The organism is Escherichia sp. WS1368 (assembly GCF_046487485.1).
GTDB lineage: Bacteria > Pseudomonadota > Gammaproteobacteria > Enterobacterales > Enterobacteriaceae > Escherichia > Escherichia coli.
On sequence record NZ_JBJQJI010000014.1, the window covers coordinates 1 to 107,593 of the forward strand.

General features: G+C 47.6%; 98 protein-coding genes and 8 pseudogenes. 78 read left to right on the forward strand and 28 right to left on the reverse strand.

The features are described from left to right. Window positions 1-111: 111 nt before the first annotated feature. The 4 genes and pseudogenes from ACJHYD_RS19245 to ACJHYD_RS19260 form a co-directional block, all read left to right on the forward strand. Window positions 112-960 (forward strand): annotated as a pseudogene (locus tag ACJHYD_RS19245) (YbgA family protein); the annotation flags it as partial. A gap of 406 nt (window positions 961-1,366) precedes the next feature. Beyond that, entirely contained in the window at window positions 1,367-2,080 is a 714-nt protein-coding gene (locus tag ACJHYD_RS19250; RefSeq protein ID WP_069903857.1) for a helix-turn-helix domain-containing protein, read from the forward strand. 191 nt (window positions 2,081-2,271) lie between these two features. Next, a complete protein-coding gene (gene essD / locus ACJHYD_RS19255; RefSeq protein ID WP_024223435.1) occupies window positions 2,272-2,487 on the forward strand; it encodes a phage lysis protein EssD in 216 nt (71 codons plus the stop codon). A 4-nt stretch (window positions 2,488-2,491) separates the two neighbouring features. Beyond that, window positions 2,492-2,836 carry a YdfR family protein gene (locus ACJHYD_RS19260; protein ID WP_069903858.1) on the forward strand — a complete coding sequence of 115 codons (345 nt, stop codon included), beginning with the start codon at window positions 2,492-2,494 and terminating at the stop codon, window positions 2,834-2,836. Here the strand turns inward: ACJHYD_RS19260 and ACJHYD_RS19265 are convergent. Beyond that, window positions 2,802-3,074 (reverse strand): hypothetical protein, encoded by a 273-nt coding sequence (locus tag ACJHYD_RS19265; protein ID WP_069903859.1) that lies wholly within the window; start codon window positions 3,072-3,074, stop codon window positions 2,802-2,804. The two genes, ACJHYD_RS19260 and ACJHYD_RS19265, sit on opposite strands and share 35 nt — an antisense overlap. Window positions 3,075-3,179: 105 nt before the next feature. Between ACJHYD_RS19265 and ACJHYD_RS19270 the strand changes: the two genes are divergently transcribed. From ACJHYD_RS19270 to ACJHYD_RS19425, 32 genes and pseudogenes are all read left to right on the forward strand, one after another. Then, window positions 3,180-3,713, forward strand: coding sequence for a lysozyme (locus tag ACJHYD_RS19270; RefSeq protein WP_109553731.1), 534 nt, complete (start codon window positions 3,180-3,182; stop codon window positions 3,711-3,713). Beyond that, on the forward strand, window positions 3,710-4,207 hold the full coding sequence (locus ACJHYD_RS19275) for a DUF2514 domain-containing protein (RefSeq protein ID WP_410228828.1): 498 nt from the start codon (window positions 3,710-3,712) through the stop codon (window positions 4,205-4,207). Before ACJHYD_RS19270 ends, ACJHYD_RS19275 begins: the two co-directional genes overlap by 4 nt. 364 nt (window positions 4,208-4,571) lie before the next feature. Then, the gene (gene cspI, locus ACJHYD_RS19280; RefSeq protein WP_000066495.1) at window positions 4,572-4,784 is read left to right on the forward strand and encodes a cold shock protein CspI; all 213 of its coding nucleotides are present in this window, start codon (window positions 4,572-4,574) and stop codon (window positions 4,782-4,784) included. Window positions 4,785-4,794: 10 nt separating this feature from the next. Then, entirely contained in the window at window positions 4,795-4,983 is a 189-nt protein-coding gene (locus ACJHYD_RS19285) for a cold-shock protein (protein ID WP_071526745.1), read from the forward strand. Window positions 4,984-4,985: 2 nt separating this feature from the next. Next, window positions 4,986-5,024: pseudogene (locus tag ACJHYD_RS19290) on the forward strand (hypothetical protein). A gap of 31 nt (window positions 5,025-5,055) precedes the next feature. Continuing rightward, complete coding sequence (gene ynfN / locus ACJHYD_RS19295; protein ID WP_000720960.1) at window positions 5,056-5,286, forward strand: protein YnfN; 231 nt, start codon at window positions 5,056-5,058, stop codon at window positions 5,284-5,286. A gap of 172 nt (window positions 5,287-5,458) precedes the next feature. Beyond that, window positions 5,459-5,632 carry a GnsA/GnsB family addiction module toxin gene (locus tag ACJHYD_RS19300; RefSeq protein ID WP_001019207.1) on the forward strand — a complete coding sequence of 58 codons (174 nt, stop codon included), beginning with the start codon at window positions 5,459-5,461 and terminating at the stop codon, window positions 5,630-5,632. A 295-nt stretch (window positions 5,633-5,927) separates the two neighbouring features. Then, the gene (locus tag ACJHYD_RS19305; protein ID WP_000548593.1) at window positions 5,928-6,134 is read left to right on the forward strand and encodes a hypothetical protein; all 207 of its coding nucleotides are present in this window, start codon (window positions 5,928-5,930) and stop codon (window positions 6,132-6,134) included. A gap of 562 nt (window positions 6,135-6,696) precedes the next feature. Beyond that, on the forward strand, window positions 6,697-7,224 hold the full coding sequence (locus ACJHYD_RS19310; RefSeq protein WP_001389340.1) for a DUF1441 family protein: 528 nt from the start codon (window positions 6,697-6,699) through the stop codon (window positions 7,222-7,224). Between the two features lie 8 nt (window positions 7,225-7,232). Then, complete coding sequence (locus ACJHYD_RS19315; protein WP_000507025.1) at window positions 7,233-9,332, forward strand: phage terminase large subunit family protein; 2,100 nt, start codon at window positions 7,233-7,235, stop codon at window positions 9,330-9,332. Continuing rightward, entirely contained in the window at window positions 9,329-9,541 is a 213-nt protein-coding gene (locus ACJHYD_RS19320) for a hypothetical protein (RefSeq protein WP_001072975.1), read from the forward strand. Before ACJHYD_RS19315 ends, ACJHYD_RS19320 begins: the two co-directional genes overlap by 4 nt. Next, window positions 9,541-11,049 (forward strand): phage portal protein, encoded by a 1,509-nt coding sequence (locus tag ACJHYD_RS19325; protein WP_000985923.1) that lies wholly within the window; start codon window positions 9,541-9,543, stop codon window positions 11,047-11,049. The genes ACJHYD_RS19320 and ACJHYD_RS19325 overlap by 1 nt, the downstream gene beginning before the upstream one ends. Beyond that, window positions 10,994-13,021: a ClpP-like prohead protease/major capsid protein fusion protein gene (locus ACJHYD_RS19330; protein ID WP_001136590.1), complete on the forward strand. Its 2,028-nt coding sequence runs from the start codon at window positions 10,994-10,996 to the stop codon at window positions 13,019-13,021. The genes ACJHYD_RS19325 and ACJHYD_RS19330 overlap by 56 nt, the downstream gene beginning before the upstream one ends. Window positions 13,022-13,107: 86 nt before the next feature. Continuing rightward, window positions 13,108-13,431: a DUF2190 family protein gene (locus ACJHYD_RS19335; protein ID WP_001097055.1), complete on the forward strand. Its 324-nt coding sequence runs from the start codon at window positions 13,108-13,110 to the stop codon at window positions 13,429-13,431. Next, complete coding sequence (locus tag ACJHYD_RS19340) at window positions 13,424-13,699, forward strand: DNA breaking-rejoining protein (RefSeq protein WP_109553732.1); 276 nt, start codon at window positions 13,424-13,426, stop codon at window positions 13,697-13,699. The genes ACJHYD_RS19335 and ACJHYD_RS19340 overlap by 8 nt, the downstream gene beginning before the upstream one ends. A gap of 11 nt (window positions 13,700-13,710) precedes the next feature. Continuing rightward, entirely contained in the window at window positions 13,711-14,301 is a 591-nt protein-coding gene (locus ACJHYD_RS19345; RefSeq protein WP_000677119.1) for a phage tail protein, read from the forward strand. Further along, complete coding sequence (locus ACJHYD_RS19350; protein WP_001079412.1) at window positions 14,298-14,699, forward strand: phage minor tail U family protein; 402 nt, start codon at window positions 14,298-14,300, stop codon at window positions 14,697-14,699. Before ACJHYD_RS19345 ends, ACJHYD_RS19350 begins: the two co-directional genes overlap by 4 nt. A gap of 10 nt (window positions 14,700-14,709) precedes the next feature. Then, window positions 14,710-15,453 carry a phage tail protein gene (locus ACJHYD_RS19355; RefSeq protein ID WP_000211132.1) on the forward strand — a complete coding sequence of 248 codons (744 nt, stop codon included), beginning with the start codon at window positions 14,710-14,712 and terminating at the stop codon, window positions 15,451-15,453. Between the two features lie 60 nt (window positions 15,454-15,513). Next, on the forward strand, window positions 15,514-15,900 hold the full coding sequence (gpG, locus tag ACJHYD_RS19360) for a phage tail assembly chaperone G (RefSeq protein ID WP_001366333.1): 387 nt from the start codon (window positions 15,514-15,516) through the stop codon (window positions 15,898-15,900). Window positions 15,901-15,908: 8 nt separating this feature from the next. After that, window positions 15,909-16,238 carry a phage tail assembly protein T gene (locus ACJHYD_RS19365; RefSeq protein WP_001161009.1) on the forward strand — a complete coding sequence of 110 codons (330 nt, stop codon included), beginning with the start codon at window positions 15,909-15,911 and terminating at the stop codon, window positions 16,236-16,238. Continuing rightward, a complete protein-coding gene (locus tag ACJHYD_RS19370; protein WP_001587081.1) occupies window positions 16,210-19,275 on the forward strand; it encodes a phage tail tape measure protein in 3,066 nt (1,021 codons plus the stop codon). The genes ACJHYD_RS19365 and ACJHYD_RS19370 overlap by 29 nt, the downstream gene beginning before the upstream one ends. Then, a complete protein-coding gene (locus ACJHYD_RS19375; RefSeq protein ID WP_000447253.1) occupies window positions 19,275-19,604 on the forward strand; it encodes a phage tail protein in 330 nt (109 codons plus the stop codon). The genes ACJHYD_RS19370 and ACJHYD_RS19375 overlap by 1 nt, the downstream gene beginning before the upstream one ends. A 9-nt stretch (window positions 19,605-19,613) precedes the next feature. Further along, window positions 19,614-20,312, forward strand: coding sequence for a phage minor tail protein L (locus tag ACJHYD_RS19380; RefSeq protein ID WP_001152385.1), 699 nt, complete (start codon window positions 19,614-19,616; stop codon window positions 20,310-20,312). Between the two features lie 5 nt (window positions 20,313-20,317). Next, the gene (locus ACJHYD_RS19385; protein ID WP_032140186.1) at window positions 20,318-21,061 is read left to right on the forward strand and encodes a C40 family peptidase; all 744 of its coding nucleotides are present in this window, start codon (window positions 20,318-20,320) and stop codon (window positions 21,059-21,061) included. After that, window positions 20,959-21,606 (forward strand): tail assembly protein, encoded by a 648-nt coding sequence (locus ACJHYD_RS19390; protein ID WP_000741589.1) that lies wholly within the window; start codon window positions 20,959-20,961, stop codon window positions 21,604-21,606. Before ACJHYD_RS19385 ends, ACJHYD_RS19390 begins: the two co-directional genes overlap by 103 nt. Before the next feature lie 60 nt (window positions 21,607-21,666). Beyond that, window positions 21,667-25,062 carry a phage tail tip protein gene (locus ACJHYD_RS19395; RefSeq protein WP_219805969.1) on the forward strand — a complete coding sequence of 1,132 codons (3,396 nt, stop codon included), beginning with the start codon at window positions 21,667-21,669 and terminating at the stop codon, window positions 25,060-25,062. Window positions 25,063-25,129: 67 nt separating this feature from the next. Further along, window positions 25,130-25,729: an Ail/Lom family outer membrane beta-barrel protein gene (locus ACJHYD_RS19400; protein WP_001615229.1), complete on the forward strand. Its 600-nt coding sequence runs from the start codon at window positions 25,130-25,132 to the stop codon at window positions 25,727-25,729. 64 nt (window positions 25,730-25,793) lie between these two features. Next, the gene (locus ACJHYD_RS19405; RefSeq protein ID WP_219805970.1) at window positions 25,794-28,199 is read left to right on the forward strand and encodes a prophage tail fiber N-terminal domain-containing protein; all 2,406 of its coding nucleotides are present in this window, start codon (window positions 25,794-25,796) and stop codon (window positions 28,197-28,199) included. Then, complete coding sequence (locus ACJHYD_RS19410; protein WP_000654160.1) at window positions 28,199-28,480, forward strand: hypothetical protein; 282 nt, start codon at window positions 28,199-28,201, stop codon at window positions 28,478-28,480. The genes ACJHYD_RS19405 and ACJHYD_RS19410 overlap by 1 nt, the downstream gene beginning before the upstream one ends. A gap of 9 nt (window positions 28,481-28,489) precedes the next feature. Next, window positions 28,490-29,194, forward strand: coding sequence for a tail fiber domain-containing protein (locus ACJHYD_RS19415; protein ID WP_000235980.1), 705 nt, complete (start codon window positions 28,490-28,492; stop codon window positions 29,192-29,194). A 10-nt stretch (window positions 29,195-29,204) separates the two neighbouring features. After that, the gene (locus tag ACJHYD_RS19420) at window positions 29,205-29,498 is read left to right on the forward strand and encodes a hypothetical protein (RefSeq protein WP_000355609.1); all 294 of its coding nucleotides are present in this window, start codon (window positions 29,205-29,207) and stop codon (window positions 29,496-29,498) included. A gap of 19 nt (window positions 29,499-29,517) precedes the next feature. Beyond that, window positions 29,518-29,628: pseudogene (locus ACJHYD_RS19425) on the forward strand (tail fiber assembly protein); the annotation flags it as partial. A 97-nt stretch (window positions 29,629-29,725) separates the two neighbouring features. On the opposite strand, the gene ACJHYD_RS19430 reads toward ACJHYD_RS19425, so the two are convergent. The 3 genes from ACJHYD_RS19430 to ACJHYD_RS19440 all read right to left on the reverse strand — a co-directional run bounded on the left by ACJHYD_RS19430 (window position 29,726) and on the right by ACJHYD_RS19440 (window position 31,048). Next, complete coding sequence (locus ACJHYD_RS19430; RefSeq protein WP_000086527.1) at window positions 29,726-30,316, reverse strand: recombinase family protein; 591 nt, start codon at window positions 30,314-30,316, stop codon at window positions 29,726-29,728. A gap of 316 nt (window positions 30,317-30,632) precedes the next feature. Continuing rightward, a complete protein-coding gene (gene ydfK / locus ACJHYD_RS19435; RefSeq protein WP_000836768.1) occupies window positions 30,633-30,866 on the reverse strand; it encodes a cold shock protein YdfK in 234 nt (77 codons plus the stop codon). 68 nt (window positions 30,867-30,934) lie between these two features. Beyond that, entirely contained in the window at window positions 30,935-31,048 is a 114-nt protein-coding gene (locus tag ACJHYD_RS19440; protein ID WP_120795384.1) for a YnaM/YnfT family protein, read from the reverse strand. 603 nt (window positions 31,049-31,651) lie between these two features. Here ACJHYD_RS19440 and ydfJ point away from each other — a divergent pair. Both ydfJ and ACJHYD_RS19450 read left to right on the forward strand, forming a co-directional pair. After that, a pseudogene (ydfJ, locus tag ACJHYD_RS19445) lies at window positions 31,652-32,935 on the forward strand (MHS family MFS transporter YdfJ); the annotation flags it as partial. 88 nt (window positions 32,936-33,023) lie between these two features. Beyond that, window positions 33,024-34,484, forward strand: coding sequence for a mannitol dehydrogenase family protein (locus tag ACJHYD_RS19450; protein ID WP_001551142.1), 1,461 nt, complete (start codon window positions 33,024-33,026; stop codon window positions 34,482-34,484). Between the two features lie 35 nt (window positions 34,485-34,519). Here the strand turns inward: ACJHYD_RS19450 and ydfZ are convergent, their stop codons facing one another. The 3 genes from ydfZ to ydfG all read right to left on the reverse strand — a co-directional run bounded on the left by ydfZ (window position 34,520) and on the right by ydfG (window position 36,421). Continuing rightward, window positions 34,520-34,723 (reverse strand): putative selenium delivery protein YdfZ, encoded by a 204-nt coding sequence (gene ydfZ, locus ACJHYD_RS19455; RefSeq protein WP_000214712.1) that lies wholly within the window; start codon window positions 34,721-34,723, stop codon window positions 34,520-34,522. A 176-nt stretch (window positions 34,724-34,899) separates the two neighbouring features. Beyond that, window positions 34,900-35,586: a DNA-binding transcriptional regulator rspR gene (rspR, locus tag ACJHYD_RS19460; protein WP_000215553.1), complete on the reverse strand. Its 687-nt coding sequence runs from the start codon at window positions 35,584-35,586 to the stop codon at window positions 34,900-34,902. 88 nt (window positions 35,587-35,674) lie between these two features. Continuing rightward, a complete protein-coding gene (gene ydfG, locus ACJHYD_RS19465; protein WP_000636571.1) occupies window positions 35,675-36,421 on the reverse strand; it encodes a bifunctional NADP-dependent 3-hydroxy acid dehydrogenase/3-hydroxypropionate dehydrogenase YdfG in 747 nt (248 codons plus the stop codon). A gap of 136 nt (window positions 36,422-36,557) precedes the next feature. Here ydfG and dcp point away from each other — a divergent pair, with 136 nt between their 5' ends. Then, window positions 36,558-38,603: a peptidyl-dipeptidase Dcp gene (gene dcp, locus ACJHYD_RS19470; RefSeq protein WP_001445708.1), complete on the forward strand. Its 2,046-nt coding sequence runs from the start codon at window positions 36,558-36,560 to the stop codon at window positions 38,601-38,603. A gap of 44 nt (window positions 38,604-38,647) precedes the next feature. Here the strand turns inward: dcp and ACJHYD_RS19475 are convergent. After that, a pseudogene (locus ACJHYD_RS19475) lies at window positions 38,648-38,728 on the reverse strand (hypothetical protein); the annotation flags it as partial. A gap of 239 nt (window positions 38,729-38,967) precedes the next feature. On the opposite strand from ACJHYD_RS19475, the gene ydeI reads away from it, so the two are divergent. Next, complete coding sequence (gene ydeI, locus ACJHYD_RS19480) at window positions 38,968-39,360, forward strand: YdeI family stress tolerance OB fold protein (RefSeq protein WP_000671729.1); 393 nt, start codon at window positions 38,968-38,970, stop codon at window positions 39,358-39,360. Between the two features lie 254 nt (window positions 39,361-39,614). Next, the gene (gene dgcZ / locus ACJHYD_RS19485; protein WP_000592809.1) at window positions 39,615-40,526 is read left to right on the forward strand and encodes a diguanylate cyclase DgcZ; all 912 of its coding nucleotides are present in this window, start codon (window positions 39,615-39,617) and stop codon (window positions 40,524-40,526) included. A 93-nt stretch (window positions 40,527-40,619) separates the two neighbouring features. Here the strand turns inward: dgcZ and mgtT are convergent, their stop codons facing one another. From mgtT to ydeE, 3 genes are all read right to left on the reverse strand, one after another. Further along, window positions 40,620-40,724: a protein MgtT gene (mgtT, locus tag ACJHYD_RS19490; protein WP_211180496.1), complete on the reverse strand. Its 105-nt coding sequence runs from the start codon at window positions 40,722-40,724 to the stop codon at window positions 40,620-40,622. Beyond that, window positions 40,724-40,819 carry a protein MgtS gene (mgtS, locus tag ACJHYD_RS19495; protein ID WP_000901367.1) on the reverse strand — a complete coding sequence of 32 codons (96 nt, stop codon included), beginning with the start codon at window positions 40,817-40,819 and terminating at the stop codon, window positions 40,724-40,726. Before mgtS ends, mgtT begins: the two co-directional genes overlap by 1 nt. A gap of 126 nt (window positions 40,820-40,945) precedes the next feature. Continuing rightward, window positions 40,946-42,133, reverse strand: a complete 1,188-nt coding sequence (gene ydeE, locus ACJHYD_RS19500; protein ID WP_001551141.1) for an efflux MFS transporter YdeE — start codon at window positions 42,131-42,133, stop codon at window positions 40,946-40,948. A 194-nt stretch (window positions 42,134-42,327) separates the two neighbouring features. Here ydeE and eamA point away from each other — a divergent pair, with 194 nt between their 5' ends. After that, window positions 42,328-43,227, forward strand: coding sequence for an O-acetylserine/cysteine exporter (gene eamA / locus ACJHYD_RS19505; RefSeq protein ID WP_000087220.1), 900 nt, complete (start codon window positions 42,328-42,330; stop codon window positions 43,225-43,227). Window positions 43,228-43,271: 44 nt separating this feature from the next. On the opposite strand, the gene ACJHYD_RS19510 is transcribed toward eamA, so the two are convergent. Continuing rightward, the gene (locus tag ACJHYD_RS19510; RefSeq protein ID WP_000577190.1) at window positions 43,272-43,970 is read right to left on the reverse strand and encodes a GntR family transcriptional regulator; all 699 of its coding nucleotides are present in this window, start codon (window positions 43,968-43,970) and stop codon (window positions 43,272-43,274) included. A 198-nt stretch (window positions 43,971-44,168) separates the two neighbouring features. On the opposite strand from ACJHYD_RS19510, the gene ACJHYD_RS19515 reads away from it, so the two are divergent. The 5 genes from ACJHYD_RS19515 to ACJHYD_RS19535 all read left to right on the forward strand — a co-directional run bounded on the left by ACJHYD_RS19515 (window position 44,169) and on the right by ACJHYD_RS19535 (window position 49,448). Further along, window positions 44,169-44,480: a PTS sugar transporter subunit IIB gene (locus ACJHYD_RS19515; RefSeq protein ID WP_000722571.1), complete on the forward strand. Its 312-nt coding sequence runs from the start codon at window positions 44,169-44,171 to the stop codon at window positions 44,478-44,480. Window positions 44,481-44,593: 113 nt separating this feature from the next. Then, on the forward strand, window positions 44,594-45,916 hold the full coding sequence (locus ACJHYD_RS19520; protein WP_001551140.1) for a PTS sugar transporter subunit IIC: 1,323 nt from the start codon (window positions 44,594-44,596) through the stop codon (window positions 45,914-45,916). A 27-nt stretch (window positions 45,917-45,943) separates the two neighbouring features. Next, window positions 45,944-46,255, forward strand: a complete 312-nt coding sequence (locus ACJHYD_RS19525; protein ID WP_001314746.1) for a PTS lactose/cellobiose transporter subunit IIA — start codon at window positions 45,944-45,946, stop codon at window positions 46,253-46,255. A gap of 55 nt (window positions 46,256-46,310) precedes the next feature. After that, window positions 46,311-47,984, forward strand: a complete 1,674-nt coding sequence (locus ACJHYD_RS19530) for a carbohydrate porin (RefSeq protein ID WP_001022717.1) — start codon at window positions 46,311-46,313, stop codon at window positions 47,982-47,984. Between the two features lie 24 nt (window positions 47,985-48,008). Further along, on the forward strand, window positions 48,009-49,448 hold the full coding sequence (locus ACJHYD_RS19535) for a 6-phospho-beta-glucosidase (RefSeq protein WP_000012603.1): 1,440 nt from the start codon (window positions 48,009-48,011) through the stop codon (window positions 49,446-49,448). 56 nt (window positions 49,449-49,504) lie between these two features. Here ACJHYD_RS19535 and marB read toward each other — a convergent pair whose 3' ends face one another. From marB to marR, 3 genes are read right to left on the reverse strand one after another with little or no spacing between them, the layout of a single operon-like run. Further along, window positions 49,505-49,723, reverse strand: coding sequence for a multiple antibiotic resistance protein MarB (marB, locus tag ACJHYD_RS19540; protein WP_000803518.1), 219 nt, complete (start codon window positions 49,721-49,723; stop codon window positions 49,505-49,507). Window positions 49,724-49,754: 31 nt separating this feature from the next. Continuing rightward, window positions 49,755-50,138 carry an MDR efflux pump AcrAB transcriptional activator MarA gene (gene marA, locus ACJHYD_RS19545; protein WP_000091199.1) on the reverse strand — a complete coding sequence of 128 codons (384 nt, stop codon included), beginning with the start codon at window positions 50,136-50,138 and terminating at the stop codon, window positions 49,755-49,757. Between the two features lie 20 nt (window positions 50,139-50,158). Continuing rightward, window positions 50,159-50,593 (reverse strand): multiple antibiotic resistance transcriptional regulator MarR, encoded by a 435-nt coding sequence (gene marR, locus ACJHYD_RS19550; protein ID WP_000843422.1) that lies wholly within the window; start codon window positions 50,591-50,593, stop codon window positions 50,159-50,161. A 211-nt stretch (window positions 50,594-50,804) separates the two neighbouring features. Between marR and marC the strand changes: the two genes are divergently transcribed. Further along, window positions 50,805-51,470: an NAAT family transporter MarC gene (gene marC / locus ACJHYD_RS19555; RefSeq protein ID WP_000885033.1), complete on the forward strand. Its 666-nt coding sequence runs from the start codon at window positions 50,805-50,807 to the stop codon at window positions 51,468-51,470. Between the two features lie 24 nt (window positions 51,471-51,494). Here marC and ydeA read toward each other — a convergent pair whose 3' ends face one another. From ydeA to ptrR, 3 genes are all read right to left on the reverse strand, one after another. Next, window positions 51,495-52,685 carry an L-arabinose MFS transporter gene (gene ydeA, locus ACJHYD_RS19560; RefSeq protein ID WP_000210785.1) on the reverse strand — a complete coding sequence of 397 codons (1,191 nt, stop codon included), beginning with the start codon at window positions 52,683-52,685 and terminating at the stop codon, window positions 51,495-51,497. Window positions 52,686-52,834: 149 nt separating this feature from the next. Continuing rightward, window positions 52,835-53,950 carry a putative protein YneK gene (gene yneK / locus ACJHYD_RS19565; RefSeq protein ID WP_001563847.1) on the reverse strand — a complete coding sequence of 372 codons (1,116 nt, stop codon included), beginning with the start codon at window positions 53,948-53,950 and terminating at the stop codon, window positions 52,835-52,837. Between the two features lie 77 nt (window positions 53,951-54,027). Beyond that, window positions 54,028-54,909, reverse strand: a complete 882-nt coding sequence (gene ptrR / locus ACJHYD_RS19570) for a putrescine utilization regulator PtrR (protein WP_001551138.1) — start codon at window positions 54,907-54,909, stop codon at window positions 54,028-54,030. A gap of 100 nt (window positions 54,910-55,009) precedes the next feature. Here ptrR and sad point away from each other — a divergent pair, with 100 nt between their 5' ends. The 6 genes from sad to ACJHYD_RS19600 all read left to right on the forward strand — a co-directional run bounded on the left by sad (window position 55,010) and on the right by ACJHYD_RS19600 (window position 62,103). Continuing rightward, window positions 55,010-56,398 (forward strand): succinate-semialdehyde dehydrogenase, encoded by a 1,389-nt coding sequence (gene sad / locus ACJHYD_RS19575; RefSeq protein WP_001551137.1) that lies wholly within the window; start codon window positions 55,010-55,012, stop codon window positions 56,396-56,398. 63 nt (window positions 56,399-56,461) lie between these two features. Beyond that, window positions 56,462-57,388: a glutaminase B gene (glsB, locus tag ACJHYD_RS19580; RefSeq protein WP_000257409.1), complete on the forward strand. Its 927-nt coding sequence runs from the start codon at window positions 56,462-56,464 to the stop codon at window positions 57,386-57,388. Then, window positions 57,388-57,747: a DUF4186 domain-containing protein gene (locus ACJHYD_RS19585; RefSeq protein ID WP_001551136.1), complete on the forward strand. Its 360-nt coding sequence runs from the start codon at window positions 57,388-57,390 to the stop codon at window positions 57,745-57,747. Before glsB ends, ACJHYD_RS19585 begins: the two co-directional genes overlap by 1 nt. A 138-nt stretch (window positions 57,748-57,885) precedes the next feature. Next, window positions 57,886-59,304 carry a diguanylate cyclase gene (locus tag ACJHYD_RS19590; RefSeq protein WP_001551135.1) on the forward strand — a complete coding sequence of 473 codons (1,419 nt, stop codon included), beginning with the start codon at window positions 57,886-57,888 and terminating at the stop codon, window positions 59,302-59,304. Between the two features lie 226 nt (window positions 59,305-59,530). Then, window positions 59,531-60,982, forward strand: a complete 1,452-nt coding sequence (uxaB, locus tag ACJHYD_RS19595) for a tagaturonate reductase (protein WP_000854633.1) — start codon at window positions 59,531-59,533, stop codon at window positions 60,980-60,982. A 206-nt stretch (window positions 60,983-61,188) separates the two neighbouring features. Further along, window positions 61,189-62,103, forward strand: a complete 915-nt coding sequence (locus tag ACJHYD_RS19600) for a bestrophin family protein (RefSeq protein WP_000637082.1) — start codon at window positions 61,189-61,191, stop codon at window positions 62,101-62,103. Window positions 62,104-62,106: 3 nt separating this feature from the next. On the opposite strand, the gene tam is transcribed toward ACJHYD_RS19600, so the two are convergent. Genes tam through lsrA form a run of 7 tightly spaced genes read right to left on the reverse strand, consistent with a single transcriptional unit; the run spans window position 62,107 to window position 68,721 of the window. Continuing rightward, complete coding sequence (gene tam, locus ACJHYD_RS19605) at window positions 62,107-62,865, reverse strand: trans-aconitate 2-methyltransferase (protein ID WP_001551134.1); 759 nt, start codon at window positions 62,863-62,865, stop codon at window positions 62,107-62,109. A 56-nt stretch (window positions 62,866-62,921) separates the two neighbouring features. Continuing rightward, entirely contained in the window at window positions 62,922-63,212 is a 291-nt protein-coding gene (gene lsrG / locus ACJHYD_RS19610; RefSeq protein ID WP_000558523.1) for a (4S)-4-hydroxy-5-phosphonooxypentane-2,3-dione isomerase, read from the reverse strand. Window positions 63,213-63,235: 23 nt separating this feature from the next. After that, entirely contained in the window at window positions 63,236-64,111 is an 876-nt protein-coding gene (lsrF, locus tag ACJHYD_RS19615; protein ID WP_000774178.1) for a 3-hydroxy-5-phosphonooxypentane-2,4-dione thiolase, read from the reverse strand. A 26-nt stretch (window positions 64,112-64,137) separates the two neighbouring features. Further along, a complete protein-coding gene (lsrB, locus tag ACJHYD_RS19620) occupies window positions 64,138-65,160 on the reverse strand; it encodes an autoinducer 2 ABC transporter substrate-binding protein LsrB (protein WP_000172469.1) in 1,023 nt (340 codons plus the stop codon). 11 nt (window positions 65,161-65,171) lie between these two features. Further along, entirely contained in the window at window positions 65,172-66,164 is a 993-nt protein-coding gene (gene lsrD, locus ACJHYD_RS19625) for an autoinducer 2 ABC transporter permease LsrD (protein WP_001551133.1), read from the reverse strand. After that, a complete protein-coding gene (gene lsrC / locus ACJHYD_RS19630; RefSeq protein ID WP_001551132.1) occupies window positions 66,164-67,192 on the reverse strand; it encodes an autoinducer 2 ABC transporter permease LsrC in 1,029 nt (342 codons plus the stop codon). The genes lsrD and lsrC overlap by 1 nt, the downstream gene beginning before the upstream one ends. Beyond that, the gene (lsrA, locus tag ACJHYD_RS19635; protein WP_001551131.1) at window positions 67,186-68,721 is read right to left on the reverse strand and encodes an autoinducer 2 ABC transporter ATP-binding protein LsrA; all 1,536 of its coding nucleotides are present in this window, start codon (window positions 68,719-68,721) and stop codon (window positions 67,186-67,188) included. The genes lsrC and lsrA overlap by 7 nt, the downstream gene beginning before the upstream one ends. A 248-nt stretch (window positions 68,722-68,969) precedes the next feature. On the opposite strand from lsrA, the gene lsrR reads away from it, so the two are divergent. From lsrR to hipA, 5 genes are all read left to right on the forward strand, one after another. Next, window positions 68,970-69,923, forward strand: coding sequence for a transcriptional regulator LsrR (lsrR, locus tag ACJHYD_RS19640; RefSeq protein WP_001551130.1), 954 nt, complete (start codon window positions 68,970-68,972; stop codon window positions 69,921-69,923). Between the two features lie 78 nt (window positions 69,924-70,001). Continuing rightward, window positions 70,002-71,594 (forward strand): autoinducer-2 kinase, encoded by a 1,593-nt coding sequence (lsrK, locus tag ACJHYD_RS19645; RefSeq protein ID WP_000113120.1) that lies wholly within the window; start codon window positions 70,002-70,004, stop codon window positions 71,592-71,594. Window positions 71,595-72,123: 529 nt separating this feature from the next. Then, a complete protein-coding gene (locus ACJHYD_RS19650; RefSeq protein ID WP_001551129.1) occupies window positions 72,124-77,544 on the forward strand; it encodes an ECSE_1600 family autotransporter in 5,421 nt (1,806 codons plus the stop codon). 183 nt (window positions 77,545-77,727) lie between these two features. Next, window positions 77,728-77,994 carry a type II toxin-antitoxin system antitoxin HipB gene (gene hipB, locus ACJHYD_RS19655; protein WP_001296726.1) on the forward strand — a complete coding sequence of 89 codons (267 nt, stop codon included), beginning with the start codon at window positions 77,728-77,730 and terminating at the stop codon, window positions 77,992-77,994. Further along, on the forward strand, window positions 77,994-79,316 hold the full coding sequence (gene hipA / locus ACJHYD_RS19660; protein WP_001551128.1) for a type II toxin-antitoxin system serine/threonine protein kinase toxin HipA: 1,323 nt from the start codon (window positions 77,994-77,996) through the stop codon (window positions 79,314-79,316). Before hipB ends, hipA begins: the two co-directional genes overlap by 1 nt. Before the next feature lie 199 nt (window positions 79,317-79,515). On the opposite strand, the gene ACJHYD_RS19665 is transcribed toward hipA, so the two are convergent. Together ACJHYD_RS19665 and ACJHYD_RS19670 are read right to left on the reverse strand one after the other, a co-directional pair. Next, a complete protein-coding gene (locus ACJHYD_RS19665; protein WP_001551127.1) occupies window positions 79,516-80,868 on the reverse strand; it encodes an SIR2 family NAD-dependent protein deacylase in 1,353 nt (450 codons plus the stop codon). 214 nt (window positions 80,869-81,082) lie between these two features. Next, a pseudogene (locus ACJHYD_RS19670) lies at window positions 81,083-82,091 on the reverse strand (ISNCY family transposase); the annotation flags it as partial. A gap of 314 nt (window positions 82,092-82,405) precedes the next feature. Here ACJHYD_RS19670 and ACJHYD_RS19675 point away from each other — a divergent pair. From ACJHYD_RS19675 to ACJHYD_RS19745, 15 genes and pseudogenes are all read left to right on the forward strand, one after another. Continuing rightward, window positions 82,406-82,666, forward strand: a pseudogene (locus ACJHYD_RS19675) (aldo/keto reductase); the annotation flags it as partial. A gap of 145 nt (window positions 82,667-82,811) precedes the next feature. Next, window positions 82,812-83,507 carry a putative quinol monooxygenase gene (locus tag ACJHYD_RS19680; protein WP_001552076.1) on the forward strand — a complete coding sequence of 232 codons (696 nt, stop codon included), beginning with the start codon at window positions 82,812-82,814 and terminating at the stop codon, window positions 83,505-83,507. Window positions 83,508-83,522: 15 nt separating this feature from the next. Beyond that, window positions 83,523-84,326, forward strand: coding sequence for a carboxymuconolactone decarboxylase family protein (locus ACJHYD_RS19685; RefSeq protein WP_000843778.1), 804 nt, complete (start codon window positions 83,523-83,525; stop codon window positions 84,324-84,326). Window positions 84,327-84,728: 402 nt separating this feature from the next. Beyond that, a pseudogene (locus ACJHYD_RS19690) lies at window positions 84,729-84,995 on the forward strand (helix-turn-helix domain-containing protein); the annotation flags it as partial. A gap of 433 nt (window positions 84,996-85,428) precedes the next feature. After that, the gene (gene fimA / locus ACJHYD_RS19695) at window positions 85,429-85,992 is read left to right on the forward strand and encodes a type 1 fimbrial major subunit FimA (RefSeq protein ID WP_001296758.1); all 564 of its coding nucleotides are present in this window, start codon (window positions 85,429-85,431) and stop codon (window positions 85,990-85,992) included. Window positions 85,993-86,354: 362 nt separating this feature from the next. Continuing rightward, window positions 86,355-87,065 carry a fimbria/pilus periplasmic chaperone gene (locus tag ACJHYD_RS19700; protein WP_001551119.1) on the forward strand — a complete coding sequence of 237 codons (711 nt, stop codon included), beginning with the start codon at window positions 86,355-86,357 and terminating at the stop codon, window positions 87,063-87,065. Between the two features lie 41 nt (window positions 87,066-87,106). Further along, on the forward strand, window positions 87,107-89,758 hold the full coding sequence (locus ACJHYD_RS19705) for a fimbria/pilus outer membrane usher protein (RefSeq protein WP_001551118.1): 2,652 nt from the start codon (window positions 87,107-87,109) through the stop codon (window positions 89,756-89,758). Window positions 89,759-89,771: 13 nt separating this feature from the next. Next, window positions 89,772-90,302 carry a fimbrial protein gene (locus ACJHYD_RS19710; RefSeq protein WP_001551117.1) on the forward strand — a complete coding sequence of 177 codons (531 nt, stop codon included), beginning with the start codon at window positions 89,772-89,774 and terminating at the stop codon, window positions 90,300-90,302. A 12-nt stretch (window positions 90,303-90,314) separates the two neighbouring features. Continuing rightward, a complete protein-coding gene (locus ACJHYD_RS19715; RefSeq protein ID WP_001551116.1) occupies window positions 90,315-90,818 on the forward strand; it encodes a fimbrial protein in 504 nt (167 codons plus the stop codon). A 59-nt stretch (window positions 90,819-90,877) separates the two neighbouring features. After that, window positions 90,878-91,792 carry a fimbrial protein gene (locus ACJHYD_RS19720; protein WP_000520696.1) on the forward strand — a complete coding sequence of 305 codons (915 nt, stop codon included), beginning with the start codon at window positions 90,878-90,880 and terminating at the stop codon, window positions 91,790-91,792. A 332-nt stretch (window positions 91,793-92,124) separates the two neighbouring features. Next, window positions 92,125-94,404, forward strand: coding sequence for an acid resistance putative oxidoreductase YdeP (gene ydeP / locus ACJHYD_RS19725; RefSeq protein WP_000726711.1), 2,280 nt, complete (start codon window positions 92,125-92,127; stop codon window positions 94,402-94,404). Window positions 94,405-94,651: 247 nt separating this feature from the next. Further along, window positions 94,652-94,849, forward strand: a complete 198-nt coding sequence (safA, locus tag ACJHYD_RS19730) for a two-component system connector SafA (RefSeq protein WP_000543389.1) — start codon at window positions 94,652-94,654, stop codon at window positions 94,847-94,849. A 74-nt stretch (window positions 94,850-94,923) separates the two neighbouring features. Further along, window positions 94,924-95,685 carry an acid stress response transcriptional regulator YdeO gene (gene ydeO / locus ACJHYD_RS19735; protein WP_000060471.1) on the forward strand — a complete coding sequence of 254 codons (762 nt, stop codon included), beginning with the start codon at window positions 94,924-94,926 and terminating at the stop codon, window positions 95,683-95,685. 402 nt (window positions 95,686-96,087) lie between these two features. Beyond that, window positions 96,088-97,770 (forward strand): sulfatase-like hydrolase/transferase, encoded by a 1,683-nt coding sequence (locus ACJHYD_RS19740; RefSeq protein WP_001551115.1) that lies wholly within the window; start codon window positions 96,088-96,090, stop codon window positions 97,768-97,770. A 51-nt stretch (window positions 97,771-97,821) separates the two neighbouring features. Beyond that, the gene (locus ACJHYD_RS19745) at window positions 97,822-98,979 is read left to right on the forward strand and encodes an anaerobic sulfatase maturase (RefSeq protein WP_001299007.1); all 1,158 of its coding nucleotides are present in this window, start codon (window positions 97,822-97,824) and stop codon (window positions 98,977-98,979) included. Here the strand turns inward: ACJHYD_RS19745 and ACJHYD_RS19750 are convergent. Beyond that, a complete protein-coding gene (locus tag ACJHYD_RS19750) occupies window positions 98,945-99,067 on the reverse strand; it encodes a hypothetical protein (RefSeq protein ID WP_122134692.1) in 123 nt (40 codons plus the stop codon). The two genes, ACJHYD_RS19745 and ACJHYD_RS19750, sit on opposite strands and share 35 nt — an antisense overlap. 203 nt (window positions 99,068-99,270) lie before the next feature. Here ACJHYD_RS19750 and ACJHYD_RS19755 point away from each other — a divergent pair, with 203 nt between their 5' ends. The 4 genes from ACJHYD_RS19755 to ACJHYD_RS19770 all read left to right on the forward strand — a co-directional run. Next, the gene (locus tag ACJHYD_RS19755) at window positions 99,271-100,956 is read left to right on the forward strand and encodes an ABC transporter ATP-binding protein/permease (RefSeq protein ID WP_000628568.1); all 1,686 of its coding nucleotides are present in this window, start codon (window positions 99,271-99,273) and stop codon (window positions 100,954-100,956) included. A 37-nt stretch (window positions 100,957-100,993) separates the two neighbouring features. Continuing rightward, the gene (locus tag ACJHYD_RS19760) at window positions 100,994-103,366 is read left to right on the forward strand and encodes a TonB-dependent receptor plug domain-containing protein (RefSeq protein ID WP_001551114.1); all 2,373 of its coding nucleotides are present in this window, start codon (window positions 100,994-100,996) and stop codon (window positions 103,364-103,366) included. Window positions 103,367-103,422: 56 nt separating this feature from the next. Then, window positions 103,423-106,206: a M16 family metallopeptidase gene (locus ACJHYD_RS19765; protein ID WP_410228829.1), complete on the forward strand. Its 2,784-nt coding sequence runs from the start codon at window positions 103,423-103,425 to the stop codon at window positions 106,204-106,206. 361 nt (window positions 106,207-106,567) lie between these two features. Next, a partial coding sequence (locus tag ACJHYD_RS19770; RefSeq protein WP_073842045.1) for a glutamate decarboxylase occupies window positions 106,568-107,593 on the forward strand: 1,026 nt, incomplete at its 3' end.

The window sequence follows — 107,593 nt, forward strand, 5'->3', positions numbered from 1 at the left end:
ATGGCACCCGCATAGTGCACTGGGTTATCGCTCGCCACGGGAATATCTGCGGCAGCAGGCCAGTAATGGGTTAAGTGATAACAGGTGTCTGGAAATATAGGGGCAAATCCAGTAACATTCAGACCAGTATGTCCGGAAATGGCTATAGGGCTGCCAGTTCCGCGTCCTGCTCTACGTCTTGTGCGCTCGAAGCAAGGAAATATACGGATGTGTTTCAGCCACGACCAGAATGAGGATGTGACAGAGAGAATGACAGAGTTTAGTCGTTCTTATATGCACAAATTAAAGGATGTATCGGGGTTTGTGGTTTGTGCTAAATCTCCCAGCTGTGGCATGGAGCGCGTGCGTGTCTATGATGAAAATGGTAATCGAGGTCGTAAAGATGGAGTGGGACTATTTACGAGCACTTTGATGGAAAAGTTTTCCTGGCTACCGGTTGAAGAGGATGGGCGATTACATGATCCAGTGCTTCGTGAGAATTTTGTTGAAAGAGTTTTTGCTTTGCATGAGCTCAATCACCTTTACAAGGAGAAATTATCAAGAAGAGAGTTATTAGCTTTTCATAGTCGTTATAAGCTTCAGTTGTTGGCGCATAGTCAGGCAGGCTATAAAGATATGGGACCATTTGTGGCTGCAATACACGAGTGGGCGGACCTTGAATCATACTTTGAGGTGTATCGTGATAAGCTGATGGCGATTCTCAGAAAACCTGCATCACGTAAAAATCACACGAATGTGCTGATGCATATACAGGGGTATTTTAGTAATTACTTAAGTACACGCCAGCGTAAAGAGTTGACCGAGGTTATACTTAACTATCGCTTTGGCACATTGCCTCTTCTTGCGCCGTTGACTCTGCTGAAGCATTATCTGGGTGAGTATCCTAATGATTACTTGCTTACACAGAATTACTTCGATCCCTATCCGGAAGAACTGGCTCTAAGACTGATGGTGAATTAACTGTATGCGATATCATCTGAAAGTGATGAGTTCCTGTATGCAGGATATTTACAATCGTAAAAACTACACTATGATACCCATAGTGTCAGTTTGTATAAAAATCCTGTTCACGCTGAAGAAAACATTGAGATGCAATTTAATGTTGGTAAACATACCAGCCCCAAAAGATTTTATTCAATCTGTTTTTATATGAAGATATTTCAAGTGAATATTAAGAGTATATAATATTATTATTGCACGCAGCTATTATAATATAACAGATTAGTTTAATGATTTGTTTTTTGTGAGTTAAACACATGGTTTTATAGTTGTGATGCAATGAGATTTTCCTTATTGTTGAACTGGCGAATATTGATTTTCCACCTATACTTACCTGGTGTAACCCCAGTGATATCAGGTGGATAATATGCCATACATATGTTCTGTCATTTTGGTGTTGAACTCGTTTGGTGTCCGAATTGGTAAAGAAGATATTTTGTTTAAAAAAGGAAGTGCTGTCCTCATCGAATACAATTTAAAAGATCTTTTTTCGTCAAATACAGATCATCTAATGATCGTAGATGTTGAGGAGAAAACAGTTAATGATTTCTTTAAAAACTACACACTCTCACCTTTTTCTGTAAGAAGGTTTTATCCGGCATACTTGATAGTAGAATGTGAAGGTTTTTCTTTGTTAAAGAACTTGGTTGCATGCTTGAATTGTGATAGCAAAACCGTGGATGTGGTTAGAAATCAAATATCACTTGCATGTCTTGCTGTCTTATCTTCAGAGAAAATAGTGCAAAGTTTTTTGTTCGGAAGTCTTAATAGCTTAGGTTGTAAAGTTAAGGCTATTATTCACTCGGATATCTCAGCGTCATGGAGACTTTGTGATATATCTTCAAGATTATATATGAGCGAGAGTTTGTTAAAAAGAAAATTAAAAGACGAAGGGGTATCGTTTAGTAGATTAATTCTTGAAGAACGAATGATGATGGCGCAAAGATTATTAATTTACAGTAACCATACTGTCGGCAAGGTGGCGGGAATATGCGGGTATGACAATGCATCATATTTTGTAAGTGTTTTTAGAAGATATTTTGGTGTGCCTCCGCACCAATATTTATCAAGATTTTCTTAGAAGATATGATGTGATGGCATTTTATAAAGTTGTTTTTTTGAAGTGTAAGATTATACGATATTTTTAGCTACGCCAGAATAATTGCTGGCGTTTTTCTTTTTGAATAGATGTTCGGGCCTTACGCTAATGTAATTTTTTTCCTTCTTCGAACCAAACCGTGTACACCATCCGTTATCTGCGGAGGTGAGGCTATGAAATCCATGGATAAGTTAACAACGGGCATCGCCTACGGCACCTCTGCAGGCAGTGCTGGCTACTGGTTTTTACAGTTGCTCGATAAAGTCACGCCCTCACAGTGGGCGGCAATAGGTGTATTGGGTAGTCTGGTATTTGGCATGCTGACGTATCTGACTAACCTTTATTTCAAGATTAAAGAAGACAGGCGTAAGGCTGAGAGAGGAGAGTAATCCAATGACTCAAGTATACGAACTGGTTGTGAAAGGAGTCCGTAATTTTGAGAATAAAGTTGCGGTAACTTTAGCCTTACAGGACAAAGAACGCTTTGACGGTGAGATTTTTGACCTTGATATCACTATGGATCGTGTTGAAGGTGCTGCACTGGAGTTTTATGAGGCAGCAGCCAGAAGGAGAATCAGACAGGTGTTCTTGGATGTTGCTGCCGGGTTATGTGAAGGGGATGAGCAGTCGCCGGAAAAGCGCCCCATAATTTTAGAGGCGCAGAATGTGTGGATAACCTACAAAGGAAAGCTACCAGGAAGAATTACTGGTTATCTGAAGACTCCGCCGGAATGTTAATTTTAACAGCATATTTCTCTTCCAGTAATGCCACCAGCCACTTGAAGGAATTTTGTTGTTCCTGGGACCATTTGGGGCTGTGTGATTCAAGCTGGAGCGATGCCAGTGTTGGTTGCATTTGTTCCCTGGGAATTGACAATGCCAGATATGAAAATGCGACAGTAAGGGCATTAACATCATCCCGAAGCCTGGAAATGCAGTCGAGCAACTCCTGAAGAGAAATGGTGTTATTGTCCATAAATAATCCTCTTGATTGTATTTACCTGTTCTCCGCCTGATTCAACAGGTTGGGACAGATAAACATATCCTGGGTTCAGAAATCGATAAATCCTGATAAATATCCATGAACGTAAAAGTCAAATACGGCCTGTCGGCTGCCGTTCTGGCGCTGATTGGTGCTGGCGCATCTGCTCCTCAGATACTTGACCAGTTTCTGGACGAAAAAGAAGGTAACCACACAATGGCATACCGCGATGGTTCTGGCATATGGACCATCTGTCGGGGTGCCACAGTGGTGGATGGAAAAACCGTTTTTCCCAATATGAAACTGTCGAAGGAAAAATGCGACCAGGTCAACGCCATTGAGCGTGATAAGGCGCTGGCATGGGTGGAGCGCAATATAAAAGTTCCACTGACCGAGCCACAGAAAGCCGGTATCGCGTCATTCTGTCCCTATAACATTGGCCCTGGTAAGTGTTTTCCGTCGACGTTTTATAAGCGGCTTAATGCCGGTGATCGTAAAGGCGCATGCGAGGCGATTCGCTGGTGGATAAAGGACGGTGGACGTGATTGCCGCATTCGTTCAAATAATTGTTACGGTCAGGTTATTCGTCGTGACCAGGAGAGTGCATTAACCTGCTGGGGGATAGAACAGTGAATCAGATATTCACGGTGATTTTGCTCGTGTTGGTAGGATTTGTCGTAGGTAATGTCTGGAGCGACAGAGGATGGCAAAAAAAATGGGCGGAGCGTGATGCTGCCGAATTATCTCAAGAGGTAAATGTCCAATTTGCTGCTCGAATAATTGAACAGGGGCGAAGTATATCCCGTGATGAGGCTGTTAAAGATGCACAACAGAAAGCCGCTGAAATTTCTGCCAGGGCTACTGATCTGTCTGATAGTGTTAACCAGCTGCGTGCCGAAGCAACAAAATATGCCATACGCCTTGACGCAGCGCAGCATACCGCAAATCTTGCCGCTGCCGTCAGAGGCAAAACAACCAAAGCCGCCGAAGGAATGCTCACCAACATGCTCGGAGATATTGCAGCAGAAGCTCAGCTTTATGCTGAAATTGCTGACAAACGCTACATCGCAGGAGTGACTTGTCAACGGATTTATGAATCTTTAAGAGATAAAAAATATCAGATGTAGATTAATATTAAATCGGATTATTTTTAGCGCTGAATGTGAAATTTAAATAAAAAGGACTCTTCCATGAGTCAAAATCCTTGAAATCTTAAGGGTAAGATAAAAGGTCATTAGACAGAATGACACGTTTTATTAATAAATAAAGCTATTGTTTCATTCGTGTGTTTTTCTTTACAAAAGTAATCCTTGCTATGGTTGGTTAATCATGCGTTAATGGTGTTCTGGTTTGTTACAAAATTATCTGAAGCAGTCATTGTTATAATTTTATTATTTGTACCTCTTGAGATTTCCTTGTTGGTTTTTCTCTCTGATATTTTTTTTTCGGACCATTCTGCCCAAGGGCTAACTTCTTCAAAAGGTAATAATGATGTCTAACAAAATGACTGGTTTAGTGAAATGGTTTAACCCTGAAAAAGGTTTTGGTTTCATCACGCCGAAAGATGGTAGCAAAGATGTGTTTGTGCATTTCTCAGCTATTCAGAGCAACGATTTCAAAACGTTAACTGAGAATCAGGAAGTCGAATTTGGTATTGAGAACGGACCTAAAGGCCCTGCAGCTGTTCATGTAGTGGCACTTTGAGGTAGAAAATATTACAAACCATATTCACTTTAGATGCCCGTGTTGCCATGGTTCTCAGTATAGAACATCATCTTTTGATGTTTCTGACAGAAATCCTTTCGGGGCAAAATGTATCTTTTGTAAATCAATGATGATTACATTTGATAATATTTCACAATACTTAAATGTTAGCCATCTGTCGTTAGATTTAAGAAAGTGAAAATGAAGGCTCCTTCGGGAGCTTTTTTGCTTAGTGTCTAGTCGATGGATACTCACATATTACGGTAACATTATGAAAAAAATAATAGTTTTTTTTAACTCTGAACCAGCAATGGTAGTGCCAGTGATGACCGGAGTTAACACCATCATGCGTGAATATCCAAATGGCGAAACAACACACCTCACTGTAATGGCTGCAGGGTTTCCATCTCTGACCGGAGATCATAAAGTCATTTATGTAGCAGCGGATCGACATGTAACTTCAGAAGAAATTCTGGAAGCAGCAATGAGACTCTTGAATTGATTTGATTCTAATGCATTGATAATAAATGATAATCATCTTTATCTGTTTGTGTGAAATTTAGACCGTCGTATGTTGATTATTGCGATGTTTCATCTTATCTTTTATACGTTTGCTCCATATAATTGACACTACTGTGTACCAGGACAGTCATAACAGACTAAAAGAGGAAATGATGAACATTGAAGAGTTAAAAACAAAAACAGAAGCAGATATTTCTGAATATATAACAAAAAAAATCATTGAGCTTAAGAAAAAGACCGGGAAAGAAGTTACCAGTATCCAGTTTACTGCACGGGAAAAAATGACTGGTCTTGAAAGCTATGATATCAAGATTGATTTAATCTAGCATGTTTATAGTATTAGCATCAATTTCTCATCAGATGCTATTCAACAATACAAATTACCCATAAACCTCGTTTTTACGGGGTTTTTTTATATTTAAACATTACCGAATAGATATAAATCTCGATTGTCGATGGTATTGGTTGTGTGACAATACCTAGTCTTTCCGGTATGCCTGAAGAGAATACAAACGACAGATTATGTAAGGGAAACGCGCTGAAACTTTCACTCTTTCATGCTGAGTGATTTGACGTTATATTTTTAGCCGCAAGTGAAGAGCAAACGAATGGAGCGACAAAATGCATAAAGATCAATACACTGATGCCCCCTCCCAGGAGCAGGTTCGTGTAAAAACTATGCTTAATAGCACCATTTCGATGGGTTACCCGGATGTTGTAATTGCATGTATAGAACATCAAGTATCTCTGGAAGCATTCAGGGCAATTGAGGCCGCGTTAGTAAAGCACGATAAGAATACGAAGGATTATTCCCTGGTGGTTGACTGATCACCATAACTGCTAACCATTCTGACCATTTCACAAGTGACAGAGTCAATATCGTATTCTGTCACTGTAAGGCTAATACAGTACTGCAATTCAACTACAGCAATGCCTCGTATTTAGGTGAATTTACAATATCGTCCAGTTCGGATGCCGGCTGCATTTCTGAAGATAAGGCATTTCGGTTCGCGTATTTTCCCCTCATGCTCGTCAGTCCTGCGCGTAGTAAGAAACAGGACACTCACACTAATTTGTGTGGGCATGCTGTGATGTCCTTCTGAATTATCCCCATGCCATTATGTAAAGCTCTGTTTCAGATGCTCGTCACGGTTGTCAGGCTGTCGGGTCCTCCCAGTGGGGGTCCCTGCCACGGGGCGGGAGCGTCGCGGAAAAAGGCTAGTTTTTGCATTTCCATGGCGGCGGCAGCATGTTTGGTAATTTATTGATAATTAAAAGTTATTTCCCTTTTCACCTGTACAATATTTTTTTCTTCCTGTCATTAGACCAGTTTGCAATTAATTGAAATATATAAATAAACCTGATTTTCACCTGCCAGATGGAGTTGCTTATGTCAAATGTGAGCGGGATCGGTGATGCTTATTACTGGAGTGTTTTTAAAATCGCCGAGGCCTTTGGGCTTCACCGGGACACAGTAAAAAAACGGCTCCTCGCGGCCAACACTCCTGTGGCTGCGACTGTCAGGGGGAACCCCGTTTACGCCCTGCAGCATGTCGGGCCCGCCCTGTTTAGTGTGAAGCATGAGGCAGCAGACTCTGTTCATGATCCATCCCGTATGGAGCCGAAAGAGAGAAAGGACTGGTACCAGTCTGAAAATGAAAGGATCAAGCTGGAAAAGGAGCAGCGAAAACTCATCCCAGTTGATGAAGTAGTCATCGTCTATTCGTCCATGAGAAAGGCTGTCGTCCAGGTTCTGGAGACAATTCCGGATGTTCTTGAACGCGATTGCGCTCTGACTCCTCAGGCCGTCGGCGTTGTACAGCAGGCCATTGATGACCTGCGATACACTCTTCAGGAAAAATCCTACGAGGCTTGTGCTGCTGAATTAATTCCTGATGAGGAAGGAGAGAGTCTCTAGGAGGAATAATGGGTTTTTCATCAGCCCGAAATTTGGGAAGGGACATATCGGCAGGATTTTCCCCACCACGTCGCATGCCGATTTCGGAGGCTGTTAAAAAATTCATGCGTGTTCCCAAGGGGGCTGGTAACTCGGTGCCATGGGATCCTGAACTGACACCCTACATCATTGAGCCCATGAACTGCCTGGCATCGCGTGAATACGATGCGGTGATTTTTGTTGGTCCTGCGCGAACAGGGAAGACCATTGGTCTGATCGATGGATGGATTGTCTATACCATCGTTTGCGATCCTTCGGACATGCTCGTTGTGCAGATGACCGAAGATAAGGCCCGCGAGCATTCTAAAAAGCGCCTCGACAGAACGTTCAGAAGCAGTGCGGCGGTAAAGAAAAGAATGAGTCCACGTCGTAACGACAATAATGTCCATGATAAGACGTTCAGGGATGGCTCGTTCCTTAAAATTGGTTGGCCCTCGGTCAACATTATGTCGTCGTCGGATTACCGGTTTGTCGCCTTAACCGATTACGACCGTTTTCCGGAGAATATCGACAGCGAGGGTGATGGTTTCTCCCTGGCCTCAAAACGTACCACCACATTTATGTCCGCCGGGATGACTCTGGTGGAGAGCTCGCCGGGACGTGACATCTGCGACAGCAAATGGCGACGTAAGTCGCCTCATGAAGCGCCACCGACGACTGGTATTCTTTCCCTTTACAATCGTGGTGACCGCCGCCGCTGGTACTGGCCATGTCCGCACTGCGGTGAATATTTTCAGCCAGCTATGGATGCCATGACCGGCTACCGTAATGAACCGGATCCCTTTAAAGCCAGTGAGGCGGCGTATCTACTTTGCCCGCACTGCAGCGGCATTATCACTGCGGAGAAAAAGCGTGAGCTCAATAGTGCAGGAGTCTGGTTGCGTGAAGGTCAGGTCATTGATCGTAACGGCAACGTTTCCGGTGAACCGCGCCGCTCCCGTATCGCCAGTTTCTGGATGGAAGGGCCAGCTGCTGCGTATCAGACCTGGGCGCAACTGGTTTACAAATTACTGACTGCAGAACAGGAGTATGAAGCGACAGGAAGCGAAGAAACACTCAGGGCGGTTATCAACACCGACTGGGGATTGCCTTATCTTCCTCGTGCCAGCATGGAGCAACGAAAAAGTGAACTGCTTGAGCAGCGGGCAGAGCCAGTTCCTTCCTGCAGTGTGCCGGATGGCGTTAATTTCCTTGTGGCGACAGTGGATGTGCAGGCGGGACGTCATCGCCGTTTTGTGGTTCAGGTAACTGGCTATGGCAGTCGTGGCGAACGCTGGATTATTGATCGTTACAATATCACGCAGTCATTGCGCAGTGACTGCGACGGGGAGAGCCAGCGAATTGATCCGGCCAGCTATCCGGAAGACTGGGATGTCCTGCTGACGGATGTTTTTCATAAAAGCTGGCCGCTGGCCTCCGATCCTTCTCAACAAATGCGACTGATGGCAATGGCGGTGGACTCCGGCGGTGAAGACGGGGTCACTGATAATGCCTATAAATTCTGGCGTCGTTGCCGTCGTGATGGCCTTGGTAAACGTATTTACCTGTTTAAGGGCGACAGCATCCGGCGCGCAAAACTGATCACCCGTACATTCCCTGATAACACCGGACGAACGGGCCGACGGGCGCAGGCCGCAGGTGATGTGCCGCTCTGGCTTCTTCAGACGGATGCACTGAAAGACCGGGTGAATAACGCGTTATGGCGTGACTCGCCAGGTCCCGGCTATGTGCATTTCCCTGACTGGCTGGGGAGCTGGTTTTACGACGAACTGACGTATGAAGAGCGGAGCAGTGACGGGAAATGGAGTAAGCCGGGTCGCGGTGCCAACGAAGCTTTTGACCTGATGGTGTATGCCGAGGCTCTGGTCATTCTGCATGGATACGAAAAGATCCGCTGGCCGGATGCACCGGAGTGGGCGAGCCGGGAAACCTGGCTGGAGTGTGTCCCGGACAGTACCGAACCGTCACCCTCACCGGAACCGGTATCCACGCCTGTTAAAAAACAAAAACGGAAGAAAACAGTAACTGACGATGTTAACCCCTGGCTGACTTCCGGAGGATGGTTATGAACCAGAATGATATCGAAGCCATGATTCAGCGTTATACGGAAGCTGAAATGGCGGTGCTGGACGGAAAATCCGTCACCTTTAATGGTCAGCAGATGACCATGGAAAACTTATCTGAGATCCGGCAGGGACGGCAGGAGTGGGAGCGCCGCCTTGCGGCTCTGATTACACGACGACGGGGGCATCCCGGGTACCGGCTGGCGAGGTTCTGATGGCAATTCTTGATGATGTGATTGGCGTTTTTTCACCAGGATGGAAAGCGGCAAGGCTGCGTTCCCGGGCGGTGATCCAGGCTTATGAGGCCGTAAAAACGACGCGGACACACAAAGCCCGGCGGGAAAACCGAACTGCCGACCAGTTAAGCCTCTACGGGGCCGTGTCGTTACGTGAGCAGGCCCGTTACCTTGATAACAACCACGATCTGGTCATTGGTGTATTTGACAAGCTGGAAGAACGGGTGGTGGGGAAAAACGGGATTATTGTCGAGCCACATCCGGTATTACGCAATGGGGCCATTGCCCGTGATCTGGCAGCGGAGATACGCACCCGATGGAGTGAATGGTCTGTCAGTCCGGAAGTTACCGGGCAGTTTACCCGTCCGATGCTGGAACGTCTGATGCTGCGTACCTGGCTGCGCGATGGTGAGGTGTTTGCCCAGATGGTTTCCGGGCGCATAAACAGCCTGACGCCTTCTGCCGGTGTTCATTTCTGGCTGGAGGCACTCGAGCCAGACTTTATTCCCATGACCAGTGATGAGAGCAACAGGCTGAATCAGGGCGTGTTTGTTGATGACTGGGGGCGTCCCGAAAAATATCTGGTGTATAAAAGTCGTCCTGTATCCGGACGGCAGATGGAAACCAAAGAAGTGGATGCAGAGCGAATGCTGCATCTTAAATTTGTTCGCCGTCTGCACCAGATGCGCGGGACGTCTTTATTGTCCGGTGTGCTGATCCGCCTCAGTGCCCTGAAAGAATATGAAGATTCTGAGCTGACTGCAGCAAGGATCGCTGCTGCTCTGGGGATGTACATCCGCAAAGGCGACGGACAGAGCTATGAAACGGATGGTAATGACAGCAAGGAGAATGAACGCGAGCTTACCATTCAGCCAGGCATTATTTACGACGATCTGAAACCCGGCGAAGAAATCGGAATGGTGAAGTCGGATCGCCCCAATCCTAACCTTGAAACTTTTCGTAATGGTCAGTTGCGTGCCGTGGCGGCGGGCAGTCGTCTGAGTTTTTCCAGTACAGCGCGCAACTATAACGGCACTTACAGCGCCCAGCGTCAGGAGCTGGTTGAATCCACTGATGGCTACCTGATCCTGCAGGACTGGTTTATTGGTGCCGTCACCCGCCCGATGTATCGTGCCTGGCTGAAACAGGCTGTGGCATCCGGTGTTATCAGGCTACCCCGCGATCTTGACCGTTCTTCACTGTATACCGCGGTGTATTCCGGACCGGTGATGCCGTGGATTGACCCTGTTAAGGAGGCTGAGGCCTGGAAAATTCAGATTCGTGGTGGAGCGGCGACAGAATCAGACTGGGTACGTGCAGGTGGTCGTAATCCGGATGATGTCAAACGTCGGCGCAAGGCAGAAATTGATGAAAACCGCAAGCTGGATCTGGTATTTGATACCGATCCGGCCAGTGATAAAGGAGGCAGCAGTGCCGCAACGAAACGACAGGAGCCGCAGCACACCGACGACCAGTCCGAAGAATAATTCCTGGTTCAGGATGCAGGCTGGTCACCAGAGTGACGCGGATATTTATATTTATGACGAGATTGGTTTCTGGGGTGTTACAGCGAAGCAGTTTATCAGTGATCTGAATGCACTGGGCGATATCACCCACATTAATCTCCATATCAATTCACCGGGTGGCGATGTCTTTGAAGGCATCGCCATTTTTAATGCGCTGAAAACACATGGTGCGTCCATTACCGTTTATGTCGACGGTGTGGCGGCGTCAATGGCGTCGGTCATTGCGATGGTGGGAAACCCGGTCATTATGCCGGAAAACACCTTCATGATGATTCATAAACCATTTGGCTTTACGGGCGGTGATGCGGAGGACATGCGCACCTATGCCGACCTGCTCGATAAGGTTGAGGCGGTTCTGTTACCCGCTTATGCACAGAAAACCGGGAAAACCACCGATGAAATTGCTGCCATGCTGGCGGATGAGACCTGGATGTCCGGTGCCGAATGTCTGGCACATGGATTTGCTGATCAGGTGACGCCAGCCGTTAAGGCAATGGCATGTATTCAGTCAAAACGTACAGAGGAATTTAAAAAGATGCCGGAATCCATTCGAAACATGATTACTCCGCCACGCAACAGTGCTCCACGCGTACAGGATGATGAACCTGCAGCCTCCCGGACGCCAGTGCAGGCAGCAGCACCCGTGGTGGATGAAAACAGTATCCGTGCGCAGGTACTGGCAGAGCAAAAAGCGCGTGTAAACGGTATTAATGATCTGTTTGCCATGTTTGGCGGGCGTTATCAGACGCTGCAGGCTCAGTGTCTTGCCGATCCTGAGTGTTCGCTGGAGCAGGCCCGCGAAAAGCTGTTGAACGAGATGGGGCGCGAGTCCACGCCATCCAATAAAAATACACCGGCTCATATTTATGCTGGTAACGGTAATTTTGTGGGGGACGGGATCCGCCAGGCGCTGATGGCGCGTGCCGGATTTGAAAAAACCGAACGTGATAATGTCTACAACGGGATGACCCTGCGTGAATATGCCCGTATGTCACTGACTGAACGGGGTATTGGGGTTTCCGGTTATAACCCGATGCAGATGGTCGGTGCGGCGTTCACCCACAGTACGTCTGACTTCGGTAATATTCTGCTGGATGTTGCGAACAAAGCCATTCTGCAGGGCTGGGAAGATGCTCCTGAAACCTATGAACAATGGACGCGGAAAGGTCAGTTGTCTGATTTTAAAATTGCCCATCGTGTGGGTATGGGGGGCTTCAGTGCTCTGCGTCAGGTGCGTGAAGGGGCGGAATATAAATACGTCACCACCGGAGATAAACAGGCCACTATTGCACTGGCGACCTATGGCGAGCTGTTCAGTATCACCCGTCAGGCCATTATCAATGATGATCTGAATATGCTGACCGATGTCCCGATGAAACTGGGCCGTGCGGCGAAATCCACTATTGCCGATCTGGTTTATGCCATTCTGACGTCTAACCCGAAAATCTCCACAGATAATGTAAGTCTGTTCGATAAAGCGAAACATGCAAACGTACTGGAGAGCGCTGCAATGGACGTGGCATCGCTGGATAAAGCCCGCCAGTTGATGCGCGTTCAGAAAGAGGGGGAGCGTCATCTGAATATTCGTCCTGCGTTCGTACTGGTACCGACGGCGATGGAGTCTGTTGCTAACCAGGTCATTCGCTCCTCAAGTGTCAAGGGGGCTGACATTAACGCCGGTATTATTAACCCGGTGAAAGATTTTGCGACCGTTATTGCAGAGCCTCGTCTTGATGATAACAGCCAGACCACCTTCTACCTGGCTGCGTCAAAAGGCTCCGATACGATTGAAGTGGCTTATCTCAACGGTGTGGATACGCCATATATTGATCAGATGGAGGGCTTCAGTGTGGATGGCGTGACAACGAAAGTGCGTATTGACGCCGGTGTCGCGCCAGTTGATCACCGCGGTCTGGTGAAATGTACGGCGTAAACGTCGCAGACAACAACTCTGATGGCCCGTAAGGGCTTTTTTTGTACCTGAAATCAGCCCCTGAACGGGGCTGTGCGGAGACAGTTATGGCAAAGAATTTTGTAGAAGAAGGAAAAACGGTGGCGATTGTTGCCAGTGCAGCCATCAGCAGCGGAGAGCTGGTGCAGGTGGGTGATGTTTTTGCGGTGGCGCTGACCGATATTCCACAGGGTGAAACAGGCGACGGCATGACCGAAGGTGTGTTTATGCTGCCTAAGCTGAAAACGGATGACATGAAAACGGGTAAGAAGGTTTATCTGAAGTCCGGAAAAGTTCAGCTGACTAACAGCGGCTCTGATCCGCTGGTCGGGGTTGTCTGGGCAGATGCCGGAACCAGTGCAGAAGAAGTGCCGGTAAAACTCAATGTCTGATCCCTTTTCCCGGCTGGCAGCGCGTATGGATGCGATCACGGTCAGAAAGATGGGAAAGACAGCCTCGATTAATGATGTCGATATGACTGTGATCCCGGGAGAAACACTGGCAGAGCTGAATGCTCTGTCCGGACCTGCGGTCTCTCTGGTGGTGTTTTCTTCGGGATACCGCCCACGGCGCGGGGATCGCGTTGTTTATAACGGACAACAATGGACGGTCACACGGCATGAACGCTTTAACGGTAAGCCAATGATCTTTATTGAGTAAAGAGGTGTGGGATGAAGGGGCTTGAGAATGCCATCCGCAATCTGAACAGCCTTGATACCCGTATGGTGCCACAGGCCAGCGCATGGGCGATAAACCGTGTGGCACAGAAAGCGGTCTCGGTTGCCACCCGGCAGGTTGCCGGGAATACCGTTGCGGGAGATAACCAGGTGAAAGGGATCCCCCTGAAACTGGTACGTCAGCGTGTCCGGGTGTTTAAAGCCAGTCCGTCAGGAAAAATGACGGCCAGGATCCGCGTTAACCGGGGCAATCTGCCCGCCATCAAACTGAACACAACACGGCGGCGTGCTGGTGAAGGACTGAGAGTGGGAAAATACTTTTTCCGGGGGGCATTTGTTCAGCAACTGGCGAATGGCCGCTGGCATGTTCTGAGGCGTCTTCCTGAAGCGCGTTTTGCAACAGGGCATGACCATCAGGGCAGGCCAAGAAAAAATCGTCTTCCTGTGGAGGTAGTGAAAATCCCGCTGTCCGGACCGCTGACACAGGCATTTGAAGATGCCCGCGACCACATCATTGCTGCGGAAATGCCGAAACAGCTGGGGTATGCACTGAAACAACAACTGAGGTTATGGCTGACCCGATGAACCGACATACACAAATCCGCCAGGTCGTACTGGCACGCCTTCGGGAACAGTGTGGAGACAGCGCCACGTTTTTTGACGGGCTTCCGGCATTTATTGATGCGCAGGAACTGCCTGCCGTGGCGGTGTGGCTGAGTGATGCTCAGTACACCGGAAAAATGACGGATGAAGATGACTGGCAGGCTGTTCTGCATATTGCCGTCTTCATCCGGGCACAGGCACCGGATTCAGAGCTGGATATGTGGATGGAGAGCACCATTTTCCCGGCCCTGAATGATGTACCGGCACTTTCCGGACTCATCGACACCCTGAACCCACTCGGTTTTAACTATCAACGTGATAATGAGATGGCCACCTGGGCGATGGCGGAAATCACGTACCAGATCACGTACACGAATTAAGGAGGTGGTAATGACCACACCAAATCCACTGGCAAAGACGAAAGGTGCGGGGACGACGTTCTGGATGTATACCGGCAACGGCGATGCGTTTGCGAACCCTTTGTCGGACACTGACTGGCTGCGTCTTGCGATGGTGAAGGATCTGCAACCTGGCGAAATGACCGCTGATGCAGAAGATGACACTTATCTCGATGATGAAGATGCAGACTGGAAAACGACAACCCAGGGGCAGAAATCCGTTGGTGATACTTCGGCGACGCTGGCCTGGCGTCCGGGTGACAGCGGGCAGAAAAAACTGGTTCAGTTGTTCGACTCCGGTGAAGTCTGCGCGTTTCGTATCAAATATCCCAACGGCACTGTTGATGTTTTCCGTGGCTGGCTGAGCTCACTGGGTAAAACCATTGCCTCAAAAGACGTGATGACCCGCACTGTGAAAATCAGCGGTGTGGGGCGTCCGTATCTGGCAGAGGAAGGCACTGAAACCGTGAGCGTTACCGGGCTGACAGTATCACCGGCGTCTGCCAGTGTAAAAGTGGGAGCAACCACCACGCTGACCTTTACAGTAAAACCTGACGGAGCCAGTGACAAAGCGATCAGTGTGCATTCGTCAGATCCACAGACTGCCACGGTTACCCTGAACGGACTTGTGGCCACGGTAAAAGGCGTGAAGCAGGGCAGTGTCAGCATTGTGGGCATGACCGCTGACGGGAATTTTGTGGCTGTGACTGCGGTGACTGTCAGCGCAGCAGGTTAACAGGACGATACTCATCATTTGCCCCGGTTATGCGGGGCTTTTTTGCAGGTGGAGAACATGATGTTTCTGAAACAGGACACGTTTAATTATGAAAAACAGTCCGTGGTGCTCAGTGAGCTGTCCGGGCTGCAGAGAATTGAATATCTGACGTTTGTTCAGCAGCGAACGGCAAAGTTTGATGCCGTGGAGGGAGAACTGCCGGAGGCTGAACGACAGATTGCTTTTCTGCGGATGGGGATGGATATCAATGCCTGGCTGGTTTCCCGCTCACTGTGGAATGCGGATCAGTCTAAGGATGTAGAGACGCTTTGCGCATCCGTTATTACAACATGGTCGTATGATGCCCTGGGTGCGGGGGCGGAGATGGTTCTGTCGCTGAGCGGTATGGGGGCCATTGATAATGCCGTGGATGATGAGCATGAGGCGCTGACGCCGGAAAAGTCCTGACGCGGGAAATGCAGTTTGTCATGCGGCTTGCCCGGGAGTTCCGGCGGGCAGACTGGCGGCGGATGCTGTCGGAAATGTCGGCCACTGAGCTTGGTGAGTGGGGCGATTATTTCCGGATGCAGAGCTTCAGTGATGTGTGGATGGATGCGCAGTTTGCCTCGCTGAAGGCATTGATCGTGAGAATGGTGTCCGGCAGCAGTGATGCTGCGGTGGCTGATTTCAGCCTTTTACCGGAAGAGAACGGGATACCGGAGCGAACGGACGAAGAACTGATGCATCTTGGGGAAGGTATTTCCGGAGGTGTGCGTTATGGACCAGATAGCCAACCTGGTCATTGATTTGGGGATTGATGCGGCAGAGTTTAAAAATGAAATTCCCCGTATCAAAAACCTTCTGAATGGTGCAGCCAGCGATGCAGAACGGTCTTCTGCCCGTATGCAGCGTTTTATGGAGCGTCAGACTCAGGCCGCCCGGCAGACAACGCAGGCAGCTTCTTCGGCTGCAACAGCCGCATCCGTCCATGCGCAGACGGTGGAGAAGAACGCACAGGCTCATGAACGCATGGCCCGCGAGGTGGAGAAAACCCGCCAGCGCATGGAGGCACTGAGCCAGAAAATGCGCGAGGAACAGGCGCAGGCCATCGCTCTGGCGGAGGCTCAGGATAAAGCGGCTGCTGCGTTTTATCGTCAGATTGACAGTGTGAAACAGGCCAGTGCGGGGCTGCAGGAATTACAGCGTATTCAGCAGCAGATCCGACAGGCCAGAAACAGTGGCGGGATTGGTCAGCAGGATTATCTGGCGCTGATTTCTGAGGTTACGGCGAAAACCCGTGTTCTTACGCAGGCTGAGGCAGAGGCTACCCGACAGAAAGTGGCGTTTATCCGTCAGCTTAAAGAGCAGGCAACCCGCCAGAATCTTTCTTCTTCTGAGTTGCTTCGTGCCAGGGCTGCCCAGCTGGGGGTAAGCAGTGCTGCAGAAGTGTATATCCGCAAAATGGAGCGGGCAGGAAAAGCCACGCATTCGCTGGGTCTGAAAAGTGCAGCGGCCCGCCAGGAGATAGGCGTTCTGATAGGTGAACTGGCCCGCGGCAATTTAGGGGCGCTGAGGGGATCCGGGATAACGCTGGCTAACCGTGCCGGATGGATAGACACACTGATGTCACCGAAAGGCATGATGCTGGGCGGGGTTATTGGCGGTATTACCGCGGCCGTCTATGGTCTGGGTAAAGCCTGGTATGACGGTCAGAAGGAGGGGGAAGAATTTAACCGCCAGCTGTCGCTGACGGGGCATTATGCCGGAGTCACTGCCGGGCAGCTGTGGACGCTCAGTCGTGCTATTTCCGGGAATGGTATCACGCAACATGCTGCAGCCGGTGCGCTGGCTCAGGTGGTGGGGAGTGGTGCATTTCGTGGAAACGATATCGGTATGGTGGCGAGAGCTGCCGCACAGATGGAGCGATCGGTTGGCCAGTCGGTCAGCGATACCATAAATCAGTTTAAGCGGCTGAAGGATGATCCTGTAAATGCCGCGAAGTCTCTGGACAATGAGCTGCATTTTCTTACTGCCACTCAGCTTGAGCAGATACGCGTCCTTGGAGAGCAGGGGCGGTCCAGTGATGCGGCACGGATAGCCATGTCTGCACTGGCAGAGGAAACCGGTCGGCGTACTGCGGATATTGATAATAACCTCAATGCGCTGGGCAGTACGCTGCAAACTTTGTCTGACTGGTGGAAGCAGTTCTGGGATGCGGCCATGAATATTGGTCGTGAAGATTCGCTGGATGCGCAGATTGCCACTTTGCAGGAGAAAGTGTCGCGGGCGAAAAGACTCCCCTGGACGGCATCATCTTCTCAGGTTGAATACGATCAGCAGCGTCTTAACGATCTTCAGGAGAAAAAACGCCAGAAGGATTTGCAGGATGCAAAAGAGCAGGCAGAGCGGAATTATCAGGAGCAACAGAAACGCCGTAATGCTGAAAATGCTGCACTGAACCGGATGAATGAAACGGAAGCTGCACGACATCAGCGTGAAATTGCGCGTATTAATGCCATGCAGTACGCCGATCAGGCTGTCAGGGATGCGGCGATACAACGTGAAAATGAACGTTACGAGAAAGCCCTGGCATCCGGTAAGAAAAAAACACGCGAAACCCGTAATGATGAGGCCACCCGGTTATTGCTGCAGTACAGTCAGCAACAGGCACAGGTGGAAGGACAGATTGCTGCTGCCAGACAGTCAGCAGGCATTGCCACGGAAAGGATGACAGAAGCGCATAAACAGCTCCTGGCTCTGCAGCAGCGCATCAGCGACCTGGACGGGAAAAAACTGACGGCAGATGAAAAGAGTGTGCTGGCCCGTAAAGATGAACTGATTCAGGCACTGACGCTGCTGGATGTAAAACAGCAGGAGCTTCAGAAACAGACGGCACTCAACGAGCTGAAGAAAAAAACAATTCAGCTGACCAGTCAACTGGCTGAAGAAGAGCGCGCTCAGCGTCAGCAACATGACCTGGATATCGCCACGGTGGGTATGGGTGATCAGCAGCGACAGCGATATCAGGTACAACTGAGTCTTCGCCAGAAATACCAGCAACAGCTGGAGCAGTTGAGGCGGGATAGTGAGCAGAAAGGGACATATAACACGGATGACTACAGAAAGGCCGAGCAGGCGCTGACGGAGAGCCTGAACCGACAACTGAATGAGAATCGCCGTTACTGGCAACAGCTTGAAGTTGTGCAGGGTAACTGGAAAAACGGAGTCCTGCGTGCATTTCAGGATTTTACCGTGGATGCAGATAATACGGCAGAAACAGCAGAACAGGTGTTCTCGTCAGCCTTCAGCAACATGGGAAATGGCCTGGCAACTTTTGTCACTACCGGCAAACTCAATTTCAAATCCTTCACCTCTTCTGTGCTGTCAGATATGGCGAAAATCCTGGCGCAGGCAACCATGATGAAATCGATAAAAGGGATTGGCAGTGTACTGGGATTTGATCTCAGCAGCCTTTCCCTGAATGCCAATGGGGGGATTTATCAGTCTGCTGATTTGAGTCGTTACAGTGGCACGGTGGTTAACCGTCCGACGTTTTTTGCTTTTGCAAAAGGCGCGGGTGTGATGGGGGAAGCGGGACCTGAAGCCATTCTGCCATTGCGTCGTGGTGCTGACGGTAAGCTGGGGGTTGTGGCGGATATTGGGGGTTCAGGTATGGCGATGTTTTCCCCGCAGTACAACATCGAGATCAATAACGATGGCACGAACGGGCAGATAGGTCCGGCTGCCCTGAAGGCGGTTTATGACCTCGGGAAAAAAGCGGCAGCGGACTTTATGCAACAGCAGGCCCGTGATGGTGGTCGGTTAAGTGGAGCATATCGGTAATGGAGACGTTTCACTGGAAAGTGCGCCCGGATATGAATGTGGTATCAGAGCCGAAAGTGGTGACAGTGAAGCTGGGCGATGGTTATGAACAGCGTCGTGCGGCGGGACTGAATAACCAGTTGTCGACTTACAGCGTGACGATACGTGTTCGTAAATGTGAACACCCATCTTTAAAAGCCTTTCTGGAACGGCACGGTGGCGTCCGTGCATTTCAGTGGACGCCACCTTATGACTGGAAACCGATCAGGGTGGTTTGTCGTAAATGGTCGGCAAGCGTGGGGGCGCTGTGGGTAACCATAACGGCAGATTTTGAACAGGTCGTGGCATAGGAGGCTCTGATGCAGGATATTCCACAGGAAACACATCATGAGACGACACGCCTCACTCAGTCAGCCCAGGTGGTGCTCTGGGAAATCGATCTGACAGAGGTCGGTGGTGAACGTTATTTTTTCTGTAATGAGCAGAACGAAAAAGGTGAGCCGGTTACCTGGCAGGGGCGGCAGTATCAGGCATACCCCATTCAGGGGACGGGATTTGAACTGAACGGCAAGGGCAGTGCTGCCCGTCCGACACTGACGGTTTCTAACCTGCACGGAATGGTCACCGGGATGGCGGAAGACCTGCAGAGTCTGGTCGGCGGAACGGTGGTCAGGCGTAAGGTTTACGCCCGTTTTCTGGATGCGGTGAACTTCGTCAACGGAAACAGTGACGCCGATCCGGAGCAGGAGGTGATCAGCCGCTGGCGCATCGAGCAGTGCAGCGAACTGAGCGCGGTCAGTGCCTCTTTTGTACTGTCCACGCCGACGGAAACGGACGGTGCTGTTTTTCCGGGGCGCATCATGCTGGCTAATACCTGCACCTGGACCTATCGCGGTGATGAGTGCGGTTATCACGGTCCGGCGGTCGCGGATGAATATGACCAGCCGACGTCCGATATCACGAAGGATAAATGCAGCAAATGCCTGAGTGGTTGTAAGTTTCGCAATAACGTCGGCAACTTTGGCGGCTTCCTTTCCATTAACAAACTTTCGCAGTGAATCCCATGACAGAGACAGAATCAGCGATTCTGGCGCACGCCCGGCGATGTGCGCCAGCGGAGTCGTGCGGCTTCGTGGTGAGAACACCGGAGGGGGAAAGATATTTTCCCTGCGTGAATATCTCCGGTGAGCCGGAGGAGTATTTCCGGATGTCGCCGGAGGACTGGCTGCGGGCAGAGATGCAGGGTGAGATTGTGGCGCTGGTCCACAGCCACCCCGGTGGTATGCCCTGGCTGAGTGAGACCGACCGGCGGCTGCAGGTGCAGAGTGATTTGCCGTGGTGGCTGGTTTGCCGGGGAGCGATTCACAAGTTCCGCTGTGTGCCACATCTTTCCGGGCGGCGCTTTGAGCACGGGGTGACGGACTGTTACACGCTGTTCCGGGATGCTTACCATCTGGCGGGGATTGAGATGCCGGATTTTCATCGCGAGGATGACTGGTGGCGTAACGGTCAGAATCTCTATCTGGATAATCTGGAGGCCACAGGGCTGTATCAGGTGCCGTTGTCAGCGGCGCAGCCGGGCGATGTGCTGCTGTGCTGTTTTGGTTCATCGGTGCCGAATCATGCCGCCATTTACTGTGGTGACAGCGAGCTGCTGCACCATATTCCTGAACAACTGAGCAAACGAGAGAGGTACACCGACAAATGGCAGCGACGCACACACTCCCTCTGGCGTCACCGGGCATGGCACGCATCTGCCTTTACGGGGATTTACAACGATTTGGCCGCCGCATCGACCTTCGAGTGAAAACGGGGTCCGAAGCCATCCGGGCGCTGGCCATGCAGATCCCGGCGTTTCGTCAGAAACTGAGCGACGGCTGGTACCAGGTACGCATTGCCGGGCGTGATGCCGGTGAAACCGAATTGTCTGCCCGTCTTAATGAGCCGCTGGCAAATGGTGCCGTGATCCACATCGTGCCGCGTCTGGCGGGAGCTAAAAGTGGCGGTGTGTTTCAGGTGGTGCTGGGGGCGGCGCTGATTGCGGTGGCATGGTGGAACCCTGTGGGCTGGCTGGGAGCCGCGGCTGTATCGGGTATGTATGCGGCAGGGGCCAGTATGATCCTGGGCGGAGTGGCGCAGATGCTGGCACCGAAAGCCAGGACGCCCACGGCAGCAAGTACAGATAACGGCAAACAGAACACCTATTTCTCCTCACTGGATAACATGGTTGCCCAGGGCAATGTTCTGCCCGTTCTGTACGGTGAAATGCGCGTGGGGTCGCGGGTGGTCTCTCAGGAGATCAGCACGGCAGACGAAGGGGATGGTGGTCAGGTTGTGGTGATTGGTCGCTGATGAAAAACGTTTTATGTGAAACCGCCTCCGGGCGGTTTTGTCGTTTATGGAGCGTTAGGAATGGGTAAAGGCAGCAGTAAGGGGCATACTCCGCGCGAAGCGAAGGACAACCTGAAGTCCACGCAGTTGCTGAGTGTGATCGATGCCATCAGCGAAGGGCCGGTTGAAGGTCCGGTAGATGGATTAAAAAGCGTGCTGCTGAACAGTACGCCAGTGCTGGACATTGAGGGGAATACCAACATCTCCGGCGTCACGGTGGTGTTCCGGGCCGGTGAGCAGGAGCAAACACCGCCGGAGGGATTTGAATCCTCCGGCTCCGAGACGGTGCTGGGTACGGAAGTGAAATACGACACGCCGATCACCCGGACCATCACGTCGGCAAACATTGACCGACTGCGTTTTACCTTCGGCGTGCAGGCACTGGTGGAAACCACCTCAAAGGGGGACAGGAATCCGTCGGAAGTCCGCCTGCTGGTTCAGATACAACGTAACGGTGGCTGGGTGACGGAAAAAGACATCACCATTAAAGGCAAAACCACCTCACAGTATCTGGCCTCGGTGGTGGTGGGTAACCTGCCGCCGCGCCCGTTCAATATCCGGATGCGCAGGATGACGCCGGACAGCACCACAGACCAACTGCAGAACAAAACGCTCTGGTCGTCATACACCGAAATCATCGATGTGAAACAGTGCTACCCGAACACGGCACTGGTTGGCGTGCAGGTGGACTCGGAGCAGTTCGGCAGCCAGCAGGTGAGCCGTAATTATCATCTTCGCGGGCGCATTCTGCAGGTGCCGTCGAACTATAACCCGCAGACGCGGCAATACAGCGGTATCTGGGACGGAACGTTAAAACCGGCATACAGCAACAACATGGCCTGGTGTCTGTGGGATATGCTGACCCATCCGCGCTACGGCATGGGGAAACGTCTTGGTGCGGCGGATGTGGATAAATGGGCGCTGTATGTCATCGGCCAGAATTGCGACCAGTCGGTGCCGGACGGCTTTGGCGGCACGGAGCCGCGCATCACCTGTAACGCTTACCTGACCACACAGCGCAAGGCGTGGGATGTGCTCAGTGATTTCTGCTCGGCGATGCGCTGTATGCCGGTATGGAACGGGCAGACGCTGACGTTCGTGCAGGACCGACAGTCGGATAAGGTGTGGACCTATAACCGCAGTAATGTGGTGATGCCGGATGATGGCGCGCCGTTCCGCTACAGCTTCAGCGCCCTGAAGGACCGCCATAATGCCGTTGAGGTGAACTGGATTGACCCGAACAACGGCTGGGAGACGGCGACAGAGCTTGTTGAAGATACGCAGGCCATTGCCCGTTACGGTCGTAATGTCACGAAGATGGATGCCTTTGGTTGTACCAGCCGGGGGCAGGCACACCGAGCCGGGCTGTGGCTGATTAAAACGGAACTGCTGGAAACGCAGACCGTGGATTTCAGCGTGGGCGCAGAAGGGCTTCGCCATGTGCCGGGCGATGTTATTGAAATCTGCGATGATGACTATGCCGGTATCAGCACCGGTGGTCGCGTGCTGGCGGTGAACAGCCAGACCCGGACGCTGACGCTCGACCGTGAAATCACGCTGCCATCCTCCGGTACCACGCTGATAAGCCTGGTTGACGGAAGTGGCAATCCGGTCAGCGTGGAGGTTCAGTCCGTCACCGACGGCGTGAAGGTAAAAGTGAGCCGTGTTCCTGACGGTGTTGCTGAATACAGCGTATGGGGGCTGAAGCTGCCGACGCTGCGCCAGCGACTGTTCCGCTGCGTGAGTATCCGTGAGAACGACGACGGCACGTATGCCATCACCGCCGTGCAGCATGTGCCGGAAAAAGAGGCCATCGTGGATAACGGGGCGCACTTTGACGGCGAACAGAGTGGCACGGTGAATGGTGTCACGCCGCCAGCGGTGCAGCACCTGACTGCCGAAGTCACCGCAGACAGCGGGGAATATCAGGTGCTGGCCCGCTGGGACACGCCGAAGGTGGTGAAGGGCGTGAGCTTCCTGCTTCGCCTGACCGTGGCAGCGGATGACGGCAGTGAGCGGCTGGTCAGCACGGCCCGGACGACGGAAACCACATACCGCTTCACGCAACTGGCGCTGGGGCGTTACATGCTGACGGTCCGGGCGGTAAATGCGTGGGGGCTGCAGGGCGATCCGGCATCGGTATCGTTCCGGATTGCCGCACCGGCAGCGCCGTCTCGGATTGAGCTGACACCGGGCTATTTTCAGATAACCGCCACGCCACATCTTGCGGTTTATGACCCGACGGTACAGTTTGAGTTCTGGTTCTCGGAAAAACGGATTGCGGATATCAGGCAGGTTGAAACCACAGCCCGCTACCTTGGCACGGGGCTGTACTGGATAGCCGCCAGTATCAATATCAAACCGGGTCGTGATTATTACTTTTATATCCGCAGTGTGAACACCGTCGGCAAATCGGCATTCGTGGAGGCTGTTGGTCGGGCGAGCGATGATGCGGAAGGTTACCTGGATTTTTTCAAAGGCCAGATAACCGAATCCCATCTCGGCAAGGAGCTGCTGGAAAAAGTCGAGCTGACGGAGGATAACGCCAGCAGACTGGAGGAGTTTTCGAAAGAGTGGAAGGACGCCAGTGATAAGTGGAATGCCATGTGGGGCGTCAAAATTGAGCAGACCAAAGACGGCAAACATTATGTCGCGGGTATTGGCCTCAGTATGGAGGATACAGAGGAAGGCAAACTGAGTCAGTTTCTGGTTGCCGCCAATCGTATCGCGTTTATTGACCCGGCAAACGGGAATGAAACGCCGATGTTTGTGGCGCAGGGCAACCAGATATTCATGAACGACGTGTTCCTGAAACGCCTGACGGCCCCCACCATTACCAGCGGCGGTAATCCTCCGGCATTTTCCCTGACACCGGATGGGCGGCTGACGGCGAAAAATGCCGATATCAGCGGTAACGTGAATGCGAACTCCGGGACGCTCAACAACGTCACGATTAACGAGAACTGTCGGGTTCTGGGAAAACTGTCCGCGAACCAGATTGAAGGCGATCTCGTTAAAACAGTGGGCAAAGCTTTCCCCCGGGACTCCCGTGCACCGGAGCGGTGGCCATCAGGGACCATTACCGTCAGGGTTTATGACGATCAGCCGTTTGACCGGCAGATTGTTATTCCGGCGGTGGCATTCAGCGGCGCTAAACATGAGAGAGAGCATACTGATATTTACTCCTCATGCCGTCTGATAGTGCGGAAAAACGGTGCTGAAATTTATAACCGTACCGCGCTGGATAATACGCTGATTTACAGTGGCGTTATTGATATGCCTGCCGGTCACGGTCACATGACGCTGGAGTTTTCGGTGTCAGCATGGCTGGTAAATGACTGGTATCCCACAGCAAGTATCAGCGATTTGCTGGTTGTGGTGATGAAGAAAGCCACCGCAGGCATCAGTATCAGCTGAATTTTATAACCCATATACGGGCGCCAGAAATGGCGCCTTTTTTATTGCAGAAAAGCGAGAGGTAATTATGCGTAAAGTTTGTGCAGCCATTTTGTCCGCAGCCATCTGTCTGTCCGTATCCGGTGCGCCTGCATGGGCATCTGAACATCAGTCCACGCTGAGCGCGGGGTATCTTCATGCCTCGACGAACGTTCCCGGCAGCGATGATCTTAACGGGATTAACGTGAAATACCGTTATGAGTTTACGGACACACTGGGGCTGGTGACGTCATTCAGCTATGCAGGAGACAAGAATCGCCAGCTTACCCGTTACAGCAATACCCGCTGGCATGAAGATTCCGTGCGTAACCGCTGGTTCAGCGTGATGGTGGGGCCGTCTGTGCGCGTGAATGAATGGTTCAGCGCGTATGCGATGGCGGGTATGGCTTACAGCCGTGTGTCGACTTTTTCCGGGGATTATCTCCGCGTAACTGACAATAAGGGGAAAACGCACGATGTGCTGACCGGAAGTGATGACGGTCGCCACAGCAACACGTCTCTGGCGTGGGGAGCTGGCGTGCAGTTTAACCCGACCGAATCCGTGGCCATTGATATTGCTTATGAAGGCTCCGGCAGTGGTGACTGGCGCACTGACGGTTTCATCGTGGGTGTCGGTTATAAATTCTGATTAGCCAGGTAACACAGTGTTATGACAGCCCGCCGGTTCAGGCGGGCTTTTTTGTGGAGTGGATATGGCAGCAGTAAAAATCTCAGGTGTGCTGAAAGATGGTGCGGGAAAACCAATACAGAACTGCACTATTCAACTGAAGGCAAAGCGTAACAGCACCACGGTACTGGTGAACACGGTGGCTTCTGAAAATCCGGATGAAGCCGGACGTTACAGCATGGATGTTGAGTATGGCCAGTACAGCGTCACCCTGCTGGTTGAAGGTTTTCCGCCTTCACATGCCGGGACCATTACCGTCTATGAAGGCTCCAGACCAGGTACGCTGAATGATTTTCTCGGTGCCATGACGGAAGATGATGTCATGCCGGAGGCATTGCGTCGTTTTGAGGCAATGGTGGAAGAAGTGGCACGCAACGCCGAAGCCGCCTCTCAGAGCGCAGCGGCGGCAAAGAAATCCGAAACTGCAGCGGCATCATCAAAGAACGCGGCGAAAACCTCAGAAACGAATGCAGCTAATAGTGCACAGGCGGCAGCGACCTCAAAGACTGCATCGGCAAACTCCGCGACAGCAGCCAAAAAATCAGAAACCAACGCGAAAAATAGCGAGACAGCCGCAAAGACGAGCGAAACCAACGCAAAGTCCAGCCAGACGGCAGCGAAAACCAGCGAAACGAATGCCAAAGCCAGTGAAACTGCGGCAAAAAACAGCCAGGTTGCAGCAGCCCAAAGCGAGAGCGCGGCAGCCGGTTCTGCGACTTCAGCAGCTGGATCAGCAACTGCTGCGGCTAACAGCCAGAAAGCTGCGAAGACGAGTGAAACTAACGCAAAGTCCAGCCAGACGGCAGCGAAGACCAGCGAAACGAATGCCAAAGCCAGTGAAACTGCGGCGAAAAGCAGTCAGGATGCAGCGGCCCAAAGCGAGAGTGCCGCAGCCAGTTCTGCAAGCGCGGCGGCTGCTTCTGCCACTGCATCAGCTAACAGTCAAAAAGCAGCAAAAACCAGTGAAACCAACGCAAAGGCGAGCGAGACTGCGGCGGCGAACTCGGCGCAAGCATCGGCAGCAAGCCAGACAGCAGCTAAAGCAAGTGAAGACGCAGCCAGAGAGTATGCAAGCCAGGCAGCGGAGCCGTATAAACAAGTTTTGCAGCCGTTGCCCGATGTGTGGATACCGTTTAATGATTCACTGGATATGATTACGGGCTTTTCGCCATCATATAAAAAAATTGTTATTGGCGACGATGAAATAACAATGCCTGGCGACAAGATTGTAAAGTTTAAACGCGCATCGAAAGCAACTTACATTAATAAATCTGGTGTGCTGACAGAGGCTGCCATTGACGAGCCACGATTTGAACGTGATGGCCTGCTTATTGAGGGGCAAAGAACTAACCTGCTAATCAATTCAACAAATCCGACTAAATGGAACAAGTCGTCAAATATGATCTTAAGTGCATCAGGTGTAGATGATTTCGGATTCCAGTACGCAAAATTTACATTAAAACCAGAAATGGTAGGGCAAATTTCAGCGATTAACATAGTAACCGTTTCCGGCAGTAAAGGTTTTGATGTAACAGGCGGAGAAAAGTATGTAACCATATCATGCAGGGTGCAAAGTGGCACTCCAAATTTAAGATGCCGATTACGATTTGAAAACTATGATGGTTCTACCTACACATTCTTAGGTGACGCTTACTTAAATACGACAGATTTATCTATTGATAAGACGGGTGGTGCCGCTAATCGCATTACTGCAAGGGCTGTTAAAGATGAAGCAAGCAAATGGATCTTTTTTGAGGCGACAATTAAGGCACTTGATACAGAAAATATGATAGGTGGAATGGTTCAGTATGCCCCGGCAAAAGGAGTGGGCACTGGCGCGGATGATTATATTTATATTTCGACCCCTCAAGTTGAAGGTGGGGCGTGCGCTTCATCGTTTATTATAACAGGCGCATCCCCTGTAACACGCGCCAGCGATATTGTAACGGTCCCCATTTCTCTAAATTGGTGCAATCCCGCTATTAGTTCATTAGCAGAAGTTAATACCAATTGGGATGAATCGCCAAACAAAGAAGGTAGCGCACGTATTCTTAATATTTCCACTACGGGAGATACAACTGAAATTGCAGATGAAAGTTATATGTATTTGGGGTATACATCTTTGGGAGCACGCGCAATCATTACAAATGGTAAAGGCACTAAAATAGAATATAAAAGCGTTATAGAACGACCAGAGAGAAAAAGCATTATCGGCTTTAGATTCACAGAAAGTCGAGAATTGTGTGTTGTGGTTAACGGTAATATTGGTGCTAAGGTAGTTTCTCCTTATAAAAAACACAAATATACAGGAGGCTTCATTAATATTGGTGGTCAATCATCATCCGGCAACCGTCACCTATTTGGACACGTTCGAAATCTGCGTATTTGGCACAAGGCATTGACTGATGCTCAGATGGGGGAGTCAATCTAATGAAAGATTTAACACTCAAATTTGCCGACAGGGCCGACTTTTCGGCCTTTATGGGAAGTATTGGCTATTATAATGACGAGTCGATGCAGGATGATATTCTGATTGATGTGATAGGTAACGTGTACAAAGAAACCGGAGAGCTGACTGAAGATGGCGAACCGGTATGTGTTAAGGAAGATGGATATTTTGTAAACGTGCGCATCATTAAGGATACGCAAATATCGTCATTATTCGATGAATACGCGGTTGCTGTTGAGCATCAACTTCGTGGCTGGATGTGAGGTAGAGAAATGGCTACATCAACAGTAATTCCGGGAGACATCACCACGCTGAAGGGAGATGTTAGTAAAGCAAAGGAAGATATTTCCTCTATTAACGGAAAAGTATCAACGCTTCAGACTGATATGGCCAGTGCAAAGCAGGATATCAGCACCAGATACACAAAAACTGAAGTTGATAATAAGCTGAAAAACAAAGTGGAAGTGAACGATCTGGAAAGTGGTCGTTATGGCGGAGATTTTTACCCGCTGACTGGCCGTGAAGCGTTTTATTTATGGGGATTGGGCACAACTACAGCGGCGGCAAATCTTTATCTTAATCCTGACCCTGCAATTTCGTCTGTGCTGCGGTCAACATCGTCTATCCGCTATAAACATTCAGTAGAGACGATAGATTCAGAGCACGCCGATCTCATTTTCAGGATGCGCCCTGTGTGGTACAGGTCGCAATGCGAAAATGACAGGCGTGACTGGGGATTCTATGGATTGATTGCCGAGGAAGTTGGAGAAATTGCCCCTCAGTTTGTTCACTGGCGACCAGCCAACGAAGATGATGCACCGGAAACCATTTCCAGCAATGGCCTTGTTGCCGAAGGTGTAATGTACGAACGTCTGGTTGTTCCACTGATTCACCATATCCAGAAGCTGACTGAAAGAGTTGATGAACTTGAGTCAGAATTAAAGTTGTTATCCGTTTCCCGAAGCGATATCGGATAAAGGAGGCGTAATGGATATAACACCTTTCCTTCATGCACTTTGTGCTGTGGCTGCGCAGGTACTGGTTGGTCTTTTTACCGGAAACTGGGCTTACGGGGCGATAGCTGGTTGTACGTTCTTCATTGCGCGTGAACATACCCAGGCAGAATATCGCTGGATTGAAATGTTCGGGCATGGCAAGCGTATGAATATGCCGTGGTGGGGCGGTTTTGATCCGCGTGCGTGGGATGTGGCAAGCCTGATGGATTTTGCTGTGCCGGTGGTGGCGTGTCTGCTGGTCTGGCTGTTGGTTAATCGTGGGTGAAAAAAGGTGAGCTGTATATGCAACGGAGGAAGAAACCTCGTTGCGGGAAGCCTTGAAGAAGTATCGGGTGTTGCTGAACCGTGTTGATACGTCAACTGCACAGGATATTGAATGGCCAGCACTGCCGTAGGGTAAAACATATAAATTCTATAATTAGATGTATCTTTCCATTTACGGCAAGGAAGGGGGCTTGGAAGACGTAAGGCATCTCACACCGAGATTATTTTTTATATGTCAGGTGTCTGAAGTTTTGCTTTGGCTCTTAAAATGGTTTGCCGCGAGGTTTTGAATTCCCGGGCAATGGCACTTATACTTACACCTGACTTAATCCGTTCGAATACCACCTGTTTCTGTTCTTCATTTAACACAGGTGGTCGACCAAAACGTTTCCCTGCGCCCCGGGCTCTTACTATCCCGGAATGAGTGCGTTCAAGTAAAAGGTCTCGTTCAAATTCAGCGACTGCTGAAATTACTTGCATCATCATTTTTCCTGTTGGACTGGTCAGGTCAATGCCCCCCAATGCTAAGCAATGCACTCTGATACCTGTTTCGGTCAGTTGTTCCACTGTTTTCCTGATATCCATTGCATTACAACCAAGGCGATCCAGTTTTGTCACAATCAATTGATCACCACATTTCAGGCGAGCAAGCAACCGGTTAAAACCAGGACGCTCACTGGTTGCTGCTGAGCCGCTAATGTGTTCTTCGATTATTTGCTGAGGTTTGATTTTAAAACCTGCACTTTCGATTTCCCGGCGTTGATTTTCGGTGGTCTGATCCAGCGTTGATATCCGACAGTAAGCAAAAATTCGAGACATAGTGAGACTCTATACGAAATTGGTGTTCATATCATAATGCATCTCAGAAAATAATTTTGATTATTTTTGTGCATGTTTGTATGTACACGTTCGAAAATAAACGAATGCGTATGCAACCCCGTAATTTTGGTGAGACCCAAAATCGATTTTGTGAAAAATGGCTTTAACTCGGTTTGTTTTTCGAGTTCCGGGCGGACTCAAGGAAGAAGAATAGTGTTGCGTGTTATTTTAACCAGATTTCAAGTTGTTTGGTCGTGGAAAAGTGGAGCAAAATGTTGTTAAAGTGGAAAAATGATAAAAAAGTAAGTTTATTATATTACATTTTACCATTTAAATTTTGGTTGTCTTTAAGAACTGATATCGCTGTTTGTAATAATTCTTTGTTATCCAGCCATGATTTTTTCTTTATGTTTCCTTCAATGTAATCAAGCAATGTTCTGGTATTGATAGGTCTTCCCTGTTTTGCTACTTCCACTACAGCATCCCCTAGGATAATTCTGACTTCAGGAAGCTGCGCAGGGAACCACTTTAGGGTGTCTTTTGATTTCATGAATATATTCCTTAAAATATTATTGATTTTCATTGCGATATTGTATGTCTGATTCAGGATATGTTGACTTATACATCGGTTTTGTCTGGGTTATTGGATATGCCAATCCCTAATTTTATTAGAGCATGACTAAAAATGCTGAATATGATAAGGAGCGAAGTGATTATCAGTATGCTGTTCATATAGCCTCGAATTAGTAATGTGTTATATATGATATAGTTGACAATTTTTATCCTGGGTGTTCTTAAAGTTCGTAGATAAACATTGTCGTTTCAGGTATACAGGAATGCTAACAGATGGCGGCAAAAATCAGGCGGTTTATGGCGCAAGCTGAAGTGGCAACTGCAAACTATCTTATGCAGAGACTCTACACGGATTGGGTTTAAAAGTATACATAGATAACAGTTTTTATCTGAAGAAGAAAAATATCAAGGTGATATAGCCTATATGCCTTTGATGCGGAGGAATGAATGTGATGGGAGTGATGTATCTGAATAGTTGAAAAACCGCAGACACGCCTTATGCAAGAACGTGCTGCGGTTGGCTGGTAAATTTTTCGATAGTGCGAGTATTGAATGATTTCCAGCCGTTATTGATTTTACGCGTAACTCCATGAAAAAACTACTTATCTGTTGAGGAGTTTTTTTGGGGCATATATGGGACAGAAATAGGCCCCAGATAGACACTGAGATCGAACTTAGGATGCTTTTTAAAAAATGCAACTATCTGAAAAAACCTAGAAAACGCCAAGGAAACCACAGGATGGGAAAAAACACCTGTGAATTATGGATTTCCAGTTATATTCGCTCGGCGCAGCGTTAGTGTTTCATGAAATATTTTTTCCTGAATCATCAACGGCAATGGCGTTAATTCTGGCAATGGGAACCTACGGTGCAGGTTATGTGGCGCGTATTGTCGGAGCATTTATTTTCGGCAAAATGGGCGACAGAATCGGGCGTAAAAAAGTGCTCTTTATTACCATCACTATGATGGGGATCTGTACCACCTTAATTGGTGTGCTGCCGACCTATGCACAAATTGGTGTGTTTGCGCCAATTTTGCTGGTGACGCTGCGTATTATTCAGGGGCTGGGGGCAGGCGCGGAAATTTCCGGTGCCGGCACGATGCTGGCGGAATATGCACCAAAAGGTAAGCGCGGAATTATCTCCTCATTTGTTGCTATGGGGACTAACTGCGGAACCTTGAGCGCAACGGCAATCTGGGCCTTTATGTTCTTCATTCTCAGTAAAGAGGAACTGCTGGCGTGGGGATGGCGTATACCGTTCCTGGCGAGCGTTGTCGTGATGGTCTTTGCTATCTGGTTGCGTATGAATCTGAAAGAAAGCCCGGTCTTTGAGAAGGTTAACGACAGCAACCAACCGACAGCAAAACTTGCACCTGCTGGTAGCATGTTCCAGAGCAAATCCTTCTGGCTGGCAACAGGGCTGCGTTTTGGTCAGGCGGGTAACTCCGGTTTAATTCAGACTTTCCTTGCAGGCTATTTAGTGCAGACGTTATTGTTTAACAAAGCAATTCCAACAGATGCATTGATGATCAGTTCGATTCTCGGCTTTATGACCATTCCGTTCCTTGGTTGGTTATCCGATAAAATTGGTCGCCGGATCCCGTATATTATTATGAATACCTCTGCGATTGTGCTGGCGTGGCCAATGCTTTCTATCATCGTAGATAAAAGCTATGCCCCGAGCACCATTATGGTTGCACTGATTGTGATTCATAACTGTGCGGTGCTGGGATTATTTGCTCTGGAAAACATTACCATGGCAGAAATGTTCGGCTGTAAAAACCGCTTTACCCGGATGGCTATTTCTAAAGAAATTGGTGGTCTTATCGCTTCCGGTTTTGGTCCTATCCTGGCGGGTATTTTCTGCACCATGACGGAATCCTGGTATCCGATCGCCATTATGATCATGGCATATTCAGTGATTGGTTTAATCTCTGCGCTGAAAATGCCAGAAGTGAAAGACCGTGATTTAAGTGCGCTGGAAGACGCTGCGGAAGATCAACCGCGTGTTGTCAGAGCTGCGCAACCTTCCAGAAGTCTTTAAATCCTCAATCCCTTCTCTTACCGGAGAGGGGATTTTTATTCATATAACAAAACATGTAGCTTGCCATATTTATATTTAAGGAATTGTTATGGGAAATAATTTGTTATCAGCAAAAGCGACGCTCCCTGTTTATGATCGTAATAACCTGGCCCCAAGAATTGTTCATTTAGGCTTTGGTGCATTTCACCGTGCGCATCAGGGCGTGTATGCCGATATTCTTGCTACGGAACATTTCAGTGACTGGGGATATTATGAGGTCAATTTAATCGGCGGTGAACAGCAAATTGCCGATTTACAACAGCAAGATAATCTTTATACCGTTGCGGAAATGTCGGCCGATGCGTGGACGGCTCGCGTCGTTGGCGTCGTTAAAAAAGCCTTGCACGTACAGATTGATGGCTTAGAAACCGTGTTGGCTGCGATGTGTGAACCACAAATCGCGATTGTCTCTCTGACAATCACCGAAAAAGGGTATTTCCACTCTCCGGCGACCGGACAGTTAATGCTCGATCACCCGATGGTCGTTGCCGACGTACAAAATCCCCACCAGCCGAAAACTGCAACAGGGGTGATTGTCGAAGCGCTGGCTCGCCGTAAAGCGGCAGGACTTCCCGCATTTACCGTCATGTCATGTGACAACATGCCAGAAAACGGTCATGTTATGCGTGACGTTGTCACTTCCTACGCGCAAGCTGTTGATGTAAAACTGGCACAATGGATCGAAGAAAACGTGACTTTCCCATCAACAATGGTGGACCGTATTGTGCCCGCAGTGACGGAGGATACGCTGGCGAAAATCGAACAACTTACCGGTGTGCGCGATCCTGCGGGCGTTGCCTGTGAACCTTTCCGCCAGTGGGTTATCGAAGATAACTTTGTTGCCGGACGTCCGGAATGGGAAAAAGCGGGAGCCGAACTGGTTAGTGATGTGCTGCCTTATGAAGAGATGAAGTTGCGCATGCTCAACGGCAGTCATTCATTCCTGGCGTATCTGGGGTATCTTGCCGGATATCAGCACATTAATGACTGCATGGAAGATGAACATTATCATCATGCAGCGTATGCCTTGATGTTGCAGGAACAAGCGCCGACGTTGAAAGTGCAGGGCGTTGATTTGCAAGATTACGCTAACCGATTGATTGAACGCTATAGCAACCCGGCGCTACGTCATCGAACCTGGCAGATTGCGATGGATGGCAGCCAGAAATTGCCACAGCGGATGTTAGATTCTGTTCGCTGGCATCTGGCGCATGACAGCAAGTTCGATCTGCTGGCGCTGGGCGTCGCAGGTTGGATGCGTTATGTGGGTGGTGTTGATGAACAGGGAAATCCGATAGAAATCAGTGACCCACTGTTACCTGTTATTCAGAAGGCTGTACAAAGTAGTGCCGAAGGGAAAGCGCGCGTCCAGTCATTGCTGGCGATTAAGGCGATCTTTGGTGATGATTTGCCAGACAATAGCTTGTTTACTGCAAAAGTGACGGAAGCGTACTTGTCTTTATTAGCGCATGGTGCAAAAGCGACCGTGGCGAAATATTCCGTGAAGTAAAAAAAGCAATGCCGCCATCGGCGGCATTCACACGCTTAGTTCATGCCGAGACGAATCAGGTCCAGAGGTGCCAGTTTCTCTTCACAACCTTCAACAACTACGGTTTTTCCGCGGCGGATTTGCTCAGCGGTCAGACCTTCAGTATCAATCGACAGGATCTTGCCAGTGTGACCGGTGCCGCTAACCATAACACGGCTGCCAGTGGTGATTGCGTTACGGTTACGATCGTAGGTCGTCATAGGTGTTTTCTCCTTTCTGATTTACAGTCGAAGCCCACGTAACGGGCGCAATATAAATACTCCTGTCGAGTGAAATATTTTTTGTTTTTGATCAAGCTCACATCTTTTTTGATGCATGCATGAGCCATATGACGGAGGGAAAAACTCTCATCCCGGATGGGATGAGAGGAAATGAATTACTCTTCGCTAAACCAGTCGCTGTTTTCCTGACGGATCTGGCGCACGGATTCGCTGATTTCCTGCAAATGTTGCGTCATTGCACGTTCTACCGCATCGCCATCACGTTTTTGCAGGGCAGAGAAAATCTCAAGATGCTGGCGTAACAGCATTTCTGGTGGAGAAACGTGGTCGAAACTCATATAGCGCACGCGATCAACGGTCGCTTTCAGGTTCTCAATGGTATCCCACGCCAGTTGACAGTCGGCAATCTGGGTCAGGAGTTGATGGAAGTTGTCATCAAGTTCAAAAAAATCATCCAGTTGCTTGCGCTCAATGGCAATGCGTTGCTGGTGAAGATTTTGTTCCAGTTGGTAGCACTGGCTTTCGGTAATCATGCTCGCCGCCCGACGCGCCACCGCGCACTCAATGGCCTGACGGATAAAACTGCCGTTGCGCACCTGGGCCATGGAAATTTTGTTGACGTAGCTGCCACGCTGCGGACGAATTTGGATCAGGCCGTTTTCCGCCAGTTTAATAAAGGCTTCACGAACCGGCTGGCGTGACACATTGAAACGAACAGAAACTTCTTTTTCCGACAACGGTGTGCCTGGTGCAATCAGGCAATGGACAATGTCGCGACGAAGGATACGATAAATTTGCTGATTGACAGGCTGTGTGGGATTAAGTTGCGTTTCGACGGTCATTCGTTCTTGCTTGTGAGTGAGTTAACTGCATGAGTCTACCACTTTTTTGTGACAAGCAATAACCCGGCAGTTACGCCGGGTATAAAAATTACTGACGGTGGACATTCAGTCCGGCATAGCTTTGGGTAACCGGCATCATTTCCAGGGTATTGATATTAACGTGAGCAGGCAGCGTTGACACCCACCAGACGGCTTCGCTGACATCTTCTGGCGTCAATGCAACGGTATTTTGATAGGTTTTTTCCGCTTTACCGTCATCGCCTTTAAAGCGGACATTGGAAAACTCGGTGCCACCCACCAGACCCGGTTCGATGTCGGTGACGCGCACCGCCGTACCATGCAGGTCCGTACGCAGATTCAGGCTAAACTGACGAACAAACGCTTTCGTCGCACCGTAAACGTTACCACCGGCATACGGCCAGCTGCCTGCCGTTGAGCCAATGTTAATAATATGACCATGATTACGTTCAACCATACCCGGTAAGACGGCGCGCGTCATATATACCAGGCCTTTGTTGTTGGTATCAATCATCGTTTCCCAGTCTTCAACGCTGGCTTTATGCGCAGGCTCCATGCCCAACGCCAGACCGGCATTATTTACCAGGATATCAATATTGCACCACTCGGCAGGAAGCGATGCCAGCATCTCTTCAATAGCGGCGCGGTTGCGAACGTCCAGTTGGGCGATATAAAGATTATCTCCCAGTTCGTCTTTTAACTCCTGCAACCGCTCCTGGCGACGGCCAGTGGCGATAACTTTATGCCCTTGTTGAATAAAACGACGAGTAATGCATTCACCAAAACCTGCCGTTGCTCCAGTTACTAAAACGATCATCTCACTGTTCCTCAACGCTTTTGTGTGTCAATAACATAGCACGGGATGCTTAAGAGCGGGTAATACTGGTTTGCAAGATTGCACTCCGTTATCAGTAAGCCTACGCTATGGAACACCTCGCGTTCAGGAGAAGAAAATGACAACAATGAATCCTTTCCTTGTGCAAAGCACACTGCCGTATCTGGCTCCCCATTTTGATCAAATTGCCAATCATCACTATCGCCCGGCATTCGATGAGGGAATGCTGCAAAAGCGGGCAGAAATTGCTGCCATCGCGCTTAACCCGCAAACGCCTGATTTCAACAATACTATTCTGGCACTGGAACAAAGCGGAGAATTACTTACCCGCGTTACCAGCGTCTTTTTTGCGATGACTGCGGCGCATACCAATGATGAATTACAGCGTCTTGATGAACAGTTTTCCGCTGAACTGGCGGAACTGGCTAATGATATCTATCTGAACGGTGAATTATTCGCGCGGGTAGATGCTGTCTGGCAGCGCCGAGAATCCCTGGGGCTTGATAGTGAATCCATCCGCCTGGTGGAGGTGATTCATCAACGTTTTGTCCTTGCCGGAGCCAAACTTGCGCAAGCTGATAAAGCAAAATTAAAAGTACTGAATACAGAAGCTGCGACCCTGACCAGCCAGTATAACCAGCGGTTACTGGCAGCAAATAAATCCGGCGGTCTGGTTGTGAACGATTTCGCGCAGCTGGCAGGAATGAGTGAGCAAGAGATTGCTCTGGCGGCAGAGGCGGCTCGCGAGAAAGGTCTGGATAACAAATGGCTGATTCCGTTGCTGAATACCACCCAACAACCGGCGCTTGCCGAAATGCGCGATCGTGCGACGCGTGAAAAACTGTTTATTGCGGGCTGGACGCGAGCGGAAAAAAATGATGCCAATGATACCCGCGCTATCATTCAACGTCTGGTGGAGATCCGTGCGCAGCAGGCGAAACTGCTTGGTTTCCCTCATTATGCCGCATGGAAAATCGCCGATCAGATGGCAAAAACGCCAGAAGCAGCACTCAACTTTATGCGGGAAATTGTTCCAGCGGCGCGTCAACGTGCGAGCGATGAATTAGCCTCCATACAGGCGGTTATTGATAAGCAGCAGGGCGGGTTTAGCGCGCAGCCGTGGGACTGGGCATTTTATGCCGAACAGGTACGGCGGGAGAAATTTGATCTTGATGAGGCGCAGCTCAAGCCATATTTTGAATTAAACACGGTGTTGAATGAAGGTGTATTCTGGACCGCGAATCAGCTCTTCGGTATTAAGTTTGTCGAACGTTTTGATATTCCTGTCTACCATCCTGACGTTCGGGTGTGGGAAATTTTTGATCATAATGGCGTGGGGCTGGCGTTATTTTACGGTGATTTCTTCGCCCGTGATTCAAAAAGCGGCGGTGCATGGATGGGCAATTTTGTTGAGCAATCAACGCTTAATGAAACGCACCCGGTAATTTATAACGTTTGCAATTATCAGAAACCCGCTGCCGGTGAGCCTGCGTTGTTACTCTGGGATGATGTAATAACCTTATTCCATGAATTTGGTCATACGCTGCACGGCCTTTTTGCCCGCCAGCGTTATGCCACGCTTTCCGGCACCAACACGCCGCGTGATTTTGTCGAATTTCCGTCGCAAATCAATGAACACTGGGCAACGCATCCGCAGGTATTCGCTCGCTACGCCCGGCATTATCAGAGCGGGGCAGCAATGCCTGACGAACTGCAACAGAAAATGCGTAATGCCAGCCTGTTCAACAAAGGGTATGAGATGAGCGAACTGCTTAGCGCCGCACTTCTCGATATGCGCTGGCATTGCCTGGAAGAAAACGAAGCAATGCAGGATGTCGATGATTTTGAATTGCGGGCGCTGGTGGCGGAAAATATGGATCTTCCTGCTATACCGCCACGCTATCGCAGCAGTTATTTCGCCCATATTTTTGGTGGCGGATATGCCGCAGGTTATTACGCTTATCTGTGGACGCAAATGTTGGCCGATGATGGTTACCAGTGGTTTGTTGAGCAGGGCGGATTAACGCGTGAAAATGGGCTGCGTTTTCGCGAGGCGATCCTTTCCAGAGGTAACAGCGAGGATCTGGAACGCCTGTATCGACAATGGCGCGGTAAGGCACCTCAGATTATGCCGATGCTGCAACATCGTGGCTTGAACGTATAAACACCACCAATGGCTGGCCTGGAGAAATCGCCAGGCCAGCCTGGTTAGAGTAGTAATTGCAGCAGCTGGGCGAGGGCAAACCTCACCGCTAATGCTAATACCGTTTCGCAGTCGCCAGCAAAATTACTTTTTTTGTATACCCTTCCGTTATAATAATTTTCAAATTTATAAATCTGATTGTTCTGAAATATGTTTAAGACTCTTTAATCTTCTTCTTACTTTAGTGAGTAAAACTCTCTGAATATTTGACAGCTAGTTGCCTGATTTTAAATGCCTTATAACAATTGGCAGTATTCTTATTTGTCAATTATAAAAATAGCAACCAGACTTAATAAGTCAAACCAAACGCAATTAAGGAGTCAGTATGAAATTTCAGGCCATTGTATTAGCAAGTTTTCTTGTCATGCCTTATGCGTTGGCAGATGACCAGGGCGGATTAAAACAGGATGCAGCGCCACCGCCGCCTCATGCAATAGAAGATGGCTATCGCGGAACCGATGATGCAAAAAAAATGACCGTTGATTTCGCAAAAAAAATGCACGATGGCGCTTCGGTTTCACTACGCGGTAATTTGATTTCTCACAAAGGAGAGGACCGTTACGTTTTTCGCGATAAGAGCGGTGAAATTAATGTCGTTATTCCTGCGGCCGTCTTTGATGGACGAGAAGTTCAGCCGGACCAGATGATCAACATTAGCGGCAGTCTGGATAAGAAAAGCGCGCCGGCCGTCGTTCGGGTCACTCATTTGCAGAAATAAAAATAAATTAGCCTGATGGCCTGAACTACTGGGCCATTAGGGTATTGGGTTATGCTATTTGTCATCCTTTTATTTACGATAATGCAGAGGTGATTTACAGAATTAAACACTTTTTTATCCGCTGATTTTGTTTTAAATCACAATGTTATCTCAGAGATGACTCATAACTTCGGATTTCTATGAAAATATTGACGTAATTTTGCTTTTCTCTCGTTAGAATAGCGCGCACAAGGAACTGTGAAAAAGGAGTGGCAATGATCAAGAAGACAACGGAAATTGATGCCATCTTGTTAAATCTCAATAAGGCTATCGATGCCCACTACCAGTGGCTGGTGAGTATGTTTCACAGCGTGGTCGCGAGAGATGCCAGTAAGCCAGAAATAACGGATAACCATTCTTATGGACTGTGCCAGTTTGGTCGGTGGATTGATCATCTGGGACCACTCGATAACGATGAATTACCTTACGTTCGGCTAATGGATTCTGCCCATCAACATATGCATAACTGTGGTCGGGAATTAATGTTGGCTATTGTTGAAAATCACTGGCAGGACGCGCATTTCGACGCCTTTCAGGAAGGGTTGCTTTCTTTTACTGCGGCATTAACCGATTACAAAATTTATTTGCTGACGATCCGTAGCAATATGGATGTTTTGACGGGATTGCCGGGTCGTCGGGTTCTTGATGAATCCTTTGATCATCAGTTACGCAACGCTGAGCCTCTGAATCTTTATTTAATGTTGTTGGATATTGACCGATTTAAATTGGTTAATGATACCTACGGGCATTTAATCGGCGATGTAGTATTACGCACCCTGGCAACTTACTTAGCCAGTTGGACGCGCGATTACGAAACGGTTTATCGCTACGGTGGCGAAGAATTTATCATTATTGTCAAAGCGGCTAATGATGAAGAAGCATGTCGTGCAGGTATCAGAATTTGCCAGTTAGTCGATAACCATGCCATCACACATTCTGAAGGGCATATCAACATTACCGTGACTGCAGGTGTGAGTCGCGCATTTCCTGAAGAGCCTCTGGATGTGGTCATTGGAAGAGCGGACCGGGCAATGTATGAGGGTAAGCAAACCGGAAGAAATCGCTGCATGTTTATTGACGAACAAAATGTGATTAACCGAGTTTCAGCTCCGTTTAACATTCATTGAGAAAACTGATGCTACTGTGTCAACGATCCGTTATCAGTGCAGGAAAATGCCTGTTAGCGTAAAAGCAAAACACAAATCTATCCATGCAAGCATTCACCGCCGGTTTACTGGCGGTTTTTTTTCGCCGTCATAAAAATCAGGCCCCTTGTACACAACTGTAACAAGGGGCCGGTTAGGTGAGGGATTATCTCCGTTCATTAGTCATCCCATTTGTGGCTGAAATACGCGGCCAGAAAACCAGAAAATAAAATTATTCCCAGTACGGCCATAAAAACATTCATATTACCCAGCATTATTTCCCTCCGTTTATGGTGTGGTGTGTTTCCTCGCTTACCTTAATTTTCATCTCAATGAGAAAGATATTAGCAGAGGTAACCTAAACGAAGGATGAATTAAATCTTTATTGTGTTCGACTTAAATCAACAAAGCGCGGGCTGCCCCCACGGTCTTGCACGAATTCCTTTTAACATCAGCACCCACGCAGCAATGATCACCAACGCTAAGATGATAAACAGCGAGAAAGGCGGCAGACTGGTAAGCACTATGCCACTCACTAATGGGTTAATCGCCGCACCAAGCCAGCCTAAAGACTGAGCGGAAAAATAGCTGGCTTTCATTCCTGGCGGCGCAATATGGTCAATCAACATATACTCGCCCGGCGCATAAATGATTTCACCGACAGTAAATACCGCAGCTGACATACCCCACAATAGCAGGCTGTTGCCGGAAAAAATAAAACCAACCAGACCGATGACGAAACAGAGGGTGCCTGCTGTCATCAGCGCGCGGATGTTAGCCGGGTTAAGTCGGCGTCCCACGGAATATTGCAACGTAACTACCATGGCAGCATTAACCGGAAGAACAACCGCAACCACCTTTTCGGCAAAATCACCATCAGCAATCACCATCACATATTGTGAAATGCATGAAGCAAATGCGCCGCTAACAAAGGAAGCCAGAAAACCAGAGCAGGTAAACCACAACAGTGCTTTATCTTGTAATAAAACTTTCGGCGTCCAGACACTGACTGTTTCCGTGGCGATGATTTTCTCGCTGCGCTTTACCCAAATTTGAATGAAAAGCATGGGAAACGCGGAACAGATAGCTGCCAGCCAAAAGGGCAGATTGATGCTCTGCATCACCAACAGCGTGCCGAGCGGCGGACCGATGGTCCAGCCAATGTTGAGCATGGTGTAGTTGATTGAGAAGATTTTCGTTTTGCTGGTGGAGGAAAGATTGTCGGCAAACCAGGCTTTCAACACGGTAGCAAAAACGGAATAGGCGCAGTTAATGAGGGCAAAAAAGAGCACCACCAGCGTCACGTTATTCACTAAAGGAATGGCAATAAAACCGCTGGCGAAGGCGGTAATTGCCAGTAACATATAGCGTTTCTTGTCGAACTTATCCGCCAGGATACCAAAACCGAGACTAAAAACGACGCCAATAGTGAGCGCAATTGTCATCGCATAACCGATTAGATCGACACTCAGGCTGTACTGGCGACTCAAGTAAATGGTCATAAACGGCAGCGTAGCGCCGCGTCCGATGGTTAATAACAACGACGAGGCAAGAAGGGCGCTGGTAGAGCGTCGTAGGGATAAGTTCATTTGTCTGTCCGGCAGTGCGTTTCGTTATGTTTTGTTTTAGAGATGTAAAGAAATAGCATGGCAAAAATCCGAAGTATAGCGACTTATTTGCGCATTAATGCCGTCGTAAACGGTGACTAACGAATCAACTGTTAAAGAAAAGTAAATTCAGCTAAGTTGATTGCTTACAAAAGATGAAATTCAGAGGCGGTAGAATGTCGCGAAAAGATGGGGTGTTGGCGCTACTGGTAGTGGTCGTATGGGGGCTAAATTTTGTGGTCATCAAAGTGGGGCTTCATAACATGCCACCGCTGATGTTGGCCGGTTTGCGCTTTATGCTGGTTGCTTTTCCGGCTATCTTTTTTGTCGCACGACCGAAAGTACCGCTGAATTTGCTGCTGGGGTATGGATTAACCATCAGTTTTGCGCAGTTTGCTTTTCTTTTTTGTGCCATTAACTTCGGTATGCCTGCTGGACTGGCTTCGCTGGTGTTACAGGCACAGGCGTTTTTTACTATCGTGCTTGGCGCGTTTACTTTCGGTGAGCGACTGCATGGCAAACAATTGGCGGGGATCGCCTTAGCGATTTTTGGCGTACTGGTGTTAATCGAAGATAGTCTGAACGGTCAGCATGTGGCGATGCTCGGCTTTATGTTGACCCTGGCGGCAGCATTTAGTTGGGCGTGTGGCAACATCTTCAATAAAAAGATCATGTCGCACTCAACGCGTCCGGCGGTGATGTCGCTGGTAATCTGGAGCGCTTTAATCCCAATCATTCCCTTCTTTGTTGCCTCGCTGATTCTCGATGGTTCCGCAACCATGATTCACAGTCTGGTTACTATCGATATGACCACCATCTTGTCTCTGATGTATCTGGCGTTTGTGGCGACAATTGTTGGTTATGGGATCTGGGGGACGTTACTGGGACGCTATGAAACCTGGCGGGTTGCACCGTTATCGTTACTGGTGCCCGTAGTAGGACTGGCAAGTGCGGCACTATTGTTGGATGAACGCTTAACGGGTCTACAATTTTTCGGGGCGGTGCTCATTATGACCGGGCTGTATATCAATGTATTTGGCTTGCGGTGGCGTAAAGCGGTAAAGGTTAGAGGCTAAACCATACGCACAGAATGTGATGTCAGCACTCTGTGCGTCTGCTTTTATCGCGGGAAAAAGTACTTTACCTGGAACTCGAAAATATTGCTGTAAAGTAACGAATAATCCAGCGGAATAGAGTTACTGTCCACAGCCTGGGTCTGAATTTTAAGTATGGGATCCCGTGGGCTGATCCGTAAAATACTGGCGATTTCTGGGGTAGGAAAAGTAGGGGAGAAAGTTTCAAAGGTGCCAATGATTTTGATCCCGCATTCGTTCTCAATATACGAAAATTTGGATTTTTGCATATGTGCTACGGTTAAATCAGGAAAACGTGCCACTGACATCCACGTTTCTTCTAATTGTGCTGCATTATCCTCAATGAATCGCAGTCTCTTTATGTAATAAACCTGCTCACCAGTCACTAAATTCAGCTCAGTCGCAATAGGGGGAGAAGCATCCTGCACTTCAAATTTCATAATCTGACTTCCTGCCTCCTTGCCGCTTTTATGCGCAATTTCACTGAAGCTGTTCATGTGATCAATGTGTGCAACAAAATTCTTTTTTTGAATATATGTTCCTGAACCATGCTTTCTATGAATAATTCCTTCGCCTTCCAGCAAGGATAATGCCTTACGCAGGGTATTACGCGAAACATTATAACGAACAGCGAGTTCAGCTTCTGACGGCAACAAATCACCAACATGCCATGAATAGCCATTGATCTCGGATTTAAGTAAGCGGGCAATCTTTTGAAAAATCACTTTTGCACCTTTTAAGAGCCATTGAAAACAAGGAGTTGAGTCCTGATTGGTTTATCGTATGGTCGAGTCGTTTAATTATCACCCTGATGTTGAACAACTTTAGTGCTGTATTACTGTGATCAATGTACCAGGACGTATAGCTACTGCGGGATATGATATTTACACAATGTAATCTGTTATATACCAGTAAGGGAAAATATGAAAAAGATATTGTTAGTTTGCGCTGCGGGCATGTCAACCAGTATGCTGGTTAAACGTATGATTGATCATGCTAACGCTATTTCACTTGAAGTTAATATTTCCGCATTGGCGATTGCAGAGGCTAAAGGGAAAATTAAAAATAACGAAGTTGACGTTGTTTTACTTGGCCCGCAAGTTCGCTTTCAGAAACCAGAGATTGAAGCTGTTGCACAGGGGAAAATGCCTGTAGCTGTTATCGAGATGAAAGACTATGGCACCATGAACGGACAGGCAGTTCTTGAATTTGCGATGAAACTACTGCAAGAGTAAGAATCTAATATTATTAAACTATTACCTGAACTAACTTTTCACACATCATAAAATGGATATGGCATACATGCTTTATTGGGATGTATAAATATCCAGAACAACAGGTATAAAAAATGGGATTAATGACCTCATTCGAACGTGGAATGGAACGTTTTCTTGTTCCAGTTGCTATCAAGTTAAACTCACAAAAACATGTTGCAGCGGTGAGAGATGGATTCGTTTTTACGTTTCCAATTATCATGGCAAGCTCATTAATTATATTAATTAACTTTGCCATATTATCGCCCGACGGCTTTATTGCCGGGCTGCTGCATCTGAACCGCGTTTTCCCCAACCTTGAAAAAGCACAAGCTATTTTTACTCCGGTAATGAATGGCTCTGTAAATATCATGTCAATTATGATTGCTTTCCTGGTCGCCAGAAATATGGCGATTAGCTATGAGCAAGATGATCTTTTATGCGGATTAACGGCAATAGGAGCATTTTTTATTGTTTATACGCCATATCAGATGATAGATGGGCAAGCATTCCTGACGACCAAATATCTCGGCGCACAGGGGGTGTTTGTTGCTGTTATCGTTGCATTAATCACCAGTGAAATATTTTGTCGCTTAGCTCGAAACCCAAAAATCACCATAACGATGCCGGCAGCTGTACCTCCTGCGGTATCGCGTTCATTTAAAGTTTTATTGCCAATATTTTTTGTCATGGTGTTCTTTTCCGCACTTAATTATTGCCTGACACTGATATCCCCGGCAGGATTAAACGATCTCATTTACACATTAATCCAGACGCCGCTCAAACATATGGGAACGAATATCTTTGCGGTAATTATCCTGGGGGCTGTGGGTAATTTCCTGTGGGTGCTGGGGATCCACGGACCTAATACCACCTCGGCAATTCGAGAAACTGTTTTTTCTGAGGCTAATCTGGAGAATCTCTCCTGGGCCGCTCAACACGGCACTACCTGGGGCGCGCCATATCCGATTACCTGGACTTCTATTAATGATGCATTCGCCAACTGCGGCGGTTCAGGTATGACGTTGGGGTTATTGTTGGCTATTTTTATCGCGTCTAAGCGTGCGGAATACCGTGATCTGGCAAAAATGTCGTTTATCCCCGGTATTTTCAATATCAATGAACCGATAATGTTCGGCCTTCCTATTGTACTTAACCCCATCATGATGGTGCCGTTTATTCTGGTTCCCATTGTTAACTGTGCCATTGGTTACTTCTTTGTTTCGATGGAAATTATTCCACCGGTTGCTTATGCCGTGCCCTGGACTACGCCCGGACCTTTAATTGCTTTCCTCGGAACCGGGGGAAACTGGTTGGCGTTACTGGTGGGTTTTTTATGTTTAGGTGTGGCGACAATGATCTATTTACCTTTTGTTATTGCCGCCAACAAGGTCAATAACATGACAACTAACGGATAATCCCATTTACACAGGAAGGAGATGTTGATGTTTGCAGATGAAGAACTTGTTATGGAGTTACTGATCAACGCGGGACAGGCACGTTCTGATGCGATGGAAGCCATACGTTGTGCCGGGCAAAAAGACTGGCAGGGCGCAACTCAGCTAATGGCCAGTTCGGAATTAGCCTGTCTTCAGGCACATAAGATTCAGACCGCGTTAATTAGTCAGGATGAAGGTTGTGGCAAAATAGAAGTTAATTTAATTCTGGTTCATGCACAGGATCATTTGATGAATGCAATATTATGCCAGGATTTAGCCAGGGAAATTATTTCATTAAGAAAAGAGCTCCATGCCTGATTTTTTCCTCCAGTGCGATAGCTGGAGGAAATTATTACACTCTTAAGGATAAGTCATGAATATAAAGACGATTAACGTCAGCCTTTTGTCTTTTTCTATTATTACAGCATTGTTTCCGTTGAACGCGTTGGCAACAAAATTAACCATTGAGCAGCGCCTTGAACTGCTTGAAAATGAATTGTCGCAAAATAAACAAGAGCTGAGAGCAACACAGAATGAACTGGGGGTATATAAATCCCGACTTTCGACCTTACAAAAAAGTATTACGGAAAATAAATACAAATCAGCCTCACTTGCTGAAATATCAGCGACATCTCCCGTCGCTGATAACATCAAAAATGAAAACGGTGAACAGAACTCGTCTGCCGCAGCGCATACTATAAATGGATCGCAGCAAGTTGCCGTTATTGAAAGTAAAGGCGACAAAACCACTATCGAAAGCGTGACCCTGAAAGATATCAGTAAATATATAAAGGATGATATTGGGTTCAGCTATCAGGGGTACTTCCGCTCAGGCTGGGGTACCGGAAATCATGGCTCACCACAAACTTATGCAGCGGGTTCTCTGGGACGTTTTGGTAACGAGATGAGCGGTTGGTTTGACTTAACCTTAAATCAGCGTGTTTATAATCAGGACGGTAAAACGGCAAATGCGGTCGTTACCTATGATGGCAACGTAGGTGAGCAGTATAACGATGCCTGGTTTGGTGACAGTGCCAATGAAAATATCATGCAGTTCAGTGATATTTATCTGACAACGCGAGGTTTTTTACCCTTCGCGCCAGAGGCAGACTTCTGGGTAGGCAAACATAAACTCCCGCAATATGAGATCCAAATGCTGGACTGGAAAACCTTAACCACGGATGTCGCTGCGGGTGTGGGGATTGAAAACTGGGCACTTGGTGTAGGGCTGTTTGATATGTCCTTAAGCCGTGATGATGTCGATGTTTACTCTCGTGATTTTACGCGTACCAGTCAGATGAATACCAATTCTGTGGATGTTCGTTATCGCAATATCCCGTTATGGGATGATGCAACATTATCATTAATGGCTAAATATTCCGCACCAAATAAAACGGATCAACAACAAGATAATGAAAATGACGACAGTTATTTTGAAATGAAAGATAGCTGGATGCTGACTTCTGTTTTACGGCAAAACCTGCAACGCGATACGTTTAATGAATTTACGTTACAGGTTGCCAATAATTCCTATGCCAGCAGTTTTGCCAGTTTCTCAGATGCCAGTAACACGATGGCGCATGGTCGCTATTACTATGGTGACCATACCAATGGGATCGCCTGGCGTTTAATCTCTCAGGGCGAGATGTATCTTACTGACAATATTATTATGGCTAACGCGCTTGTCTATTCTCATGGCGAAGATGTTTATAGTTATGAAAGTGGCGCTCATAGTGATTTTGACAGTATTCGCACCGTAGTAAGACCGGCCTGGATCTGGAATACATGGAATCAGACGGGGCTTGAATTAGGCTGGTTTAAGCAACAGAACAAAACACAGCAGGGTGTAACACTAAATGAATCGGCTTATAAAACGACACTCTGGCATGCATTGAAAGTGGGTGAAAGCATTTTAGGTTCACGACCAGAAATTCGCTTCTATGGAACGTATATCAATATTCTGGATAACGAATTATCGAATTTTAAGTTTAATGAGAACAGCAAAGACGAGTTTATGGCCGGCATCCAGGCGGAAGTCTGGTGGTAATCTATTTTAGTTAAGGAGTTGTGTATGTCAGGATTTAAAAAAGGTTTTTTATGGGGCGGCGCGGTAGCCGCGCATCAGTTGGAAGGTGGCTGGAATGAAGGAGGAAAAGGCATCAGTATCGCTGATGTGATGACTGCTGGCGCTCACGGTGTGCCGCGTGAAGTGACAGAAGGCGTTATCGACGGACTTAATTATCCCAATCATGAAGCAATTGATTTTTATCATCGCTATAAAACAGATATTCAGTTATTTGCCGAGATGGGATTCAAATGCTTTCGAACTTCCATTGCCTGGACACGAATCTTTCCGCAAGGTGACGAACAGGAGCCGAATGAAGAGGGTTTAAAATTTTATGATGATCTGTTCGATGAATGCCTGAAGCAGGGAATGGAACCTGTGGTGACGCTTTCGCATTTTGAGATGCCTTATCATCTGGTGACAAAATATGGTGGCTGGCGAAACCGTAAACTGATCGACTTTTTCATCCGCTTCGCATCAACGGTCTTCACGCGCTATAAAGAAAAAGTAAAGTACTGGATGACGTTTAACGAAATCAATAATCAGGTGAATTTCAGCGAAAGCCTGTGTCCGTTTACTAATTCCGGTATCTTGTATTCGCCAGAGGAAGATATCAATGAGCGCGAACAAATAATGTACCAGGCGGTACATTACGAGTTAGTTGCCAGTGCCCTGGCAGTACAGACTGGTAAATCGATCAATCCTGAATTTAATATCGGCTGTATGATCGCCATGTGCCCCATCTATCCTCTGACTTGTGCACCCAACGATATGATGATGGCCACGAAAGCGATGCATCGTCGTTACTGGTTTACTGATGTTCATGCGCGTGGATATTATCCGCAACATATGCTGAATTACTTTGCCAGGAAAGGATTCAACCTCGATATCACACCAGAAGATAATGCGATTCTTGCCAGAGGTTGTGTCGACTTTATCGGCTTTAGCTACTACATGTCTTTTACTACGCAATTTTCGCCAGATAACCCGCAACTGAATTATGTTGAACCACGAGATTTGGTCAGCAACCCTTATATCGATACATCCGAATGGGGATGGCAAATTGATCCGGCAGGGCTACGTTATTCACTCAACTGGTTCTGGGATCATTTCCAGTTGCCGCTGTTTATTGTCGAAAATGGATTTGGTGCGGTTGACCAGAGACAAGCTGACGGCACGGTGAACGATCACTATCGCATTGATTACTTTGCTTCCCATATTCGGGAAATGAAAAAAGCCGTAGTCGAAGATGGTGTTGACTTAATTGGCTACACCCCATGGGGCTGTATTGACCTGGTTTCTGCCGGAACAGGGGAAATGAAAAAGCGCTACGGAATGATTTACGTCGATAAAGACAACGAAGGGAAGGGAACCCTGGAACGGATACGTAAAGCGTCGTTTTACTGGTATAGGGATCTCATCGCCAACAATGGCGAAAATATTTGAGACTTCAGGAAGATATTACGGAGATATCAGGCTCTGTGATCAGAGCCTGACAATAACTACATAGCGTGTTGATTATAATAGGGCACGCCGAGCGCATCCGACTTATCACTGCCAGTACCCATGTGATTTAAATCAAACGGTGGTTGTTCCTGCGATGGGGGAACAACCACGACATTGGCACAGGAAGTAACAACCGGCTGCGTGGTTTGTTCCGCAATGCCCTGCGTGGAAAAGAGAATAAACGCAGCTGCTATTGCGGATAAAAGTGGTTTCATGATTGCCTCAGTGACGTTGTCACGTTATCAACTAGCTGTTGTAATGATTTAATGGATGTAAAAAGCGCGATTCGCCCTGCATATTGGTCATCCGGTATTTATGTGGCGGAACATCAAAGTAATTTTTGAAGGTTCGGGTCAGAGTTTGTTGCGACTCGAAGCCATATCGTTCTGCCAGATAGAGTATCGGCTCGTTACTTTCCTTCAGCTTTTGCGCGATTTCCGTCATCTTACGGCTGCGGATGTATTGGCCTAATGAATGACCGGTTTCTTTTTTAAACATCCGTTGCAGGTGCCATTTAGAGTAACCCGAACGCTCTGACACTTTCTCCAGTGACAGTGGCGATTCCAGGTTGTCCTCGATCCAGTCCAAAATGCTATGAATGGTAATAGCGTCAGTATTGCGTCTGGACATCGTCATACCTCTTTTTTTGTTTACGGCAGGACTTTCTTAAGCAAATGCTCAAGTGTTGCCACTTCGTCCGCCGTCAGGTTTTTTGTTAATTCTTGATGCAGGTCCTGGCCAACTAATTGATGGCATTGTTCACATATTGCCGCGCCGCTGGTGGTAAGTTTTACCAGTACGCCGCGCTTGTCATTCGGGTTCGGCAACCTTTCCACCCAGCCTTTACAGACCAGGCGATCCAGCATACGGGTCAGCGCCCCCAGGTCGACCGATAACACTCTTTTCAGTTCAACCGGAGTAATACACGCCGCGCAGCGGATAGAGCAGAGCACCTTAAACTGTGCCGCGGTAATATCCAGCGGAGACAGATACTCGTTAAGCAGGCGATCTTTCTTCTGATTAACCATATGGATTAAGCGACCCAATGGAATAATTTCATTGAACAGATCGCTGGTACTTTTCACATTAGTTGCCCTGGCAAGTAATTAGTTGCAGGGGATAATATTGCCCAGGCAAGTATAAGTCAAATGAATGAATTGACCGATGCCACGTTTTGCTAAATCGGTTCAAGTTTTGGTCAGTGCGATGCAAGGCTAGCTAAAGAGTGACACTTTATCGTTGTTTACCCCTTATACTTTTCGCTGATAACCCAGATACACAGGATAACAACCACCAATGTTAGATTTATTTAAAGCAATTGGCCTGGGGCTGGTGGTGTTACTACCGTTAGCTAACCCATTAACAACTGTCGCGTTATTTCTTGGCCTGGCAGGCAACATGAACAGTGCCGAACGTAATCGTCAGTCGTTGATGGCCTCGGTGTACGTCTTTGCCATCATGATGGTGGCGTATTACGCCGGGCAACTGGTGATGGATACATTTGGCATTTCGATTCCCGGTCTGCGAATTGCAGGCGGCTTAATCGTCGCGTTTATCGGTTTTCGGATGCTCTTTCCGCAACAGAAAGCAATTGATTCACCGGAAGCGAAAAGCAAGTCGGAAGAGCTGGAAGATGAACCCAGCGCCAATATTGCTTTTGTACCACTGGCAATGCCAAGTACCGCCGGTCCGGGAACCATAGCGATGATTATTAGCTCGGCGTCCACAGTGCGTCAGAGTTCAACCTTTGCTGATTGGGTACTGATGGTTGCGCCGCCGCTGATCTTTTTCCTGGTGGCGGTTATTTTGTGGGGAAGTCTACGCAGCTCTGGCGCAATTATGCGGCTGGTGGGTAAGGGGGGCATTGAAGCGATCTCCCGTCTGATGGGATTCCTGCTGGTATGTATGGGGGTGCAGTTTATTATTAACGGCATCCTGGAAATCATTAAAACGTACCACTAAAAAAGGCCCGAATGGGCCTTTCAACTATTGCGTCTGTTCTTCGAGTGTCACTGGCCAGCGGCGGAAAATGATGATTGACCATATTAACGCGGCAAAAGCAGGCACCGCGCCCACATAACCAATCATCGACATTGACCAGTGCAGACTGACCTGATTACCTACCAACGCACCCGCGCCGATTCCAATATTAAATATCCCGGAGAATAGCGCCATCGCGACGTCGGTGGCATCTGGTGCCAGCGCCAGCACTTTAACCTGCATACCAAGCCCGATGATCATCATCGCGATCCCCCAGAAAATACTTAGCACCCCGAGGTGTATTTCACTGTTCGCCGCAGGTAGCAGCAGTGCGAGGCACACCAGCAACAACGCAATCGCCGTACTCACCAACGCAGACGCATACTGATTACCCAGTTTACCGAAAATCACGCTGCCAATAATGCCCGCACCACCGAGTAATAACAGTAATGCCGTGGCAAAGTTGGCGCTGAATCCCGCAATGTTTTGCACAAAAGGCTCGATATAGCTGTATGCCGTGTAATGGGCGGTGACAACCACCACAGTTAACAAATAAATGCTCATTAATGCCGGGCGGCGGAACAATAGCGGGAGGCTTTTCAATGAACCGGAATGCTCACTGGGCAGCAAGGGAAGTAACTTAATCAGGCACAAAAGGGTAATAAACGCCCCGATACCAATCGCGAAGAAGGTCATTCGCCAGCCAAAATACTGCCCCACAATGCGCCCGAGAGGTAAACCTAATACCATCGCCAGTGCAGTACCGGTGGCAATTAAACTCAATGCCTGTGCTCGCTTCCCGGCCGGAGCCATACGGATCGCCAGAGACGCCGTAATCGACCAGAAAATCGCATGTGCAAAAGCCACACCAATGCGACTGATCACCAGAACGGTAAAACTCCACGATAAAAACGACAGTACGTGGCTGGCAATAAACACCACAAACAGGCAGATCAGTAATTTGCGCCGTTCAACCTGGCTGGTCATTAACATAAAAGGCAATGACATTAGCGCTACTACCCATGCGTAAATGGTCAACATAATGCCGACCTGAGCGGTTTGCATGTGAAAACTTTGCGCAATGTCAGAGAGCAGGCCAACTGGGACAAATTCGGTGGTGTTGAAGATGAAGGCGGCGACTGCCAGCGTAACGACCCGTAGCCACGCCACTTTGCGGGAAACAGTGTTTGTTGTCATAACAGATTATCGGGTGAGTTGCGAAAAAGTGATGAAATGATCTTAAAACGGTTAATGATGTGAATACAATGCATTTGTGATCTGGATCGCGTTTTCCGTTTCTCTGACGCTGATTCGTTCACGCGTCAGAGAGTCGGTCACATCACGGTTTAATGACGTTCAGGGAGGTCTGGCGTTTTGGAGGTTGCGGGTATAGGTGGTCTGACAGGGGAGCGAGGCCTGTTTTTCACCAGGTCTTCATGAGTAACTTTTGGCGGCGTTTCATTTTTTACAAAAAGTTTGAGGGTCTTGCGCGCCATATGTTTGATAATTTTATCATCACTTAATGATGCTGGCATCAACACGTCAATCAAATCACTTTCATTGGGATTCATAAATTGGTGATAGTGCAATAACATATTGGCGAAAAATAAAAACAAGTCCTGAAAATGTGGAAAATCTTGTTCTGCTAAAAGGGATAAAAAGCAGATGCAGACTTCGGGTAGTACATGTTTGTTAGAACCTAGTGAATCCATCAGACTTTGCAATAAATCCTCTTTTAATTCGCTGTCCGTTATGTCGAGAATAGCGGTGAGCAAGTTAGGTTCTTTATTCCCGAACCATCTGTGAACCTCAGAGTTATTCCATAATCGGGGGAGTATGACAAAATTACCGCGAGAGATAAAATTCAGGACAAGCAAATCAAACTGGCGTAAGTAATCTGCAGCGGTATGGTGATCCGGATGCAGGGGTTCAATATGTGGCGTATGCGCTCTTTTGATAGGAACACCAGGGTTGATCATTGGAAATTGTTCAATAAAATCATTCAGAAACAGAAAGAGCACACGCTCGACGCCGGTCTGAAATACGCGCCCCATAGTGACAGGCTTTGGGTTGGGAGCGCAAAAAATATTAATTTCTCCATCATGGCGAAAATTATCTAAATAAATAGGGCTTAAATTTATTACTACCTGAAATTCAATATTTTCTTTGTGTCTTCCATTCTTGACGGGATAAGTGAGTTTAAACTGAACCTTTTCATTGTATAGTGTGTCGTTACCCCGAAAAGAAGTCCTCTGAATATATGATAAGTTATCAAGGTTGTTAAATATCTTTTTTGTGGCTGAGTTGATGTTTAAAAACGTGCGCCACTCTTCATCACATATTATGGTACTGAGTGCATCAATAAAATCCTTTAAAACTTCTTTTACCTGAGGTGCAATATTACGAGCGGGAAAATTATCAGGAAGAGATATGTAATTGCTGATGCTTACTGGCGTAACCATATTTGCCCCATATAGTCATAAGTCATCGGAACATCACTATATAGGGCATTTGAGCTGCAAGAACTATCAAAAATAGCTCATTGGTAACCCTGTTTTGCCGAGTCAGGAACATCCAGTAGTTGAATAAATGCCTCAAGCGGAAGCGTTTTCGCACCACGACGCCAGACCAGCCAGGTTGTTAACCAACGCCATTGCTCAGCTAACGGCCACGCTTCAACCTGGTGATGCCCCGGCATACTTTCCAGCATAGAGCGTGGAATAAGCGCAATGCCTGCTCCTGCGACCACACAGGCCAACATCCCGTGATACGACTCCATCTCGTGAATAGTTCCCGGAGCGGCACCGTCAGCATGAAACCAGCTCTCGAAGTGGCGACGATACGAACAATTGGCGCGGAAGGCATAAATGTTACTGCCGTTAACCTGACTGGCGCGGATTACTGGCGCATGACCTTGTGGCGTGACGATCATCAGCTCCTCGCGGTATACCGGTATCCCGTCAATGGCAGTATGGTTAATGGGCCCATCAATAAATGCCGCATTCAGTTTTCCCTCCAGCACTCCTTCCAGCATAGTGCCGGAAGGGCCGGTGGAAAGTGAAAACTGAATTTTGGGATAACGACGGTTGAATTCCGCCAGCGTGGCCGGAATGCGAACTGCTGCGGTGCTTTCCAGCGAACCCAGAGAAAATAAACCTTGCGGCTCATCGCCAGCGACAACGCTCCGCGCTTCATCCACTAACGCGAGAATTTGTTGGCTATAGCGTAAAAAGTTATGCCCGGCAGGAGAGAGACGTAAACGCTGATTCTCGCGAATAAACAGATCTACCCCCAGTTCTGTTTCCAGCTGGCGTAGACGGGTAGTGAGATTCGACGGCACGCGATGCACTATTGCTGCAGCCTGCGTAATGCTGCCAGCTTCGGCAACCGCGTTGAACATCTCCAGTTGGGTCAGATCCATAACATTCTCGATTCGTGAATAAGTGGCTTAATATTATTCATTTTAAAGCAAGAGTAAATCTGCGTATCTTCATACCATGACTCATAAAGGAGATACCCCGATGACCATTACTCCGGCAACTCATGCAATTTCGATAAATCCTGCCACGGGTGAACAACTTTCTGTGTTGCCGTGGGCTGGCGCTGATGATATCGAAAACGCACTTCAGCTGGCGGCAGCAGGCTTTCGTGACTGGCGCGAGACAAATATAGATTATCGTGCTGAAAAACTGCGTGATATCGGTAAGGCTCTGCGCGCTCGTAGCGAAGAAATGGCGCAAATGATCACCAGCGAAATGGGCAAACCAATCAACCAGGCGCGCGCTGAAGTGGCGAAATCGGCGAATTTGTGTGACTGGTATGCAGAACATGGTCCGGCAATGCTGAAGGCGGAACCTACGCTGGTGGAAAATCAGCAGGCGGTTATTGAGTATCGACCGTTGGGGACGATTCTGGCGATTATGCCGTGGAATTTTCCGTTATGGCAGGTGATGCGTGGCGCTGTTCCCATCATTCTTGCAGGTAACGGCTACTTACTTAAACATGCGCCGAATGTGATGGGCTGTGCACAGCTCATTGCCCAGGTGTTTAAAGATGCGGGTATCCCACAAGGCGTATATGGCTGGCTGAATGCCGACAACGACGGTGTCAGTCAGATGATTAAAGACTCGCGCATTGCTGCTATCACGGTGACCGGAAGTGTTCGTGCTGGAGCGGCTATTGGCGCACAGGCTGGAGCGGCACTGAAAAAATGCGTACTGGAACTGGGCGGTTCGGATCCGTTTATTGTGCTTAACGATGCCGATCTGGAACTGGCGGTGAAAGCGGCGGTAGCCGGACGTTATCAGAATACCGGACAGGTTTGTGCAGCGGCAAAACGTTTTATCATCGAAGAGGGAATTGCTTCGGCATTTACCGAACGTTTTGTGGCAGCTGCGGCAGCCTTGAAAATGGGCGATCCCCGTGACGAAGAGAACACTCTCGGACCAATGGCTCGTTTTGATTTACGTGATGAGCTGCATCATCAGGTGGAGAAAACCCTGGCGCAGGGTGCGCATTTGTTACTGGGCGGGGAAAAGATGGCTGGGGCAGGTAACTACTATCCGCCAACGGTTCTGGCGAATGTTACCCCAGAAATGACCGCATTTCGGGAAGAAATGTTTGGCCCCGTTGCGGCAATCACCATTGCGAAAGATGCAGAACATGCACTGGAACTGGCTAATGATAGTGAGTTCGGCCTTTCAGCGACCATTTTTACCACCGACGAAACACGGGCCAGACAGATGGCGGCACGTCTGGAATGCGGTGGGGTGTTTATCAATGGTTATTGTGCCAGCGACGCGCGAGTGGCCTTTGGTGGCGTGAAAAAGAGTGGCTTTGGTCGTGAGCTTTCCCATTTCGGCTTACACGAATTCTGTAATATCCAGACGGTGTGGAAAGACCGGATCTGACGCGACATATTTAGCTCTGATATACTCGCAGGTCTTTTCAGACCTGCGGTCCAGGAGTAGAAAGTGGCAGTCGCCATGGATAATGCAATTTTAGAAAACATCTTGCGGCAAGTGCGGCCGCTCATTGGTCAGGGTAAAGTCGCGGATTATATTCCGGCGCTGGCTACGGTAGACGGTTCCCGATTGGGCATTGCTATCTGTACCGTTGACGGACAGCTTTTTCAGGCCGGAGACGCGCAAGAACGTTTTTCCATTCAGTCTATTTCCAAAGTGCTGAGTCTCGTTGTCGCCATGCGTCATTACTCCGAAGAGGAAATCTGGCAACGCGTCGGCAAAGATCCGTCTGGATCACCGTTCAATTCTTTAGTGCAACTGGAAATGGAGCAGGGTATTCCGCGCAATCCGTTTATTAATGCCGGTGCGCTGGTGGTCTGCGATATGTTGCAAGGGCGATTAAGCGCACCACGGCAACGTATGCTGGAAGTCGTGCGCGGCTTAAGCGGTGTGTCTGATATTTCCTACGATACGGTGGTAGCGCGTTCCGAATTTGAACATTCCGCGCGAAATGCGGCTATCGCCTGGCTGATGAAGTCGTTTGGCAATTTCCATCATGACGTGACAACCGTTCTGCAAAACTACTTTCATTACTGCGCTCTGAAAATGAGCTGTGTAGAGCTGGCCCGGACGTTTGTCTTTCTGGCTAATCAGGGGAAAGCTATTCATATTGATGAACCTGTGGTGACGCCAATGCAGGCACGGCAAATTAACGCGCTGATGGCGACCAGTGGTATGTACCAGAACGCGGGGGAGTTTGCCTGGCGGGTGGGACTACCGGCGAAATCTGGCGTTGGTGGCGGTATTGTGGCGATTGTTCCGCATGAAATGGCCATCGCAGTCTGGAGTCCGGAACTGGATGATGCTGGTAACTCGCTTGCGGGCATTGCCGTCCTTGAACAATTGACGAAACAGTTAGGGCGTTCGGTTTATTAATGCAGTCTCTCGATCCACTCTTCGCGCGTTTATCCCGTTCAAAATTTCGATCTCGCTTTCGTTTGGGCATGAAAGAGCGTCAGTATTGTCTGGATAAAGGTGCGCCAGTCATCGAACAACATGCGGCGGATTTTGTCGCTAAACGTCTTGCTCCGGCATTACCGGCTAATGACGGTAAGCAAACCCCCATGCGCGGGCATCCGGTGTTTATCGCTCAGCACGCCACTGCAACCTGTTGTCGCTGTTGTCTGGCTAAGTGGCATAACATTCCGCAGGGTGTTTCGTTAAGCGAGCAACAACAACGTTATATCGTGGCGGTAATCTATCACTGGCTGGTTATACAGATGAATCAGCCATGATAATTGCGGAAAACGATAAAATAGCATTCCTAGGGTACCTTTATTTGCCGCCGCTGTCAGCGAACATGCTATCCTTTATGAGAATTTACTTATTACGTTGAGATAATTGCCACCCGCAATTGTATGGACAGATAATTAATGCATGTACACCCCATTTCAACTTTCCGTTTGTTCCAGGAAGGTCATCTGCTACGTAATAGCATCGCTATTTTTGCGCTAACCACGCTGTTCTATTTTATTGGTGCAGAGTTACGGCTGGTTCACGAACTTTCTCTTTTCTGGCCGCTGAATGGCGTAATGGCGGGGGTGTTTGCCCGCTATGTCTGGCTTAATCGACTGCATTACTATGCGATCAGTTATGTGGCGATGCTGGTTTATGATGCCATAACCACCGAATGGGGACTGGTTTCACTGGCTATCAATTTCTCCAATATGATGTTTATTGTTACCGTCGCCTTACTGGTCGTGCGGGATAAGCGTCTGGGGAAAAATAAGTATGAGCCAGTAAGTGCCTTACGGCTATTTAATTACTGTCTGATTGCCGCATTATTATGCGCTATTGTCGGGGCGATTGGTTCGGTCAGTATTGATAGTCTGGATTTCTGGCCTTTGCTTGCGGACTGGTTCAGTGAGCAATTCTCAACGGGCGTGTTGATCGTGCCTTGTATGCTGACGTTGGCAATTCCTGGAGTGCTGCCGCGCTTTAAAGCAGAACAGATGATGCCCGCCATCGCGCTTATTGTGTCGGTTATTGCCTCGGTAGTCATTGGCGGAGCGGGGAGTCTGGCGTTCCCGCTGCCTGCATTAATCTGGTGTGCAGTGCGCTATACGCCGCAGGTAACATGTCTGTTGACCTTTGTTACCGGTGCAGTGGAAATCGTACTGGTGGCTAATTCGGTGATTGATATCTCGGTCGGTTCGCCGTTCTCCATTCCGGAAATGTTCTCCGCACGTCTCGGTATTGCCACGATGGCGATATGCCCAATTATGGTTTCTTTTAGCGTGGCAGCGATCAATTCGCTAATGAAGCAAGTTGCGCTGCGAGCCGACTTTGATTTTCTGACTCAGGTTTACTCACGGTCCGGTCTTTATGAGGCGCTGAAAAGTCCATCGCTGAAACAGACACAACATCTGACTGTCATGCTGCTTGATATCGACTATTTCAAAAGTATTAACGATAACTATGGACATAAATGTGGCGATAAAGTGTTAAGCGTGTTTGCCCGGCATATTCAGAAGATTGTCGGTGATAAGGGGCTGGTGGCGCGCATGGGCGGCGAAGAATTTGCTGTTGCAGTGCCGTCGGTGAATCCTGTCGATGGTCTGCTAATGGCGGAAAAAATCCGTAAAGGCGTTGAACTGCAACCATTCACCTGGCAACAAAAAACGCTTTATCTCACGGTAAGTATTGGCGTCGGTAGTGGTCGCGCATCGTACCGAACGCTGACCGATGATTTTAATAAATTGATGGTCGAAGCCGATACGTGTCTGTATCGCTCGAAGAAAGATGGGCGCAACCGTACCAGCACTATGCGTTACGGTGAGGAAGTTGTCTGACATCTTTATTCATTCCGCGCGATTTGAATGCAATGTGTTCTACCACTTTATGATCCAGGAAAAGGCGTATTTCCTCGATTAAACCATGATCCGCGCCACACTTTTCTCATAAAACTGCTCATTAATCATCAGGAGTTGATCAAAACAGGGGTTCGGCGTATTAAAGTTTGCTAACCTGTCGTACCAATTCAAACAGGTTGTATGACTAATCAGAAGGGAACCCATTGTGAAAACACTAAATCGTCGCGATTTTCCCGGTGCACAGTATCCAGAACGTATCATTCAGTTTGGTGAAGGTAACTTCCTGCGCGCCTTTGTTGACTGGCAAATCGATCTCCTGAATGAGCACACCGATCTGAATTCTGGCGTGGTCGTTGTTCGTCCGATTGAAACTTCATTCCCGCCGTCACTGAGCACGCAGGATGGTCTGTACACCACCATTATCCGTGGCCTGAATGAGAAGGGGGAAGCGGTCAGCGACGCGCGTCTGATTCGCTCGGTTAATCGTGAAATCAGCGTCTACAGTGAATACGATGAATTCCTGAAACTGGCGCACAACCCGGAAATGCGCTTTGTTTTCTCTAACACCACCGAAGCGGGGATCAGCTACCATGCGGGCGATAAATTCGATGACGCACCAGCGGTAAGCTATCCGGCAAAACTGACCCGTCTGCTGTTCGAACGCTTTAGCCATTTCAACGGTGCGCTGGATAAAGGTTGGATCATCATTCCGTGTGAGTTGATTGACTACAATGGCGACGCGTTGCGTGAACTGGTGCTGCGCTATGCGCAAGAGTGGGCACTGCCAGAAGCATTTATTCAATGGCTGGATCAGGCTAACAGCTTCTGTTCTACGCTGGTGGACCGTATCGTTACCGGTTATCCGCGCGATGAAGTGGCTAAACTGGAAGAAGAACTGGGTTATCACGATGGTTTCCTCGACACCGCTGAACACTTTTACCTGTTTGTGATTCAGGGGCCGAAATCCTTAGCGACTGAGCTGCGCCTGGACAAATATCCGCTCAACGTGCTGATTGTTGACGATATTAAACCGTATAAAGAACGCAAAGTGGCAATCCTCAACGGTGCGCACACCGCGCTGGTGCCGGTGGCGTTCCAGGCAGGGCTGGATACCGTAGGTGAAGCGATGAACGATGCTGAAATTTGCGCATTCGTTGAAAAAGCCATCTACGAAGAAATTATTCCGGTACTGGATTTGCCTCGTGATGAACTGGAATCTTTCGCCAGTGCAGTCACCGGGCGTTTCCGTAACCCGTACATTAAGCATCAGCTGCTGTCTATCGCGCTCAACGGTATGACCAAGTTCCGCACCCGCATCCTGCCGCAGCTGCTGGCAGGGCAGAAGGCAAACGGCACACTTCCGGCGCGCCTTACTTTCGCATTAGCGGCATTGATTGCGTTCTATCGTGGTGAGCGTAACGGAGAAACATATCCGGTACAGGACGATGCACACTGGCTGGAACGTTATCAGCAACTCTGGAGCCAGCATCGTGACCGTGTTATCGGTACCCAGGAACTGGTAGCGATTGTGTTGGCAGAAAAAGACCACTGGGAGCAGGACCTGACGCAAGTGCCTGGTCTGGTCGAGCAGGTTGCTAATGACCTGGATGCGATTCTTGAAAAAGGGATGCGCGAAGCTGTACGTCCGTTGTGCTAATAACACCGTTACTTCTGAACCCGGTTTCGACCGGGTTTCTTATTTCACTATATTAGTTACAACATCCTATGTGCCTTTATCATTAACAGATGCCACATGCAGCGCCTGTTAATGTTGTAAGCTTGTAGGTAATTTGTAAATAGCGTCTTGAGAATGTGATCGTAATCACGTTTAATAGGGCGACTTTTTCACGCCTGAAGATAACCATGATTGTTCGTCCACAACAACACTGGCTGCGCCGTATTTTTGTCTGGCACGGCTCAGTATTATCCAAGATATCATCGCGCTTACTACTCAATTTTCTCTTTTCTATCGCTGTTATTTTCATGCTGCCCTGGTACACGCATCTGGGCATCAAATTCACCCTCGCACCGTTCAGCATTCTCGGTGTCGCCATCGCCATTTTTCTTGGTTTTCGTAATAATGCCGGGTACGCCCGTTACGTTGAAGCGCGAAAACTTTGGGGGCAGTTGATGATTGCCTCACGGTCGTTACTGCGCGAGGTAAAAACGACATTGCCGGATTCGGCAAGTGTAAGGGAGTTTGCCCGGTTGCAAATCGCCTTCGCCCACTGTTTACGCATGACATTACGCAAACAGCCACAGGCGGAAGTGCTGGCTCATTATCTCAAGACTGAAGATCTTCAGCCTGTACTGGCTTCGAACTCTCCAGCTAACCGTATCTTGTTAATAATGGGGGAGTGGTTGGCGGTTCAGCGCCGCAATGGGCAGCTTTCAGATATCCTGTTTATTAGCCTCAACGATCGGCTTAATGATATTTCAGCGGTCCTGGCAGGATGCGAGCGCATTGCCTATACGCCAATTCCCTTTGCCTACACCCTGATTTTGCATCGTACCGTTTATCTGTTTTGTATCATGCTGCCGTTCGCGCTGGTCGTGGACCTGCATTACATGACGCCTTTTATCTCTGTGCTGATTTCCTACACTTTTATTTCGCTGGATTGTCTGGCGGAAGAACTGGAAGATCCGTTCGGTACTGAAAACAATGATTTACCGCTGGATGCCATCTGCAACGCTATTGAAATTGACCTGTTACAGATGAACGATGAAGCCGAAATTCCAGCAAAAATTCTTCCCGATCGTCATTACCAGCTGACGTGATATTTACTCCGTACGGCGGGCAACAATAAAAAGACGCGGAAATGCCAGCAGTATCTGTCCGTTCTCTTGCAGTGGATACTGCTCTTCCAGCATCTGATGGTAGCGCTTAAGAAAAAGCTGCTGTTCGCTCTCGGTCAGATCCTGTAACCACGGACGTAATCCAGTGGCGGTCACCCAATCGATAATCGCCTGGTGTGACGGCATCTGGTGATAGTAGGTGGTTCGCCAGATATCGACCTCACATCCGGCTTCGCTCAAAATATCGTAGTAAGCATGAACGCCAGCCAACGGCTCACGCCCGCGATCCGGGTAGTTTTGTTCCCAGGCAACTTCGCGCATGAGCACATGGGTCGGCTCCAGCCAGTTATCTGGCATCTGTACTGCCAGCACGCCAAGCGGACTGAGTAACGAAACCAAATGAGGAAACAATTCGTAGTGGTCGGGCAGCCATTGCAGTGAGGCATTAGCAAAAATCAGATCGAGTGCCTGTTCCGGTTGCCAGTTGCGGATATCTGCTTCCACAAACAGGCAGTCTGGCAAAGCACTGCGCGCTTCAGCAATCATCGCCGGAGATGAGTCGACGCCTGTTATCCTGGCCGCAGGCCAACGTTGATGCAGCAGGGCGGTGCTGTTACCTGGGCCACAGCCAAGATCGGCAACGTATTTGATATTCTCCAGCGGCACTCTGGCAAGCAGCTCCACCGCCGGACGCGATCGTTCAGCGGCAAAGTGCAGATATAAAGAGGGGTTCCAGTCAGACATTTTTTTACTCCCGTCAGCGCGTTACCCCAATTGTAGATAAAATTGATAAATTCGCCTCACGGCATCAACCCATTGAACAGACGTTTTTTACGCGGCCCGGTCATTAAAGATTCCAGTTTCGCGACACAGGTTTTGTAGTGGGGCGTGGTTTTATGGAACGCCACTGCGTCTTCATCTTTATAGGCTTCGTAGATAAAAAAGCGCGAATTCACTTCCGGGTCCTGTAAGACATCGAAGCGCAAATTGCCTTCTTCCTGTACCGAGCCCAGGTGGTTCTGGCGAAAAACTTCGATAAACTCGTCAACCTTGTCTTCATGAACGTTAATTTCAACCAGTGTGACGTGCATAATTCTTCTCCTTAAATCCGCAGTTACTGTTTTTCACTCAGATAGAGTTCATATGCCCGATCAGCCGTTTCGTTATGGTGTACCACCGCCTGTACGGCTTTCATCATCGCCACCGGATGGTCAGACTGGAAAATATTACGCCCCATATCCACACCAGAAGCGCCCTGATCGATAGCCTGCCAGCACATTTCAAGCGCTTCGCGCTCCGGTAACTTTTTACCGCCAGCAATAACAATGGGTACCGGACATCCGGCAACAATCCGTTCAAAACCTTTATCGACATAATAAGTTTTGATAATCTGCGCCCCCATTTCAGCGGCGATTCGGGTAGCCAGCGAGAAATAACGCTGATCGCGCACCATATCTTTGCCCACGCCTGTCACGGCCATGGTGGGCATTCCCACTTTCATTCCGGCATCGACCAGTTGAATAATATTTTTGATCGACTGGTGTTCATATTCGCTACCGATATAAACCTGCGCCGCCACCGCGCAACTGTTCAGGCGCACGGCGTCATCCATCGATAACGCCACGGCTTCATTACTTAATTCCGCCAGAATAGAGTTTGCACCTGACGCCCGCAGTACCACCGGCTTATTGGTCGCCGGGGGAACTACGCTGCGCAAAATGCCGCGCGTACACATTAATACATCGGCATGTTCAAACAGCGGGGCGATATTTATATCAATGCGTTCAAGTCCGGTAGTCGGCCCCTGAAAATAACCATGGTCAAAGGCCAGCATCACGGTTTTACCCGTTTTCGGATTAAATATCCGCGATAAGCGTGACTGCATTCCCCAATCCAGTGCACCGCAACCTTTCAGGGTAAAAGGGATATTTTGTTGCGGTTGATCGGTACGAAAATCTTTACCATCTTTAATATCGTCTAAATCTGCCATAACGTACTCCGGTTAAGTAATGCACATCAGAAATCGTATTTGCCGATATTCTCTTTGTTGAATATCACGCGCTCCGGTAACAGTACGATGCCATTACCATCCGCTTCGTAGTCATAGCCCTGAACGCTGTTTGGCGAGACTTCCACCTGACCTACGCCCTGAATATCCAGCTTGTCGCCCGTTTTCATTGATCCTTTTTTCAATAATTCATCCGCGACATAAACTGAAATTTTGCCTTGCTGAACCACATCCCACAGGCCAAATTCTTTCACCGTGCCGCGTTCCACATACGGACGCATCACGTTTGGCGTACTGAATCCGACAATCGCAACTTTGTCATTTTTCAGGTTTTCTGCGGCTTGTGCGGCAGCGGGCAGGGCGTTGGCGTCGGGGGCGATAATGGCGTCGAGATCGCTATACGCTTTTAATATTCCTTCTGCGGTTTGTAATGATTTAGTGGCATCGTTATAGCCAAACTGCGTAGTGACAATTTCCCAGCCAGGATGCTCTTTGGCGATTTTAGCTTTCGCTTCTTTCACCCACTGGTTTTGGTCCGTAACGGTGGGGCTTGAGTAGAAAAACGCGACTTTGGCTTTGTCTTTATTCACCTGACGCGCCGCCATATCCACCAACATACCTCCCAACTGGGCGGGCGTTCCCTGATTAATGTAGTAAGAGCGGCACTCCGGTTTAGTATCAGAGTCCCAGGTCAGCACTCTCACACCACGTTGCATGGCGCGTTTCAGTGCCGGACACAAGCCATCAGGCGAAACCGCAGAAACGATAATGGCGTTATAACCTTGATTGACAAAGTTATTAATCAACTGTACCTGACCAGAAACACTGGGTTCTGTCGGCCCGTCGTAGGTCACATCAACGCCCAGCTCTTTACCCGCTTGTTGTGCGCCGTTGCCACCGCTGGTAAAAAATCCCACGCCAACCAGTTTGGGAATAAATGCAATACGCTCTGCGGCCTGCACATTCATAGAGATTGCGGCAATGCCAAGCGCGCTAAGTAAGGCGATTTTCTTAAAGCGATGAAGTGTCATGAAGATATCCTTTATGGCAATGGGTTATTGGCCCGACGCGCCAGCCACTCTTTAATTTGCTGGCGATGCAGGCTAACGGAACGACCTACGACAACGACGATAAGTAGCGCACCGGAAAGGGCGCTGGACACCTGATTTGGCACTCCTGCCATTTGCAAACCTTGTTGCAAATATCCCACTAGTAAAACCGCAATGGCGGTGCCGATAATGGAACCGGAACCACCATAAATATTGGCACCGCCAAGCACCACGGCGGTGATGGCGGGCATCAGAAACGACGCACCGAGATCGGAACGTGCTGAACCAAAATACGACACCAGCAGCACAGCGGCGACCGCAGACGCCAGCCCCGTCATGGCATAGAGCGCACATAAGGTACGGTTAACTGGAATCGCGCTATAAAGCGCCACGCGCGGGCTTTGCCCAATCAAAAACACGTTACGTCCGGCATGGGTTTTATGCAGCCAGAGCCAGAAAACGAGGAGACATATCAGGAAGATAATCAGCGGAACAGGGAGTCCCAGCACATCCAGGTTAGCGAAATCTGTAAACGCCATCGGGAATCCACCAATACCTTCGTACCCCGTCGCTCCGGCCATCCCGGAAAGCAGCAGGGCGCTTCCGGCAAACAGATACAGCGTGCCAAGCGTAATCACCAGCGGGTTAACTTTGGTATAGATAATTAATCCGGCGTTGATCAACCCGCACAATGCGCCGAGCAGTAAGGTCAGAAGAATCGCCAGCGGCATCGGCACACCACTTTGAAACAGTACGCCCAATGCAATGGCGCAGAGGCCGATAGTCGAACCAAACGAAATATCGATCCCGCCACTGACAATCACCATCGTCAGCGGTAGGGCGACAATGCCAATGCAAATAAAGTCACTGGTGCTGAACAGCAACATATTGAGATCTAACATCCGCGGGTTAATTGCACCAAATGCAACAATCTCCATAACGAGCAGTGCGGCAAGAGCCAGTTCCCAACCGTAGCGAATACGCATTACGCGGCCTCCCGTTTTTTACCTGACGAAGCGGGTTTAACGGATGGCGGTGGCATCATAAAGCGGGCATATTTTTGCCGCCGCAGATTACGTTCCAGCGCACAACGCAGGCGTCCATCAAACACCAGCACCGCCAGCAGAACCATGCCCGCGATAAAATCATTCCACCATGCCGGAATGCGCAACAGCACCAGTACACTATCGATCTGCGTCAGGAACCATGCGCCGAGTACCGCACCGATGATCGCGCCGGAACCGCCGAGCAAACTAATGCCGCCCAGCACGCAGGCTGCAATTGCTTTCATCTCCAGCCCGGTACCGGTCTGGTTGGGGATAAAACCAATCTGCGAAGCAAACACAATTCCCGCCAGTGCCGCCATGCAGCCGTTCAACGAAAATGCCACAATGCGAATGGCTTCCGTACGAACGCCCAGTTGACGAGCGCCCTGTAAATTATCGCCCGTGGCATAAAAACTGCGTCCAAACGCCGTCTTCGCCAGCAGCCAGGCCATAAATGCCATCAGAATTATCGTCAACCAACCAATCGCGGAAACGCCAAACAGCAGCGGGGCGGAGAGTTGTTTCAGTTCGGCGGGTAATCCCTCAATCCATTTACCGCCAGTCCACAGCAACATGATGCCTCTGTACAACCCTAACGTGCCAAGGGTGGCGACAATGGCAGGGATCTTTAGCCACGCGACCAGGACACCGTTGAAAAATCCCGCGAGCAAACCAAGCAGTAAAGTCGCGACACAAGCAACAGGTAGTGAATACCCCGCGTTCAGTAACATCCCCAACAGCACCGCGCACATTCCGGTAATCGAACCCACTGAAACATCAATATTGCGCGTAAGCATTACCAGCGTGGCGCCCATTGCCAGCAGGATCAGGATTTGCGCGCTGCTATAAACCATGGTCAGCGTTTGCACACTTAAATACTGGCGGTCGAGAAAACCGGGTAATACAAACAGCAGCACCACCGCCAGCAATGCCGTGATTTCACGGTTGTTCTGAATAAACTTCAGCATGATGCCTCCTGACGCTGACTATCGCCGAAGGCAACGCGCATAATAGTCTCGACATTAATATCGCGCCCGGTCAGTGCAGAGTGGGTAATTTCGCCCTGATGCATCACATACACACGATCTGCCATCAGTTCGATCTCTTCCAGGTCTGAGGAGATAAGCAGCACAGCCACATTTTGTGCGGCGATGCTGCGCAACAGCTGGTAGATATCATTACGGGCCGAGACATCCACGCCGCGCGTCGGCTCATCGACAATCAATGCTTGCGGCGAAGCTTCCAGGCATTTGGCAATGAGGATTTTTTGCTGGTTGCCACCGGATAATGTGCGTGCAGCTTGTTCCGGTTGGTTAAATTTAATATTCAGCGCCCGACGATAACGTTCCAGGGTGGCATTATCTTTCGCGGTTTTCGCCCAGAATCCACGAAGGTTATGAGTAAGGGCGCAGACGTTCCAGGCCAGCGAAGCATCGAGATTCAGTCCGGATGACTGGCGATCTTCCGGCAGATAAACCAGACCGCGCAGTAAACGTTCTCCAGTGGATAATTTATTGATCTCTTTACCATTCAGCATAATGCGTCCGCCACGCAAAGTACGCAGACCATAGAGCGTCTCGGCCAGTTCTGTGCGTCCGGCCCCCACCAGCCCAGCCAGCCCCAGAATTTCTCCGGCATTGAGCGTCAGGCTGACATTCCTGAAACCTTCGCCGGTCAGATTTTCTAGTGTCAGCATCGACGTTCCGGCGGCATGTTGTGCGAGGTTGCCAGGTAACTCCAGCCATAATTTTTGGCTGGCAGAGAGCGATTTTTCCCGTAGCGCTGGCGTGATGGCCTGAATAATGTCGTCGGTAGACAGTTCGATGGTTTTGCCGCTTAAGGCGATAGTTCCGTCGCGCATCACGCTAATCCGATCGGCAATCTGGCGAATTTCCGGCAGCTTATGCGAGATAAAAACAATACCCACGCCAGTAGCAAGCAGCTCTTGCAAGCGAGTAAACAAGCGTTCGGTTTCCGCAGGGGTAAGCGAGGCGGTAGGTTCATCGAGGATCAGAATCCGCGAGTCGCGCATCAGCCCGCGGAGGATTTCCACCATTTGGCGATCGGCGACATCCAGCGATCCTGCCAGACTATGCAGATCAAACTGGCAGCCCAGCGCCGCCAGCAAGTTCTTCATTTTCTGCATGGAGAGCTGTTTTTTTGCCAGCCCAAACAGGATGTTTTCTTTTATCGACAGGCTTGGGAAAAGCAGCGGTTCCTGGGGAACGAGATAAATACCCAACTGATGAGCATGAACTGGCGTTAATCTGGTGTAGTTGTTGCCCCCAATCTCAAGCGTACCGCTATCAGCAGGGGTAATACCGGCAATAATCTTCATTAACGTCGATTTACCGGCACCATTGCCGCCGAGCAGGGCGTGGACCTCCCCCTGATGCAACGTAAAATCGATGCCTTTCAGGACATTAACCCCTGAATACTGTTTATAAACCGAGCGGGCGCAAAGTAGCGGTAACGCGCGGGTATCACTCGTTTGCATATTTCCCCCGTTCAGTTTTGCAGGTGAGTTTTGAACAAATGTATTTCTGCTTTTAATTTGTTCATAACCTTAGGTGGACATTGCACATATTTCCGACGAATAGATCACAATTTATGCTATTTTGATTTTCACGGTTGCGTTTGTTCATGCTCGTAGAGTCAAACTGCGGTTGCCATCACAGATATAAATGCGCAATAACTGAACAATTGCATTAAAGATTTAAGTATGTTCAAAGTGAAGAATGAATTATGACAATCAACGATTCGGTAATTTCAGAACAGGGAATGTGTGAAGAAGAACAGGTCGCGCGGATTGCGTGGTTTTACTACCACGACGGGCTGACCCAGAGTGAGATCAGCGATCGTCTCGGCCTGACCCGTTTGAAAGTGTCGCGATTACTGGAGAAAGGGCATCAATCCGGCATTATTCGCGTACAGATTAATTCTCGCTTTGAAGGCTGTCTGGAATATGAAACACAATTACGTCGTCAGTTTTCGCTGCAACATGTCCGGGTGATCCCAGGGCTTGCGGATGCTGATGTCGGCGGGCGACTAGGGATAGGCGCGGCGCATATGTTGATGAGTTTACTTCAACCACAACAGATGCTGGCGATTGGTTTTGGCGAGGCAACCATGAATACGCTGCAACGCTTAAGTGGTTTTATTTCGTCGCAGCAAATTCGCCTGGTCACGCTCTCCGGTGGCGTCGGTTCTTATATGACGGGTATCGGACAGCTTAACGCGGCGTGCAGTGTGAATATTATTCCGGCTCCGCTGCGGGCATCCTCCGCTGACATTGCCCGTACGCTAAAAAATGAAAATTGCGTCAAAGATGTTCTGTTAGCCGCGCAAGCAGCGGATGTGGCGATTGTCGGCATTGGGGCCGTGAGTCAACAAGACGACGCGACGATCATTCGCTCCGGTTATATCAGCCAGGGCGAACAGTTAATGATTGGCCGAAAAGGGGCGGTTGGCGACATCTTAGGCTACTTTTTTGATGCAAAAGGTGACGTTGTCACGGATATCAAAATACATAACGAACTGATTGGCTTACCTTTAAGCGCGCTGAAGACCATTCCCGTCCGGGTTGGCGTAGCAGGGGGAGAAAATAAAGCCGAAGCCATTGCCTCTGCAATGAAAGGCGGTTATATCAACGCACTGGTTACCGATCAGGACACAGCAGCGGCGATTTTACGTAGTTAAATTTGCATGACCTTATTACCGGGAATGATGGAGAACGTACAGAGGAACAGACAGAACGCATAAGCCGAGGATAATCTAATGGCTCGACTCTTTACCCCTTCAGAATCAAAGTATTACCTGATGGCGCTGGATGCAGGTACCGGAAGTATTCGGGCTGTGATATTCGACCTGGAAGGCAATCAAATAGCCGTGGGACAGGCGGAGTGGCGGCACCTGGCAGTACCGGACGTTCCTGGTTCTATGGAATTTGATCTCAACAAAAACTGGCAACTGGCGTGTGAGTGTATGCGCCAGGCGCTGCACAACGCCGGCATAGCCCCGGAGTATATCGCTGCCGTTTCGGCATGTTCGATGCGTGAAGGCATTGTTTTATATAACAATGATGGAACACCGATCTGGGCCTGCGCCAATGTGGATGCCAGAGCGGCGCGCGAAGTTAGCGAACTTAAAGAACTGCACAACAATACCTTTGAAAACGAAGTTTATCGCGCCACCGGACAAACGCTGGCTTTAAGCGCTATTCCCAGATTACTTTGGCTGGCGCACCATCGTTCTGATATCTACCGACAGGCGTCGACCATCACCATGATCAGCGACTGGCTGGCCTATATGCTCAGCGGCGAACTGGCGGTGGATCCCTCTAACGCTGGCACCACGGGACTTCTTGATCTAACCACCCGTGACTGGAAACCTGCATTGCTGGATATGGCCGGACTGCGGGCCGATATTCTTTCTCCTGTCAAAGAAACCGGCACATTGCTGGGCGTGGTAAGTTCACAAGCGGCGGAACTCTGCGGTCTGAAGGCGGGCACTCCGGTGGTCGTTGGAGGAGGCGACGTGCAACTTGGTTGCCTTGGGTTAGGCGTTGTCCGTCCGGCACAAACCGCTGTTCTTGGCGGCACATTCTGGCAGCAAGTTGTAAACTTAGCCGCGCCGGTGACAGACCCAGAAATGAACGTGCGCGTTAATCCTCATGTTATTCCTGGCATGGTACAAGCTGAATCTATAAGCTTTTTTACCGGACTCACCATGCGCTGGTTCCGCGATGCTTTCTGTGCCGAAGAAAAACTGATTGCCGAACGTTTAGGCATCGACACCTATACGCTGCTTGAAGAGATGGCAAGTCGGGTGCCGCCTGGGTCGTGGGGCGTAATGCCGATATTCTCCGACAGAATGCGCTTTAAAACCTGGTATCACGCTGCGCCTTCCTTTATTAATTTGTCTATTGATCCGGATAAATGTAACAAAGCGACATTGTTCCGTGCGCTGGAAGAAAATGCGGCGATAGTATCAGCGTGTAACTTGCAGCAAATCGCTGATTTCTCGAATATTCATCCTTCATCGTTAGTCTTTGCAGGCGGAGGTTCAAAAGGGAAATTATGGAGTCAAATTCTCGCTGATGTCTCGGGATTACCCGTCAATATTCCGGTGGTCAAAGAAGCCACTGCATTAGGATGTGCCATTGCAGCTGGCGTCGGTGCCGGAATTTTTTCATCAATGGCAGAAACCGGAGAACGCCTGGTTCGCTGGGAACGGACGCACACACCAGACCCGGAAAAGCATGAACTTTATCAGGATTCACGCGATAAGTGGCAGGCAGTTTATCAGGATCAGCTGGGGCTGGTTGATCACGGGCTGACGACGTCGTTATGGAAAGCGCCTGGGTTATAGTTTCATTGACAGCCACATCATGATGACCGTGGCTGTTAGTTTTTGAGTATTGGTATTCTCATTTCCCTTCTTTTAGAGCTGGTTTGTTAAATGCCAGCTTGCAGATTCATCGTTCCATCGCCAGTAATATATTCAAGGGGAAATTGCTATTTTTCTTAAAATATTAAGCATAACCCTTATTTTATAGCGAATATTCCTAAAGGCACAAATGAATGAAAAAGAGTTTTAATAGAGTTCTTTTTTAGCAATTAATGCTATTCTTTGTTAAATATGATGATGGTAATTTTCTTATTAAAAGAAACATTTTTCTTATTAAGCAACAATAACTCATGGTTCATTTTTAAATAAAATAAGAACTATGCAATTTTTAATTTATCAATTCGAAAGTATTAGCAAATTAGCCAAATTGACACCTTCCCACCTCCAACCAACACTCAATACAGACCTCTGACAATTTAATAAGTTTCATTTTTAATGTCTGACGACTCATCTCTTTCGTGGCTGTATTGTTTGTATATGGAGCGTTTATATGAATAGAATCTATCGCGTGATATGGAATTGCACCCTACAGGTATTTCAGGCCTGCTCGGAATTGACTCGCAGGGTAGGTAAAACATCAACGGTTAATTTGCGTAAATCCTCTGGACTGACAACGAAATTCAGTAGATTGACGCTGGGTGTTTTGCTGGCACTAAGCGGTTCAGCGTCTGGTGCGAGTCTGGAAGTTGATAATGATCAGATTACCAATATTGATACTGATGTTGCTTATGATGCCTACCTGGTTGGCTGGTATGGCACTGGAGTGCTTAATATTTGGGCTGGCGGTAATGCCTCCTTAACCACTATTACTACCAGCGTCATTGGTGGTAATGAGAACTCGAAGGGCACCGTTAATGTTTTGGGTGGCACCTGGCGATTGTATGATAGCGGAAATAATGCAAGGCCTTTAAATGTGGGCCAATCCGGAACGGGGATGCTGAATATTAAACAGAAGGGGCACGTTGACGGAGGATATTTAAGGATAGGTTCTTCGACAGGAGGCGTCGGGACGGTCAATGTTGAGGGAGAGGACTCGATTCTGACGACCGAATTATTCGAAATAGGGAGTTACGGTACAGGCTCATTAAATATTACGGATAAGGGTTACGTCACGAGTTCAATCGTCGCCATTGTAGGATATCAGGCGAACAGCAATGGTAAGGTTGTCGTTGAAAAGGGTGGCGAGTGGCTAATAAAAAATAATGATTCCTCAATTGAATTTCAAATTGGCAATCAAGGGACGGGGGAAGCGATTATTCGCGAGGGGGGGCTGATTACGGCTGAAAATACGATTATCGGTGGCAATGCCACCGGTATCGGAACCCTGAATGTGCAGGATCAAGACTCTGTCATCACGGTACGCAGACTCTATAATGGATATTTCGGTAATGGCAAAGTCAATATTTCCAATAATGGACTGATTAATAACAAAGAATATTCATTGGTGGGCGTTCAGGACGGTTCCCACGGTGTCGTCAACGTGACTGATAAAGGGCATTGGAATTTCCTCGGAACGGGCGAAGCTTTCCGCTATATCTATATCGGTGATGCTGGCGATGGTGAACTTAATGTCTCGAGTGAAGGCAAAGTAGATTCGGGAATTATCACTGCGGGGATGAAAGAAACAGGCACAGGCAACATTACTGTTAAGGATAAGAACTCCGTTATCACTAATCTCGGAACTAATCTTGGTTATGACGGCCACGGCGAAATGAATATCAGTAATGAGGGGCTTGTTGTCAGCAACGGAGGAAGCTCACTCGGTTATGGAGAAACCGGCGTCGGGAAGGTTAGCATCACCACGGGGGGGATGTGGGAGGTCAATAAGAATGTCTATACCACTATTGGTGTTGCGGGCGTCGGAAACCTCAATATCAGCGATGGCGGTAAGTTCGTATCGCAAAATATTACTTTTTTGGGCGATAAAGCAAGCGGTATCGGCACACTGAACCTGATGGATGCGACATCATTGTTCGATACTGTAGGTATCAATGTCGGTAATTTTGGTAGCGGCATCGTAAATGTCAGTAATGGTGCCACTCTTAATTCAACGGGCTATGGATTTATCGGAGGAAATGCCTCCGGTAAGGGGATAGTTAATATTTCAACGGATAGTCTCTGGAATTTAAAAACGTCATCTACTAACGCCCAATTGCTACAGGTCGGTGTATTAGGCGCGGGTGAACTGAATATTACCACCGGAGGTATAGTTAAAGCGCGTGATACACAAATAGCTCTCAATGACAAAAGTAAGGGCGACGTGCGGGTGGATGGGCAGAACTCTCTTCTTGAAACATTCAATATGAACGTAGGGACGACTGGCACAGGTACGTTAACCCTGACGAATAACGGTACGCTGAATGTCGAAGGTGGAGAAGTTTACTTAGGTGTTTTTGCGCCTGCTGTAGGAACGCTAAACATTGGTACTGCTCACGGTGAGGCGGCGGCAGATGCCGGATTTATCACCAATGCGACGAAAGTGGAGTTTGGTCTTGGCGAAGGCGTTTTTGTCTTTAATCATACCAATAACAGTGATGCCGGCTACCAGGTCGATATGCTGATTACGGGTGACGATAAAGACGGAAAAGTGATGCATGATGCAGGCCATACGGTGTTCAATGCAGGGAATACTTATAGCGGTAAAACGTTGGTCAATGGCGGCCTCCTGACCATTGCGTCACATACGGCAGATGGGGTAACTGGCATGGGTTCGAGTGAAGTAACCATTGCAAGCCCCGGTACGCTCGACATTCTCGCATCAACGAACAGTGCGGGAGATTACACGCTGACCAATGCGCTCAAAGGCGATGGCTTGATGCGAGTGCAGCTGTCATCCTCCGACAAAATGTTTGGCTTTACCCATGCAGCAGGGACTGAATTCGCCGGTGTTGCCCAACTGAAAGACAGTACCTTCGCACTGGAACGCGACAACACCGCTGCGCTTACTCACGCGATGCTGCAGTCTGACAGTGAAAATACCACATCGGTAAAAGTGGGAGAGCAATCCATTGGTGGACTAGCCATGAATGGCGGTACGCTCACTTTCGATACGGATATACCTGCTGCGACGCTTGCGGAGGGATATATCAGCGTCGATACACTGGTTGTCGGCGCGGGTGACTACACCTGGAAAGGCCGTAACTATCAGGTAAACGGGACGGGCGACGTGCTTATCGACGTGCCTAAACCGTGGAATGATCCCATGGCGAATAACCCTCTGACGACGCTCAATTTGCTGGAACACGATGATAGTCATGTCGGCGTTCAACTGGTGAAGGCGCAAACGGTTATTGGGTCGGGTGGCTCATTAACGTTACGTGATTTACAGGGCGACGAGGTGGAAGCGGACAAAACGTTACATATTGCGCAAAACGGAACGGTGGTCGCCGAGGGTGATTATGGATTCCGCCTCACGACCGCACCAGGTGATGGTTTGTACGTTAACTATGGGCTGAAAGCGCTGAACATCCATGGTGGGCAAAAGCTGACGTTAGCCGAACATGGCGGAGCCTATGGCGCAACGGCCGATATGTCGGCAAAAATCGGTGGTGAAGGGGATCTGGCAATCAATACGGTGCGACAGGTTTCGCTTTCCAACGGTCAGAACGACTATCAGGGGGCAACCTACGTTCAGATGGGGACATTACGTACCGATGCGGATGGTGCACTTGGCAACACCCGGGAACTGAACATCAGCAACGCGGCCATCGTCGATCTTAATGGATCGGAGCAGACGGTAGAGGCATTCACCGGACTGATAGGTTCGACTGTTTTGTTCAAAGAGGGTTCGCTGACGGTGAATAAAGGTGGGATCAGTCAGGGCGAACTGACAGGTGGCGGAAACCTGAATGTTACAGGTGGAACACTGGCTATCGAGGGGCTTAATGCACGCTACAATGCGTTAACCAGCGTTAGCCCAAATGCGGAAGTCAGCCTCGATAATACGCAGGGGTTAGGCAGAGGAAATATTGCCAATGACGGTCTGTTAACGCTAAAAAACGTGACTGGCGAACTGCGTAATAGCATAAGCGGGAAGGGTATCGTGAGCGCAACAGCCAGGACAGACGTAGAGCTGGATGGCGATAATAGCCGCTTTGTGGGGCAATTCAACATTGATACAGGCAGCGCGCTCAGCGTCAACGAGCAGAAAAACCTGGGTGATGCTTCCGTTATCAATAATGGCCTGCTCACCATCTCCACTGAGCGTAGCTGGGCGATGACGCACAGTATCAGCGGTAGCGGTGATGTGACAAAACTGGGTACCGGGATCCTGACTCTTAACAAAGATTCCGCGGCGTATCAGGGTACGACGGATATCGTGGGTGGTGAAATTGCTTTCGGTTCCGACTCTGCCATTAATATGGCAAGTCAGCACATTAATATCCATAACAGCGGTGTGATGTCGGGAAATGTCACCACTGCAGGTGATGTGAACGTTATGCCAGGGGGGACACTGCGTGTCGCTAAAACCACTGTCGGCGGTAACCTGGAGAATGGTGGCACGGTTCAAATGAACAGCGAAGGGGGGAAACCGGGGAATGTACTGACCGTTAACGGTAACTATACCGGAAACAATGGCCTGATGACGTTCAACGCGACGCTGGGCGGCGATAATTCGCCCACCGATAAGATGAACGTGAAAGGCGATACCCAAGGGAATACTCGCGTTCGGGTTGATAACATTGGCGGCGTCGGTGCACAAACGGTCAACGGTATTGAACTCATTGAGGTCGGCGGTAATTCTGCAGGTAACTTCGCGCTGACCACCGGAACTGTCGAAGCTGGGGCTTACGTCTACACGCTGGCTAAAGGGAAGGGGAATGACGAGAAAAACTGGTATCTGACCAGTAAATGGGATGGCGTAACGCCAGCGGATACACCCGATCCCATCAATAATCCCCCTGTTGTGGATCCGGAAGGCCCATCAGTTTATCGCCCGGAGGCCGGAAGCTATATCAGCAACATTGCCGCAGCCAACTCGCTGTTTAGCCATCGCTTACACGACCGTCTGGGTGAGCCGCAGTATACAGATTCACTGCATTCTCAGGGTTCGGCAAGCAGTATGTGGATGCGTCATGTCGGGGGGCACGAACGTTTCAGGACCGGTGACGGCCAGCTAAATACTCAGGCTAACCGCTATGTATTGCAGCTAGGCGGCGATTTGGCGCAGTGGAGTAGCAACGCGCAGGATCGCTGGCATCTTGGCGTGATGGCAGGCTACGCCAATCAGCACAGTAATACTCAGAGTAATCGTGTGGGTTATAAATCGGATGGGCGCATCAGCGGTTACAGCGCAGGACTGTACGCGACCTGGTATCAGAACGATGCGAATAAGACCGGCGCTTATGTTGACAGCTGGGCGCTGTATAACTGGTTTGATAACAGCGTCAGTTCCGATAACCGTTCTGCTGACGACTATGATTCTCGCGGTGTGACGGCCTCTGTTGAGGGTGGGTATACCTTTGAAGCGGGAACTTTTAGCGGCAGCGAAGGGACGCTGAATACCTGGTACGTCCAGCCACAGGTACAAATCACCTGGATGGGTGTGAAAGATTCTGACCATACCCGGAAAGACGGAACACGCATTGAAACGGAAGGCGACGGAAACGTGCAAACGCGACTTGGGGTGAAAACCTACCTGAACAGCCATCACCAGCGTGACGATGGTAAACAGCGTGAGTTCCAGCCTTACATTGAAGCGAACTGGATCAACAACAGCAAAGTCTACGCAGTGAAGATGAATGGTCAAACCGTAAGCCGTGATGGTGCGCGTAATCTCGGTGAAGTACGTACCGGGGTTGAGGCGAAAGTAAATAACAACCTTAGCCTGTGGGGGAATGTCGGTGTGCAACTAGGTGATAAAGGCTATAGCGATACTCAGGGCATGCTGGGAGTGAAATATAGCTGGTAAACCGTATAAGCCGCATGTCGAGATGGCATGCGGCTTAAGCCTTCCTTTTATCCGCGATCGCGGATATCGCAGCGTTTATCCCGTACAGCGGATAAGATGTGTTTCCTGATTGACTTTATCCCCACTAAAGGATAAAACTGATAATATCCCCTTGAGCGGATAAATATGCTGTGGACGTATGACATGATGAGCTTTCAGAAGATCTATAGCCCAACGCAATTAGCGAATGCAATGAAACTGGTTCGTCAGCAAAATGGCTGGACGCAGAGCGAGCTGGCGAAAAAAATCGGCATTAAGCAGGCGACAATTTCCAATTTCGAAAACAACCCTGACAATACCACGCTGACGACATTTTTTAAGATTTTACAGTCGCTTGAACTCTCAATGACGCTATGCGACACGAAAAATGCCTCGCCAGAATCAACAGAACAGCAAGATCTGGAGTGGTAATGCCTAAACTTGTCACTTGGATGAACAACCAGCGGGTAGGCGAGTTAACGAAGTTAGCCAATGGCGCGCACACCTTTAAGTATGCACCGGAGTGGTTAGCCAACCGTTATGCCAGACCGTTATCACTTTCGCTGCCATTGCAGAGGGGGAATATCACCTCTGATGCCGTATTTAACTTCTTCGATAACCTGTTACCCGATAGCCCGATTGTACGTGACCGGATCGTTAAACGTTATCATGCCAAATCCAGACAACCGTTTGATTTATTGTCAGAAATAGGGCGAGACAGCGTTGGTGCCGTGACGTTAATACCCGAAGATGAAACCGTAACGCATCCGATAATGGCATGGGAAAAGCTTACTGAAGCCAGACTTGAAGAAGTATTAACGGCTTATAAAGCAGATATCCCTCTGGGCATGATTAGAGAAGAAAATGACTTTCGCATCTCGGTTGCTGGCGCGCAGGAGAAGACAGCGCTGCTCAGAATAGGCAATGACTGGTGCATTCCGAAAGGAATAACGCCGACGACGCACATCATTAAATTACCGATTGGCGAAATCAGGCAGCCCAATGCGACGCTCGATCTCAGCCAAAGCGTTGATAATGAGTATTACTGTCTGCTGCTGGCGAAAGAACTTGGGTTGAATGTGCCGGACGCAGAAATCATTAAAGCGGGGAATGTGCGCGCGTTAGCGGTCGAACGTTTTGACAGGCGTTGGAATGCTGAGCGAACGGTTTTACTTCGCTTGCCACAGGAGGATATGTGTCAGACATTCGGTTTACCTTCATCGGTGAAATATGAATCAGATGGAGGCCCAGGCATCGCGCGGATCATGGCTTTTTTGATGGGGTCCAGCGAGGCGCTGAAAGATCGCTATGATTTTATGAAGTTTCAGGTGTTCCAGTGGTTGATTGGCGCAACGGATGGCCATGCAAAAAACTTCTCCGTATTTATTCAGGCTGGCGGCAGTTATCGACTCACGCCATTTTACGACATCATTTCAGCATTTCCGGTATTGGGTGGCGCAGGAATACACATCAGCGATCTCAAACTGGCAATGGGGGTTAACGCATCCAAAGGCAAAAAAACGGCAATCGATAAAATTTATCCGCGACATTTTCTGGCGACAGCAAAGGTGCTGAAATTTCCGGAAGTGCAGATGCATGAAATCCTGAGTGACTTTGCCAGAATGATTCCGGCAGCACTGGATAACGTGAAGACTTCATTACCGACAGATTTTCCGGAGAACGTGGTGACGGCAGTTGAAACCAATGTGTTGAGGTTGCACGGCCGGTTAAGCCGAGAATACGGTATTAAGTAAGATATGGGGTTTTGGTCGTTGTTAATGAGCAGGACAATCATGACCGCCAACGACTGGATTCTCCCTTGGTTTATGTTTGTCAAAGCTCAGTGAAAATGTCTAATCACTGGCTCATTAGAAATGTCCATATGTTGAAAAGGCCGCTGCGAAAATCCCTCCCGCAACGGCCTCTTTAGCATAACGTCATTATGCGAACCAATTATGGTTTGAGTTTATACTTCTGACCATTAATGATTTTTTTGATTAACTCGAATGCAGCGGGGGAATATTTATGAACACCTTCCTTCCCCGTTTTCACTAGCACATGATAGTTATTATCTGAGGATTTAATATTAAAACCAGTTTCCTTGTGTATTCTTTCTAATACTTTATGGACGTAATGCCAAGATCCCATATCAAGTAATTTTGCAAGTTCAGATATGGTGTAGGGATAGCTTGCGTTAAGTGCTTGCCCATTATTTAACTCTGCAATTCCATAAAGTTTCGCTAACACGTTATCTTGCTCAGCAATGTTCTTAAGCATTTCAAAATCATATGGAAGCTCTTGTTTTACAAGAGATTGAGAGGCAAATGTATAGGTTCTGGCTAATAGCGCCCTGACTAATTTTGGGTTAACACTGATTTCTGGCGTATTTGACGATAGGGCATCATAAATCCAACCGAAATCATTGGCATAGATCACTTTGATTCGGATGCTTTTATTTTCACCAACACCAATCAAAATCTCTTTCTGGTGTGAACCTGTACCTTCACATTCTGGACTAAAGGAAACCAAATAAATATTCGGAATCAAAGCGTTATTTGGCGCAATTATCTCATCAATATCAGACAGGATGGCTTTAATATTCTCATCATTAATACTATAGCCAATGAAGAACAACGGATGCTCGACGAAATATGTTAAAAGTTTTGCACTGATATACTTTTTACGCTTATAAAACTCAACATAGTCTTCATTTGTTATAATGATGCTTTCTGGTTCTTTACTACTGCCGTGAATCTTCATGATTTCACCGTATGTAGTATAGTTAACAGTCACAACATTATGGCCAACTATCGGTTGGTAGTTATCAAATATCTTTTCAAGCAGATCGTCATAGTTTGTTGTAATAATGGCATGGGGCCTTACTTTTTTTAACTTTTCAATTTCTTCAGTGTACTCCATTGCTGAAAAATCAACCGAGTCTGAAAGGTTATTCAACAATGTTGCAATCTCATGCTTGATATATATATCTTTAGAGCTTTTTCCATTGAAATACTGTTCAGGATAACGAGATGTCCCCACATCCCAAGCCCACTCAGCGTATGACTCAGAAAAATCACTTGCTATCATTGGTTTATTGTCATTTCTTGTTTGACTGTAGTAACCATACGGGCGAGTGATTAATGGGCAAGTTTCAGCGAGATACTTTAACAGGTTTTCCCAATCAGGAGCTTTCAAGTAGCGTTGAGATACCCCTGCACCCATAAAGAGAATTGGCTGTACCTGTAAACCTTCAAGACATGATTTGATATCTTCAATTATTTCTGTCTGATATTCAGAGAAGTCCATACTTTAGCCTTTAGGATGTGAGATGCTGGAGTAGTAAATCGCCGCGGAGCGGTTCGGGGTTCTGTGACACCCGAATTTTACCTCGGTTTCCTTTGTATATAATATCATTGAAGTTATTTGCATTTCTCAGAAATCTTCTCTGGCTTTGATTGCTATAGCCGAAAGATAGCGCACACTTCGCCGTTGGTCAGTTAGTACGAGGTTTCCGCCAAGTTCACCTTTTACCAAAGATGGCCTCAGAGCTTCCCTGAAGCTTTATCATGGTTTCAAGTAGGTCATCTTCGTTCAGTGAGCGCTGAGATTTGTTGATGCTAGGCGCGTGCCGTCTGCGGGAAGGCTCATCACCAGAACAAGGTAACGATAGTGAGCGATTATTGTCCCGTTTTCTCTGGACCTGACGGGCAACATCCAACACATGGCCAAGTCTCTTGTTATCTACAATGGCGACGGGCTCAACCTCAGAAAGCCGGTCATAGGTGGAGTAGGGTAGCAGCACGCCATTTAGTCGCAGCTCCTTATGTCCGTCAGGATAATGCCAGACATCAATATACTTGCCGATGGCTCTTCGACTGTACTCGTTGTCCTCAATCAGATAGAGCATTTTATCGTATTGTACAGTCAGATTTTTTGATACCCGGCGAGGCTCTCGCCAGGTAAATTCTGCATCAAGGTCATCGTCTAATGCCAGCGGCCGGTACGCGTTAAAATCATGCAAGGGTTCTTTGGCAAAGCGCCGGTTATAATCCGCCATGTATTCTTCTGCAAATGCATTGGCCGCTTCTATTGTACAGATCCCCTTAAGCCTGAGCTCCTTAACGAGTCGGTCCTGAAGTGTCAAATGAGCACGTTCAACGCGGCCTTTTGCCTGGCTGGTTTCAGCACACAAAGGAGTAATATTAAGGCAGCGCATGGCCCTGGCAAACTGGGTATCGCCGAGACCGGTGGTGGCGTGCTTATTATTGACTCTGAATACGCTGGCTTTATCGCTGTAGAGGATCATCGGTTTACCGTATTCAGTGGTGGTCGCAGCCATCAATTTGTATCAGCTCGCCAGTACAAGGACGCCGGTAACGAGGCTGATGAATTTTCGGTGCGCGTTGTCTGCGGGGGATCCAGAGTCCCGCGTTTATCATGAGACGTCGGATGGTTTCCTTTCCAAGGACCAGACCGTGAACTTCCTCCAGCTTTTCCCGCGCCAGCGTGGGGCCAAAATCACGGTAGTGCTCCCGGATTATACTGAGTGCCTCCAATGAGCCACAAATAGAACATTAGCATTGAGCCTCTATAATTTTGGTGCGCATAATGTATATTATGTTAAATGTGGTGGGTTTGTTCTTAAGTTCATGTGTTCCGCTCTTTCAGTAGCTTAACTGATGAATCAGTCAGCAGCTCTTGCCGTGCAAGCTACGCGGCGGTTCGTACCAGATTGGCCACCTCCATCTCCTGGTTCGCTTTCCCCTCCCCCCGGTAAACCTCACCCAACGTTAATTAATGATGTCAGTATGTGGGCGCTATCCTTGTATGTAAAATCCACTGACGTGTAGCCGAACTGGCCGAACGCCATCTGGTGTCAATGACGGAAATATCTCTCGCTTGGCTGCTGACAAAAGTCACATCACCTGTCGTAGGGGCTACAAAAAAAGCTCATGTCGATGGCGCGGTAAACGCAGTAAATCTTCAACTAAGTCCGGAGGAAATTCAGTTTCTGGAAGAAACCTACCAGCCGCATGTTCTGACGGGGGTCATGGCGCAAAATACGCCGCAAACGAAAGATGTTAAGCAGGTCTGGATGCGATAGCCCTTATTCACTTTTCCTCCTCTCGTCTTTGAGAGCGCCAGTAGCGGTCGGTTACGTTCTTACCAGCACCAGTTGATCGAACGTCTTAAACAGTAACGTCAGTAAAAAGATCATCGTGAAAAAGACTTTTATGCTTTTAATTTGCATGCAAATAAGCAGCCCTGTCTTTGCAACAAAACCGGACGCGCCGAATAAGCCGGAGATGAATATCTTCGAGCTCGGCATCAGACCCGATCGGGACAACGACTTTGCAGACGTGGCCAGACAGACGATTTCCGCTTCGGTTGATCATGAAGCAGGTACACTGGCGATGTATGCCCTGCAACGCAGCGACAATTCAGGTCAGGCATTCATGTTCGAACTCTATGAAAATGAGCGTGCTTATCGCAAACATCTCAATGCCGCCCCATACAAAGCATTCGCTGCTCGTGCACCTGACATTATTGACAGGAAGAAGAAAATTACCCTGGAGCCACAGTTTCTGGGCGACAAACACATCATACCGAATGAACGAACTATCAATAATCTGGTGATCGTCGAAGTAAAGCCTGAATTTCAGAGCGAATTTAGAAACATCGTCCTTCCTGAAATGGTCGAGTCGCTCAAAGTAGAGAAAGGCGTGTTAGCCATGTATGCCGGTACAGATTCAGAGACTCCAAAACGCTGGTATTTCTATGAGATTTACGCCAGTGAGGAGGATTATCAACTGCACCGACAAACGCTGCACTTCCTGGATTACCTCAGGCAAACGGCGCATATGAGCGCCAGGAAGGACGCAATCCCGGTAAAACCGGTATTTCTTCGTAACAAAGGCGGAATCAAACAGGAGCCGCAACGTTGACCAGTAAGGATTAACATGAAAAGCGTACTTGCAGCAGCGGCTATGTCGCTTGTTATTTCTGATTTTGCTAATGCTGAGGAAACAAGAGGTAAAGCTATGATGAAAATAGAACCGTCAGCGATTTCGGAAGCTGATATTCGTTCCGTCTCACCGGCTCTCGCGCGCTTTGGTCGCGAAGCTATTACTGAAGATCTGTGGACACGCGACGCCCTCTCACCGAGGGATCGTAGTGTGGTGACCGTCGCCATGCTGATTGCCCGCAACCAGCCTGCCGAGCTTAAGCACTATATTGACGTCGCTCTCGATAGCGGCGTGACGCCAGCGGAATTATCAGAAATCATTACCCATCTGGCGTTCTACTCAGGTTGGCCAAATGCAATGTCAGCCGTCAGCGTGACCAAAGCAGTATTTGAAACTCGTGGCGTCACGCCAGATGCGCTTCCTGACGCTTCTCCGGACCTGCTTCCTCTCAATCAGGAAGCAGAAAAGCAGCGTTCAGAGACAGTGGAAAAAAATGTTGGCCCAATATCTCCAGGCCTGGTTAAATTCACTGCTGATCCACTCTTCCTGGATCTATGGCAAAGACCCGCGCTGAAACCCCGCGACAGAAGCCTGATTACGGTCAGCGCCTTAATCGCATCCGGACAGAGCGCGCAGATTGGCTATCACCTCAATAGAGCAATGGATAATGGACTTTCTGTTGAGGAAGCTGGTGAGATCGTTACCCAGGCCGCCTTCTATGCTGGCTGGCCAAACGCATTTACCGCTGCTCCGGTTGTGGGAGAGGTGCTAAACAATCGATCATCGAGTAAAAGGTAACATTACCGAACACTAAAACCTGACGCACATCACAACATTAGAACGAACAGTTCATGAACCAATAAGCGTAACATCGAGTGATTTATGGACAGCGTTTAACACAGTTATGAACCAAAACTGAGTTCATAACTGTGAGTTTGAATCGCCATTTGATTAATATCCATTTAAAACAGTTTGTTATGCTGTTTCTGGTGCTGAAGTCAATTATGTATATCCCTCAAACCCAGAATAGTTAAATGGAATTTGAGTGATGCGAAGCGATTTTCCAGTCGTCGTTATTACTTCAGGGTTCCAGAACATAAAGCCTCTCCTCTTTCATGATTGGCCTGTGCATACCGGATATAGGCTGGCTGGTATGCAGGTTTGCCGTTTGCCGCATCTTCCCTGCGTTGAAGAGTCAGGCTGGCAAACCGCGTGCAAATGAACACCCCCACTTTCCATCAACACTTCAGACAGCTTGCGGGAATGAGTCCACTCCGGTATCAGAAATGGCTACGCCTCAATGAAGCCAGGCGACTGATGCTGAATGAACATTACGATGTCACCACTGCAGCCTATGCTGTCGGTTACGAAAGCTTATCCCATTTCAGTCGGGAATATTCGCGGATGTTTGGAGAGTCACCTAAGAGAGATATTACCGGGTTAAGAAAGTCTGTCGGTCAGCTTTAATAAACCCTGCACTTATCTGTTTAGAGCAATTCCGTGTTAGTTACACCAGTCAAACATTAACCATAGCTAATATTTTATAGCCATATAAACCATTGGCCGCTCTTGACCTTTCCTGACACTTCCCTTGTTCGCAATAATATTCTGTTTAGTCGCTGTTTATAAATAACATGCATAATGAAATCGTAATGTTATTTAGCGACATAAAATGTCTTTGCAAATACCCTCTACAACAAGTGCTGCAATAAACTTGTTGTGATTAGGTGTCCTTGTAATTTAAAGATATTATCGTTCTTCGTGAAATGTAATAACCCTGGAAACTATATTCTCAGGGCAATATCCCATCAAGAATGATTCTTGTTTTATAAGCAATAACAGAATGACTTAATTGTTAACTTTCTTTATTCAGCTACTTAAATATAAATTTTGGAGAATTATGAAACTCAAACATGTCGGTATGATTGTCGTTTCTGTGTTGGCGATGTCGTCTGCTGCGGTAAGCGCAGCCGAGGGTGATGAATCAGTAACGACCACTGTTAATGGCGGTGTTATTCATTTTAAAGGTGAAGTGGTAAATGCCGCTTGTGCGATTGATTCAGAATCAATGAACCAAACGGTTGAGCTGGGTCAGGTCCGTTCTTCTCGTCTGGCTAAAGCGGGTGACCTCAGCTCCGCCGTTGGCTTCAATATCAAGCTGAATGATTGTGATACCAATGTTTCCAGTAATGCAGCTGTTGCATTCCTGGGTACTACTGTCACCAGTAATGACGATACGTTAGCGCTGCAGAGTTCAGCGGCAGGCTCTGCCCAAAATGTCGGTATTCAAATTTTGGACCGTACGGGTGAGGTATTAATACTTGATGGTGCCACTTTTAGCGCTAAAACTGACTTGATTGATGGCACGAATATACTGCCGTTCCAGGCTCGTTATATTGCTCTCGGGCAGTCAGTAGCTGGTACTGCAAACGCTGATGCGACCTTCAAAGTTCAATATCTATAATTCAATCTTAAGGTGGCTATACGTCATCTGAAATTGAAACAGGGTGTGTGTGGCATGGCTACGCACACCCGAGCAATTCACCAATGTTCATCTCATTATTAATGAGGAATAGTTTGTGTTTTGGAGCGGTATGAAAAAATCACATAATATCTAAACGATCAATAAACAACAGTAGTTAAACTTACTGTTATTTAAAATATTTACTTTGTAGCAAGGTTTTCCTATTAAAAGAGAACCAACATTTATTACAAACGCATTAAGTCTGGAAACCCGGCGAGTCGCCAATGTATTAGCAACATTTACCGATTGTCTGATGTAACGGTTTCCCCGCTTATCCTCTTAACACATGGAGAATGCATCAGATGCAAACTAGGCGTACCCCCTACTCTATTTCCTTTATGGCGACAGTGTTACTTTTATTGCTCTTTGCTTGCCATAGCACCGTTGCCAACGCAGCTGTCGCACTGGGTGCGACGCGGGTAATTTATCCGGCAAACCAGAAACAGGTTTTATTGCCTGTCACGAATAATGATCCTGCCAGTGTCTATCTCATTCAGTCATGGATAGAAAATGAGGGTGACCAAAAAGACACCCAGTTTGTCATTACGCCACCGCTTTTTTCCATGCAAGGTAAAAAAGAGAATACGCTGCGGATAATCAACGCCACTAATCATCAGTTACCAGGCGACCGTGAAAGCCTGTTCTGGGTTAATGTTAAAGCTATTCCTGCTATGGAAAAAGATCAGAAGAATGAGAATACATTACAGCTGGCAATTATTAGCCGCATAAAAATGTTTTATCGCCCCACGAACCTGGCAATGGCACCTGAAGAAGCGCCTGCAATGCTTCGGTTTCGTCGCAGCGGCAGCAAACTCACTCTTATTAATCCAACGCCCTACTTCATTACCGTAACAAATATGAAAGCAGGAAATAGCAATCTCCCAAACACCATGGTGCCGCCAAAAGGTGAAGTATCGGTGGATATCCCGCATGCTGCAACCGGGGATATCAGTTTTCAGACGATCAATGATTACGGTGCATTAACTCCGCGTATTAAGGCAACCATGCAATAAGCCAGTGACCTAATTAATAATAAACTCAATCGGAATTAAAAATGACAGCCTTTCGTGCCGCATTTAAGGCATATCGTATGCATCAGGTGTTACTACTGCCTCGCTTTGCACGGCTTACCATTGCCCTTGGCTTAGCAACTGCGGTATTTCCCGTTGACGCAGAGTATTATTTTAATCCACGGTTTTTAAGCAATGATCTTGCTGAATCTGTCGATTTATCCGCCTTTACTAAGGGACGCGAGGCACCACCTGGTACATATCGGGTCGACATTTATTTGAACGACGAATTTATGACTAGTCGGGATATTACTTTTATTGCAGATGATAATAACGCAGATCTCATCCCATGCCTGAGTACAGATCTTCTTGTCAGTCTTGGCATAAAAAAATCAGCGTTATTAGACAATAAAGAACATTTGGCAGAAAAACATGTGCCGGACAACAGCGCATGCACACCACTTCAGGATCGTTTGGCCGACGCATCAACTGAGTTTGATGTTGGTCAGCAACATTTGTCACTCTCCGTTCCGCAAATTTATGTTGGCAGAATGGCTCGCGGCTATGTTTCTCCTGATCTGTGGGAAGAAGGAATAAATGCTGGGCTTCTAAACTATAGTTTTAATGGTAATTCTATTAATAATCGTAGTAACCATAATGCAGGAAAATCCAACTATGCATATTTGAATTTACAGAGTGGCATCAACATTGGTAGTTGGCGACTGCGCGATAACTCAACGTGGAGTTATAACAGTGGGAGTAGCAATTCATCTGACAGCAATAAATGGCAGCACATCAATACGTCGGCTGAACGTGACATTATTCCCTTACGCTCACGCTTAACGGTAGGTGATAGTTATACCGATGGCGATATTTTTGATAGTGTGAACTTTCGTGGCCTCAAAATAAATTCAACAGAAGCGATGTTGCCCGATAGCCAACATGGTTTCGCTCCGGTGATTCATGGTATTGCCCGCGGCACCGCACAAGTGAGTGTAAAACAGAATGGATACGATGTTTATCAGACTACTGTCCCACCCGGCCCTTTTACTATTGATGATATCAACTCTGCGGCCAATGGTGGTGATCTGCAAGTAACCATAAAAGAGGCAGACGGCAGTATTCAGACATTATATGTTCCTTATTCGTCTGTTCCGGTTCTCCAACGTGCTGGATATACGCGTTATGCGCTTGCCATGGGGGAATATCGTAGTGGAAATAACCTGCAAAGCTCCCCCAAGTTCATACAAGGTAGCTTGATGCATGGACTGGAAGGAAACTGGACACCTTATGGCGGAATGCAAATTGCAGAAGATTATCAAGCCTTCAACCTTGGTATTGGTAAAGATTTAGGACTTTTTGGTGCCTTTTCTTTCGATATCACGCAGGCCAATACGACACTTGCAGATGGCACCCGTCACAGCGGGCAATCGATTAAATCCGTCTACAGCAAATCCTTCTACCAGACGGGAACCAATATCCAGGTCGCAGGATATCGCTATTCTACGCAAGGTTTTTATAACTTATCCGACAGTGCCTACAGTCGAATGAGTGGTTACACCGTCAAGCCTCCTACCGGAGACAGCAATGAGCAGACACAATTTATTGATTATTTTAATCTGTTCTACAGTAAGCGTGGTCAGGAACAAATAAGCATCTCTCAGCAGCTTGGAAATTACGGTACGACATTTTTCAGTGCCAGTCGCCAAAGTTACTGGAACACGTCACGCAGCGACCAGCAAATATCATTTGGATTAAATGTGCCGTTTGGTGATATTACGACTTCGCTGAATTACAGCTATTCCAATAATATATGGCAAAACGATCGGGATCATTTACTTGCTTTTACGCTTAATGTTCCCTTCAGTCATTGGATGCGTACAGACAGTCAGTCGGCATTTCGTAATTCAAACGCCAGTTACAGTATGTCAAACGATTTGAAAGGCGGCATGACCAATCTATCGGGGGTTTATGGCACTCTGCTGCCGGATAATAACCTGAATTATAGCGTTCAGGTCGGTAACACCCACGGGGGTAATACATCGTCTGCCACCAGTGGTTACAGTTCTCTTAATTATCGTGGAGCTTACGGTAATACTAATGTCGGTTACAGTCGGAGTGGTGACAGCAGCCAGATTTATTACGGAATGAGTGGTGGGATTATTGCTCATGCTGATGGCATCACCTTTGGTCAGCCGCTGGGCGACACAATGGTTCTGGTTAAGGCTCCTGGCGCTGATAATGTCAAAATAGAGAACCAGACCGGAATTCATACCGACTGGCGTGGCTATGCCATATTACCATTTGCGACAGAATATAGAGAAAATCGTGTCGCTCTTAACGCGAATTCCCTTGCAGATAATGTTGAACTGGATGAAACCGTTGTCACTGTCATCCCAACTCACGGTGCTATTGCCAGAGCAACATTTAATGCACAAATCGGCGGGAAAGTATTAATGACGTTGAAGTACGGTAATAAGAGCGTTCCATTCGGTGCAATTGTCATACATGGTGAGAATAAAAATGGCAGCATTGTCGCGGAAAACGGTCAGGTTTATCTGACTGGACTTCCACAGTCAGGGAAATTACAGGTTTCATGGGGCAAAGATAAAAACTCAAACTGTATTGTCGAGTACAAGCTTCCTGAAGTTTCTCCTGGTACCTTACTGAACCAGCAGACAGCAATCTGTCGCTAAGGAACAATAGATTATGAAATACAATAACATTATTTTCCTCGGTTTATGTCTGGGGTTAACCACCTATTCTGCTTTATCCGCAGATAGCGTTATTAAAATTAGCGGGCGCGTCCTCGATTATGGCTGCACAGTCTCATCGGATTCGCTTAATTTTACCGTAGATCTCCAAAAAAACAGTGCCAGACAATTTCCAACGACCGGTAGCACAAGTCCAGCCGTCCCTTTTCAGATTACGTTAAGTGAATGCAGTAAAGAGACAACGGGGGTTCGGGTTGCATTTAACGGTATTGAGGATGCAGAAAATAATACTCTGTTGAAACTGGATGAAGGAAGCAATACGGCCTCCGGTTTGGGTATAGAAATACTGGACGGAAATATGCGTCCGGTGAAATTGAATGACCTTCATGCCGGGATGCAGTGGATCCCACTGATACCAGAACAGAACAATATTTTGCCTTACTCCGCTCGTCTGAAGTCAACTCAGAAGTCCGTCAATCCGGGACTGGTGAGGGCTTCGGCAACCTTTACCCTTGAATTTCAATAATCAGAGTCAGATATGAAAAGACTTCACAAGAGGTTCCTGTTAGCTACGTTTTGCGCGTTATTCACAGTAACTCTCCAGGCCGCCGATGTCACTATCACTGTTAATGGTCGGGTAGTCGCTAAACCCTGCACTATTCAAACCAAAGAAGCTAACGTTAATCTCGGGGATCTTTATACGCGCAATCTGCAACAACCTGGTTCTGCATCAGGCTGGCACAATATTACTTTGTCATTAACCGATTGTCCGGTTGAAACAAGTGCAGTGACGGCAATCGTGACAGGTTCAACTGACAATACGGGTTATTACAAAAATGAAGGTACTGCCGAAAATATTCAGATAGAGCTAAGGGATGACCAGGATGCGACGTTAAAAAATGGCGATAGCAAAACGGTTATTGTTGATGAGATCACTCGTAATGCACAGTTTCCACTTAAGGCAAGAGCTATCACGGTGAATGGAAACGCAAGCCAGGGAACGATCGAGGCGCTAATCAATGTGATCTACACCTGGCAATAACGTCGATTCGATTTTCTTAGCCTCCTTTTTAAATCAATTTTTTAACCTTAGGATATATCATGGGTAAAACAATAAGTATGAAGCTTCTGTTCGGTATTTATCTTCTATTAATGGCAGGCAAAGTTTTTGCCTTCAGTTGTAATGTCGATGGCGGGTCAAGTATTGGAGCAGGTACAACCTCTGTTTATGTTAATCTCGACCCTGTAATACAACCGGGCCAGAATCTGGTTGTAGACTTGTCTCAGCACATAAGTTGCTGGAATGATTACGGCGGCTGGTACGACACTGATCATATAAACCTGGTACAAGGCTCAGCTTTCGCAGGCTCTCTACAGTCATATAAAGGATCGCTGTACTGGAATAATGTGACCTACCCCTTCCCGTTGACGACAAATACTAATGTATTAGATATTGGTGATAAGACACCGATGCCATTACCGTTAAAACTCTATATTACCCCAGTCGGTGCGGCCGGTGGAGTTGTCATAAAAGCCGGGGAAGTTATTGCCCGTATTCATATGTATAAAATTGCCACGTTAGGAAGTGGAAATCCGCGTAATTTTACGTGGAATATTATTTCAAATAACAGTGTTGTTATGCCAACAGGCGGCTGCACCGTTGATAGTCGTAATGTCAACGTGAATCTCCCGGACTTTCCTGGAAGCGCAGAAATACCCCTTGGCGTATATTGCTCAAGTGAACAAAAGCTCTCATTTTATCTTTCGGGTGCTACCACTGACAGTGCCAGACAAGTGTTTGCTAACACAGCACCAGATGCAACAAAAGCATCGGGAGTGGGTGTCTCTCTGATGCGTAATGGAAAAATACTGGCTACGGGAGAAAACGTCTCCCTGGGGACAGTAAATAAAAGCAAAGTACCTCTGGGTTTAAGCGCAACCTATGGACAAACAGGAAACAAGGTTGCAGCCGGAACCGTCCAGTCAGTCATTGGTGTCACTTTTATCTATGAATAATTGTGATTTTGACATTGGTCTATGCGCTCCATTCACGAAAATTGCGCGGATATTTATTTTGTGAAGGCTATTATCCTACATCTGTAAGAAAATCCGCGCACAATTGAAGCCAGAGTCTTATTTTTTATATTGAAAAATATGTTAATTTAAACACTATGAGAGATGATGCTTAATTTATCGTATTTAATCTTTTGTTTAACGATAATAGATTAAAATAGAAAGAGAGTAGTCCCCTACTCTTATATATCCATGTTGACGATAATCCCTTTGTATATACTGTGCATCATCGCTATTACAAATCCTAATAATTCATTTCCACACAGGATAAGCAGATGAAGAAAAAAATTGAATCCTACCAGGGAGCTGCCGGTGGTTGGGGTGCTGTTAAATCCGTAGCGAATGCAGTACGTAAGCAGATGGATATACGCCAGGATGTTATTGCCATGTTTGACATGAATAAGCCAGAGGGCTTTGACTGTCCGGGTTGTGCATGGCCAGATCCTAAGCACAGTGCGTCATTCGACATTTGTGAAAACGGCGCAAAAGCAATCGCCTGGGAAGTCACGGATAAGCAGGTAAACGCCTCTTTCTTTGCTGAGAATACGGTTCAATCATTACTTACCTGGGGAGACCACGAGCTTGAGGCTGCGGGGCGTCTCACCCAGCCTTTGAAATATGATGCCGTCAGCGACTGTTACAAGCCATTAAGCTGGCAACAAGCTTTCGACGAAATTGGCGAACGCCTTCAAAGCTATAGTGATCCCAATCAGGTTGAATTCTATACTTCGGGCCGCACTTCCAATGAAGCTGCCTTTCTTTATCAGCTTTTTGCCCGTGAATACGGGAGCAATAACTTCCCCGACTGCTCCAACATGTGCCATGAACCGACCAGTGTGGGTTTGGCAGCGAGTATCGGTGTAGGTAAAGGGACCGTGTTGCTGGAAGACTTTGAGAAATGCGATTTAGTCATTTGCATTGGGCATAACCCTGGTACAAACCACCCTCGCATGTTGACTTCGTTGCGCGCTTTAGTGAAACGGGGAGCGAAAATGATCGCCATCAATCCTCTACAGGAACGTGGCCTGGAGCGATTTACCGCACCGCAAAACCCGTTTGAAATGCTGACGAACTCTGAGACTCAGTTGGCCAGTGCCTACTATAACGTGCGCATTGGTGGTGATATGGCGTTGCTCAAGGGGATGATGCGCCTGTTAATTGAGCGCGATGATGCTGCAAGCGCCGCAGGTCGGCCCTCATTGCTGGATGACGAATTTATTCAAACGCATACCGTCGGCTTTGACGAGCTACGCCGTGACGTGCTCAATTCCGAGTGGAAAGATATCGAACGTATTTCTGGATTAAGTCAGACTCAAATCGCCGAACTGGCTGATGCATATGCCGCTGCCGAACGCACCATTATCTGTTACGGAATGGGGATCACTCAGCACGAACATGGTACCCAGAATGTACAGCAACTGGTCAATCTGCTGTTGATGAAAGGTAACATTGGCAAGCCTGGTGCGGGTATCTGCCCACTACGAGGTCACTCTAATGTACAGGGCGACCGAACCGTCGGTATCACCGAGAAACCGTCTGCAGAGTTTCTGGCTCGCCTGGGTGAGCGCTATGGTTTCACCCCACCTCATGCACCTGGACATGCTGCAATTGCCAGCATGCAAGCAATATGTACGGGGCAGGCTCGAGCATTGATCTGCATGGGGGGCAACTTTGCTCTGGCAATGCCAGATCGGGAAGCGAGCGCTGTACCGTTAACACAATTAGATCTGACGGTACACGTAGCCACTAAGCTTAACCGCTCTCATCTGCTGACCGCACGGCATAGCTATATTCTGCCGGTTCTGGGACGCAGCGAGATTGACATGCAAAAAAGCGGTGCGCAGGCGGTAACCGTTGAGGATTCAATGTCGATGATTCATGCCTCGCGTGGCGTGTTAAAACCCGCCGGTGTAATGCTGAAATCAGAGTGTGCAGTGGTCGCGGGAATCGCGCAGGCAGCACTACCCCAGAGCGTGGTAGCCTGGGAGTATCTGGTGGAAGATTATGATCGCATTCGCAATGACATTGAAGCTGTGCTGCCAGAGTTCGCCGACTATAACCAGCGCATCCGTCATCCCGGTGGTTTTCACCTGATAAATGCAGCTGCTGAAAGGCGCTGGATGACGCCGTCAGGTAAGGCTAATTTCATTACCAGTAAAGGGCTGTTAGAAGATCCCTCTTCAGCGTTTAACAGTAAGCTAGTCATGGCGACAGTACGCAGTCACGATCAGTACAACACGACGATTTATGGTATGGATGATCGCTATCGAGGGGTATTCGGTCAACGAGATGTGGTCTTTATGAGTGCTAAACAAGCTAAAATTTGCCGTGTAAAAAACGGCGAAAGAGTTAATCTTATTGCGCTTACGCCAGACGGTAAGCGAAGCTCACGCCGCATGGATAGATTAAAAGTGGTCATTTACCCTATGGCTGACCGCTCACTGGTGACCTATTTTCCAGAATCGAATCACATGCTAACACTTGATAACCACGATCCATTAAGTGGCATTCCTGGCTATAAAAGTATTCCGGTTGAATTAGAACCATCAAATTAATTCGCCTCCTCATTTCTTCTGCTGTCATCCGCACAGCAGAAGAATTCCTCATTGACCATTGTCGCGCAATTTACTCACATGTGCTAAATTAAACTGCTCGTTATAAGATATATACCTCCGCCTACAGCTGTAAGAAACTCCGCTCAGTACTGAAGCGCCAGTCCTATTTCCTCTATTCTCCAGCCTGTTATATTAAGCATACTGATTAACGATTTTTAACGTTATCCGCTAAATAAACATATTTGAAATGCATGCGACCACAGTGAAAAACAAAATCACGCAAAGAGACAACTATAAAGAAATCATGTCTGTAATTGTGGTTGTCTTATTACTGACACTTACGTTGATAGCCATTTTTTCGGCAATTGATCAGCTGGGTATTTCAGAAATGGGTCGCATTGCAAGGGATCTTACACATTTCATTATCAATAGTTTGCAAGACTGAAAATAAACAGCAAATTATAAATATGAAATGTTAAAAAAGTATCGATAAAAACTTTATTGTTTTAAGGAGATAAAATGTCGCTCGTTTGTTCTGTTATATTTATTCATCATGCCTTCAACGCTAACATTTTAGATAAAGATTACGCCTTCTCTGACGGCGAGATCCTGATGGTAGATAACGCTGTTCGTACGCATTTTGAACCTTATGAGCGGCATTTCAAAGAAATCGGATTTAATGAAAATACCATTAAAAAATATCTACAATGCACTAACATCCAGACAGTGACGGTGCCTGTTCCTGCGAAGTTTTTACGTGCTTCAAATGTACCGACTGGATTGCTTAATGAAATGATTGCTTATCTCAACTCGGAAGAACGCAATCATCATAATTTTTCAGAACTTTTGCTTTTTTCTTGCCTGTCTATTTTTGCCGCATGCAAAGGTTTCATTACACTATTAACTAACGGTGTGCTATCCGTTTCTGGGAAAGTGAGAAATATTGTCAACATGAAGCTGGCGCACCCATGGAAGCTGAAAGATATTTGTGACTGCCTGTACATTAGTGAAAGCCTGTTGAAGAAAAAACTAAAGCAAGAGCAAACGACATTCTCACAGATTCTTTTAGATGCCAGAATGCAGCACGCAAAAAATTTGATACGCGTAGAAGGTTCAGTCAATAAAATTGCCGAACAATGTGGTTATGCGAGTACATCTTATTTTATTTATGCGTTCCGCAAACATTTTGGCAACAGTCCAAAGAGAGTTTCTAAGGAGTACCGTTGTCAAAGGCACACGGGTATGAATAAGGGCAACACGATGAATGCTTTAGCTATTTGATTATTTGCTAACGAGTAGTCAACCACGCACCCTACGTAAAAATTAAAATGGGGCAGCCATTCCCTGCCCCGCGTTGTTTTTAGGCGATATATTTATTGAAATAAACAAGTGACATTCATCACATATTTATGCATTTGCATAACCTGTTGCATGATTATTTATGATTTCAATTCGGAATTTTGTCAGTAAAATACAATAATTCATTAAATATCAATAGATTAGTTGTTTATCTGCGAGAAATTACTTAGTAGAATAGAAAGTAATGTCAACAGTTTATGGACTGTTATTTCTCTTTTTTTAGCTAAATCTGCTATCTCTTTATGTGACTAACTTCACTTACATTCACTTATTTCTCTTCGTAAAATTACTTTGGAATTAAGTACAATAAGAAGAGGAACATTTATGAAGTCTGCATTAAAGAAAAGTGTCGTAAGTACCTCGATATCTTTGATACTGGCATCTGGTATGGCTGCATTTGCTGCTCATGCGGCAGATGATGTAAAGCTGAAAGCAACCAAAACAAACGTCGCTTTCTCAGACTTTACGCCGACTGAATACAGTACCAAAGGAAAGCCAAATATTATCGTACTGACCATGGATGATCTTGGTTATGGACAACTTCCTTTTGATAAGGGATCTTTTGACCCAAAAACAATGGAAAATCGTGAAGTTGTCGATACCTACAAAATAGGGATAGATAAAGCCATTGAAGCTGCACAAAAATCAACGCCGACGCTCCTTTCATTAATGGATGAAGGCGTACGTTTTACTAACGGCTATGTGGCGCACGGTGTTTCCGGCCCCTCCCGCGCCGCAATAATGACCGGTCGAGCGCCCGCCCGCTTTGGTGTCTATTCCAATACCGATGCTCAGGATGGTATTCCGCTAACAGAAACTTTCTTGCCTGAATTATTCCAGAATCATGGTTATTACACTGCAGCAGTAGGTAAATGGCACTTGTCAAAAATCAGTAATGTGCCAGTACCGGAAGATAAACAAACGCGTGACTATCATGACAACTTCACCACCTATTCTGCGGAAGAATGGCAACCTCAAAACCGTGGCTTTGATTACTTTATGGGATTCCACGCTGCAGGAACGGCATATTACAACTCCCCTTCACTGTTCAAAAATCGTGAACGCGTCCCCGCAAAAGGTTATATCAGCGATCAGTTAACCGATGAGGCAATTGGCGTTGTTGATCGTGCCAAAACACTTGACCAGCCTTTTATGCTTTACCTGGCTTATAATGCTCCGCACCTGCCAAATGATAATCCTGCACCGGAGCAATATCAGAAGCAATTTAATACCGGTAGTCAAACGGCAGATAACTACTACGCTTCCGTTTATTCTGTTGATCAGGGTGTAAAACGCATTCTCGAACAACTGAAGAAAAACGGACAGTATGACAATACTATTATTCTCTTTACCTCCGATAATGGTGCGGTTATCGATGGTCCTCTGCCGCTGAACGGGGCGCAAAAAGGCTATAAGAGTCAGACCTATCCTGGCGGTACTCACACCCCAATGTTTATGTGGTGGAAAGGAAAACTTCAACCCGGTAATTATGACAAGCTGATTTCCGCAATGGATTTCTACCCGACAGCTCTTGATGCAGCCGATATCAGCATTCCAAAAGACCTTAAGCTGGATGGCGTTTCCTTGCTGCCCTGGTTGCAAGATAAGAAACAAGGCGAGCCACATAAAAATCTGACCTGGATAACCTCTTATTCTCACTGGTTTGATGAGGAAAATATTCCATTCTGGGATAATTACCACAAATTTGTCCGTCATCAGTCAGACGATTACCCGCATAACCCCAACACCGAGGACTTAAGCCAATTCTCTTATACGGTGAGAAATAACGATTATTCGCTAGTCTATACAGTAGAAAACAATCAGTTAGGTCTATACAAACTGACGGATCTACAGCAAAAAGATAACCTTGCCGCCGCCAATCCGCAGGTCGTTAAAGAGATGCAAGGCGTGGTAAGAGAGTTTATCGACAGCAGCCAACCACCGCTTAGCGAGGTAAATCAGGAGAAGTTTAACAATATCAAGAAAGCACTAAGCGAAGCGAAATAACTAAACCTTCATGCGGCGGATTTTTCCGCCGCCTTATTGAGCGAGATAGCGATGCACGTTACAGCCAAGCCCTCCAGTTTTCAATGTAATCTCAAATGTGATTACTGTTTTTACCTTGAAAAAGAGTCGCAGTTTACTCATGAAAAATGGATGGATGACAGCACTCTGAAAGAGTTCATCAAACAATATATCGCAGCGTCTGGCAATCAGGTCTATTTTACCTGGCAAGGCGGTGAACCCACTCTGGCTGGCCTGGATTTTTTCCGTAAAGTTATTCACTATCAACAACGCTATGCAGGCCAAAAACGTATTTTTAATGCATTACAAACGAATGGCATTTTATTGAATAATGAATGGTGTGCCTTTCTCAAAGAACATGAGTTTCTGGTTGGTATCTCGATCGATGGACCCCAGGAGCTACATGACCGTTACAGACGCAGTAATTCTGGTAACGGTACTTTTGCAAAAGTGATAGCAGCCATCGAGCGTCTGAAATCATATCAAGTAGAGTTTAATACGTTAACCGTCATTAATAACGTTAATGTCCATTACCCTCTTGAGGTTTATCATTTTTTAAAATCTATCGGCAGTAAACATATGCAATTTATCGAATTGCTCGAAACCGGGACGCCGAATATTGATTTCAGTGGTCATAGTGAGAACACATTCCGTATCATTGATTTTTCTGTGCCTCCTACGGCTTATGGCAAGTTTATGTCGACCATTTTTATGCAATGGGTTAAAAACGATGTGGGTGAAATTTTCATCCGTCAGTTTGAAAGTTTTGTCAGCCGTTTTTTGGGGAATGGGCATACCAGTTGTATTTTCCAGGAGTCCTGCAAGGATAATCTGGTTGTTGAAAGTAATGGAGACATTTACGAATGCGACCATTTTGTCTATCCACAGTACAAAATTGGAAACATTAATAAATCTGAACTTAAAACGATGAACAGTGTACAACTGACAGCGCAAAAAAAACGGATTTCAGCGAAATGTCAGCAATGTGCATATAAACCTATCTGCAATGGCGGTTGCCCTAAGCATCGTATTACTAAAGTAAACAATGAGACTGTTTCCTATTTTTGCGAAGGTTATAAAATCCTTTTTTCAACCATGGTACCTTATATGAACGCCATGGTGGAGTTAGCCAAGAACAGAGTACCGCTTTACCACATTATGGATGTTGCAAAACAAATGGAGAATAATTAATAACGCTCCTTCTTTGCTCCAGTCTTAGCCTCCGTCTTATGACCTTAACAAAGCACCCGACATAAATTCCTGTTGGGTGTTTCGTCATAATCATCTTCCCTTGCGAAAATTCTGGCTTACGTGGCATGCGTCAGGGCATTAGCAATACCCTTGATTATCAATAGCATAACCGTAACCATTGAAAATAAAAAAATTTCTTTATATTTCAAAATGTTAAATGACACTTAAATAAATTTCATCAGTAAATCATTGCCATAGATAATCATTGGATGGCACAATCAATTTTCGCTAATGATAACCATTCCCATTACGTTTCGTATGTTGATAGCAAAGTATCTCTGTCTGCTGAAGCCCTTTTGGCTGCGTAAGAATAATAAAACTTCAGTGCTGTTAATCATTATTATCCTCGCCATGATCCTTGGCGTGGTTAAAATTCAGGTCTGGTTAAACGACTGGAATAATGATTTTTTCAATGCGCTAAGCCAGAAAGAAACCGATAAGCTTTGGCAGCTTGTCCTTTGGTTCCCTGCCCTGCTGGGGATCTTTGTATTAATATCCGTAAACAAAACATGGTTAATTAAACTGCTGACTATTCGCTGGCGCGAATGGTTAACAGATTACTACCTTAATCGGTGGTTTGCAGATAAAAACTACTACTTCACGCAGATCTACGGCGAGCATAAAAATACAGATAACCCTGACCAACGTATCGCTGAAGACATTCTCTTACTGATCAGCAAAACGCTCAGTCTTTCATTTGGCTTCATCCAGTCACTTAGCATGCTGATCACCTTTACCGTTATTCTTTGGCAAAGCGCGGGTACGCTCTCATTCACTGTTGGTGGAACAGAATGGAATATCCAGGGGTATATGGTCTATACCGTTGTGCTCATTGTGATCGGTGGAACTTTATTTACTCATAAGGTTGGTAAACGTATTCGTCCGCTTAATGTGGAAAAGCAACGTAGCGAAGCGACATTTCGAACTAATCTTGTGCAGCATAATAAGCAGGCTGAACTGATTGCGCTAAGCAATGCTGAGTCTCTACAACGCCAGGAGTTGAGCGACAATTTTCATACCATTAAAGAGAACTGGCATCGTTTAATGAATCGTCAGCGCTGGCTTGATTACTGGCAGAATATTTATTCGCGCTCGCTTAGCGTTCTTCCCTACTTTCTGTTATTGCCACAGTTTATTAGCGGACAGATCAATCTGGGCGGACTGATGAAATCGCGCCAGGCATTTATGCTGGTATCGAACAATTTAAGCTGGTTTATTTATAAATATGACGAACTTGCTGAACTGGCTGCGGTTATCGATCGTTTGTATGAGTTCCATCAACTCACCGAACAGCGCCCTACGAATAAGCCTAAAAATTGCCAACATGCGGTACAAGTGGCTGACGCGAGTATTCGTACTCCTGATAATAAGATCATATTAGAGAACCTGAACTTTCATGTTTCGCCAGGCAAATGGCTATTACTGAAAGGTTACTCTGGTGCGGGAAAAACCACACTGCTTAAAACATTATCCCACTGCTGGCCGTGGTTCAAAGGTGATATTTCTTCTCCTGCTGACAGTTGGTATGTGTCACAAACACCGTTAATCAAAACCGGCTTACTGAAAGAGATTATTTGTAAAGCACTTCCCCTGCCCGTAGACGATAAATCGTTGAGCGAAATACTGCATCAGGTTGGTCTGGGGAAATTGGCTGCGCGTATTCATGACCACGATCGCTGGGGAGATATTCTTTCCAGCGGCGAAAAACAACGTATCGCCCTGGCACGATTAATTTTACGACGTCCGAAATGGATATTTCTTGACGAAACTACCTCTCATCTTGAGGAACAAGAGGCTATCCGCTTACTGCGTTTAGTGCGTGAAAAACTACCCACAAGCGGCGTCATTATGGTTACACATCAACCCGGTGTCTGGAACCTGGCTGATGATATTTGTGACATTAGCGCGGTTTTATAAAAACAATAAAAGCCCTGCTGTACGGAGATAAAAATAAATGAAGCGAGTTCTTATTCCTGGCGTCATTTTATGTGGCGCTGATGTGGCGCAGGCCGTCGATGACAAAAACATGTACATGCATGTTTTTGAAGAGATGACGGTCTATGCTCCTGTCCCTGTACCCGTAAACGGCAACACGCATTACACCAGTGAAAGCATCGAGCGTTTACCGACCGGGAATGGCAATATCAGCGATCTGCTGAGAACCAACCCTGCGGTACGCATGGATTCAACGCAAAGTACCTCATTGAACCAGGGAGATATTCGCCCTGAGAAAATCTCTATTCACGGTGCGTCGCCCTACCAGAATGCCTATTTGATTGACGGTATTAGTGCAACTAATAACCTGAACCCAGCGAATGAGTCCGATGCCAGTAGTGCAACCAATATTAGCGGGATGTCACAGGGGTATTATCTTGATGTCAGCTTACTGGACAATGTGACGCTTTATGACAGTTTTGTGCCGGTTGAATTTGGTCGCTTCAATGGCGGGGTAATTGATGCAAAGATCAAACGCTTCAACGCTGATGATAGCAGCGTGAAACTGGGTTACCGCACTACGCGTTCGGACTGGTTAACATCGCATATCGATGAGAATAACAAGAGCGCATTTAATCAAGGCTCTTCAGGAAGTACTTATTACTCCCCAGATTTTAAAAAGAACTTTTATACTTTGTCATTTAATCAGGAACTCGCTGATAACTTCGGCGTTACCGCCGGTTTATCGCGCCGCCAGTCTGATATCACCCGCGCGGATTATGTTTCGAATGACGGCATTGTCGCCGGTCGGGCACAGTATAAAAACGTTATCGATACCGCAGTGAGCAAATTTACCTGGTTTGCCAGTGACCGCTTTACCCACGATTTAACCTTAAAATATACCGGCTCCAGCCGTGATTATAATACCAGCACCTTCCCGGAGTCTGATCGCGAAATGGGTAATAAATCCTATGGTCTGGCATGGGATATGGATACGCAGCTCGCATGGGCCAAACTGCGTACTACCGTTGGTTGGGATCATATTAGTGATTATACCCGTCACGATCATGACATATGGTACACCGAACTTTCATGTACATATGGTGATATTTCAGGGCGTTGCACCCGTGGCGGATTAGGACACATTTCCCAGGCTGTAGATAATTACACCTTCAAAACACGCCTGGACTGGCAAAAATACGCCGTGGGTAATGTTTCGCATCAACCCTACTTCGGCGCGGAATACATCTATTCCGATGCATGGACTGAACGCCATAACCAGTCTGAATCCTATGTGATTAATGCTGCAGGAAAGAAAACTAACCATACCATTTACCATAAAGGTAAAGGCAGTCTGGGAATTGACAACTACACGCTGTATATGGCGGATCGCATTAGCTGGCGGAATGTGTCGTTAATGCCCGGTGTGCGATATGACTATGACAACTATCTGTCAAACCACAATATCTCCCCGCGATTTATGACGGAATGGGATATTTTTGCTGATCAAACCTCAATGATTACTGCCGGTTATAACCGTTACTATGGCGGGAATATTCTTGATATGGGATTACGTGATATCCGCAATAGCTGGACGGAATCGGTATCAGGCAATAAAACCCTGACGCGTTATCAGGATTTGAAAACACCTTATAACGATGAACTGGCAATGGGGTTGCAGCAGAAAATCGGAAAGAACGTTATTGCGCGTGCAAACTATGTTTATCGTGAAGCGCATGATCAAATCAGTAAAAGCAGTCGTACCGACAGCGCGACTAAAACCACCATTACTGAATATAACAACGACGGCAAAACCAAAACGCATTCGTTCAACCTCAGTTTTGAACTGGCCGAACCCCTGCATATCAGCCAGGTAGATATTAACCCGCAAATTGTCTTTAGCTATATCAAGAGCAAGGGCAACTTGTCGTTAAACAATGGTTATGAGGAGAGCAATACCGGTGATAACCGGGTGGTATATAACGGTAATCTGGTCTCTTACGATAGCGTTCCAGTGGCGGATTTTAATAATCCACTAAAGATCTCCTTAAACATGGATTTCACGCATCAACCGAGCGGGTTGGTGTGGGCGAATACGTTGACCTGGCAAGAAGCGCGTAAAGCTCGCATTATCCTGGGTAAGACGAATGCGCAATACATCAGCGAATATTCAGATTACAAGCAGTATGTTGACGAGAGACTGGATAGCAGCCTGACCTGGGACACCCGCTTGTCCTGGACGCCACAATTTCTGAAACAACAAAACCTGACGATCAGTGCCGATATTCTCAATGTACTGGATAGCAAAACCGCTGTTGATACAACGAATACCGGCGTGGCGACCTACGCCAGTGGCCGTACTTTCTGGCTTGATGTCAGCATGAAATTTTAATAGTTCGGATTTTACTTTACCGGGTAAATTCGCCCGGTTTTCGCATGGAGATAATTATGAGAAACCTCTGTTTCTTACTGACGTTAGTGGCAACTCTGTTGCTCCCCGGGCGACTGATTGCCGCCGCCTTACCGCAGGATGAAAAGTTAATTACCGGGCAACTGGACAATGGCTTGCGATATATGATTTATCCGCATGCTCAACCAAAGGATCAGGTAAATTTATGGCTGCAAATTCATACCGGTTCATTGCAGGAAGAAGACAATGAGCGCGGCGTGGCTCATTTTGTAGAACATATGATGTTTAACGGCACAAAAACATGGCCGGGTAATAAAGTCATCGAAACATTTGAGTCAATGGGCCTGCGCTTTGGTCGCGATGTTAATGCCTATACCAGCTATGACGAAACGGTGTATCAGGTAAGTTTGCCGACTACGCAGAAACAAAATCTGCAACAAGTGATGGCAATCTTCAGTGAATGGAGTAATGCCGCAACCTTTGAAAAACTCGAAGTAGACGCTGAACGCGGCGTAATTACTGAGGAATGGCGTGCCCATCAGGATGCGAAATGGCGCACCTCTCAGGCGCGCCGCCCTTTCCTGCAGGCTAATACCCGTAATTTAGACCGTGAACCTATCGGCCTGATGGATACTGTCGCTACGGTCACACCGGCACAATTGCGCCAATTTTATCAACGCTGGTATCAACCAAATAATATGACCTTTATCGTGGTCGGCGATATTGACAGTAAAGAAGCGCTGGCGCTGATTAAGGATAATTTAAGTAAGCTTCCGGCTAACAAAGCAGCTGAAAATCGCGTCTGGCCGACAAAAGCCGAAAACCACCTGCGCTTTAATATCATTAATGATAAAGAAAACCGGGTGAACGGCATCGCACTCTATTATCGCCTGCCAATGGTGCAAGTGAGCGATGAGCAAAGCTTTATCGAACAAGCTGAATGGAGCATGTTGGTTCAGCTGTTCAATCAGCGTCTGCAGGAACGCATACAGTCGGGCGAGTTGAAGACTATTTCTGGCGGCACTGCGCGCAGCGTTAGAATTGCACCCGATTATCAGTCGCTGTTTTTCCGTGTAAATGCACGAGACGATAATATGCAGGATGCTGCGAATGCATTAATGGCAGAGTTGGCAACTATTGATCAGCATGGTTTTTCTGCTGAAGAACTCGATGATGTCAAATCTACCCGTCTCACCTGGCTGAAAAATGCGGTTGATCAGCAAGCTGAACGTGATTTACGTATGCTGACCAGTCGCCTGGCATCCAGCTCATTAAATAATACGCCGTTCTTGTCGCCGGAAGAGACATATCAACTTTCGCAACGTCTGTGGCAGCAAATTACCGTGCAAAGTCTGGCGGAAAAATGGCAGCAGTTAAGAAAGAACCAGGATGCATTTTGGGAGCAAATGGTAAACAATGAGGTTGCTGCCAAAAAAGCATTGTCTCCTGCGGCTATCCTGGCGCTGGAAAAAGAGTACGCCAACAAAAAGCTGGCGGCTTACATCTTCCCAGGCAGAAATTTATCGTTAACAGTAGACGCTGACCCACAGGCGGAAATTAGCAGCAAAGAAACGCTGGCTGAGAATCTGACATCATTAACACTTTCCAATGGTGCCAGGGTTATTCTGGCAAAATCTGCGGGTGAAGAGCAAAAGCTACAAATTACTGCCGTATCTAATAAAGGCGATTTAAGTTTCCCTGCGCAGCAAAAATCACTTATCGCGCTGGCAAATAAAGCAGTAAGCGGAAGCGGCGTTGGTGAACTCTCCTCTTCCAGCCTGAAACGCTGGAGTGCGGAAAACTCGGTAACCATGAGCAGTAAAGTCAGTGGCATGAATACATTGCTCTCTGTTAGCGCGCGGGCTAATAACCCTGAACCTGGTTTCCAGTTGATTAACCAGCGAATCACCCACAGCACGATTAACGATAATATTTGGGCATCGCTACAAAATGCTCAAATTCAGGCGTTGAAAACGCTCGACCAGCGTCCAGCGGAGAAATTCGCCCAGCAGATGTATGAGACGCGCTATGCTGATGACCGCACGAAATTACTGCAAGAAAATCAGATTGCACAGTTTACTGCCGCAGATGCGCTGGCTGCCGATCGCCAGTTGTTTTCATCTCCAGCGGATATCACGTTTGTCATTGTCGGTAATGTCGCAGAAGACAAACTCGTGGCGTTAATTACGCGTTACTTAGGATCAATCAAACACTCTGATTCGCCATTAGCCGCAGGTAAACCATTAACTCGCGCGACGGACAACGCATCGGTTACTGTAAAAGAACAAAATGAACCTTTGGCACAGGTTTCACAGTGGAAGCGTTATGATTCCCGGACACCTGTAAATCTGGAGACGCGTATGGCGCTCGATGCTTTTAACGTCGCACTGGCAAAAGATCTACGCGTTAATATTCGTGAACAGGCCTCTGGGGCATACAGCGTTTCTTCTCGCCTCTCGGTTGATCCTCAGGCCAAAGATATCAGTCATTTGCTGGCTTTTACTTGTCAACCGGAACGACATGATGAACTGTTAACGTTAGCGAATGAAGTGATGGTTAAGCGTCTGGCTAAAGGGATCAGTGAGCAAGAACTGAACGAATACCAGCAAAACGTTCAGCGCAGCCTCGATATCCAACAGCGTAGCGTTCAACAATTAGCGAACACCATTGTAAATAGTCTTATTCAATATGACGATCCTGCAGCATGGACTGAGCAGGAGCAATTGTTGAAACAAATGACGGTAGAGAATGTTAACACTGCCGTTAAACAATATCTTTCTCATCCGGTGAATACCTATACCGGAGTATTGTTGCCAAAATAATAACAGCCCCGTCAACACCTCGTTGGCGGGGATTTTAGCAATATTCGCTATTTTTATGTAATAATTTTATAAATGCGTTCAAAATAATAACCAAGTACTAATAGTGATATTTTAAGGTCTGATTTTTACGTGATAATTCAGGAGGCGTAGAAAGCGCATAAAAATAACAACATAAAACACTTTACCACCACCAAAAAATTCTCTATTGCATTGTTTTTTAATGAAAAAACATTATTCTCGTAATATTTCACGATAAATAACATTAGGATTTTGTTATTTAAACCCGAGTCCTTTGCACTTGCTTACTTTATCGATAAATCCTACTTTTTTAATGCGATCCAATCATTTTAAGGAGTTTAAAATGGATAAGAAGCAAGTAACGGATTTAAGGTCGGAACTACTCGATTCACGTTTTGGTGCGAAGTCTATTTCCACTATCGCAGAATCAAAACGATTTCCGCTGCACGAAATGCGCGATGATGTCGCATTCCAGATTATCAATGACGAATTATATCTTGATGGCAACGCTCGTCAGAACCTGGCCACTTTCTGCCAGACCTGGGACGACGAAAATGTCCATAAGTTGATGGATTTATCCATTAACAAAAACTGGATCGACAAAGAAGAATATCCGCAATCCGCTGCAATCGACCTGCGTTGCGTAAACATGGTTGCCGATCTGTGGCATGCGCCTGCGCCGAAAAATGGTCAGGCCGTTGGCACCAACACCATTGGTTCTTCCGAGGCCTGTATGCTCGGCGGGATGGCGATGAAATGGCGTTGGCGCAAGCGTATGGAAGCTGCAGGCAAACCAACGGATAAACCAAACCTGGTGTGCGGTCCGGTGCAAATCTGCTGGCATAAATTCGCCCGCTACTGGGATGTGGAGCTGCGTGAGATCCCTATGCGCCCCGGTCAGTTGTTTATGGACCCGAAACGCATGATTGAAGCCTGCGACGAAAACACCATCGGCGTGGTGCCGACTTTCGGCGTGACCTACACCGGTAACTATGAGTTCCCGCAGCCGCTGCACGATGCGCTGGATAAATTCCAGGCCGACACCGGTATCGACATCGACATGCACATCGACGCCGCCAGCGGTGGCTTCCTGGCACCGTTCGTCGCCCCGGATATCGTCTGGGACTTCCGCCTGCCGCGTGTGAAATCGATCAGTGCTTCAGGCCATAAATTCGGTCTGGCTCCGCTGGGCTGCGGCTGGGTTATCTGGCGTGATGAAGAAGCGCTGCCGCAGGAACTGGTGTTCAACGTTGACTACCTCGGTGGTCAGATTGGGACTTTCGCCATCAACTTCTCCCGCCCGGCGGGTCAGGTAATTGCACAGTACTATGAATTCCTGCGCCTCGGTCGTGAAGGCTATACCAAAGTA

Coding starts and splice junctions, on each gene's coding strand:
- ACJHYD_RS19270 (WP_109553731.1), top strand. CDS start 3,180: ATGAACGTAAAAGTCAAATACGGCCTGTCGGCTGCCGTTCTGGCGCTG.
- ACJHYD_RS19760 (WP_001551114.1), top strand. CDS start 100,994: ATGAAGCGAGTTCTTATTCCTGGCGTCATTTTATGTGGCGCTGATGTG.
- ACJHYD_RS19320 (WP_001072975.1), top strand. CDS start 9,329: ATGAACCAGAATGATATCGAAGCCATGATTCAGCGTTATACGGAAGCT.
- ACJHYD_RS19410 (WP_000654160.1), top strand. CDS start 28,199: ATGAAAGATTTAACACTCAAATTTGCCGACAGGGCCGACTTTTCGGCC.
- sad (WP_001551137.1), top strand. CDS start 55,010: ATGACCATTACTCCGGCAACTCATGCAATTTCGATAAATCCTGCCACG.
- ACJHYD_RS19520 (WP_001551140.1), top strand. CDS start 44,594: ATGGGATTAATGACCTCATTCGAACGTGGAATGGAACGTTTTCTTGTT.
- ACJHYD_RS19355 (WP_000211132.1), top strand. CDS start 14,710: ATGACCACACCAAATCCACTGGCAAAGACGAAAGGTGCGGGGACGACG.
- ACJHYD_RS19720 (WP_000520696.1), top strand. CDS start 90,878: ATGGGTAAAACAATAAGTATGAAGCTTCTGTTCGGTATTTATCTTCTA.
- ACJHYD_RS19765 (WP_410228829.1), top strand. CDS start 103,423: ATGAGAAACCTCTGTTTCTTACTGACGTTAGTGGCAACTCTGTTGCTC.
- lsrD (WP_001551133.1), bottom strand. CDS start 66,164: ATGCGTATTCGCTACGGTTGGGAACTGGCTCTTGCCGCACTGCTCGTT.
- ACJHYD_RS19440 (WP_120795384.1), bottom strand. CDS start 31,048: ATGAACAGCATACTGATAATCACTTCGCTCCTTATCATATTCAGCATT.
- ACJHYD_RS19705 (WP_001551118.1), top strand. CDS start 87,107: ATGACAGCCTTTCGTGCCGCATTTAAGGCATATCGTATGCATCAGGTG.
- dcp (WP_001445708.1), top strand. CDS start 36,558: ATGACAACAATGAATCCTTTCCTTGTGCAAAGCACACTGCCGTATCTG.
- ydeE (WP_001551141.1), bottom strand. CDS start 42,133: ATGAACTTATCCCTACGACGCTCTACCAGCGCCCTTCTTGCCTCGTCG.
- ACJHYD_RS19535 (WP_000012603.1), top strand. CDS start 48,009: ATGTCAGGATTTAAAAAAGGTTTTTTATGGGGCGGCGCGGTAGCCGCG.
- ACJHYD_RS19335 (WP_001097055.1), top strand. CDS start 13,108: ATGGCAAAGAATTTTGTAGAAGAAGGAAAAACGGTGGCGATTGTTGCC.
- ACJHYD_RS19715 (WP_001551116.1), top strand. CDS start 90,315: ATGAAAAGACTTCACAAGAGGTTCCTGTTAGCTACGTTTTGCGCGTTA.
- ACJHYD_RS19450 (WP_001551142.1), top strand. CDS start 33,024: ATGGGAAATAATTTGTTATCAGCAAAAGCGACGCTCCCTGTTTATGAT.
- hipB (WP_001296726.1), top strand. CDS start 77,728: ATGATGAGCTTTCAGAAGATCTATAGCCCAACGCAATTAGCGAATGCA.
- ACJHYD_RS19340 (WP_109553732.1), top strand. CDS start 13,424: ATGTCTGATCCCTTTTCCCGGCTGGCAGCGCGTATGGATGCGATCACG.
- ACJHYD_RS19395 (WP_219805969.1), top strand. CDS start 21,667: ATGGGTAAAGGCAGCAGTAAGGGGCATACTCCGCGCGAAGCGAAGGAC.
- marA (WP_000091199.1), bottom strand. CDS start 50,138: ATGTCCAGACGCAATACTGACGCTATTACCATTCATAGCATTTTGGAC.
- eamA (WP_000087220.1), top strand. CDS start 42,328: ATGTCGCGAAAAGATGGGGTGTTGGCGCTACTGGTAGTGGTCGTATGG.
- hipA (WP_001551128.1), top strand. CDS start 77,994: ATGCCTAAACTTGTCACTTGGATGAACAACCAGCGGGTAGGCGAGTTA.
- ACJHYD_RS19685 (WP_000843778.1), top strand. CDS start 83,523: ATGAAAAGCGTACTTGCAGCAGCGGCTATGTCGCTTGTTATTTCTGAT.
- mgtS (WP_000901367.1), bottom strand. CDS start 40,819: ATGCTGGGTAATATGAATGTTTTTATGGCCGTACTGGGAATAATTTTA.
- safA (WP_000543389.1), top strand. CDS start 94,652: ATGCATGCGACCACAGTGAAAAACAAAATCACGCAAAGAGACAACTAT.
- ACJHYD_RS19755 (WP_000628568.1), top strand. CDS start 99,271: ATGATAACCATTCCCATTACGTTTCGTATGTTGATAGCAAAGTATCTC.
- ACJHYD_RS19700 (WP_001551119.1), top strand. CDS start 86,355: ATGCAAACTAGGCGTACCCCCTACTCTATTTCCTTTATGGCGACAGTG.
- cspI (WP_000066495.1), top strand. CDS start 4,572: ATGTCTAACAAAATGACTGGTTTAGTGAAATGGTTTAACCCTGAAAAA.
- lsrG (WP_000558523.1), bottom strand. CDS start 63,212: ATGCACGTCACACTGGTTGAAATTAACGTTCATGAAGACAAGGTTGAC.
- essD (WP_024223435.1), top strand. CDS start 2,272: ATGAAATCCATGGATAAGTTAACAACGGGCATCGCCTACGGCACCTCT.
- ACJHYD_RS19405 (WP_219805970.1), top strand. CDS start 25,794: ATGGCAGCAGTAAAAATCTCAGGTGTGCTGAAAGATGGTGCGGGAAAA.
- ACJHYD_RS19515 (WP_000722571.1), top strand. CDS start 44,169: ATGAAAAAGATATTGTTAGTTTGCGCTGCGGGCATGTCAACCAGTATG.
- marB (WP_000803518.1), bottom strand. CDS start 49,723: ATGAAACCACTTTTATCCGCAATAGCAGCTGCGTTTATTCTCTTTTCC.
- ACJHYD_RS19375 (WP_000447253.1), top strand. CDS start 19,275: ATGGAGACGTTTCACTGGAAAGTGCGCCCGGATATGAATGTGGTATCA.
- ACJHYD_RS19325 (WP_000985923.1), top strand. CDS start 9,541: ATGGCAATTCTTGATGATGTGATTGGCGTTTTTTCACCAGGATGGAAA.
- ACJHYD_RS19365 (WP_001161009.1), top strand. CDS start 15,909: ATGCAGTTTGTCATGCGGCTTGCCCGGGAGTTCCGGCGGGCAGACTGG.
- dgcZ (WP_000592809.1), top strand. CDS start 39,615: ATGATCAAGAAGACAACGGAAATTGATGCCATCTTGTTAAATCTCAAT.
- ACJHYD_RS19265 (WP_069903859.1), bottom strand. CDS start 3,074: ATGGACAATAACACCATTTCTCTTCAGGAGTTGCTCGACTGCATTTCC.
- ydeI (WP_000671729.1), top strand. CDS start 38,968: ATGAAATTTCAGGCCATTGTATTAGCAAGTTTTCTTGTCATGCCTTAT.
- ydeA (WP_000210785.1), bottom strand. CDS start 52,685: ATGACAACAAACACTGTTTCCCGCAAAGTGGCGTGGCTACGGGTCGTT.
- lsrC (WP_001551132.1), bottom strand. CDS start 67,192: ATGCTGAAGTTTATTCAGAACAACCGTGAAATCACGGCATTGCTGGCG.
- ydfK (WP_000836768.1), bottom strand. CDS start 30,866: ATGAAATCAAAAGACACCCTAAAGTGGTTCCCTGCGCAGCTTCCTGAA.
- tam (WP_001551134.1), bottom strand. CDS start 62,865: ATGTCTGACTGGAACCCCTCTTTATATCTGCACTTTGCCGCTGAACGA.
- lsrF (WP_000774178.1), bottom strand. CDS start 64,111: ATGGCAGATTTAGACGATATTAAAGATGGTAAAGATTTTCGTACCGAT.
- ACJHYD_RS19385 (WP_032140186.1), top strand. CDS start 20,318: ATGACAGAGACAGAATCAGCGATTCTGGCGCACGCCCGGCGATGTGCG.
- lsrA (WP_001551131.1), bottom strand. CDS start 68,721: ATGCAAACGAGTGATACCCGCGCGTTACCGCTACTTTGCGCCCGCTCG.
- lsrB (WP_000172469.1), bottom strand. CDS start 65,160: ATGACACTTCATCGCTTTAAGAAAATCGCCTTACTTAGCGCGCTTGGC.
- ACJHYD_RS19590 (WP_001551135.1), top strand. CDS start 57,886: ATGCATGTACACCCCATTTCAACTTTCCGTTTGTTCCAGGAAGGTCAT.
- ACJHYD_RS19600 (WP_000637082.1), top strand. CDS start 61,189: ATGATTGTTCGTCCACAACAACACTGGCTGCGCCGTATTTTTGTCTGG.
- ACJHYD_RS19380 (WP_001152385.1), top strand. CDS start 19,614: ATGCAGGATATTCCACAGGAAACACATCATGAGACGACACGCCTCACT.
- lsrK (WP_000113120.1), top strand. CDS start 70,002: ATGGCTCGACTCTTTACCCCTTCAGAATCAAAGTATTACCTGATGGCG.
- ACJHYD_RS19745 (WP_001299007.1), top strand. CDS start 97,822: ATGCACGTTACAGCCAAGCCCTCCAGTTTTCAATGTAATCTCAAATGT.
- yneK (WP_001563847.1), bottom strand. CDS start 53,950: ATGGTTACGCCAGTAAGCATCAGCAATTACATATCTCTTCCTGATAAT.
- ACJHYD_RS19420 (WP_000355609.1), top strand. CDS start 29,205: ATGGATATAACACCTTTCCTTCATGCACTTTGTGCTGTGGCTGCGCAG.
- ACJHYD_RS19400 (WP_001615229.1), top strand. CDS start 25,130: ATGCGTAAAGTTTGTGCAGCCATTTTGTCCGCAGCCATCTGTCTGTCC.
- marC (WP_000885033.1), top strand. CDS start 50,805: ATGTTAGATTTATTTAAAGCAATTGGCCTGGGGCTGGTGGTGTTACTA.
- ACJHYD_RS19650 (WP_001551129.1), top strand. CDS start 72,124: ATGAATAGAATCTATCGCGTGATATGGAATTGCACCCTACAGGTATTT.
- ACJHYD_RS19300 (WP_001019207.1), top strand. CDS start 5,459: ATGAACATTGAAGAGTTAAAAACAAAAACAGAAGCAGATATTTCTGAA.
- ACJHYD_RS19585 (WP_001551136.1), top strand. CDS start 57,388: ATGCAGTCTCTCGATCCACTCTTCGCGCGTTTATCCCGTTCAAAATTT.
- gpG (WP_001366333.1), top strand. CDS start 15,514: ATGTTTCTGAAACAGGACACGTTTAATTATGAAAAACAGTCCGTGGTG.
- ACJHYD_RS19310 (WP_001389340.1), top strand. CDS start 6,697: ATGTCAAATGTGAGCGGGATCGGTGATGCTTATTACTGGAGTGTTTTT.
- ACJHYD_RS19415 (WP_000235980.1), top strand. CDS start 28,490: ATGGCTACATCAACAGTAATTCCGGGAGACATCACCACGCTGAAGGGA.
- ACJHYD_RS19345 (WP_000677119.1), top strand. CDS start 13,711: ATGAAGGGGCTTGAGAATGCCATCCGCAATCTGAACAGCCTTGATACC.
- ACJHYD_RS19530 (WP_001022717.1), top strand. CDS start 46,311: ATGAATATAAAGACGATTAACGTCAGCCTTTTGTCTTTTTCTATTATT.
- ACJHYD_RS19430 (WP_000086527.1), bottom strand. CDS start 30,316: ATGTCTCGAATTTTTGCTTACTGTCGGATATCAACGCTGGATCAGACC.
- ACJHYD_RS19305 (WP_000548593.1), top strand. CDS start 5,928: ATGCATAAAGATCAATACACTGATGCCCCCTCCCAGGAGCAGGTTCGT.
- lsrR (WP_001551130.1), top strand. CDS start 68,970: ATGACAATCAACGATTCGGTAATTTCAGAACAGGGAATGTGTGAAGAA.
- ydeP (WP_000726711.1), top strand. CDS start 92,125: ATGAAGAAAAAAATTGAATCCTACCAGGGAGCTGCCGGTGGTTGGGGT.
- ACJHYD_RS19525 (WP_001314746.1), top strand. CDS start 45,944: ATGTTTGCAGATGAAGAACTTGTTATGGAGTTACTGATCAACGCGGGA.
- ACJHYD_RS19740 (WP_001551115.1), top strand. CDS start 96,088: ATGAAGTCTGCATTAAAGAAAAGTGTCGTAAGTACCTCGATATCTTTG.
- ACJHYD_RS19665 (WP_001551127.1), bottom strand. CDS start 80,868: ATGGACTTCTCTGAATATCAGACAGAAATAATTGAAGATATCAAATCA.
- ACJHYD_RS19750 (WP_122134692.1), bottom strand. CDS start 99,067: ATGACGAAACACCCAACAGGAATTTATGTCGGGTGCTTTGTTAAGGTC.
- ACJHYD_RS19315 (WP_000507025.1), top strand. CDS start 7,233: ATGGGTTTTTCATCAGCCCGAAATTTGGGAAGGGACATATCGGCAGGA.
- rspR (WP_000215553.1), bottom strand. CDS start 35,586: ATGACCGTCGAAACGCAACTTAATCCCACACAGCCTGTCAATCAGCAA.
- ACJHYD_RS19250 (WP_069903857.1), top strand. CDS start 1,367: ATGCCATACATATGTTCTGTCATTTTGGTGTTGAACTCGTTTGGTGTC.
- ydfG (WP_000636571.1), bottom strand. CDS start 36,421: ATGATCGTTTTAGTAACTGGAGCAACGGCAGGTTTTGGTGAATGCATT.
- mgtT (WP_211180496.1), bottom strand. CDS start 40,724: ATGAACGGAGATAATCCCTCACCTAACCGGCCCCTTGTTACAGTTGTG.
- ptrR (WP_001551138.1), bottom strand. CDS start 54,909: ATGGATCTGACCCAACTGGAGATGTTCAACGCGGTTGCCGAAGCTGGC.
- ACJHYD_RS19710 (WP_001551117.1), top strand. CDS start 89,772: ATGAAATACAATAACATTATTTTCCTCGGTTTATGTCTGGGGTTAACC.
- ACJHYD_RS19680 (WP_001552076.1), top strand. CDS start 82,812: ATGCAAATAAGCAGCCCTGTCTTTGCAACAAAACCGGACGCGCCGAAT.
- ydeO (WP_000060471.1), top strand. CDS start 94,924: ATGTCGCTCGTTTGTTCTGTTATATTTATTCATCATGCCTTCAACGCT.
- ACJHYD_RS19260 (WP_069903858.1), top strand. CDS start 2,492: ATGACTCAAGTATACGAACTGGTTGTGAAAGGAGTCCGTAATTTTGAG.
- ydfZ (WP_000214712.1), bottom strand. CDS start 34,723: ATGACGACCTACGATCGTAACCGTAACGCAATCACCACTGGCAGCCGT.
- ynfN (WP_000720960.1), top strand. CDS start 5,056: ATGAAAAAAATAATAGTTTTTTTTAACTCTGAACCAGCAATGGTAGTG.
- ACJHYD_RS19350 (WP_001079412.1), top strand. CDS start 14,298: ATGAACCGACATACACAAATCCGCCAGGTCGTACTGGCACGCCTTCGG.
- ACJHYD_RS19370 (WP_001587081.1), top strand. CDS start 16,210: ATGGACCAGATAGCCAACCTGGTCATTGATTTGGGGATTGATGCGGCA.
- fimA (WP_001296758.1), top strand. CDS start 85,429: ATGAAACTCAAACATGTCGGTATGATTGTCGTTTCTGTGTTGGCGATG.
- ACJHYD_RS19390 (WP_000741589.1), top strand. CDS start 20,959: ATGGCAGCGACGCACACACTCCCTCTGGCGTCACCGGGCATGGCACGC.